Origin of the sequence: Croceivirga lutea (genome assembly GCF_014235875.1) — a bacterium.
Taxonomy (GTDB): Bacteria; Bacteroidota; Bacteroidia; order Flavobacteriales; family Flavobacteriaceae; genus Croceivirga; species Croceivirga lutea.
In genome coordinates this window covers 1-115343 of record NZ_JACJUK010000009.1, presented here as the reverse complement: position 1 = coordinate 115343, position 115343 = coordinate 1, and the positions used below count along the sequence as shown (strand labels likewise).

105 protein-coding genes and 5 tRNA genes (1 of these 110 running past the window's edge) are annotated in these 115343 nt (G+C 34.7%); 56 read left to right on the top strand and 54 right to left on the bottom strand.

Annotated features, from left to right (window positions below):
• Nucleotides 1–8818, bottom strand: part of the annotated coding region (locus tag H5V42_RS13985) for a beta strand repeat-containing protein (RefSeq protein WP_185783799.1) (this coding region is incomplete at its 3' end). The annotated region extends 11485 nt beyond the left edge of the window; 8818 of its 20303 annotated nt are in view.
• Nucleotides 8819–9199: 381 nt separating this feature from the next.
• Here H5V42_RS13985 and H5V42_RS13980 point away from each other — a divergent pair.
• Nucleotides 9200–9748, top strand: coding sequence for a ClpP family protease (locus H5V42_RS13980; protein ID WP_185783798.1), 549 nt, complete (start codon nucleotides 9200–9202; stop codon nucleotides 9746–9748).
• Nucleotides 9749–9953: 205 nt separating this feature from the next.
• Here H5V42_RS13980 and H5V42_RS13975 read toward each other — a convergent pair whose 3' ends face one another.
• From H5V42_RS13975 to H5V42_RS13965, 3 genes are read right to left on the bottom strand one after another with little or no spacing between them, the layout of a single operon-like run.
• Nucleotides 9954–11486 (bottom strand): cryptochrome/photolyase family protein, encoded by a 1533-nt coding sequence (locus H5V42_RS13975; RefSeq protein ID WP_185783797.1) that lies wholly within the window; start codon nucleotides 11484–11486, stop codon nucleotides 9954–9956.
• On the bottom strand, nucleotides 11483–12781 hold the full coding sequence (locus tag H5V42_RS13970; RefSeq protein WP_185783796.1) for a DASH family cryptochrome: 1299 nt from the start codon (nucleotides 12779–12781) through the stop codon (nucleotides 11483–11485). Before H5V42_RS13970 ends, H5V42_RS13975 begins: the two co-directional genes overlap by 4 nt.
• A 3-nt stretch (nucleotides 12782–12784) precedes the next feature.
• On the bottom strand, nucleotides 12785–12919 hold the full coding sequence (locus tag H5V42_RS13965) for a DUF2256 domain-containing protein (protein WP_185783795.1): 135 nt from the start codon (nucleotides 12917–12919) through the stop codon (nucleotides 12785–12787).
• 116 nt (nucleotides 12920–13035) lie between these two features.
• Here H5V42_RS13965 and H5V42_RS13960 point away from each other — a divergent pair, with 116 nt between their 5' ends.
• Complete coding sequence (locus H5V42_RS13960) at nucleotides 13036–14382, top strand: FAD-dependent oxidoreductase (RefSeq protein ID WP_185783794.1); 1347 nt, start codon at nucleotides 13036–13038, stop codon at nucleotides 14380–14382.
• Here H5V42_RS13960 and H5V42_RS13955 read toward each other — a convergent pair.
• From H5V42_RS13955 to H5V42_RS13945, 3 genes are read right to left on the bottom strand one after another with little or no spacing between them, the layout of a single operon-like run.
• On the bottom strand, nucleotides 14379–14765 hold the full coding sequence (locus tag H5V42_RS13955; protein ID WP_185783793.1) for a DUF4174 domain-containing protein: 387 nt from the start codon (nucleotides 14763–14765) through the stop codon (nucleotides 14379–14381). The genes H5V42_RS13960 and H5V42_RS13955 overlap by 4 nt on opposite strands.
• Before the next feature lie 34 nt (nucleotides 14766–14799).
• Nucleotides 14800–15579 carry a zinc ribbon domain-containing protein gene (locus H5V42_RS13950; RefSeq protein WP_185783792.1) on the bottom strand — a complete coding sequence of 260 codons (780 nt, stop codon included), beginning with the start codon at nucleotides 15577–15579 and terminating at the stop codon, nucleotides 14800–14802.
• A gap of 7 nt (nucleotides 15580–15586) precedes the next feature.
• Entirely contained in the window at nucleotides 15587–16681 is a 1095-nt protein-coding gene (locus H5V42_RS13945; RefSeq protein WP_185783791.1) for a Nif3-like dinuclear metal center hexameric protein, read from the bottom strand.
• 48 nt (nucleotides 16682–16729) lie between these two features.
• Between H5V42_RS13945 and lpxK the strand changes: the two genes are divergently transcribed.
• Nucleotides 16730–17740 (top strand): tetraacyldisaccharide 4'-kinase, encoded by a 1011-nt coding sequence (lpxK, locus tag H5V42_RS13940; RefSeq protein WP_185783790.1) that lies wholly within the window; start codon nucleotides 16730–16732, stop codon nucleotides 17738–17740.
• On the opposite strand, the gene H5V42_RS13935 is transcribed toward lpxK, so the two are convergent.
• From H5V42_RS13935 to H5V42_RS13895, 9 genes are all read right to left on the bottom strand, one after another.
• The gene (locus H5V42_RS13935; RefSeq protein ID WP_229665686.1) at nucleotides 17718–19910 is read right to left on the bottom strand and encodes a hybrid sensor histidine kinase/response regulator; all 2193 of its coding nucleotides are present in this window, start codon (nucleotides 19908–19910) and stop codon (nucleotides 17718–17720) included. The genes lpxK and H5V42_RS13935 overlap by 23 nt on opposite strands.
• Before the next feature lie 40 nt (nucleotides 19911–19950).
• A complete protein-coding gene (gap, locus tag H5V42_RS13930; protein WP_185783789.1) occupies nucleotides 19951–20952 on the bottom strand; it encodes a type I glyceraldehyde-3-phosphate dehydrogenase in 1002 nt (333 codons plus the stop codon).
• 3 nt (nucleotides 20953–20955) lie between these two features.
• Nucleotides 20956–21831, bottom strand: coding sequence for a lipoyl synthase (gene lipA, locus H5V42_RS13925; RefSeq protein ID WP_185783788.1), 876 nt, complete (start codon nucleotides 21829–21831; stop codon nucleotides 20956–20958).
• A 42-nt stretch (nucleotides 21832–21873) separates the two neighbouring features.
• Nucleotides 21874–22446 carry an RNA polymerase sigma factor gene (locus H5V42_RS13920; RefSeq protein WP_185783787.1) on the bottom strand — a complete coding sequence of 191 codons (573 nt, stop codon included), beginning with the start codon at nucleotides 22444–22446 and terminating at the stop codon, nucleotides 21874–21876.
• 17 nt (nucleotides 22447–22463) lie between these two features.
• Nucleotides 22464–22664, bottom strand: coding sequence for a membrane or secreted protein (locus H5V42_RS13915; RefSeq protein WP_185783786.1), 201 nt, complete (start codon nucleotides 22662–22664; stop codon nucleotides 22464–22466).
• Nucleotides 22665–22715: 51 nt separating this feature from the next.
• Entirely contained in the window at nucleotides 22716–23474 is a 759-nt protein-coding gene (locus tag H5V42_RS13910) for an anti-sigma factor (protein ID WP_185783785.1), read from the bottom strand.
• Nucleotides 23471–24037 (bottom strand): RNA polymerase sigma factor, encoded by a 567-nt coding sequence (locus H5V42_RS13905; RefSeq protein ID WP_185783784.1) that lies wholly within the window; start codon nucleotides 24035–24037, stop codon nucleotides 23471–23473. Before H5V42_RS13905 ends, H5V42_RS13910 begins: the two co-directional genes overlap by 4 nt.
• A gap of 176 nt (nucleotides 24038–24213) precedes the next feature.
• Complete coding sequence (murB, locus tag H5V42_RS13900) at nucleotides 24214–25230, bottom strand: UDP-N-acetylmuramate dehydrogenase (RefSeq protein ID WP_185783783.1); 1017 nt, start codon at nucleotides 25228–25230, stop codon at nucleotides 24214–24216.
• Entirely contained in the window at nucleotides 25227–26417 is a 1191-nt protein-coding gene (locus H5V42_RS13895) for a pyridoxal phosphate-dependent aminotransferase (RefSeq protein ID WP_185783782.1), read from the bottom strand. Before H5V42_RS13895 ends, murB begins: the two co-directional genes overlap by 4 nt.
• A 136-nt stretch (nucleotides 26418–26553) precedes the next feature.
• Between H5V42_RS13895 and H5V42_RS13890 the strand changes: the two genes are divergently transcribed.
• On the top strand, nucleotides 26554–27909 hold the full coding sequence (locus H5V42_RS13890; RefSeq protein WP_185783781.1) for an aspartyl protease family protein: 1356 nt from the start codon (nucleotides 26554–26556) through the stop codon (nucleotides 27907–27909).
• Between the two features lie 42 nt (nucleotides 27910–27951).
• Here H5V42_RS13890 and H5V42_RS13885 read toward each other — a convergent pair whose 3' ends face one another.
• Nucleotides 27952–28347 (bottom strand): DUF1573 domain-containing protein, encoded by a 396-nt coding sequence (locus tag H5V42_RS13885; RefSeq protein ID WP_185783780.1) that lies wholly within the window; start codon nucleotides 28345–28347, stop codon nucleotides 27952–27954.
• Nucleotides 28348–28540: 193 nt separating this feature from the next.
• Here H5V42_RS13885 and H5V42_RS13880 point away from each other — a divergent pair, with 193 nt between their 5' ends.
• On the top strand, nucleotides 28541–31165 hold the full coding sequence (locus tag H5V42_RS13880) for a valine--tRNA ligase (RefSeq protein ID WP_185783779.1): 2625 nt from the start codon (nucleotides 28541–28543) through the stop codon (nucleotides 31163–31165).
• Between the two features lie 57 nt (nucleotides 31166–31222).
• Here H5V42_RS13880 and H5V42_RS13875 read toward each other — a convergent pair whose 3' ends face one another.
• From H5V42_RS13875 to H5V42_RS13860, 4 genes are all read right to left on the bottom strand, one after another.
• On the bottom strand, nucleotides 31223–32056 hold the full coding sequence (locus H5V42_RS13875) for a DMT family transporter (RefSeq protein ID WP_262889935.1): 834 nt from the start codon (nucleotides 32054–32056) through the stop codon (nucleotides 31223–31225).
• A 162-nt stretch (nucleotides 32057–32218) separates the two neighbouring features.
• Nucleotides 32219–33466, bottom strand: a complete 1248-nt coding sequence (locus H5V42_RS13870) for a prolyl oligopeptidase family serine peptidase (protein WP_185783778.1) — start codon at nucleotides 33464–33466, stop codon at nucleotides 32219–32221.
• Nucleotides 33467–33539: 73 nt separating this feature from the next.
• Nucleotides 33540–35831: a glycoside hydrolase family 3 protein gene (locus H5V42_RS13865; protein ID WP_185783777.1), complete on the bottom strand. Its 2292-nt coding sequence runs from the start codon at nucleotides 35829–35831 to the stop codon at nucleotides 33540–33542.
• A gap of 25 nt (nucleotides 35832–35856) precedes the next feature.
• On the bottom strand, nucleotides 35857–36366 hold the full coding sequence (locus tag H5V42_RS13860) for a PepSY-associated TM helix domain-containing protein (protein ID WP_185783776.1): 510 nt from the start codon (nucleotides 36364–36366) through the stop codon (nucleotides 35857–35859).
• A 272-nt stretch (nucleotides 36367–36638) separates the two neighbouring features.
• Between H5V42_RS13860 and H5V42_RS13855 the strand changes: the two genes are divergently transcribed.
• From H5V42_RS13855 to H5V42_RS13815, 9 genes are read left to right on the top strand one after another with little or no spacing between them, the layout of a single operon-like run.
• Nucleotides 36639–37637: a sensor histidine kinase gene (locus H5V42_RS13855; RefSeq protein ID WP_185783775.1), complete on the top strand. Its 999-nt coding sequence runs from the start codon at nucleotides 36639–36641 to the stop codon at nucleotides 37635–37637.
• The gene (locus H5V42_RS13850) at nucleotides 37634–38344 is read left to right on the top strand and encodes a LytR/AlgR family response regulator transcription factor (RefSeq protein WP_185783774.1); all 711 of its coding nucleotides are present in this window, start codon (nucleotides 37634–37636) and stop codon (nucleotides 38342–38344) included. The genes H5V42_RS13855 and H5V42_RS13850 overlap by 4 nt, the downstream gene beginning before the upstream one ends.
• 51 nt (nucleotides 38345–38395) lie before the next feature.
• The gene (locus tag H5V42_RS13845; RefSeq protein ID WP_185783773.1) at nucleotides 38396–39253 is read left to right on the top strand and encodes an MBL fold metallo-hydrolase; all 858 of its coding nucleotides are present in this window, start codon (nucleotides 38396–38398) and stop codon (nucleotides 39251–39253) included.
• A gap of 11 nt (nucleotides 39254–39264) precedes the next feature.
• Nucleotides 39265–40152 (top strand): dienelactone hydrolase family protein, encoded by an 888-nt coding sequence (locus H5V42_RS13840; RefSeq protein ID WP_185783772.1) that lies wholly within the window; start codon nucleotides 39265–39267, stop codon nucleotides 40150–40152.
• Nucleotides 40149–41546: a Gfo/Idh/MocA family protein gene (locus tag H5V42_RS13835; protein WP_185783771.1), complete on the top strand. Its 1398-nt coding sequence runs from the start codon at nucleotides 40149–40151 to the stop codon at nucleotides 41544–41546. The genes H5V42_RS13840 and H5V42_RS13835 overlap by 4 nt, the downstream gene beginning before the upstream one ends.
• A gap of 8 nt (nucleotides 41547–41554) precedes the next feature.
• Nucleotides 41555–42613 carry a GHMP family kinase ATP-binding protein gene (locus H5V42_RS13830; RefSeq protein WP_229665685.1) on the top strand — a complete coding sequence of 353 codons (1059 nt, stop codon included), beginning with the start codon at nucleotides 41555–41557 and terminating at the stop codon, nucleotides 42611–42613.
• Nucleotides 42613–43458 (top strand): sugar phosphate nucleotidyltransferase, encoded by an 846-nt coding sequence (locus H5V42_RS13825; protein WP_185783770.1) that lies wholly within the window; start codon nucleotides 42613–42615, stop codon nucleotides 43456–43458. The genes H5V42_RS13830 and H5V42_RS13825 overlap by 1 nt, the downstream gene beginning before the upstream one ends.
• 45 nt (nucleotides 43459–43503) lie before the next feature.
• The gene (locus H5V42_RS13820) at nucleotides 43504–44769 is read left to right on the top strand and encodes a sterol desaturase family protein (RefSeq protein ID WP_185783769.1); all 1266 of its coding nucleotides are present in this window, start codon (nucleotides 43504–43506) and stop codon (nucleotides 44767–44769) included.
• Nucleotides 44770–44822: 53 nt separating this feature from the next.
• On the top strand, nucleotides 44823–45425 hold the full coding sequence (locus tag H5V42_RS13815) for an RDD family protein (protein ID WP_185783768.1): 603 nt from the start codon (nucleotides 44823–44825) through the stop codon (nucleotides 45423–45425).
• Here the strand turns inward: H5V42_RS13815 and H5V42_RS13810 are convergent.
• From H5V42_RS13810 to rsfS, 6 genes are read right to left on the bottom strand one after another with little or no spacing between them, the layout of a single operon-like run.
• A complete protein-coding gene (locus H5V42_RS13810; protein WP_185783767.1) occupies nucleotides 45422–45688 on the bottom strand; it encodes an acyl-CoA-binding protein in 267 nt (88 codons plus the stop codon). The genes H5V42_RS13815 and H5V42_RS13810 overlap by 4 nt on opposite strands.
• Nucleotides 45681–46343, bottom strand: a complete 663-nt coding sequence (locus H5V42_RS13805) for a phosphatidylserine decarboxylase family protein (RefSeq protein ID WP_185783766.1) — start codon at nucleotides 46341–46343, stop codon at nucleotides 45681–45683. The genes H5V42_RS13810 and H5V42_RS13805 overlap by 8 nt, the downstream gene beginning before the upstream one ends.
• Nucleotides 46333–47136 carry a phosphatidate cytidylyltransferase gene (locus tag H5V42_RS13800; protein ID WP_185783765.1) on the bottom strand — a complete coding sequence of 268 codons (804 nt, stop codon included), beginning with the start codon at nucleotides 47134–47136 and terminating at the stop codon, nucleotides 46333–46335. The genes H5V42_RS13805 and H5V42_RS13800 overlap by 11 nt, the downstream gene beginning before the upstream one ends.
• A gap of 4 nt (nucleotides 47137–47140) precedes the next feature.
• The gene (locus tag H5V42_RS13795; RefSeq protein ID WP_185783764.1) at nucleotides 47141–47752 is read right to left on the bottom strand and encodes an LUD domain-containing protein; all 612 of its coding nucleotides are present in this window, start codon (nucleotides 47750–47752) and stop codon (nucleotides 47141–47143) included.
• 16 nt (nucleotides 47753–47768) lie between these two features.
• Entirely contained in the window at nucleotides 47769–49778 is a 2010-nt protein-coding gene (ftsH, locus tag H5V42_RS13790; RefSeq protein WP_185783763.1) for an ATP-dependent zinc metalloprotease FtsH, read from the bottom strand.
• 5 nt (nucleotides 49779–49783) lie between these two features.
• Nucleotides 49784–50158 (bottom strand): ribosome silencing factor, encoded by a 375-nt coding sequence (rsfS, locus tag H5V42_RS13785; RefSeq protein WP_185783762.1) that lies wholly within the window; start codon nucleotides 50156–50158, stop codon nucleotides 49784–49786.
• Between the two features lie 99 nt (nucleotides 50159–50257).
• Here rsfS and H5V42_RS13780 point away from each other — a divergent pair, with 99 nt between their 5' ends.
• Nucleotides 50258–50980 carry a biotin--[acetyl-CoA-carboxylase] ligase gene (locus H5V42_RS13780; protein WP_185783761.1) on the top strand — a complete coding sequence of 241 codons (723 nt, stop codon included), beginning with the start codon at nucleotides 50258–50260 and terminating at the stop codon, nucleotides 50978–50980.
• Here the strand turns inward: H5V42_RS13780 and H5V42_RS13775 are convergent.
• Both H5V42_RS13775 and pyrE read right to left on the bottom strand, forming a co-directional pair.
• Nucleotides 50974–51372, bottom strand: coding sequence for an SRPBCC family protein (locus tag H5V42_RS13775; RefSeq protein ID WP_185783760.1), 399 nt, complete (start codon nucleotides 51370–51372; stop codon nucleotides 50974–50976). The genes H5V42_RS13780 and H5V42_RS13775 overlap by 7 nt on opposite strands.
• 6 nt (nucleotides 51373–51378) lie before the next feature.
• Entirely contained in the window at nucleotides 51379–52020 is a 642-nt protein-coding gene (gene pyrE / locus H5V42_RS13770; RefSeq protein ID WP_185783759.1) for an orotate phosphoribosyltransferase, read from the bottom strand.
• Nucleotides 52021–52027: 7 nt separating this feature from the next.
• Here pyrE and H5V42_RS13765 point away from each other — a divergent pair, with 7 nt between their 5' ends.
• Nucleotides 52028–52648 (top strand): NUDIX hydrolase, encoded by a 621-nt coding sequence (locus tag H5V42_RS13765; RefSeq protein WP_185783758.1) that lies wholly within the window; start codon nucleotides 52028–52030, stop codon nucleotides 52646–52648.
• On the opposite strand, the gene H5V42_RS13760 is transcribed toward H5V42_RS13765, so the two are convergent.
• The 5 genes from H5V42_RS13760 to H5V42_RS13740 all read right to left on the bottom strand — a co-directional run bounded on the left by H5V42_RS13760 (nucleotide 52620) and on the right by H5V42_RS13740 (nucleotide 58302).
• Nucleotides 52620–54401, bottom strand: a complete 1782-nt coding sequence (locus H5V42_RS13760) for a M14 family metallopeptidase (RefSeq protein WP_185783757.1) — start codon at nucleotides 54399–54401, stop codon at nucleotides 52620–52622. The genes H5V42_RS13765 and H5V42_RS13760 overlap by 29 nt on opposite strands.
• Before the next feature lie 38 nt (nucleotides 54402–54439).
• Nucleotides 54440–54853 (bottom strand): response regulator, encoded by a 414-nt coding sequence (locus tag H5V42_RS13755; protein ID WP_185783756.1) that lies wholly within the window; start codon nucleotides 54851–54853, stop codon nucleotides 54440–54442.
• Nucleotides 54846–56681 carry a sensor histidine kinase gene (locus tag H5V42_RS13750; RefSeq protein ID WP_185783755.1) on the bottom strand — a complete coding sequence of 612 codons (1836 nt, stop codon included), beginning with the start codon at nucleotides 56679–56681 and terminating at the stop codon, nucleotides 54846–54848. Before H5V42_RS13750 ends, H5V42_RS13755 begins: the two co-directional genes overlap by 8 nt.
• 153 nt (nucleotides 56682–56834) lie before the next feature.
• The gene (gene coaD / locus H5V42_RS13745) at nucleotides 56835–57293 is read right to left on the bottom strand and encodes a pantetheine-phosphate adenylyltransferase (RefSeq protein ID WP_185783754.1); all 459 of its coding nucleotides are present in this window, start codon (nucleotides 57291–57293) and stop codon (nucleotides 56835–56837) included.
• Between the two features lie 34 nt (nucleotides 57294–57327).
• Complete coding sequence (locus H5V42_RS13740) at nucleotides 57328–58302, bottom strand: D-alanine--D-alanine ligase (protein ID WP_185783753.1); 975 nt, start codon at nucleotides 58300–58302, stop codon at nucleotides 57328–57330.
• 76 nt (nucleotides 58303–58378) lie between these two features.
• Here H5V42_RS13740 and H5V42_RS13735 point away from each other — a divergent pair, with 76 nt between their 5' ends.
• Both H5V42_RS13735 and H5V42_RS13730 read left to right on the top strand, forming a co-directional pair.
• The gene (locus H5V42_RS13735; protein ID WP_185783752.1) at nucleotides 58379–58975 is read left to right on the top strand and encodes a PASTA domain-containing protein; all 597 of its coding nucleotides are present in this window, start codon (nucleotides 58379–58381) and stop codon (nucleotides 58973–58975) included.
• A complete protein-coding gene (locus H5V42_RS13730) occupies nucleotides 58975–60000 on the top strand; it encodes an RluA family pseudouridine synthase (protein WP_185783751.1) in 1026 nt (341 codons plus the stop codon). Before H5V42_RS13735 ends, H5V42_RS13730 begins: the two co-directional genes overlap by 1 nt.
• Here H5V42_RS13730 and H5V42_RS13725 read toward each other — a convergent pair.
• A complete protein-coding gene (locus H5V42_RS13725) occupies nucleotides 59997–60368 on the bottom strand; it encodes a MauE/DoxX family redox-associated membrane protein (RefSeq protein WP_185783750.1) in 372 nt (123 codons plus the stop codon). The genes H5V42_RS13730 and H5V42_RS13725 overlap by 4 nt on opposite strands.
• A 186-nt stretch (nucleotides 60369–60554) precedes the next feature.
• Here H5V42_RS13725 and yaaA point away from each other — a divergent pair, with 186 nt between their 5' ends.
• Nucleotides 60555–61316: a peroxide stress protein YaaA gene (gene yaaA, locus H5V42_RS13720; RefSeq protein WP_185783749.1), complete on the top strand. Its 762-nt coding sequence runs from the start codon at nucleotides 60555–60557 to the stop codon at nucleotides 61314–61316.
• A gap of 44 nt (nucleotides 61317–61360) precedes the next feature.
• Complete coding sequence (locus tag H5V42_RS13715) at nucleotides 61361–61720, top strand: hypothetical protein (protein ID WP_185783748.1); 360 nt, start codon at nucleotides 61361–61363, stop codon at nucleotides 61718–61720.
• Here the strand turns inward: H5V42_RS13715 and H5V42_RS13710 are convergent, their stop codons facing one another.
• On the bottom strand, nucleotides 61721–61849 hold the full coding sequence (locus tag H5V42_RS13710) for a 30S ribosomal protein THX (RefSeq protein ID WP_185783747.1): 129 nt from the start codon (nucleotides 61847–61849) through the stop codon (nucleotides 61721–61723).
• 76 nt (nucleotides 61850–61925) lie between these two features.
• On the opposite strand from H5V42_RS13710, the gene H5V42_RS13705 reads away from it, so the two are divergent.
• Together H5V42_RS13705 and H5V42_RS13700 are read left to right on the top strand one after the other, a co-directional pair.
• The gene (locus H5V42_RS13705) at nucleotides 61926–62585 is read left to right on the top strand and encodes a uracil-DNA glycosylase family protein (RefSeq protein ID WP_185783746.1); all 660 of its coding nucleotides are present in this window, start codon (nucleotides 61926–61928) and stop codon (nucleotides 62583–62585) included.
• A gap of 118 nt (nucleotides 62586–62703) precedes the next feature.
• Nucleotides 62704–65256, top strand: coding sequence for a phosphoenolpyruvate carboxylase (locus tag H5V42_RS13700; RefSeq protein WP_185783745.1), 2553 nt, complete (start codon nucleotides 62704–62706; stop codon nucleotides 65254–65256).
• Between the two features lie 69 nt (nucleotides 65257–65325).
• On the opposite strand, the gene H5V42_RS13695 is transcribed toward H5V42_RS13700, so the two are convergent.
• From H5V42_RS13695 to H5V42_RS13675, 5 genes are all read right to left on the bottom strand, one after another.
• Nucleotides 65326–65469 (bottom strand): hypothetical protein, encoded by a 144-nt coding sequence (locus H5V42_RS13695; protein ID WP_185783744.1) that lies wholly within the window; start codon nucleotides 65467–65469, stop codon nucleotides 65326–65328.
• Between the two features lie 105 nt (nucleotides 65470–65574).
• Nucleotides 65575–66453 carry a hypothetical protein gene (locus H5V42_RS13690; protein ID WP_185783743.1) on the bottom strand — a complete coding sequence of 293 codons (879 nt, stop codon included), beginning with the start codon at nucleotides 66451–66453 and terminating at the stop codon, nucleotides 65575–65577.
• Between the two features lie 3 nt (nucleotides 66454–66456).
• Nucleotides 66457–66813 carry a hypothetical protein gene (locus H5V42_RS13685; protein ID WP_185783742.1) on the bottom strand — a complete coding sequence of 119 codons (357 nt, stop codon included), beginning with the start codon at nucleotides 66811–66813 and terminating at the stop codon, nucleotides 66457–66459.
• A gap of 24 nt (nucleotides 66814–66837) precedes the next feature.
• Nucleotides 66838–68343, bottom strand: coding sequence for a M20/M25/M40 family metallo-hydrolase (locus H5V42_RS13680; protein WP_185783741.1), 1506 nt, complete (start codon nucleotides 68341–68343; stop codon nucleotides 66838–66840).
• 59 nt (nucleotides 68344–68402) lie between these two features.
• Nucleotides 68403–68582 carry a hypothetical protein gene (locus H5V42_RS13675; RefSeq protein ID WP_185783740.1) on the bottom strand — a complete coding sequence of 60 codons (180 nt, stop codon included), beginning with the start codon at nucleotides 68580–68582 and terminating at the stop codon, nucleotides 68403–68405.
• A gap of 244 nt (nucleotides 68583–68826) precedes the next feature.
• Between H5V42_RS13675 and H5V42_RS13670 the strand changes: the two genes are divergently transcribed.
• Complete coding sequence (locus H5V42_RS13670) at nucleotides 68827–70164, top strand: sensor histidine kinase (RefSeq protein WP_185783739.1); 1338 nt, start codon at nucleotides 68827–68829, stop codon at nucleotides 70162–70164.
• 20 nt (nucleotides 70165–70184) lie between these two features.
• Here the strand turns inward: H5V42_RS13670 and trpA are convergent, their stop codons facing one another.
• The 11 genes from trpA to H5V42_RS13615 all read right to left on the bottom strand — a co-directional run bounded on the left by trpA (nucleotide 70185) and on the right by H5V42_RS13615 (nucleotide 79342).
• Nucleotides 70185–70949 (bottom strand): tryptophan synthase subunit alpha, encoded by a 765-nt coding sequence (trpA, locus tag H5V42_RS13665; protein WP_185783738.1) that lies wholly within the window; start codon nucleotides 70947–70949, stop codon nucleotides 70185–70187.
• Nucleotides 70950–71017: 68 nt separating this feature from the next.
• Nucleotides 71018–72202 (bottom strand): tryptophan synthase subunit beta, encoded by a 1185-nt coding sequence (gene trpB, locus H5V42_RS13660; protein WP_185783737.1) that lies wholly within the window; start codon nucleotides 72200–72202, stop codon nucleotides 71018–71020.
• Nucleotides 72203–72219: 17 nt separating this feature from the next.
• A complete protein-coding gene (locus H5V42_RS13655; protein WP_185783736.1) occupies nucleotides 72220–72861 on the bottom strand; it encodes a phosphoribosylanthranilate isomerase in 642 nt (213 codons plus the stop codon).
• A complete protein-coding gene (gene trpC, locus H5V42_RS13650) occupies nucleotides 72858–73643 on the bottom strand; it encodes an indole-3-glycerol phosphate synthase TrpC (protein WP_185783735.1) in 786 nt (261 codons plus the stop codon). The genes H5V42_RS13655 and trpC overlap by 4 nt, the downstream gene beginning before the upstream one ends.
• A gap of 81 nt (nucleotides 73644–73724) precedes the next feature.
• Nucleotides 73725–74720, bottom strand: coding sequence for an anthranilate phosphoribosyltransferase (gene trpD, locus H5V42_RS13645; protein WP_185783734.1), 996 nt, complete (start codon nucleotides 74718–74720; stop codon nucleotides 73725–73727).
• Nucleotides 74721–74828: 108 nt separating this feature from the next.
• Nucleotides 74829–75392 carry an anthranilate synthase component II gene (locus H5V42_RS13640; RefSeq protein ID WP_185783733.1) on the bottom strand — a complete coding sequence of 188 codons (564 nt, stop codon included), beginning with the start codon at nucleotides 75390–75392 and terminating at the stop codon, nucleotides 74829–74831.
• A gap of 1 nt (nucleotide 75393) precedes the next feature.
• Nucleotides 75394–76791: an anthranilate synthase component I family protein gene (locus tag H5V42_RS13635; protein ID WP_185783732.1), complete on the bottom strand. Its 1398-nt coding sequence runs from the start codon at nucleotides 76789–76791 to the stop codon at nucleotides 75394–75396.
• A 169-nt stretch (nucleotides 76792–76960) separates the two neighbouring features.
• Nucleotides 76961–77461: a hypothetical protein gene (locus tag H5V42_RS13630; RefSeq protein WP_185783731.1), complete on the bottom strand. Its 501-nt coding sequence runs from the start codon at nucleotides 77459–77461 to the stop codon at nucleotides 76961–76963.
• A 176-nt stretch (nucleotides 77462–77637) separates the two neighbouring features.
• The gene (locus tag H5V42_RS13625) at nucleotides 77638–78210 is read right to left on the bottom strand and encodes a YceI family protein (protein WP_185783730.1); all 573 of its coding nucleotides are present in this window, start codon (nucleotides 78208–78210) and stop codon (nucleotides 77638–77640) included.
• A 34-nt stretch (nucleotides 78211–78244) separates the two neighbouring features.
• Complete coding sequence (locus tag H5V42_RS13620; protein ID WP_185783729.1) at nucleotides 78245–78889, bottom strand: NAD(P)H-dependent oxidoreductase; 645 nt, start codon at nucleotides 78887–78889, stop codon at nucleotides 78245–78247.
• A gap of 6 nt (nucleotides 78890–78895) precedes the next feature.
• Nucleotides 78896–79342 (bottom strand): MarR family winged helix-turn-helix transcriptional regulator, encoded by a 447-nt coding sequence (locus H5V42_RS13615; protein WP_185783728.1) that lies wholly within the window; start codon nucleotides 79340–79342, stop codon nucleotides 78896–78898.
• 134 nt (nucleotides 79343–79476) lie between these two features.
• On the opposite strand from H5V42_RS13615, the gene H5V42_RS13610 reads away from it, so the two are divergent.
• The 28 genes from H5V42_RS13610 (at nucleotide 79477) to H5V42_RS13480 (ending at nucleotide 102940) form a co-directional block, all read left to right on the top strand.
• The gene (locus H5V42_RS13610; protein WP_185783727.1) at nucleotides 79477–80016 is read left to right on the top strand and encodes a TlpA disulfide reductase family protein; all 540 of its coding nucleotides are present in this window, start codon (nucleotides 79477–79479) and stop codon (nucleotides 80014–80016) included.
• Between the two features lie 9 nt (nucleotides 80017–80025).
• Entirely contained in the window at nucleotides 80026–80637 is a 612-nt protein-coding gene (locus H5V42_RS13605) for a thioredoxin family protein (RefSeq protein ID WP_185783726.1), read from the top strand.
• 76 nt (nucleotides 80638–80713) lie between these two features.
• Nucleotides 80714–81025 (top strand): rhodanese-like domain-containing protein, encoded by a 312-nt coding sequence (locus tag H5V42_RS13600; protein ID WP_185783725.1) that lies wholly within the window; start codon nucleotides 80714–80716, stop codon nucleotides 81023–81025.
• On the top strand, nucleotides 81025–81534 hold the full coding sequence (locus tag H5V42_RS13595) for a DinB family protein (protein ID WP_185783724.1): 510 nt from the start codon (nucleotides 81025–81027) through the stop codon (nucleotides 81532–81534). The genes H5V42_RS13600 and H5V42_RS13595 overlap by 1 nt, the downstream gene beginning before the upstream one ends.
• A 20-nt stretch (nucleotides 81535–81554) precedes the next feature.
• A complete protein-coding gene (locus H5V42_RS13590) occupies nucleotides 81555–82829 on the top strand; it encodes a DUF2851 family protein (protein ID WP_185783723.1) in 1275 nt (424 codons plus the stop codon).
• Nucleotides 82830–82837: 8 nt separating this feature from the next.
• A complete protein-coding gene (locus H5V42_RS15275; RefSeq protein ID WP_229665684.1) occupies nucleotides 82838–83065 on the top strand; it encodes a PspC domain-containing protein in 228 nt (75 codons plus the stop codon).
• Between the two features lie 4 nt (nucleotides 83066–83069).
• Complete coding sequence (locus H5V42_RS13585) at nucleotides 83070–84077, top strand: potassium channel family protein (RefSeq protein ID WP_185783722.1); 1008 nt, start codon at nucleotides 83070–83072, stop codon at nucleotides 84075–84077.
• 84 nt (nucleotides 84078–84161) lie between these two features.
• Complete coding sequence (locus H5V42_RS13580) at nucleotides 84162–85766, top strand: alanine/glycine:cation symporter family protein (protein WP_185783721.1); 1605 nt, start codon at nucleotides 84162–84164, stop codon at nucleotides 85764–85766.
• A 19-nt stretch (nucleotides 85767–85785) separates the two neighbouring features.
• Nucleotides 85786–86637 (top strand): ComEA family DNA-binding protein, encoded by an 852-nt coding sequence (locus H5V42_RS13575; protein WP_241731919.1) that lies wholly within the window; start codon nucleotides 85786–85788, stop codon nucleotides 86635–86637.
• Between the two features lie 9 nt (nucleotides 86638–86646).
• Nucleotides 86647–87852, top strand: a complete 1206-nt coding sequence (locus tag H5V42_RS13570; RefSeq protein WP_185783719.1) for an acyl-CoA dehydrogenase family protein — start codon at nucleotides 86647–86649, stop codon at nucleotides 87850–87852.
• A 74-nt stretch (nucleotides 87853–87926) separates the two neighbouring features.
• Nucleotides 87927–88121 carry a 30S ribosomal protein S21 gene (gene rpsU, locus H5V42_RS13565; protein WP_185783718.1) on the top strand — a complete coding sequence of 65 codons (195 nt, stop codon included), beginning with the start codon at nucleotides 87927–87929 and terminating at the stop codon, nucleotides 88119–88121.
• Between the two features lie 77 nt (nucleotides 88122–88198).
• Nucleotides 88199–89089, top strand: coding sequence for a tyrosine-type recombinase/integrase (locus tag H5V42_RS13560; RefSeq protein WP_185783717.1), 891 nt, complete (start codon nucleotides 88199–88201; stop codon nucleotides 89087–89089).
• A 55-nt stretch (nucleotides 89090–89144) separates the two neighbouring features.
• Nucleotides 89145–89447, top strand: coding sequence for a ribosome hibernation-promoting factor, HPF/YfiA family (gene hpf / locus H5V42_RS13555; protein ID WP_185783716.1), 303 nt, complete (start codon nucleotides 89145–89147; stop codon nucleotides 89445–89447).
• Between the two features lie 100 nt (nucleotides 89448–89547).
• Nucleotides 89548–89621 (top strand) — tRNA-Thr (locus H5V42_RS13550).
• Nucleotides 89622–89644: 23 nt separating this feature from the next.
• Nucleotides 89645–89727: transfer RNA gene (locus H5V42_RS13545), tRNA-Tyr, on the top strand.
• Nucleotides 89728–89795: 68 nt separating this feature from the next.
• Nucleotides 89796–89868, top strand: a tRNA-Gly gene (locus tag H5V42_RS13540).
• A gap of 77 nt (nucleotides 89869–89945) precedes the next feature.
• Nucleotides 89946–90017, top strand: a tRNA-Thr gene (locus H5V42_RS13535).
• A 46-nt stretch (nucleotides 90018–90063) separates the two neighbouring features.
• On the top strand, nucleotides 90064–91251 hold the full coding sequence (gene tuf, locus H5V42_RS13530; protein WP_185783715.1) for an elongation factor Tu: 1188 nt from the start codon (nucleotides 90064–90066) through the stop codon (nucleotides 91249–91251).
• A 63-nt stretch (nucleotides 91252–91314) separates the two neighbouring features.
• A tRNA-Trp gene (locus H5V42_RS13525) sits at nucleotides 91315–91387 on the top strand.
• A gap of 22 nt (nucleotides 91388–91409) precedes the next feature.
• The gene (gene secE / locus H5V42_RS13520) at nucleotides 91410–91598 is read left to right on the top strand and encodes a preprotein translocase subunit SecE (protein WP_185783714.1); all 189 of its coding nucleotides are present in this window, start codon (nucleotides 91410–91412) and stop codon (nucleotides 91596–91598) included.
• A gap of 1 nt (nucleotide 91599) precedes the next feature.
• Complete coding sequence (nusG, locus tag H5V42_RS13515) at nucleotides 91600–92151, top strand: transcription termination/antitermination protein NusG (RefSeq protein WP_185783713.1); 552 nt, start codon at nucleotides 91600–91602, stop codon at nucleotides 92149–92151.
• 66 nt (nucleotides 92152–92217) lie between these two features.
• Nucleotides 92218–92655: a 50S ribosomal protein L11 gene (gene rplK, locus H5V42_RS13510; protein ID WP_185783712.1), complete on the top strand. Its 438-nt coding sequence runs from the start codon at nucleotides 92218–92220 to the stop codon at nucleotides 92653–92655.
• 18 nt (nucleotides 92656–92673) lie between these two features.
• Complete coding sequence (rplA, locus tag H5V42_RS13505) at nucleotides 92674–93363, top strand: 50S ribosomal protein L1 (protein WP_185783711.1); 690 nt, start codon at nucleotides 92674–92676, stop codon at nucleotides 93361–93363.
• A gap of 25 nt (nucleotides 93364–93388) precedes the next feature.
• Entirely contained in the window at nucleotides 93389–93904 is a 516-nt protein-coding gene (rplJ, locus tag H5V42_RS13500) for a 50S ribosomal protein L10 (protein ID WP_185783710.1), read from the top strand.
• Nucleotides 93905–93960: 56 nt separating this feature from the next.
• Nucleotides 93961–94344 carry a 50S ribosomal protein L7/L12 gene (gene rplL, locus H5V42_RS13495; protein ID WP_185783709.1) on the top strand — a complete coding sequence of 128 codons (384 nt, stop codon included), beginning with the start codon at nucleotides 93961–93963 and terminating at the stop codon, nucleotides 94342–94344.
• A gap of 130 nt (nucleotides 94345–94474) precedes the next feature.
• A complete protein-coding gene (gene rpoB, locus H5V42_RS13490) occupies nucleotides 94475–98284 on the top strand; it encodes a DNA-directed RNA polymerase subunit beta (RefSeq protein ID WP_185783708.1) in 3810 nt (1269 codons plus the stop codon).
• Between the two features lie 37 nt (nucleotides 98285–98321).
• Nucleotides 98322–102620 carry a DNA-directed RNA polymerase subunit beta' gene (gene rpoC / locus H5V42_RS13485; RefSeq protein WP_185783707.1) on the top strand — a complete coding sequence of 1433 codons (4299 nt, stop codon included), beginning with the start codon at nucleotides 98322–98324 and terminating at the stop codon, nucleotides 102618–102620.
• Nucleotides 102621–102625: 5 nt separating this feature from the next.
• Complete coding sequence (locus H5V42_RS13480; protein WP_185783706.1) at nucleotides 102626–102940, top strand: DUF3467 domain-containing protein; 315 nt, start codon at nucleotides 102626–102628, stop codon at nucleotides 102938–102940.
• Between the two features lie 34 nt (nucleotides 102941–102974).
• On the opposite strand, the gene H5V42_RS13475 is transcribed toward H5V42_RS13480, so the two are convergent.
• Both H5V42_RS13475 and H5V42_RS13470 read right to left on the bottom strand, forming a co-directional pair.
• The gene (locus H5V42_RS13475) at nucleotides 102975–103406 is read right to left on the bottom strand and encodes a hypothetical protein (protein WP_185783705.1); all 432 of its coding nucleotides are present in this window, start codon (nucleotides 103404–103406) and stop codon (nucleotides 102975–102977) included.
• Nucleotides 103407–103477: 71 nt separating this feature from the next.
• Nucleotides 103478–105064 (bottom strand): peptide chain release factor 3, encoded by a 1587-nt coding sequence (locus H5V42_RS13470; RefSeq protein ID WP_185783704.1) that lies wholly within the window; start codon nucleotides 105062–105064, stop codon nucleotides 103478–103480.
• Nucleotides 105065–105381: 317 nt separating this feature from the next.
• Between H5V42_RS13470 and H5V42_RS13465 the strand changes: the two genes are divergently transcribed.
• The 5 genes from H5V42_RS13465 to H5V42_RS13445 all read left to right on the top strand — a co-directional run.
• Entirely contained in the window at nucleotides 105382–108492 is a 3111-nt protein-coding gene (locus tag H5V42_RS13465; RefSeq protein WP_185783703.1) for a T9SS type B sorting domain-containing protein, read from the top strand.
• An 11-nt stretch (nucleotides 108493–108503) separates the two neighbouring features.
• Entirely contained in the window at nucleotides 108504–109451 is a 948-nt protein-coding gene (locus tag H5V42_RS13460) for a PorP/SprF family type IX secretion system membrane protein (RefSeq protein ID WP_185783702.1), read from the top strand.
• Nucleotides 109452–109462: 11 nt separating this feature from the next.
• On the top strand, nucleotides 109463–111394 hold the full coding sequence (locus H5V42_RS13455) for an OmpA family protein (protein WP_185783701.1): 1932 nt from the start codon (nucleotides 109463–109465) through the stop codon (nucleotides 111392–111394).
• A 141-nt stretch (nucleotides 111395–111535) separates the two neighbouring features.
• Nucleotides 111536–114127 (top strand): hypothetical protein, encoded by a 2592-nt coding sequence (locus H5V42_RS13450; RefSeq protein ID WP_185783700.1) that lies wholly within the window; start codon nucleotides 111536–111538, stop codon nucleotides 114125–114127.
• A 267-nt stretch (nucleotides 114128–114394) separates the two neighbouring features.
• Nucleotides 114395–115343 (top strand): hypothetical protein (locus tag H5V42_RS13445; RefSeq protein WP_206682554.1); only part of this gene is annotated, 949 nt, incomplete at its 3' end.

Genomic DNA, 115343 nt, shown 5'->3' with positions numbered 1-115343 from the left:
CAACGGTAAAGGCATTTTGCACCGTAGCTCCATTATATCTTACCACAAAGTTTACCGTACCTATTGATTCACTTACGCTAAAATCTGAAACAGTTAGACCTGTGGTAGGAGTAGCTACGTCATTATCTATAATGGTACCCAAGCCATCTGCATCTAAAATGGGCACAACAGCTAATGAAGAATTCGAAAAAGTAATTGATAAATCTTCGTTACCCTCAATTCTAGCATCATCAATTATTGTTACAGTTACAGTTCTAGAGTCACCATTTGTGGTTCCAGCTGGGAAAGTTACTGTACCTGTAAGGGTTGCATTAAAATCGGTTCCAGAAACTGCAGAGCCATTAGTTATAGTGTAATCTACCGTAAAAGCATCTTGTACTGTTGCTCCGCTGTAAAAAAGTTCAAATTGAGCAGTTAAACCGTTCTCATTAACCGTAAAATCTGCTGCAGATACTCCTGTGCCTGCTGTAGCTTCGTTATCGTTTATAGTTCCGACTGCATTTCCATCTACGATATTTATAACTGTAGTTGACAGGTTTGAAAGCGTAAAGTCTACGGTTTCAGTTCCTTCTAAAATGTTATCATCTGCAATAGCCAAACTCACATTTTGTTGGTCACCATCAGCAGTACCTGCCGGGAAACTAAGTTGCCCAGTAAGGGTAGCGGTATAATCACTTCCTGAGGTTGTGGTAACATCAGTGATTGCATAGTCAACCGTAAACCCATTTTGAATTGTAGCTCCGTTATAGGTAACCACAAAGTTTACCGTGCCTGCATCTTCATCTACCGTAAAGTCTGCTGCCGAAACCCCAGTTGTAGGTGTTGCCACATCATTATCTTGAATAGTACCTGTTGCATTGGCATCTACAAGATTAATTAATGTTGTAGACAATCCGGATAATAGAAAATCAATAGTTTCATCCCCTTCGATAACGGTATCTTCTGAAATTGTAACCGCAACATTTTGTTGGTCACCATCAGCAGTACCGGCAGGGAAAGTTAATTGCCCAGTTAATGTAGCTGTGTAATCAGTACCCGAATTGGCAGAACCATCAGTAATCGTATAATCAACCGTAAAGGCCTGTTCAATAGTAGCGCCGTTATAGGTAACTACAAAGTTTGTTGTTCCAATGCTTTCATCTACGCTAAAATCAGCGGCAGTTAAACCAGTAGTTGGCGTAGCCACATCATTATCAGTAATAGTACCTACACCATTGGCATCAACAATATTGATTAAGGTGGTAGATAAATTAGAAAGCGTACCATTTAAATCTTGGTCTCCTTCAATGGCGGTATCATCGATAATAGTTACGGTAATGGTTTGTTGGTCACCAGAGGTAGTTCCTGCAGGAAAAGCCAATTGGCCTGATAATGTTGCATTATAATCGCTACCTGAATTTGCTGTACCGTCAGTAATAGCATAGTCAACGGTAAAGGCATCTTGCACCGTAGCTCCGTTGTAAGAAACCACAAAATCAACAGTACCTATAGCTTCATCTACAGTGAAATCAGCAATAGAGACACCAGTTGAAGCATTTGCAATTTCATTATCAATGATAGTACCTAAGCCATCAGCATCAACTAAATTTATGTTTGCTGTTGAAACGTTTGAAAGGGTTATAGTTAAATCTTCGTTTCCTTCTAAAAGAGTGTCATCTAATAATGAAACTGCAACATTTCTAGAGTTCCCATTAGTTGTGTTTGCTGCGAAAGTTAAAGTTCCACTAGCTACAGTATTATAGTCTGAACCTATACTAGCAGAACCATCGGTAATTACATAGTCTACGGTAAAACTATTCTGTGTTGTTGCTCCACTATACACTACAGTGAAGTTAGTATTTAATGCATTTTCATTTACCGTAAAATCTAATACTGATAGTCCAGTCGTTGGTGACGAATCGTTGTCATTTATTGTTCCTGATGCGTCAGCATCCACTATATTGATTAGGGTTGTAGACAGATTTGAAAGCGTAAAGTCTACAGTTTCATTTTCTTCTAATAAGTTATCATCAATAATTGCCAAACTCACATTTTGTTGGTCACCATCAGTAGTACCTGCCGGGAAGCTAAGCTGCCCTGTAAGGGTAGCGGTATAATCACTTCCTGAGGTTGTGGTAACATCAGTGATTGCATAGTCAACCGTAAACCCATCTTGAATTGTAGCTCCGTTATAGGTAACCACAAAGTTTACCGTGCCTGCATCTTCATCTACCGTAAAGTCTGCTGCCGAAACCCCAGTTGTAGGTGTTGCGACATCATTATCTTGAATAGTACCTGTTGCATTGGCATCTACAAGATTAATTAATGTTGTAGACAATCCGGATAATACAAAATCAATAGTTTCATCCCCTTCGATAACGGTATCTTCTGAAATTGTAACCGCAATATTTTGTTGGTCACCATCAGCAGTACCGGCAGGGAAAGTTAATTGCCCAGTTAATGTAGCTGTGTAATCAGTACCTGAATTGGCAGAACCATCAGTAATCGTATAATCAACCGTAAAGGCTTGTTCAATAGTAGCGCCATTATAGGTAACTACAAAGTTTGTTGTTCCAATGCTTTCATCTACGCTAAAATCAGCGGCAGTTAAACCTGTAGTTGGCGTAGCCACATCATTATCAGTAATAGTACCTACACCATTGGCATCAACAATATTGATTAAGGTTGTAGATAAATTAGAAAGCGTACCATTTAAATCTTGGTCTCCTTCAATGGCGGTATCATCGATAATAGTTACGGTAACGGTTTGTTGGTCACCAGAAGTAGTTCCTGCAGGAAAAGCCAATTGGCCAGTTAATGTAGCATTATAATCGCTACCTGAATTTGCTGTACCGTCAGTAATAGCATAGTCAACGGTAAAGGCATCTTGCACCGTAGCTCCGTTGTAAGAAACCACAAAATCAACAGTACCTATAGCCTCATCTACAGTGAAATCAGCAATAGAAACTCCAGTTGAAGCATTCGCAATTTCATTATCAATGATAGTACCTAAGCCATCAGCATCAACAAGATTTATAATACTGGTGGAAATATTGGAAAGCGTAAAAGTTAAATCTTCATTACCTTCAATTAAGGTGTCATCAATCATAGAAACACTAATACTCTGAGCATCGCCATCATCAGTACTTGCAGGAAATGATAAAGTTCCACTAGCTACAGTATTATAGTCTGAACCTATATTGGCAGAACCATCAGTAATTACATAGTCAACAGTGAAGCTGTTTTGCGTGGTAGCTCCATTATAAACCACATTAAATACGGTTGATACCGCATTTTCATTTACCGTAAAATCTAATACTGATAAGCCAGTGGTCGGGGTTGAGTCATTATCATTAATTGTACCTGTGGCATCAGCATCTAAAATATTTATTAGCGTAGTTGATAAATTAGATAAGGTAACTTCTAAGGTTTCAACTTCTTCTAAAAAGGTATCATCTGTAATGGTAACCACAATATTTTGTTCGTCACCATCTTCAGTACCCGCTGGGAAAGCAACTTGTCCAGTTAATGTAGCTGTGTAATCAGTACCAGAAACTGTGCTGACATCTGTTATAGTATAATCAACAGTAAATGCATCTTGTACTTCATTACCATTATAAGTAACAACAAAATTAGCAGTGCCTGCATCTTCATCTACCGTAAAATCAGCAACTGATACTCCGTTTGAAGGACCGCTATCATTATCATTTAGCGTTGCGGTTGCAGGGTAAGAAGGTTGGCCATTATCAAATTGAGCACCAACACTTGAGGTTAAATTGGTTAATATTAATTGAAACTCTTCAGCAGATTCAATTACCGCATCATCAGTAATATCAATATCAATAGTTCTTGTATAACCTCCGATTGCACCATATAATAGAAACCCAGAGTCTCCAACATAATCGGTGCCATCTTCTGCAGTGCCGTCAAGTGTGGACCAATCAAATCTTACAAAATTCAATCCAGTTAGAGTTCCATTGTAAACTACGGTGAATCTAGCAAAAGTGTCGGTACCTTCAGTTACAATTACGGGCCCATTAATTATTTCAACTGTACTAGAATCATTGTCGTTTATAGTAACAGTTGCACTATAAGTAGGTTGACCGTTTGCAAATGCAACCCCTCCTGGAATGTTTGTTGTTAAGTTTGATAATTCAATTTGAAAATCTTCATCACTTTCAATTGTAGTGTCATCTGCTAAGGGGATAATAATGCTGATAGGTGTGCCAAAATTAGAATCATCAAAACGATGCGAAAGCGAACCTCCACCATAATCAATACCTTCTGTGGCTGTTCCTTCAACAGAATTAATGTCAAAATCTACAAATTGTCCTGGACCAATAGTTCCATTATAACTTATGGTTACTATAGCATCAGGGTCTGTACCTTCGGTAAATGTAACATTGGTGTTGAAAAATTCAACAGTACCGCTTACGTCGTCATTTAAAATGGTTCCTGTACCCGTACCGTCAGCAATGGTTACTAAAGCTGTTGAACTATTAGAAATGGTGATGTCAAAAGTTTCATCAGTTTCCACGACAGCATCATCTACTAAAGTAACGGTAACAACTTGTTGGTCACCATCATTAGTGCCTGCTGGAAATGATATTTGACCTGTTAAGGTTACGGCGTAATCTGAACCAGAATTAGCAGTACCATCTGCTATAACATAATCAAATGTAAATGGGGTTGCAACGGTGATTCCAGTATAGGTTACTACGAAATCAACTGTTCCTGAATTTTCATTAACGCTAAAATCTGCAACTGAAACGCTACCGCTCGTAGCCACATCATTATCTGTAATAGTACCTGTAGCCGAAGCATCAATAATGTTTAGTAATGTATTGGAAATATTAGAAAGTGTAAAGTCTAAAGATTCGTCACCTTCTACATCGGTATCATCTGTTATAGTAATAGTTACAGTTTGTGTATCTGTATCAGCAGTACCTGCTGGGAAGGTAATTTGCCCAGATAGGGTAGCGGTATAATCTGTACCCGAAGTTGTAGAAATATCAGAAATAAGATAATCAACGGTAAAGGCATCTTGAACATCATTACCAGTGTAGGTAACTACAAAGTCAACAGTACCTGCTGCTTCATCAACTGAGAAATCAGCCACGGAAACTCCCGTGCCAGGGGTAGTATCATTATCAGTAATGGTACCTGTAGCACTTGCATCTACTATGGTAATTGCTGGGTTAGAACTATTAGCTAGTGTAAGTGTTAAATCTTCATCACCTTCGATAAGGGCATCGTCAGTTAAAGTAACTACAACAGCTTGCTGGTCACCGCTGTTAGTTCCGGTAGGGAAACTTACTTGACCAGTTAAGGTAGCTGAGTAATCAGAGCCAGAAATGGCAGAACCGTCAGTAATGGTATAATCTAAAGTAAAAGCAGCTTGCCCGTTAGTACCAGTATAGGTAACCACAAAAGAAGCTGTACCAGCAGCTTCGTCTATAGAAAAATCAGCAACACTAATTTCATCAGCAATAGCAGGGTCATTATCTGTAATAGTACCCGTAGCCGAAGCATCAATAATGTTTAGTAATGTATTGGAAATATTAGAAAGTGTAAAGTCTAAAGATTCGTCACCTTCTACATCTGCATCATCTGTTATAGTAATAGTTACAGTTTGTGTATCTGTATCAGCAGTACCTGCTGGGAATGTAATTTGCCCAGATAGGGTAGCGGTATAATCTGTACCCGAAGTTGTAGAAATATCAGAAATAAGATAATCAACGGTAAAGGCATCTTGCACATCGTTACCAGTGTAGGTAACTACAAAGTCAACAGTACCTGCTGCTTCATCAACTGAAAAATCAGCCACGGAAACTCCCGTGCCAGGGGTAGTATCATTATCAGTAATGGTACCCGTAGCATTTGCATCTACTATGGTAATTGCTGGGTTTGAACTATTAGCTAGTGTAAGTGTTAAATCTTCATCACCTTCGATAAGGGCATCGTCAGTTAAAGTAACTACAACAGCTTGTTGGTCACCGCTGTTAGTTCCGGTAGGGAAACTCACTTGACCAGTTAAGGTAGCTGAGTAATCAGAGCCAGAAATGGCAGAACCATCGGTAATGGTATAATCTAAGGTAAAAGCAGCTTGCCCGTTAGTACCTGTGTAGGTAACCACAAAAGAAGCTGTACCAGCAGCTTCGTCTATAGAAAAATCAGCAACACTAATTTCATCAGCAATAGCAGGGTCATTATCTGTAATAGTACCCGTAGCCGAAGCATCAAGAATGTTTAGTAATGTATTGGAAATATTAGAAAGTGTAAAGTCTAAAGATTCGTCACCTTCTACATCGGTATCATCTGTTATAGTAATAGTTACAGTTTGTGTATCTGTATCAGCAGTACCTGCTGGGAATGTAATTTGCCCAGATAGGGTAGCGGTATAATCTGTACCCGAAGTTGTAGAAATATCAGAAATAAGATAATCAACGGTAAAGGCATCTTGCACATCGTTACCAGTGTAGGTAACTACAAAGTCAACAGTACCTGCTGCTTCATCAACTGAAAAATCAGCCACGGAAACTCCCGTGCCAGGGGTAGTATCATTATCAGTAATGGTACCCGTAGCATTTGCATCTACTATGGTAATTGCTGGGTTTGAACTATTAGCTAGTGTAAGTGTTAAATCTTCATCACCTTCAATTAGGGCATCGTCAGTTAAAGTAACTACAACAGCTTGCTGGTCACCGCTGTTAGTTCCGGTAGGGAAACTTACTTGACCAGTTAAGGTAGCTGAGTAATCAGAGCCAGAAATGGCAGAACCATCAGTAATGGTATAATCTAAGGTAAAAGCAGCTTGCCCGTTAGTACCTGTGTAGGTAACCACAAAAGAAGCTGTACCAGCAGCTTCGTCTATAGAAAAATCAGCAACACTAATTTCATCGGTTACTGTGGGGTCATTATCCGTAATGGTGGCGATTGCATTGGCATCTAAAATATTGAGCGCCGAATGTGAAATGTTGGATAAATCTATGGTTAAGATTTCATCACTTTCAATATCAGTATCATCTATTAGTGTAATAGTGACTGTTTGCGTATCTGTATCAGCAGTACCCGCTGGGAACGTAATTTGCCCAGATAGGGTAGCGGTATAATCTGTACCCGAAGTTGTAGAAATATCAGAAATAAGATAATCAACGGTAAAGGCATCTTGAACATCATTACCAGTGTAGGTAACTACAAAGTCAACAGTACCTGCTGCTTCATCAACTGAGAAATCAGCCACGGAAACTCCCGTACCAGGGGTAGTATCATTATCAGTAATGGTACCTGTAGCACTTGCATCTACTATGGTAATTGCTGGGTTTGAACTATTAGCTAGTGTAAATGTTAAATCTTCATCACCTTCGATAAGGGCATCGTCAGTTAAAGTAACTACAACAGCTTGTTGGTCACCGCTGTTAGTTCCGGTAGGGAAACTTACTTGACCAGTTAAGGTAGCTGAGTAATCAGAGCCAGAAATGGCAGAACCATCTGTAATGGTGTAATCTAAAGTAAAAGCAGCTTGCCCATTAGTACCTGTGTAGGTAACCACAAAAGAAGCTGTACCAGCAGCTTCGTCTATAGAAAAATCAGCAACACTAATTTCATCGGTTACTGTGGGGTCATTATCCGTAATGGTGGCGATTGCATTGGCATCTAAAATATTGAGCGCCGAATGTGAAATGTTGGATAAATCTATGGTTAAGATTTCATCACTTTCAATATCAGTATCATCTATTAGTGTAATAGTGACTGTTTGCGTATCTGTATCAGCAGTACCCGCTGGGAACGTAATTTGCCCAGATAGGGTAGCGGTATAATCTGTACCCGAAGTTGCAGAGCCATCAGTAATTACATAATCTACCGTAAAGGCATCTTGAACATCATTACCTGTATAATAAATAGAAAAATCAAAAGTGCCATCAGCTTCATTAACCGTGATATTATCAACAGCGATCCCTGTTCCAGCATTGCTGTCGTTATCTGAAATTGTTCCCGTTCCTATTGCAGTTACTATAGGAATATAATTTGGATTGGTATTAGAAATGGTTAAGGTGAGTGTTTCATCTCCCTCAATATCCAAGTCATCTATTAGGTTTACTGAAACAGTTTGAAAATCGCCATCTATTGTATTTGCCAAAAAAGAAAGTTGACCTGTTAGTGTAGCTGTATAATCTGTACCAGAAGTCGCTGTACCATCTGCAATAACATAATCAACTGTAAAAGCATCTTCTACAGTTGCACCGCTGTAACTTATAGTAAATAATGCTGTTGCTGTACTCTCATCAACTGAAAAGTCAGAAACTGATAAACCTGTAGTTGGTGTTAGCTCGTTATCATTTATAATTGCTACTGTAGTAGACTGGCTAACAGTAATAGTTGGTTCTGAAATATTACTAAGGTCTATTTGAAATTCTTTCTCTGCATTTAAAAAGGTATTGTCTAAAATTGGAACACTAAAAGAAAGGGTTTCTGCTGTACCAGAAAACGAAAGTGTACCAGAGGTTGCTGTATAGTCTGTACCTGCTATTGCCGTATTATCTAAGGTTGCATAATCAATAGTAAATGCGGCTTGGTCAGGACCTACATAGGTTACCTCTACAGTTAAACTACCTCCATCTTCGTCAATAGTATAATTGGGCGAACTAAATTGAACATCACCTACAAATGTATTTTTATCTGTTGTAGGTTTTACCAGTTTCTCAACAATAGTAGGGTCGTGCTCATTACCTATTACCGTTTTTGAGAAATGGGAATTACCTAATGTTTTAAAACAACTAAAAAATAAGAGAAGTATAAAACTATAAGCTTTTAGCGTGTTGAACGTAGCAACTTTCATACGAATTTTATTTAGGGGAAAAACCAATGTTCTAAAAATCAATTGGGGAGTAATTGAGGAATTTTTCAATTCTAATTTTCGACTTGGTTTTTTATGCATCCCTTTTTAAAGTTTGGTTATTGTTTACTTAGTTTGAACATATGTTTTGGTGCTCACCTTAATAGCAAACACCTTTTTTAACATAATTCTTCGCTAATTAACATACCTTTTAAGGGTAATGTTTACAAAATGTTGTGAAATAGACCGTTCCTGTTGTTTTACTGGTATTTTTTGTTTTTTGAAATTTTTAGAGAGGTGGTATTCCTAGTGATATCAAGTACTTAGCTACTTTTAATTTGTTCTATTATTTGAGTACTTTTGTAGCTTAATCACCTTAATTCTATGAGTACAAAAAAAGGTAAGGTTCAAGACCAAATTCAAGAAAAATTACTTGAAGAGCGCAAAGTATTTTTATGGGGAATGGTAAATGATGATTCTGCAAAACATGTTGTAGATAGACTACTTTACTTAGACCTTCAAAACACTAATGAAATACAATTAATTATTAATAGCCCTGGAGGTTACGTAACTTCTGGTTTTGCTATTTACGATACAATCAAACAAATTAAAAGTCCAGTTTCAACAGTTTGTTCAGGACTTGCGGCATCTATGGGTTCTATACTTTTATCTGTTGGAGAGAAGGGTAGACGTTTTATTCAGCCTCACGCCAGAGTAATGATTCACCAGCCCAGTGGTGGTGCGCAAGGGCAGGCTTCTAATATTGAAATTCAAGCAAGAGAAATTGTTAAGACAAAAGAAATAGGGGCTCGAATTTTAGCTGAAAATTGCGATCAAGATTTTGAAAAAGTAATGCGAGATTTTGATAGAGATTATTGGATGAATGCCGAAGAATCTTTAGAATATGGTATTGTTGACGGAATTCTAGAATAATTAGTTTTGTCACTTTAAACCAAGGCGAGTAAAATAACAGTAGTCAATCTAATTTGGTGTTGACCGCACTCGACCTAACAATTTGTAAAAAAAGAAAAGTCCTTCGCAGTTTGCTGTGAAGGACTTTTTGTATATAGACGCTTTCGCGGAATTGTTTACGCTACCTTATATACGATGCTAGCTATGGCAATTGATGTTAAGAAAATTAAAAATCGTCAGGGTTTTGAATTATTTTCTGAGCTCTTTCTTTTAGTTCTGCTAATTCATCTGCATCTTTTTTCTCTAAAAGATTGAGCATCATAGCCATACGTTGATTCCCTTTAAAATAATCTTTTTTATCGTCCAAAAAATTCCAATAAAGCGAATTGAACGGACAGGCATTATTACCAATTTTCTTAGTATGACTATATTCACATTCCTTACAGTAATTACCCATTTTATTTATGTAGTTGGCACTACTTACATACGGTTTAGTAGCTACAATACCACCATCAGCAAATTGACTCATACCACGAGTATTGGTGATTTCAACCCACTCAATGGCATCAATATAAACCCCTAAATACCAGTTATCTACTTCATCTGGGTTCAATTGTGCTAAGAGCGAAAAATTACCAACAACCATTAAACGCTGAATATGGTGTGCATAAGCATCCTCTAAACTTTGACCAATTGCGTGTTTTAAACAATTCATTTTTGTTTTACCCGTCCAATAAAAATTGGGTAGTTTATTGTGGTTGTCTAGTTTGTTTAAGGTCTTATACTTAGGCATTTCTTTCCAATAAATACCTCTCATATATTCTCGCCACCCTAAGATTTGCCGTATAAAACCTTCAACCTGTGAAATATCAATCTCGTTTTTGTGCTCGTAATAGTAGTCAACAACCTTGTCAATCACCTCTTTAGGTGAAAGCATTTTACTATTCATAGCGAAAGATAATCTTGAGTGAAACAGGTATTTTTCGTTAGTATGCAGGGCATCTTGGTAGTCACCAAAATGTATTAGTAAACTTTTACAAAAATGATTTAAAACTGATAATGCATCTGCTCTAGACGTTGGCCAATTAAAGTTGGTTTCTTCTATTTCTCCAAAGGTTTCAATTTTTAGCTTTTTAAGTGTGGCTACCAGTTCTGAGACATCTTTTCTAAATCCTCGTTCGTGTGGTATTTCTGGTTCTCCAGACCATTTTTTTCTATTGCTATGGTCAAAGTTCCATTTTCCTCCTTCAGGATTTTTATTTGACATTAACACATTGTGTTTTTTCCGCATCATACGGTAAAAGCTTTCCATTATTAGTTGCTTCTTACCTTCAAAAAAGTCTCTTAATTCGTAACGAGAGGTGTAAAAATGCTCAGTATCAACACTTTTGGTTTCAATAGTGAGTTCTTCTGTAATTTCTTTTAATTGTTTATCTAAGCGATATTCATCTGGTAACTGATATTCAAAACTAGTTGCGTTTTCTTTAGTTAAAACCTGTTTTATCAGCTTTGATAATTCTTGCGGATTGGCCTCATCATTAATTTTAAAGTAAGCTACAGTATGCCCTTTTTCTTCTAATTCGGCCGCAAAGTTGCGCATTGCAACAAAGAAAGCTACCACCTTTTGTATGTGATGTTTTACGTATGAGGTTTCTTGTTGCATCTCGGCCATTAAATACACCACATTTTCATTAGTTGAGGAAAACCAAGAATGTTTTAAGTTTAATTGGTCGCCAAGTATTAATCTAACTGTTTTCATGAAAAAAGGGTTTGTTGTAACCAGAGATTTTGAAATTTTTTGTTAGCATCATAGCGCTCTGCCTGACTTTTAATATTAAATGTTCTATTTCTTGGGTCATTACCTACACCGCTGTTATACATCCAATTGCACCAATTGCTGTGCACATCATAATCTAAAAGCATACTCTCAAAGTAAGCAGCCCCGTAACGCCAATCTTGCTCTAAATGTTTTGCCCAATAGCTTGCCACATTTTGCCGCCCACGGTTACTCATAAAACCGGTGTTTTTTAATTCAATCATGTTAGCGTTTACAAATGGTTCTGGTGTTTCTCCGTTTATCCAATTTTGTAGTTTTTGTTGGTCAAAATTCCAATCATAATTGGTCTTTAGAATTCCATCTAAATAAAATATCTGGTCTCCGTATTTAAGACTTATATATTTAAAATAGTCTCTCCATACTAGTTCAAAAACTAACCAATAGGTGTCTTGGTTTTTTACAATGTCTTTCTCAAAAGCTTTTACTTCATAATAAATAGTTCGTGCAGAAATACTGCCATTGGCTAACCAAGGCGAGAATTTGGAGCTATAATCTGTACCTACTAGACCGTTTCTAGTTTTCTTATAAACTTGTAATTTTTTAGATTCCCAAAAATAGTTTTGTAGTCGTTCTAAAGCTGCTGTTTCTCCCCCTTTAAACGGAAAAGCAGTTCTACTATCAACTTCAAAATTTGGGTGTCCTAAATCCTGCAAAGAAGGTATTGTTGTGTGGTTTTCAATTGTATTTGATGGCGATTTAGCTTCTGGAGTTGTATATGGTAAAGAAACCTTTACATATTTTTCGCATTTCTTTCTAAAGGTGGTAAAAACATCTGGTATGTTGTTGTAAGATGAATAAGGAATGCTATCTGGGTGAAATAAAAACTGGTCGTAATACCCGTGCATTTCCACCTCTTTTTCTAGATGGTTTTTGGTGTTAGTTATAGTGGTTACCTCATCTCTTGTCCATTCGTTTTGATAATAAACCGCGTTTACGCCGTATTCTTTTACCACCTTTGGAATACAATTCTCGGGTTTATCAATGTATACTAAGAGCGAAATATTGAGCTCAGCAAGTTGTTTTTTTAAATCTGTTATGGTTTCTATTAAGAAGTTAGCTCTGAACTTTCCTGTTTTGTAAAATCCAAAATCCCCTTCTTTAAATTGTCTGGGGTCAAAACAGTACAATGCTATAACACGCTCTTGTTTGCAAGCTTCTGACAGTACCAAATTGTCTTTTACCCGTAAATTAGTTGTAAACCAGACTAAACTTGTCATCTCTTATTTTGCTTTTCTACAGCGTTCACTACAATATTTCACCGTTTCCCAATTTCTTTCCCATTTTTTACGCCAGGTAAAAGGTCGTTTACAAACTGGGCATGTTTTTTCAGGAAGGTGCAGTTTTGAATGCGCCATATTGTTTAATAAAATTTATATAAACTTAAACAATAATTGATTTTAAAGGTGTAGATTGAGGTTAAACAAAAGCCAAAATTTGCTTTTTACGTATTTTTGAAGTTTTCTTATTTATTATGGCGCAAACACCTAAAAATATTGCGATAGTTGGGTCTGGACTTGTAGGCTCGTTATTGGGTATTTATTTAAAACGAAAAGGACATCTCGTTACCGTTTTTGACAGAAGGCCCGATATACGAACCGTTGAATTTTCTGGAAGAAGTATTAACCTAGCTATGAGCAATAGAGGTTGGAAAGCTTTACGAGCTGTTGGCCTTGAAGATGAGGTGAGAAAAATTGCCATACCCATGTATCAACGTGCCATGCATGTAAATGATAAACCTGTGTATTTTCAGAAGTATGGTAAAGAAAACGAAGCTATTTGGAGTATTGGTAGAGGTATCTTAAATCGTAGAATGATAGATTTATCAGAAGCAGAAGGTGTTGAGTTTAGATTTAATGAAAAGGTTTGGGATGTTAATCTACCTACAGCATCATTATATACCGGTGAAACAGAAAAGGGAGATTGGAAAGAATATCAGTTTGACATGATTTTTGGTTGTGATGGTGCTTTTTCAAGGGTTAGACACAAAATGCAGCGTCGAAGTAGATTTGATTATTCTCAAGATTTTATAGATGTAGGGTATAAAGAATTAACTATACCACCAAATGAAGATGGTACGCATGCCTTAGATAACAATTCTTTTCATATTTGGCCACGGGGTAAATTTATGTTGATTGCTTTACCCAATTTAGACGGAAGCTTTACATGTACACTTTTCTTACCTTTTGAAGGTGAAGTGTCATTTGAAAATATTACTACCAAAAAAGAAGCCAAAGCATTTTTTAAGCAATACTTTCCTAACGTTAGAAAACAAATTGAAAATTTAACCGAAGACTTTTTTAAAAACCCAACCAGTGCCATGGTTACTATGAAGTGTTACCCTTGGACGTATTGGAATAAGGTTGCTTTAGTAGGTGATTCGGCTCATGCAGTAGTACCATTTTATGGTCAAGGTATGAATGCGGGTTTTGAAGATATTTATGTGTTAAATCAGTTTATTGAAAAACACGGAGATGATTGGGATGCTATTTTTTCTGACTACCAAAAAAGTAGAAAGCCAAACGCTGATGCCATTGCAGAATTAAGCTACCGAAATTTTATTGAAATGAGTAGTAAAACGGCAGAACCAACATTTTTGCTTCAAAAAAAGATTGAAAAACATTTTGCAAACAAACATCCAGATAAGTGGGTACCAGTGTATAGCAGAGTAACTTTTTCTGAAAGACCTTACGCTGAAGCTTTACAAATAGGAGATAAGCAAGAAGAAATAATGAAAGAGGTGATGCAATTACCTAATATTGAAGAGAAATGGAATGCAATTGAGGTAGAAGAAAAAATACTAAGCCTTTTAAGCAATTAGTGATTTCTCATTTCTGTTCTTCGCATGGGCATACTATCAATTAAATCAAATATCTTTTTTGGAGTAACAACAAATGGCTCTGAAAACTTAATGCCACCATCTTTACCAATTAGAAGAACGCCTTGAAAGTTGTTATCCAGGGTAAGAATTTTTTTTAACTCTGCATCATCATTTAATTTATGAACCAAAACTAGGTTTCTATCTTCCAATTCCTTTGGAAAGTTGAGAAAAGCTTTTTGTTGCTGAATTAGTTTTGCATTGTCTTTATGGCCAACTAAAACTAATACTCTTTTTTTCCACTTGTAGTCTGTTAAAGATTGTGCTTTAGCTGTACTAGCAAATAGAACAATTAGAAAAACCGAAGAGATTAACTTTACTTGCATAAAATAAAAAAGCCACCGTAAAGGTGGCTTGGTTTTATAATTTTTTGAACAATTTGCTCATTTTCTCCATCTCCTCTTCGGCTAACACCGGGTCAACTAAAATACGGCCACTGTGTTCATCAGTAATAATTTTTTTACGGGAAGCAATTTCCACTTGAACCTGAGGTGGTATGGTAAAGAAAGAACCACCAGAAGCACCTCTTTCTATGGGTACAATAGCTAAACCATTTTTTACATTGGTTCTAATTCTTTTGTAAGCCTTTACTAAACGCTCTTCAATTTTATCTTCAAATTCTTCAGACTTTTTAAGTAACGCTTTTTCTTCTTTTTCAGTTTCGGCTAAAATGGCATCTAATTCACCTTTTTTGTGTTTTAAATGTGCCTCACGTTCAGATAAACGTTCTTTGGTGCCAGAAATAACTTCTTTTTTCTGGTCTATTTGCGCCTTAAATTCTTTAATATTCTTCTCAGCTAACTGAATTTCTAATTGTTGAAACTCAATTTCCTTGGTTAACGAGTTAAATTCACGGCTGTTACGAACGTTCTTTTGTTGTTCTGTATACTTTTTGATTAAAGCTTTACACTCTTCAATCATGTTCTTTTTTGCCGTAATCTCGTAGTTTACAGTTTCAATGTCTGTTTTAAGCTTATCAACTCTGGTTTTGAGACCTAAAACCTCATCTTCTAAATCCTCTACTTCTAGAGGAAGCTCTCCACGAACGTTTCGTATTTCATCAACTCTAGAATCAATAAGTTGTAGGTCATATAACGCCCTTAATTTTTCTTCTACAGTTGTTTCAGTTTTTTTAGCCATATTTTACTTAAAAATAGTTGACGGGATTTGTATTGCTTTCCGATAAAGCGACTGCAAAATTATGAATTTTTTTGCTAAGGAAATCAACTAAAAGGTTTTTTGTAAACTGTTCACTCTCAAAGTGTCCAATATCTGCTAGTATTAGTTCGTTTTCTGCTTCAAAAAAATTGTGATATTTTAAATCTGCTGTTAAAAAAATATCTGCACCTAAAGCTTTTGCCGCTCCAATAGCAAATGCTCCGCTTCCTCCTAATACTGCCACTTTTTGTATGGGTTTATCTAAAAATCTAGAATGTTTAATGGTAGGTATACAAAAACGTTCTTTAACCATGCTTAAAAAGTCAGCTGCGCTTTTGTTGTTTTCTAATTCACCTAGCATACCCATTCCAATATGTTGATGGTTATTTTCTAAAGTGGTAATTTCATAAGCAACCTCTTCGTACGGGTGATTATTTTTTAGTGCTGATAAAATTCTACTTTCTAAACCCGATTCAAATGTAAAGTGTAGTTGTTCTTCTTCTTCAAAATGCGTTTTTCCAATTTCTCCAATTGTAGGATTTGCATTTTCTTCAGCCATAAAGCTACCTGTTCCCTTATTGCTAAAACTACAATTGCTATAATTACCAATGTTACCCGCACCAGCATCAAACAAAACTTTTTTTAATTGCTCACTTTGACTAATAGGCACATAGGTTACCAATTTTTTAATGGTACCATGTTTAGGAATAAGAACTTGAGTATTTTGTAACCCAAGCACATCACAAATTTTTTGATTCACACCTAATTTAGCATTATCTAAGGCCGTATGTATGCTAAAAATGGCAATATCATTTTTAATAGCTTTTAATACAACTCGTTCTACATAATTGCTACCGTTAAGCTTTTTTAAGCCTTTAAAAATAATAGGATGGAAGCTAACAATGAGGTTGTAATTTTTTGCAATTGCTTCGTCTACAACATTTTCTAAAGTATCAAGAGTTACCAAAATACCGGTGAGCATAGCCTCTTTATCACCAACCAATAAGCCAACATTATCAAAATCTTCTGCATAGTGTAAAGGAGCTAATTCTTCGAGAAGCTTACAAACGTCTTTAATCTTCATTTTTAGTTTTCGTTGTTGCTAGTAGCTAAAATATTATAATTTCGCTCAATGCAATGGTTAAGACTACTTACTTTTCCTTTCGCACTTCTTTATGGTGGTATAGTTAAGATTAGAAATTACTTGTACGATATCAACTTTTTGAAGTCGAATACGTTTTCAACACCAACTATCTGTATTGGTAATTTGAGTGTCGGCGGTACTGGTAAAACCCCTATGACCGACTTTCTAATTACGCATTTAAAAGCACATTTTACCATTGCAGTTTTAAGTCGGGGATACAAGCGAAAATCTTCAGGGTTTATTCTAGCTGGTGAAAAAACATCGGTTTTAGATTTAGGCGATGAGCCTTTTCAATTATTCAAAAAACATAAAGAGCTAATTGTAGCTGTTGATGCGGATAGAAGTAACGGTATTTCTGAAATTCAGAAAAAAACAACTGCTAATTTTATTTTATTGGATGACGCTTTTCAACACCGTAAAGTTAATCCCCATTATTCTATTCTTTTAACAACATTTGAACAACCTTTTTTCTCAGATTTTTACCTCCCAATGGGAAATCTACGTGATGATAAAAATCAAAAGAAACGAGCAAATGTTATTGTAGTAACCAAATGTCCTGCAGACTTATCTCAAACTCAACAAACTCAATACATCGAAAAAATTAAGCCAAAAGCATCACAAAAAGTAGTGTTTAGTACCCTAAAGTATGCCGAGGTGCTTAAAGGTGTAGAAACTGACTTAACGTTCTCAGCAATTAAAGATAAAAAGTTGGCTTTGTTAACCGGTATTGCTAACCCAAAACCACTGGTAGAATTTTTACACAACAACGATTTGCATTTTAGGCATTTTAAATATGCCGACCATCATTTTTTTACAATGGCTGAGCTCAATAAATTGGCGAATTTTGATGTAGTAATAACTACTGAAAAAGATTTTGTTCGATTAGATTCTAAATTGCCAAATGCGTATTACTTGGGTGTTGAGCATCACTTTATAAACCAGGAACCAAACTTAGTTTCCTTGTTATTAGATACTTTTAAGACTGACTCTGCATTCTAGTTTTTAGAATGTTTTCTCCAATAGTATGGTAAAAAACTTCAGGCTTAAACGGTTTGGTTACCACATCATTAGCGCCAACACTTAAAAATTCTTCTACGCTATCTTCCATTGATACTGCTGTTAAAGCAATTATTGGAATAGTACTGTTGAATTTTCTAATTTCTGTCATGGCCTCAACACCACCCATAATGGGCATGTGAATATCCATCAGAATACAATCGTATCTATTTTGTTTGGCCATATCCACTGCTTCTTGGCCGTTATTAGCAATGTCGGCTGTCATTTCTTTTTTAGTCAACATCTTTTTAGTGATGACTTGGTTGATTTTGTTGTCTTCAACTATAAGAATATGGTTGCCCTCAAAATCAAACTCTTCTGGGTCTAATTCAAATGGAATATCTGCAATTGCCGGTTCTTCACATTTAAATTCAATATCAAAGAAAAACTTACTACCCTCGTTTTCTTTACTTTCTAAATTAATTTTACTATTAAATAGGCCAAGTAGACTTTTTACAATAGTAAGCCCTAATCCAGTGCCGCCGTATTCTCTATTAATCTGAATGGAGCCCTGCTCAAAACTATCGAATATCTTTTTTTGCTGCTCTTCTGAAATACCAATGCCATTGTCTTTAACCGCAAAATGAATTTTTGCCTTGTCTTCTCCTCTTTCTAGTAGTTTAGCAATAACCGTTACTTGCCCATCACTAGTAAATTTTAAGGCATTGCCTACTAAATTCATGAATATTTGAGACAGCTTCATAGGGTCACCAAGTAGGCTATTCGGAATCTTATTATCAAACTCTAAAACAACTCGAGTATCATTTTCATTGGCGCGTTGTTGTAAAGATTCAATAACTTCTGAAAGTACTTTTTTAAGTTTGAACTCAACACTAAGCGTTTCTAGTTTATCTGCATCTATCTTATTAATTTGAAGAATATCGTTAATGAAATTTAACAAGTAATCACCTGAAAACTTAAGCGATTTTAAATGCTCTTTTTGGTGGTCAGATGGGTTTTCTTCTAAAAGTATATGTGTTAAACCAGTTACGGCATATAATGGTGTCCTGAGCTCATGTGTTACGGTCGACAAGAAATTAGATTTTGCCTGCATAGCTTCAATAGCGTCATCTCTTGCTTTTTCTAATTCACTATTTTTTGTTTGAAGTAAATCGTTTGTTTTAAGTTTTATCTGATTATTTCTAAATAGTGATACCGCTAATAAAGAGATTATAGTTAAGAAGGCAAGTGACAAAATTGCGGTTACTTCTGCACGATTCTCTGATTGTAACAGTTCTTCATTTTCACTTTGAAGCTTAGAATTGATATTTCTTAATTGTCCAATAGTAATTTGGTCAGCTGTTCTGGTTTGTTCTCTCAGCTTTTCAATTGTAAAAACTGAATCTTTTAATTGCATTAAGCCTTTCAGCTTTTCTAATGCCTTATCATATTCACCTAATTGCTCATAGGTTGCTTGTAAAAAGGCATTAGATTTACTTATTAATCTTTGATAGTTATGTTTAGTGCTAATTTTTAAAGCTGCTTCTGCGTAGTTAGTGCTTTTTTCTATTTCGTCTTGTTCATAATTAAGTTCAGCTAAACCTAAATTTGCCTTTGTTGCTAAATAACTTTGTTCTAAATCATCTGAATTTACCAGTAAGGCGTTGTACTGTTGTTCTGCATCTTCAAACCTATCTAGATTTAAATAAATGTTAGCTCTAGTGAGCTGAATATTGTTAAGCAGATTTTTATCATTAGATAATTTTAAAGCTTCATCTAACAACTCTAATGCCTGAAAAGGTTTATTCTCTTCTAACATTAACCTAGCATTTATATATTTATTAAGGGCTTCACCAGAAGGGTATTCAATTCCCTTTAAAAAAATACCAGCTCGGTCTCTATAGAATAATGCTGTAGGTTTATCTTCTAATTCTAAATGAAGTAATGCAAAACGGTTATACGTATCTAACAAACCTTTTAAATCTTCATTAGCTTCAGCTATTTTAGATGCCGTATTTAGTTCTTGGGTAGCATTTGCCAAATCATCCTTATGCATATAAAGAGTTGCTCTTTTATGATGATAGCTAACGCTTTTGTTAGAAACAATAGAATCTTGCCCCAATGCAAAAAAGGGGATGAGTACTATTGGTAGGTATCTTATAATTCTTTTCAAAAGAATAGTATGTGTATGAATTTTAATCACACATGTTTATTTATTCCAAAAGCAAAATACAATCAATAATCCTAGAACAGTAACCGGTTTCATTATCATACCATCCTATAATTTTAACCATATTATCAATGACAGAAGTCATCAATGAATCAAACGTACAAGAATGCGTACTATTGTTTATGTCTATTGATACTATTGGTTCGTTGCAATATAAAAGTACATTTTTTAATTCGCCTTGAGAAACTTCTTTAAATCTAGCATTTATTTCGGCTATTGAAGTTTTTTGGGCAACATTAAATGTTATATCTGTTAAAGAACCATTTGGTACAGGAACTCTAATACCACATCCGCCAATAACATTAGATAATTCTGGAAATATTTTTGTTAAAGCTTTAGCTGCTCCGGTTGTGGTCGGAATTATAGATTGACCAGCTGCCCGAGCTCTTCTCAAATCGCGATGTGGAGCGTCATGTAGGCTTTGGTCTGTGGTATATGAATGTACTGTTGTAATGTATGCCTGTTTTACCCCGCAAAGTTCGTTGATTACTTTAATCATGGGAGCAGCATTGTTTGTGGTGCAAGAGGCTACTGAAATAATGTTATCTGTTTTAGCGAGTAATTGATGGTTAACACCCAAAACAATCATTTTTATGCTGTCATCTACGGGGGGTGCTGAAAGAATAACTTTTTTAGCACCATTTGTTAAATGATGTTGAAGTACTGCTTTTGTTTTAAACTTACCCGTAGCCTCAATTACATAATCAACATGATGTGCTGACCAATCAATAGCTTCTGGATGATTATGAGTTAGAACTGAAATTATTCTGTCATCAAAAAGGAGATTACCATTTTCTACCCTTAATTCTTGGTTGAATCTACCGTGAATACTATCATATTTAGCTAAATGGCAAAGTGTTTTAGCATCTGCTAAATCATTAATTGCAACGATTTTAATGGTAGGGTGATTGGCTAAAAGTCGAAACAAGGTTCTTCCAATGCGTCCAAACCCATTAATTCCAATTCTAATAGTGTCTTGAGACATGTATTAATTAATGTGTTTGTGAGCTTTGTAAGAAGACCTAACTAAAGCACCACTTTCTACATGTCTAAAGCCCATTTCTAAACCAATTTCTTCGTACTTCTTAAATTGGTCAGGGGTTATAAATTGCTTAACAGGTAAATGCTTTTTTGAAGGCTGTAAATATTGACCAATGGTAACTACATCTACCTTAGCAGTACGCAAATCTTCTAGAGTTTCTATAACCTCTGTTTCTGTCTCACCCAAACCTAACATGATACCAGACTTGGTTCTATTGGCACCGTTATGTTTTAGGTATTCTAAAACACCTAAACTTCTTTCATATTTGGCCTGAATTCTCACTTCTCTAGTAAGTCTTTTTACAGTTTCCATGTTATGAGAAATCACCTCTGGAGCCACTTCCAAAATTCTATCTAGATGTCTTTCAATTCCTTGAAAATCAGGTATTAAGGTTTCTAAAGTAGTTTGCGGATTCATTCTTCTCACCGCATTTACGGTTTCTGCCCAGATAATGGAACCCATATCTTTTAAATCATCACGGTCAACTGAGGTTAAAACGGCATGTTTTATCCCCATAATTTTTATAGAACGTGCTACTTTTTCTGGTTCTGCCCAGTCAACACTTTCTGGTCTACCAGTTTTAACACCGCAAAACCCACAAGAACGTGTACAAATGTTACCTAAAATCATAAACGTTGCAGTACCTTCTCCCCAACATTCTCCCATATTTGGACAACTACCAGAGGTGCAAATAGTGTGTAAATCATATTTGTCAACTAAACCACGTAATTGAGTGTATTTTTTACCTGTAGGTAATTTAACTCTAATCCATTTTGGTTTTTTGGTAACCGGTCCAGATTTTTCTAAAACATCTACCGCCATAACAATTCTTTATTCAAATATACAAAATGGTAAAATGGAACTTTACCGATTTGTTTTAGCTTTAATTATTTCTGCTAACAACTTTTTAGCACGTAACAGTTTTACCTTTACATTATTTAAAGGTTCGTCTAATTCTGTGGCTATTTGGTTGTAGCTCATTTCATTAAAATACCTGAGATTTATAACCTTTTGGTATGTGGGTTTTAGCTTTTTAATATCGGCTAATAAAGACGCTAAATTTTGTTCTGTAATTAATGAATCTTCAATTGAAGGTGTTTCATCTAGCACTTTAATTGCCGCGTTAGCTTCGCCACCTTGTTGCTCATTTAGAATGTTTTTTCGTTGTTTTCTTATGAGGTCAACATGTAAATTTTTTGAGATAGTTAATAACCAGTTTTTAAAATCGTACTGGCTGTCATAACTATTTATATTGTCGAACGCTTTTGAGAAGGTTTGTATGGTAATATCCTCAGCATCTGCCTCTTGCTTCATGCGAGAAATTTGAAATCTGAAAATATCATTCCAATAGGTGTCAAGAAGATTACTAAACGCTATTTGATTTCCACTTTTAGCGCTTTCAATAGTTTCTTCTAAATTTTTAGAACTAACCTTCAAGGTGGGGGTTTAAGTAGTTAGGCTACGGCGTCTTTTCTGCATTCTTGTTCTTCGGGTAATTTTCCGCAGAAGCCACAAGCTTCGCCCTCTTGATTTAAAAATGGACTTTGGCTAGCACAAGTACCTGCAAATTCTCCATCTTTTTTTGACCAGATTTTTATAGCAATACCGGCAAAAGCAAGTGCTAAAATACCAACCGTTAAGAGTACCAATTTCATGTTACAAAATCTTTTTGCAAAGATACGTAAAGTGAAAATTTAATTACTTAATTAATACTTAATGTTAGCTACGATATTATCTACAGATGGTGTAATGTTGCCTCCTTCTGGCTCTATAGTGATATAACTAATTGCCTGGTCTGCATAGGGTAAAGCAAACATTTGCTCTGGATTTTTAAAATCTTTTATAATACCAAGATTTACCAATTCGCCATTTACCTCAGCCCACATTTGATAACATTGGTCTTCTGGTAATTGTGGTAGGTTTCTAACGTTTATATATGACAGCTTTTTTACAGGATTTACATAAGCAACTGCTTTCAACTCTTTAGCTCTATCTGTACCATTTACATTGAACCTACGTGTATTAGGATTGTTAAGAACAATGTATTGGTTACGCAGGTCTTCTAATTGTACTTTCATATCCATCTCCAAATTTTTAATCTGGTTGCTTACTAAAGAATTTTCTTGTTGTAAACTCTGGTTTTGATTGTAGAAGAAATACGTTATAGCTAAAGAAAAAATAGCTACTACACTAGCCGCAATGGCCCATTTGTAAAATTTGTTTCCTCTTCTTTTTTCTTGCCTTATTTTATGTAAAATAATCTCTTTTAAATTTTCTGGAGCTTTTAAGGCATGCATTTTAGCATAGGACTCCAGATTCTCTTGAAGTTCATTGTAGGTTTCTCTAACCTCTGGATACATGGTAATGTATCGTTCAACTTGTAATGATTCTTCTAAAGTGGTATCTCCGAGAAGATATCTTTCTAGAACATCACTATCTAAGAATAATTGTATTTTTTCTTTCATAACAACATGTTTAAGAGTAGCCCTATAGCTACTGTATTGCCATATATTTTGCGCATTTCGCGCAATCCTATTTTTAATCTTGACTTAATAGTTCCTAACGGAATATTTAATTCATCACTAGCTTCTTGCTGTGTCATACCCTCAAAAAAGAGAGCCTCAAGTACCACTCTGTACTTTTCTTCAATTTTATCAAGGTTTTCCTTGATGTCTATATGCTCAGGAGTAATCGTTCGCTCTCCTATACCATATACGTCTGAAAAATCAATTTGGATTTCTTTTTCTGTTTTTGTGCTAATACTTCTTAACTTATCTATAGCAGTGTTTCTGGTTATTCTAAATAACCAAGTAAAAAGTTTGGCCTTTGAAGCATCATAGGTGTCAGACTTTTTCCAAATTTTTACAAAACTTTCTTGAACCACATCTTGTGCAAGTTCTTGGTCTTTAACGACTTTATAGGCTACCCCGAACAGCGTATCTGCGTAGTTATCATACAATAACGAGATAGCTTTTTCATCTCGTTCTGCAAGTAATTCAACTATATGTTTTTCTAAAAGTGTGCTCATATTAGGTTAGCGTTCTACAAAAAAAATGGTTTGAAAAATCCAAAGTCATTTTTTACGCGTATATAGATTGTTGCTAAGATAAAAATTGCGATTTAATACTAGTAATCGCATCACAATATTAAGATTTGGTTAGTTTGGTTTGGTATAACCCCTGTACTTACACTTTAAGGCGGGGGTTATCTTATTATATTCACCTCTGTTTCTAGCTTTATATTAAATCTTGCCTTTACCTCGGTTTTAATTTTTTCTGATAAATCTAATATTTCGTTACCTGTTGCATTAGCATAATTAACTAAAACTAAAGCTTGTTTAGTATGTACTCCCGCGTCTCCGAATCGTTTTCCTTTGAATCCAGCTTGTTCAATTAACCAACCTGCAGGAATTTTAAATTCATTTTCTGAAACCTCATAGAAGGGAGCTTTTGGAAATTTCTTAATAAAAGCATCGAATTTTTTCTTGGTGATTACCGGATTCTTAAAAAAACTACCACTGTTTCCAATGATAGCGGGGTCTGGTAACTTTTCTTGTCTAATTGCAATAACCGCTTCTGAAATATCATTTATTGTTGGGTTATGAATACCCATCTTCATTAGTTGGTTTTCGATAGCACCATAATCTGTTCTGGTAATATGATTTGTTTTAGTGAGTTGAAAGGTAACTGAGGTGATAATGTATTTATTCTTGACTTTATTTTTAAAAATAGAATCACGATAACCAAAATTGCACTCTTCTTTAGAAAACTCAACTAGCTCTAAAGTTTCTCTATGCATAGCTTCACAAGCAACAAATACATCTTTTAACTCTACGCCATAAGCGCCAATATTTTGAATGGGAGAGGTGCCTACACAACCTGGAATTAGAGATAAGTTTTCAATTCCTCCGTATCCTTGTTCAAGTGTCCAAAGCACAAAGTTGTGCCAATTTTCACCAGCCATTGCTTTGATGTGCACAAATTCATTGGTTTCTTTTTCTATGCTAATACCTTTTATAGCAATTTGCAGTACCAATGCAGAAATGTCTTTGGTAAGGAGCATATTGCTACCTCCACTCAATACAAATTTTTCAGGATAAACACTAAGTTGCAATGCCTTTTGGAGTTGTAATACTGTTTCAACTTTTAAAAAGTGTGAAGCATTAACCCCAATACCAAAGGTATTGTAGCTTTTTAAAGAAACGTTTTGTTGAATATTCAATGAGTATATGCTTTGAGTGCTTTAGCTAAAATAGCAACTGCAATTTTAAGTTTACTTATTTCTAACACATAAGCAATACGTATTTGATTTTTACCTAAACCTTCAGTGGCATAAAAACCAGCTGCCGGCGCTACCATTACAGTTTGTCCGTCAACATTAAAGTCTTCTAATAACCATTGTGCAAATTTGTCTGCATCAGTTATTGGTAACTCGGCAATACAGTAGAATGCACCACTTGGGTTGGCAACTTTAACCCCTTCTATCTTTTGTAATTCGCTCACAAGAAAATTTCGCCTTGCTACATATTCACTTATCACCTCTTCAAAATAACTGTTTGGAGTATCTAGAGCAGCTTCACTTGCAATTTGAGCTAGTGTAGGGGGAGATAGTCTTGCTTGAGCAAATTTTATGGCAGTTTGCATTACTTCTTTGTTCTTTGAAACTATACAGCCAATTCTTGCACCACACATGCTATATCTTTTAGATACAGAGTCTACTACAATAGCATTTTCTTCTAAACCTTCAATTTCAAGAATAGAGTGGTGTTCTTTACCGTCGTATGCAAACTCTCGGTAAACTTCATCAGCAATTAAAAATAAGTCGTGTTTTTTAACTAGTGCTGCTAGTTGTTCAATTTCTTCTTTAGTATATAAGTAACCTGTTGGATTGCCAGGATTACAAATTAAAATTGCTTTAGTTTTCTCATTTACTAACTTTTCAAATTCGGGTATAGGTGGCAAAGCAAAGTTATTTTCAATCTTAGAAATTATCGGCTTTACTGTTACACCGTTTGCTGTTGCAAAGCCATTGTAATTGGCATAAAAAGGTTCCGGAATAATAATTTCATCATTATTATCAAGAATACTTCCAAGGGTAATTGAAAGGGCTTCTGAACCCCCAGTGGTTACTATAATTTCTGTGGCATTAACATGTATTCCTCTTGTTTTGTAATACGTAGCTATTTTAGTTCTGTAGGCCTCAGAACCATCAGTTTGGCTATAGGCAAGAACTTCAATATTTGCATTTTTTACAGCCTCCATAGCAATTTTGGGAGTTTTGATATCTGGCTGACCAATATTTAAATGAAGTACCTCTATTCCTCTTTTTTTAGCTGCTTCAGCATAAGGAACCAATTTTCGAATTGGTGAAGAGGGCATGTTTTTACCTTTTACAGATATTTTAGGCATTGCAATATGTTTTTGCAAAAATCGTAAAAGTGAAGTGCTTCAGCAATACAAAATTTTAAATCTAGCAATGTTAAATTTAAATGGTGTTTTTTGAAAATTTAGTATCTTAAACAATATCAGCTGTTTACGGGTAATTATGAAGTTTAGAAAATCTACATATCTGTTGGTTTTAAGTCTAACGGTATTTGTGAAAACAATTGCCCAAGATTTTGTTTTACTACCAACAATACCTGTAGAAAAAGTTCGGTTTGAATTATTGAATAACTTAATAATAGTTCCAGTAGAGATTAATGGAGCAAAATTGAAATTTGTATTAGATTCAGGGGTTAGTAGTCCTATTCTTTTTAATTTAACAGACCAAGATTCACTTCAAATTAATAATGTTTCTGAAATTACTTTAAGAGGTTTAGGAGATGGTGAACCAGTTAAAGCCTTAAAATCTGTTGGCAATAGATTTAGAATTGGGTCGGCAACCAATTTAAATCAAAGTATTTATGTACTGTTAGATAAAGGGTTGAATTTTTCTACTTCTTTAGGGGTTACCGTTCATGGTATTATAGGTTATGATGTGTTCAAAAGTTTTGTGGTTGAGGTGAATTATAGTAAACGCTTTCTAAAGCTTCATAATCCAAACCAATATATTTATGAGAATAGTAAAAAGTCAGAAACACTGCCTTTGTCAATTCTTGAAAAGAAGGCCTATGTTGCAGGTACCATTTCAACTGAAACTGCTGATGAGATTCCCGTAAAACTTTTGGTAGATACCGGAAGTAGTGATGCATTATGGTTATTTAAAAACTTAGAAAGAGGTCTTATTGTTCCTGAATTAAATTATGAAGATTATCTAGGAAAAGGTCTTAGCGGTGACATCTATGGTAAGCGCACTAAGCTTAAAGATTTTAAACTAGGAAGTTTTTTAATATTTGATGCTAAAACCGCTTTTCCATATCAAGAAGGTTATAGTTTAATACAAAATATTGGTGATCGTAATGGTAGTGTTGGGGGTGAGGTTTTAAAACGATTTAATATCATTTTTGACTATCGTAAACAACAAATAACACTCAGAAAAAACTCCAACTTTAATGACCCTTTTCAGTATAACCACTCGGGTATAGAACTACAGCATGATGGTATGCGTTATATCGCTGAAAAACTTGCTGATACTAATGGTTTTGTAAAAAGTAAAAACGGCGATAGTTTTGGTAATGTTCAAATTTCGCTTCTCAACAGAACCAAATTGAGCTTAGTGCCAGAGATTGTAGTTTCTGCAATTAGAGCCGGTAGTCCCGCAGATGAGGCTGGCTTAAAAGAAGGTGATGTGGTACTAGCTGTAAATGGTAAACGTATTCATAACTACAAATTGCAAGAAGTTTTGCAAATGATAAATAAGAAAAAAGGTAAACGTGTACGCCTTTTAATAGAGCGCTACAATAGAGATTTTGTGTTTAGTTTTACTTTAAAAGACTTGTTTGAAACAAAAAACCCCGACTAATTAGCCGAGGTTTTAATCTTTATAAATTATTTAGAAAAGCTTTTATTCGTTAACTGCAGTTTCAGCAGCCATAACGGTTCCTTTAATTTTTAAAATTTTAGTAGGCGTATCAGCATTAGAAGTAACAGTTACGGTTTTTCTAATAGGACCCACTCTTTTAGTGTCATATTTAACTTCAATCTCACCTGTTTCACCTGGAGCAATTGGCGCTTCTGGTTTTTTAGGTATAGTACAACCACAGCTAGATTTTACATTGCTAATTACTAAAGGAGCTTCGCCAGTGTTAGTAAATTCAAAAACACGCACACCGTTGCTTCCTTTTTCAATTTCGCCATAGTCAATAGTCTCTGACTTAAATTCAATTTTGGCAACTTTCTCTTGTGCGCTAACCGCTAAAGTAAAAAGTCCAATAAATAATACTAATGCTACTTTCTTCATTTTATTAGTTTTAGGGTGATTCAAAATTAGAAGAACTCTCGATACTTCCAAAATTGTTTTGTCTTGTTTTAACGTTACTTATTTTTGTTTCGTATTTAAAAGAATTGATTTCCTTTGCCAAATGGTGATAATTTAACACCCTTAAGGGTAAAAGCATCAATTCGCCTTATCAATTTCAAAAATCATACCATTAATGGAGATTCCATCTAAATACGAAGCCCAGAAAGTTGAAGACCGCTGGTATCAATACTGGGAAGAAAATAATTTTTTTACATCAAAACCAGATGAAAGAGAGCCATATACCATAGTTATTCCGCCACCAAATGTTACTGGAGTACTGCATATGGGGCATATGTTGAATAATACTATACAAGATGTATTAATTAGAAAAGCACGTTTAGAAGGCAAAAATGCATGTTGGGTTCCAGGTATGGACCACGCCTCTATTGCTACCGAAGCAAAAGTGGTTGCTAGACTTAAAGAACAAGGAATATCAAAATCAGATTTAACTCGAGAAGAGTTTTTAAAGCACGCTTGGGATTGGACCAATGAATACGGTGGTGTAATTCTTAAGCAATTGCGCAAGCTTGGAGCTTCTTGTGATTGGTCTCGCACTAAATTCACAATGGATGACGATATGTCAGCCTCAGTAATTAAGGTATTTGTGGATTTATATAACAAAGGGCTAATTTACAGAGGTTACCGTATGGTAAATTGGGACCCTGAAGCTAAAACTACACTTTCTGATGAAGAGGTAATCTATGAAGAAAAACAAGGATTACTCTATTATTTAGAATATCAAATTGAAGGGTCAGATGAGAAAGTAACAATTGCGACTACTAGGCCAGAAACAATTTTAGGTGATACCGCTATCTGTATTAACCCGAGTGATGAACGTTATAAACATTTAAGAGGTAAAAAAGCTATTGTACCACTTTGTAATAGGGTAATACCTATTATTGAAGATGACTATGTAGATTTAGAATTTGGTACTGGGTGTTTAAAGGTAACCCCAGCTCATGACGAGAATGATAAGAACCTCGGGGAAAAACATAATTTAGAAATCATTGATATTTTCAATGAAGATGCCACTTTAAATTCTTACGGTTTGCATTATGAGGGTCAAGACAGATTTGTTGTTCGTAAAGCAATTGCAAAGGAGCTAAAAGAAAAAGGTGTTCTAGTTAAAACAGAGCAACATACCAATAAGGTTGGAACATCTGAAAGAACAAAGGCAGTAATTGAACCAAGGTTGTCTGACCAATGGTTTTTAAAAATGGAAAACCTTTCTAAACCCGCTTTAAAAGCTGTAATGGAAACGGGTGAAGTAAAGCTATTTCCAGATAAATTTAAAAACACCTACCGCCATTGGATGGAGAATATAAGAGACTGGAACATTTCTCGTCAATTATGGTGGGGCCAGCAAATACCAGCCTATTATTTTGGTGATGGGCAAGATGATTATGTGGTTGCAGCATCTAAAGAAGAGGCTTTGCAACTTGCACAACAGAAAAATAAAGACATCAAAAAAGAAGATTTACGCCAAGACCCAGATGTGCTAGATACTTGGTTTTCTTCTTGGTTATGGCCAATTAGTGTTTTTGGTGGTATACTTGAACCAGACAATGAAGAGATTAATTATTACTACCCAACTAACGATTTGGTTACTGGGCCAGACATTCTCTTTTTCTGGGTTGCTAGAATGATTGTAGCGGGATATGAGTTCAGAGATGAAAGACCCTATGAAAATGTGTATTTAACAGGTTTGGTACGTGATAAACAGCGTAGAAAAATGTCTAAATCTTTGGGTAATTCACCTGATGCTTTAAAATTAATTGAAAATTTTGGTGCTGATGGGGTTCGGGTTGGTTTGCTATTGAGTTCAGCAGCTGGTAACGATTTACTTTTTGATGAAGCTCTTTGTCAGCAAGGTTCAAATTTTGCAAATAAAATCTGGAATGCGTTCAGATTAGTTAAAGGTTGGGAAGTAGCTAATATAGAACAACGGCAGTCTGCAAAAATTGGAATTGATTGGTATACTGCAAGGTTTAATCAAGTCTTGGCTGAAGTCGAAGACCATTTTAGTAAATACAGAATTTCAGATGCCTTAATGGCTATTTATAAATTGGTTTGGGATGATTTCTGTTCTTGGCTTTTAGAAATTGTAAAGCCTGCCTACCAACAACCTATTGACAAGCATACGCTAGATGCAGTTATTAGGTTATTTGAACAGAATTTAAAATTACTGCATCCATTTATGCCATTCTTAACAGAAGAGGTTTGGCAACACATGGTAGAAAGAGAACCTGCTAATGCGCTCTGTGTTGCTGATTGGCCAAAAAAACAATCGGTTAATACAAAACTTATTGAAGAGTTTGCCTTTGCTGCTGAAGTTATTTCTGGTGTACGTACTATTAGAAAAGAAAAAAATATTTCTTTTAAAGAAGAAATTCGTTTACTAGAATTAAGCGGAGGTACTACTGTAGCGCATATGGATGCTATTGTAAAGAAGTTAGGTAACCTTTCAGAAATTGAAACTACCAATGAAAATGTTGATGGCGCCCTAAGTTTTAGAGTAAAAAGTACAGAGTACTTTATCCCAATAGCAGGAGCTATAGACGTTGAAGCTGAGAAAGATAAGATTAACCAAGAATTAGAGTATACGCGTGGATTTTTACAATCTGTTCAAAAGAAATTGAGTAATGAGCGTTTTGTGAATAATGCACCGCCTAAAGTGGTAGAGGTTGAACGCAAAAAGGCCGCAGATGCAGAGGCTAAAATCGAAACTTTGGAGAAGAGTTTAGCAAGTTTAGGTTAATTATAAACTTACGTCATTTAAAAAAAACCGTTGGTAAGCCATCAACGGTTTTTTGTTTTACTCGGCTTTTTTGATAACCGTGTTTAAAATTAGTGCGCCAATTATTAAAGACACTCCAACAAGACTTAATAAGGTATATTTAGCCCCTAGCCAAGTAACACTAATTAGTATGGTGAATACCACCTCCATATATTTTAAAGGTGCTACTACATTGGTTTTAGCAAGTTGAAATGCTTGTGTCATATACACCTGCCCAAAATACCCAAAAACACCTAAGCTTAAAAGCATTATCCATTGTGTTGGTGTTGGATTAACCCAAACAGAAATCGATAATAAGCCACCGGTAATTAAGGAAAAAAACATAAAATAATTCACAATGACCATGTAATGGTCTCCTTTACCTATTTTTCGAATAAAAATGTATACAAAGCCAGTAAAAAAGGCTGCGGTAAGGGCTAGAATAAGTCCTTTTAAATTAATGTTTGGGTCAAAACCTTTTATAATCATTACGCCAGTAAATGCCAATCCAAATAAAACCAATTGAAGAGGTCTTAATTTTTCTTTTAAAAAGTACACTGCCATTATCGACGCAAAAACTGGGGCAATATATCGTATAGAAACTGCCGTACCTGCTTCTAATTCTTTTAAAGACATAAAAAATAAAGTCATAGAAGTTACTCCTACAAGCGCTCTAAGTATAAGTAGTTTACGATTATTGCCTAGAAATCCAATGCCTTTTGAGGCAATAAATAATGAGGCTAATATAAATGTGCCAATGGCTCTAAAAAAGACAATTTGAAAAGCTGGAATGGTTTCTAATTCTTTAATCATAAGATTCATTCCCGTGAAGGAAAGTGTGCTAATAAGCATAAAAAGAACCGCTTTTTTCAATGGAGATTATTTAGAGAATGCTAAAGGCGGCCAAAGTTACCTAATTAATTAGTCGTTAATCTTTAGAAATTAAGAAATAACGAATACACAAGCCTTTTAAAGATTTAAAACAAAAAAGGCAATGCATAACCGCATTGCCTTTTTCTAGATGTTTGTAGTGTTTTATTTGCTTTTACTTGCCATCCATTCCATTACGGTGATGGTTTTGCCATCTATTTTCTTTTGAGCATGATTTCTATGGCTGTAAACCCATGAGAAATGTCCATTTAAGTGGTAGTCGTTTCCACCGTATACTCCATATAAATCAGTAACATGGTCATAAAGTGATAGGTGAACATCTTTAGCACCAGCTTCCATAAGTAAGTCGTAGGTAGGTATTACCGTGATATCTGCTTTTGTAATTGGGTCGTCTTTAGAATGCATATACCAAATAGATTGATTAGCCAGGGTTTTTATATCGTCTTCTGACAAAAACTCAGCAAAAAATGCTAGGGCAGAAGGGTAGGCTGCCGCAAAATAATCGGGATTATTGAGTAACAACTCTTGGGTCATATAACCACCATTAGAACAACCTCCAACATAAATTCGGTTAGTATCTATATCTGGATGTTTTGCCACAAAATCTTTAATTAATTCCATTAACGCACCGCTATAAATATCTGGTTCATCTCCTCTTGTGGTTTCTCCGCTTACACCGTGCATCCAACGTGTAGGTGTTTGTGGAGTTAGCACGTAAGCTCCACCAAATATTTGCTGTATCTGCTCTGAAGCATAATTTGTTGCACGATTCGCTAATAAAACAATACTTGGGTCAGTACCACCTTCACCGCCTCCATGTAACCAAATGATTAAAGGCTTTTTATCTTTCCCCATTTTTGGCGTAAAAGAAGCATATGTTAAACTAACACCATCTGCACTGTATTTTCCTGATAAATCAAATTCATCAACTAACGGAATTATCCTATTACTTTCGTTGTTCCAAACTGTACTGTTACTTGAATCTGTTATAGTAAGTTGATAGTTGGTCCATTGGTTACCTCGGCATCCTTCAGTAAAGAAGAACAGAATGGGTGAGCCTATTTGAATATGAGGACCAACACCTACATGAAGTGTAATGTTTTTTCCATTTTTTACTCTATTTCCTTTTGCATCAGAAACATAAGCAGTAACCACATCTAAACTTCCTTTAGCTCTAGGCGAATCTGCAGGTAAACAATCAGATGTTCTGTTAACCTTAATATCAAAATTAGCTGCATTGGCAACCGAAGTAGTGTCATTTAAATGTAAAATAACCTTACTAGTTGCTGGTCCCCAATCAAAGCCTTCAACTACCAAAGTGTAGTTGTCTTGTGCTGCTACCGAGAGGAATGTTACCCACAGTACGCAAGCGAAATATAGTTTAGTTTTCATTTTGTTAGGTTTTTTTATTTAATTGAATATTACAAATTGGTATAGTTTTCAACTACTGGGCTCTTAGAGTTTATCATTGTTTCTTACCATATTTAGCAGTTCTATCATCTTCAATTTTTCCTTTCCAATTAAGTCCAAATGCAAAGTCATAAGTATTGTTTTCAGAATCTACATACGGTTCCATATCTCTGGGAACATCTTCAAATTGAAGTTCTACCGTCTTCATATCTGCAGGCATTTGAAAAGGAAGAAGTGCTGATGGTTCAGTTTTTCCAGAAATAATTTCTAATAAGGCTTGATCTTGCACTCCCATGTGTATTAAAACGGCATCTGAATTGGGTTCTATTTCACTAAAAACCATTGGTTTTTTAACGTTAACTATTACTACAACAGGCTTGTTACCCATTAGTTGTTTTGTATCATTAACCAAATCCATATCGCGGGTATTTCTGGCTGTAACCGTTTTACCCTTATACGTTCTATTTGTGAAATCTTCTAATGGGCTACCCCCAGCTAAACTAGTTTCACGAGCATTATTTGCAGTATAGGTATCATATTGTAAACTTATTGGTACATAACCGTTACCACCTTTTTCTAAGTCATTTTCGTTATATCCTGTACCGCCGTCAGGACTTTCAATACCAACTAGGGCAAAATCTGCTTCTGAGGCATTTTTTACTATTTCAAAATACTTTGCAACCATATCTAAGTTGAAAGCGGGTTCTACTTTTTCTGGTGTAACCATACCCCACCAATTTACACTTGGTGCAATATAGCGTTCTGGTACAAAGACCTTTTTCTTTTCTGTTACCGGAAGTGTTTTATTTTTGTTTTTGAGCATAACTATTGAACTTAGCTGTGCATTAAAACCAATTTTCATGAAATCAGGATTACCAACTAGTTCTTCTGTTTTAGCAATATTTAGATAAGCATTATCGAACAAACCGGTTCTAAAAATGTTTTTAAGTAAGCGAACAGCAGATGTTTCAAAACGAGAACGCATTTTTTCTTCACCATGTTCATTAACTCCAATTTTGTAGGCTTCTAAAACTGGCTTCATATCATTATTTCCACCAAATTGGTCCATACCCGCTTCAATAGCTTTAAAATGTCTTTCAGCTTCGGTTAATTCTTCAACACCCCAAGGTTTTCCTTCGAACTTTCCAATAGAAGAAACGTCTCTGGTAATTCCCCAATCGGTACACAAGACCCCATCATAACCATATTCTCCGCGTAATACTTCTGTTATTAAGTAGTGATTATAACCATTGGCAACAGCTTCTCCATGCCCTGTAGATATGGTATAGTAGGGCATTACTGCTGAAGCAGATTTTGTATCTCCGTTTAATTTAAAAGCGCCTTCTGTAAAAGGTTTTGTATGGTCTGCCATATTTTTACCAGGATATACCGCGTAAGCGCCATAACCAAAATGACCATCTCGTCCTCCTTCTTCTGGTCCTCCGCCAGGCCAGTGTTTAACCATAGCATTAACACTTTGGTACCCCCAACCTTTACCTTCTGTAGATTGAAAACCGTCAACATAAGCACGAGCTAAATCAGTTGCTAAATAAGGGTCTTCACCCATGGTTCCAGAAAAACGACTCCATCTAGGTTCAGTTGCTAAATCAATTTGTGGTGACAGCGCTGTGGCTATACCCAATGCACGATATTCTTTTGAAGCAATTTCACCAAATTGCAGCATTAAATCTGGATTAAAAGTTGCTGCTAATCCTAAAGTAGTTGGCCACATTGAAATGCTTCCTCCAGATCCTTCATTATACTCTGCATTTGAGTCACTTCCATGTCTGGGATCAGAACTTGTATTTACGGGAATTCCCATGCCTAAACCTTCTACAAATGCTTGAGCATTGTTATTCCATTTTGCAGCAACTACCGGACTTTCAACCCTAGTTATTAAAACATGACGTAGGTTATCATCTGTTAAAAATTTCTTTTGGTCATCAGATAAATCACTAGGTAGGGCTCCACTTTCTTCATAGGGCTTATTATTGTAGGTAGAAGCTCTTCTGCCGCCAGATGGTATTGATTGGTGAGCACTGTACAACATTAAACCTGCAATTTGCTCAACACTCATTTTTGATGCTAAATCTTTAGCTCTTTCATCGGCGGATAAACGCCAATCTTCATATGGGTCTAGGGTACCGTTTTGGTTGAGGTCTTTAAAACCCATACGGTCTACTGTTAAAATCTGTACCCCAGATTCTGGAGAATAACCCAAGGTTGCTCCGCCATGATTTACAATTAAATTGAATCCTTCTTCTTCTATTTCACTCCATTTTGGACCACAGGAGTGAAGACAAAACGCTAGTGTAATTAAGGCAAAAATTGCAGTTAAATTTTTCATTTTATTCAGTTTAGTTAGTTGATTTTTATACCAGTATAAGTACTATAGTAAGTAAAAAACCTGCAACGGCAAAATACAGCCCTTTTTTAAAAATTGGGGCGCTTGGCCTAAACATAAAAAAAGCAGATACCGAAAAAAACAATAATGCAACTCCAAAAAATACCCCTAACCAAAACAAGGGGTTGCCCTGATGCATTTTATGTAATTTATTCATTTTTTCTATTAACCAAGGTTGTCTTTTTTCTATATAGTTAACCTCACCAGTTAGGCTATTGTAGGTGCCATTACCAAAATAAATAATTTCACCTTCAGTTTTATCAACTTTAAAAAAGCGCATGTTCAGAGCACTACCCAAGTTGTCTGCTGTTAGACCTGATGCTATGTTTTTGGTTACTTGAAATTCTTTCTTCAGAAAGTCTGTATTTCTATATGTTAATACTATTCCGCTAATTGCGTAAACTGCCATTATTCCTGCTAGGAAAAACCCTAGATAGCGGTGAAATTCTCTAAAAGTGTTTTCAGATTTTCTACTCATTTTATTTATTGTTTATTTTTTTATTTCGTTTGAATTGTAACTACGTTGGGTAAAAATAATTTTTTGTCTTTATACCTAAAACTCAAATATTAATAGAATGCGTTGTAGAGAAAAAAATATTCTGCAAACAACAAACTTAGCACCTTAATCAACAACTTAGAAACCAGACGATTTTTAATGTTGTTTACCATATTATCTCTGTCGTTGGCTAGATAGGTTTTTTAATAGAATAAATTAATCTATAGATTTGATTTCGTTAAAATTACGTTACTGTGATAACCAAAAAAGAGGTACTGTTTCAAATACTTTTACACCTAGTAATATTGTTATTCTTTGGTTATAACTGGCAAACCGAAACATATAGTTTAGATAGGGTAGTTTTCTTTGTTATGTATGCTTTGGGCACACTAACAATTACTTATTTTTTTATGCCCAATTTTCTTTACAAGAAAAAATATTGGCAGTTTTTCGTAGGTTTAATTGGGGTTATCTCAGCATTAATTTTGTTAGAAGAGTTTGTACTCGAACAAATATTTTATCCAGATACAAAAAGGTCAGGAACATTCCCTGGTATTTTTATTTCATTAATTGGTGTATTGCCAATTATGACCATTCTTGCAAGTGGAAAATTTGCTTGGGATGCGTTAGGCAGACAACGCCAAATAGAAGATTTAAAAAGTAGTATTCAAGAAAGTGAATTACAGTTTTTAAGGTCTCAAGTTAACCCACATTTTTTATTTAACAATCTCAATAATCTATATTCTTATGCTCTCGAAGGTTCAACCAAAACTCCTGAAATAATACTTGAATTAAGTGGAGTTTTAAGATATATGCTTTATGAGTGTAAAGAAGAATTTGTGCCTCTGGATAAAGAATTAGAGCAATTGGGTAACTTTATTAGATTGTATAAAATGCAGATTGAAGAAAGAGGCGTTGTAAATTTTAAGGTAAATTCAATAAATTCTGGTTATAAAATAGCACCTTTAATTTTGGTGGTATTTATTGAAAACGCTTTTAAACATAGTCAATCTGGTCAGTCTTCCGATATTAAAATTGATATTAATCTAGACATGAATGGGTCTACTTTGAATTTTAGTTGTAAGAATAATTACGAAAAAACCCAAGGGTTAGAAACAGTTGCTAAGGGCATTGGGTTGACCAATGTTAAAAAAAGATTGGAATTGTTGTACGCTAAAAAATATCAATTAAAGATTGATGAAAAAGGCAACACTTTTGAAGTTAACTTGAGTTTAGACTTAGAACGCGCATGAGTAAAATAAAGTGCATAATTGTTGAAGACCAACCACCGGCTCAGCGAATTTTAAAAAAGTTTGTTGAAGAAGTGTCGCATCTAGAGCAAATTGGAGTGTTTTCTAACGGAGTTGACGCAATGGAATTTTTAAAAAATAATCCAACTGACTTAATGTTTCTAGATATTCATTTGCCTAAAATAACAGGCATTGAATTTTTAAAAAGTCTTCATAATCCGCCCCATGTTATTTTAACAACAGCATTTTCTGAATATGCCTTAGAAGGCTATGATTTAAACGTGGTAGATTACTTGCTCAAACCATTTTCTTTTCAACGTTTTTTACAAGCAATTAATAAAGTTCCAAGAGCTAATAATCTTACAGAAGATTCTACTCTAACTGCATCAAAAATGGTAGCTCAAGAGTTATTTATAAAGTCTGGTCATGAGTATATAAAGGTGCTAATAGATGATGTAATTGCTATTAATTCTGATTCTGATTACACTGAAATTCATTTGACGGATAAAAAAGTGCTTTCTAATGAATCGTTGAAGCATTGGTTAGATGTACTAGACCAGAATATATTTTTACAATTACACAAATCTTACATTATAAACACTAGTAAGATTGACCGTATATCTGGAAATCAGGTTTTTATGCAAAACAAAATAGTAGTTCCTATAGGTCGTGCTTTTAAGGAACGTTTTATGAATAAAATGATTTCTTAGGCACAGCTTGCTTGTATAAGGAATCGTTATCTTTAAGAAGAAAAATTTAAAATGAAAAGATTACTATTTCCTTTAATGTTGAGTGCGTGTTCAATGGTGTTCGCTCAACGAGATTTCAGCAAAGTTGAAATAACTTCAGAAAAACTTACTGATAATATCTACGTTCTGTTCGGCGCAGGAGGCAATATTGGTTTACTAATTGGCGAAGATGCTGCTTACCTAATTGACGACCAATTTAGTCCGTTAACTTCTAAAATTGTTGACCATGTAAAAACCTTGACAGACAAGCCTATCAACTTTGTTTTAAATACGCATCATCATGGTGACCATACCGGTGGTAATGAGAATTTGGCCAATAACGGCGCAACAATCATTGCACATGAAAATGTGAGGGAATTATTAGAGGCAGATGAAAAAACATCTGAAGCTGCCTACCCTGTAATAACTTTTAATGATAAAATGACCCTGTATTTAGGAGATGATAAGCGTTTATTGGCTATGCATGTAAATCCGGCACATACTAAAGGTGATACCTATTACTATTTACCAGAAGCAAATGTTATACATATGGGTGATAATTTTTTTGCGGGTAGATATCCTTATATAGATATCAGTAGCGGTGGAGATATAGACGGTTTAATTTCAAATGTTACCATGGCGCTAGGAATGCTAGATGAAAACACCATAATTATTCCTGGTCACGGTAGTATTTCTAATATTACCGATTTAGAAGATTATAAAAATGTCTTAGTCGAACTAAGAAAACGAGTTAAAAAAGCTAGAGAGGCTGGTAACTCGTTGGAAGAAACACAACAAATGAATCTCTCTAAAGAATGGGATGCCACCCATGGTACAGGTTTTATAAATGCAGAGCGTATCATTGAGTTTATTTATAAATCAGCTGATTAAAAAACTACATCATGAAAAAATTAAAAAAAGAAGACGTTAAGCAAGAGGTATTTGACCTCTATGACGATTATGCGCATAACAAATTGCAGCGTAGAGAATTTATAGAAAAGCTTTCCACCTATGCTGTTGGTGGTATTACAGTGGCTTCTTTAATGAGTTTTATGATGCCTAATTACAAAGATACTTTTGTAGTTAACCCTAATAATCCTGATTTAGACTCAAAAATGATATCTTATACTTCTCCCAAAGGTGGTGGTGAGATAAAAGGTTTGTTATCCAAACCAAAAGAGTTTAAAGGAAAATTAGCGGGTATTGTGGTGGTGCATGAAAATAGGGGCCTTAATCCGTATATTGAAGACACGGCTCGCAGAGCAGCATTAGAAGGTTTTATAACCTTAGCTCCTGATGCCTTAAGTCCGTTAGGCGGTTACCCTGGTAATGACGATGAAGGCCGCGCCATGCAAAGAAAACGAGATAGAAATGAAATGCTCGAAGACTTTATCGCAGCTTTTGACTATCTTAAAAACCATGAAGATTGCTCTGGTAAAATAGGTGTGGTCGGCTTTTGTTTTGGTGGATGGATTTCGAACATGATGGCCGTAAAAGTTTCAGAGTTAGCTGCTGCTGTTCCATTTTATGGTGGGCAACCTAAAGACGATATAGACAAAATTAATGCGCCTTTACTACTTCAGTTTGCTGGTTTAGACGAACGTGTAAATGCGGGTTGGCCAGCCTATGAAGAAGCATTGAAAAAACATAACAAACAATACGAAGCTTTTGTATACCCAGATGTAAATCATGGTTTTCATAATACTTCAACACCAAGGTACAATGAGGCTGCCGCTGAATTGGCATGGGGCAGAACAATGCAATTTTTTAAAGAACATTTAAAGGCATGAAAAATATAAATCGTAGAAAATTTATTCAAAAAACCTCAATGGCCTCTGCAGCCGTTGGGGTTTCTTCTTTTCTAAATAATCCTATTAATGCACAAAGCACACGGGCTTTATCTTCCAAATATATGGGAGATTATGCTGCACCTAAATTAGATACCGTACGTGCAGCATTTATTGGCGTTGGGGCTAGAGGTGGAACACATTTAAAGTTCTTTGCCGGCTTGCCCAATACAGAGGTAGTTGCTATTAGCGATTTGTATGAAGATTTGGTAAATGAAAAATTGGGTTGGTTAAGTGAAGTTGTTGGTGAGGAAAACACTAAAACTTGCAAATTATATTGGGGTGAGGAAGACAGATGGAAAAGCATGTTGCAAGAAGTAAAACCAGATGTGGTTTTTATTGCTACCAATTGGGCCAATCATGCCCCTATGGCAATAGAAGCTATGAAGCAAGGTGCACATGCTTTTGTTGAGGTGCCTATTGCCGTTTCCCTAGAAGAAATGTGGAACATTGTGGATACCAGCGAGCAAACCAAAAAGCACTGTATGATGATGGAAAACGTTAACTATGGCCGGGACGAATTGTTGTTCCTAAACATGGTTAGGCAAGGTCTGTTAGGCGATTTGTTACATGCAGAAGCTGCTTACATACACGAATTGCGTTGGCAGATGGAAGAACAAGAACGCGGAACTGGTTCTTGGCGCACGTATCATTATGCCAATAGAAACGGAAATTTATATCCCACACATGGTTTGGGTCCCGTAGCTCAGTATATGAATTTGGGTAGGGGAGCAGATACTTTTAAAAGTTTAGTAAGTTATTCGAGTCCTTCAATAGGTCGTAGCGCTTATGCAGAAGAAAACTACCCTGAAAATCATAAATGGAATCAATTAAATTTTGCGGGTGGAGACATCAATACTTCCATCCTAAAAACACAATTGGGGAGAACGGTTTTAGTACAATGGGACGAGACAAGTCCAAGACCATATACCCGATTAAATGTAATACAAGGCGTAAAAGGTGCACTAGCTGGTTTTCCTACCAGAGTGGCTCTGGAAGGTGGTGTTTTAAATATTACAGACGACCATCATTCTTGGGTACAAGGAGAAAAATTACAAGCTGTTTATGAAAAATATGACCATCCACTTTATAAAAGATTGAATGAAACCGCTAAAAATAGTGGTCATGGTGGTATGGATGGTATTATGATGTATCGTATTGTTGAGTGTTTACAGCAAGGCCTTCCGTTAGACCAAAATGTATACGAAGGTTGTTTCTGGAGTGCCGTTGCGCCATTGAGTGAAAAGTCAGTCTCCGAAGAAGGAATGCCACAAGCTTTTCCAGATTTTACAAGAGGCAACTGGAAGAATACTTTACCTTTATCCATCATTACATAAGGCATAAAATGATTCAAATAAAAGTACCTGCTAGGGTATGTTTTTTTGGAGACCATCAAGATTATTTAGGTTTACCTGTAATTGCAGGGGCAATTGACAGGTATATTAATTTAGAAGCGGTACCAAATTCTTCAGGTTCGTTTGAGTTAAACTTGTTGGATATTAACGAAGTGGTTTCGTTTTCCATAAATGACGATAAGATAGAAATAGAAAATGGTGATTTTTTAAGAGCTTCTTTAGCTGTTTTAAAACAAAAAGGACTTAGGTTTCGGCAAGGTTATTCTATTAAAATTTGGGGAAATATCCCGGTGAATGCTGGGCTTTCTAGTTCTTCTGCGCTAACCATAGCATGGATTCGGTTTTTAGTTGCCGTTCAAGAAAAACCACTACTGGTTTCTGATTTTGAAATAGGACATTGGGCGTATGAGGTTGAGGTAGTATATTTTAATAACCCAGGAGGCTTAATGGATCAATATACCATTGCCCAACAAGATTTAATCTACATAGATACCGCGACTAGTAAAAGTGAAGTTCTTCCAGGTAATTTAGGACAATTAGTAGTTGCAGAGTCTGGTTTAAAAAAGCAAACCATGAATGTGCTTAAAAATGGTAGTGTTTATCAAGAAAACGCCATTAAAGAAGTGCAACAGAAAAATCCAAATTATACGATCCAACAATCGAACCTAGAGGATTATGAAAAGTACATGCACTTGGTGTCGAAAGAGTATCAAAATCATTGGTACGCAGCCATTCATAACTACGAATTAACCAAAAGAGCTAGAGTACTATTAACTGAACCATATTCTAATCGTAAAGCATTAGCCGAAGTAATGAACGAGCATCAAAAAATTCTCTACGAACGTATTCAAAATACACCTGAAGAAATGAACATAATGATGCAAGCTGCGTTAAAAGCAGGAGCACTTGGAGCAAAAACCATTGGTTCTGGCGGTGGCGGTTGTATGGTTGCTATGGTAGATAATACTACAAAAGATGCGGTTATAGCAGCATTTAAAAAGGCAGGAGCTAAAGATGCTTATGAGGTAACTTTAACTAAAAAGAAATAATGGAAAATTCAAGTTTGGTCATCATGGCTGGTGGTGCATCTTCACGTATGAAAAGAAGCCTTGAAAATGCATCGGTTTCTGAGTCGGTATTAAATGCGGCAAAAAACTTACACAAGAGTCTTATTCCTTTAGGAAAAGCTGGTAAACCTTTGCTGTATTATCTTTTTAAGAACGCAATAGCTGCAGGTATTGGTCATATTTACCTAATAACTTCTAAAGAAAATTTAGGTTTCAAGAATTTTTTGAAGACCTATAACGATGAGCCGGGTTTTAATACCTTAACCGTGAATTTTGCCATACAACATGTTCCTAAATGCAGGGAGAAGCCTCTTGGTACAGCAGATGCTTTACAGCAGTGTTTAGAACAGCATCCCATTTTAAAAGAAAATAGGTTTACGGTTTGTAATGGTGATAATTTGTATTCTACGGAGGTTTTTAAACTTTTAAAAGCAGAACGCAAAGCGCCACATGCAATAATTGCTTATAGTGGTAAAGGCCTGGGCTATACTGATGAAAAGCTTGCCAAATTTGCCATCTTAGATATTGATGAAAATAGCTATTTAACCTATATCATTGAAAAGCCAGGGATAGAGCAACTTCAATACCATAAGGATGCCCATGGAGAGTTAAGAATCAGTATGAATATTTTTAATTTTACTGGAGCTGATTGTTATCCTTTTTTAGTCAACTGTCCTATTAATCCGGATAGGGATGAAAAAGAATTGCCCGAAGCTGTTCGCAATATGAGCAAAGCCAATACTAAGGCTGTGTATTGTTACCCTAAATCTGAGAAACTACCGGATTTAACGGTTGTATCTGATATTCAAAATTTTAAATTCGAATAGTTAAATATTTGGAAGCTTATTTAAAGCTTTTTAAATTTAAGCTTTATGGAAACCTACGCCAACGCACTGTTATACGCAATCCCTTTTTTTGTAGGGTTGGTACTTTTAGAAATAATCTATGGTTATGTGGTTAAAGACCAGAAACATAACGTAATGGATACTGTGAGTAGTTTAAGCTCAGGACTAACAAACATTATTAAAGACTCTCTTGGTCTTGCTGTAGTATTAGTTAGTTACCCTTTTTTGTTAGAATATCTTGCCATTTTTGAACTAAAAGCAACTTGGTTAGTTTGGGTTGTTGCTTTTGTTGTTATTGATTTTGCAGGTTACTTAAATCATTTATTAAGTCATAGAATCAACATTTTTTGGAATCAACATGTAATACATCACAGTAGCGAAGAGTTTAATTTAGCTTGTGCGCTTAGACAGTCCATTTCAAATTTAATTGGTTACACAGCAATCTTGTTAATACCTGCTGCGATTTTAGGAGTACCTTATAAGGTGGTGGCTATATTAGCTCCGATTCACTTATTTGCACAGTTTTGGTATCATACACAACACATTGGAAAATTGGGGTGGTTAGAATACATTATTGTAACCCCGTCTCAACATAGAGTTCATCATGCAATTAACCCAGAATATATAGATAAAAACTTAGGCCAAATTTTTTGTGTATGGGATAGAATGTTTGGAACTTTTCAAGAAGAATTGGATGAAGTGCCACCGCAATACGGTGTTTTAAAACCTGCCGGTACGTGGAATCCGATACTCATTAACTTTCAACACCTTTGGAGATTAGGGGTAGATGCTTGGAGAACCAAAAGTTGGTGGGATAAGCTGAGAATTTGGTTTATGCCTACCGGCTGGAGACCTACGGATGTTGCCCAAAAATATCCCATAGCTACAATAGAAGATGTTTACAATTTTTCAAAATATAAGTCGGAAGCTACTAATGGCCTAAAAGCTTATGCTATTTATCAATTACTGGCAAGTACGGCTTTACTGTTATTTATGTTTTATAATTACGGGGAAATTGGTTTTCAGAATTTACTCATCTTTGGAGCTTTTGTTTTTATTGGTATTTATGGGTTTACAACCTTAATGGACAGAAAAAAACACGCCATTGTTATTGAAATAGCACGTAGTTTGGCTGGCTTTATACTTCTTTTTTATTCTGGTGATTGGTTTGGAATAAATAGTTATCTACCTTTTGGTTCTTGGTTAGTTGCTGCCTATTTTATTTCTACAATTGTTGGCGCATTGTATTTTGGATTAGCTGACAATCGCCAAGAACAAGCTTCAATAGCTTAAAATTTATATATGAATTTTTAGTTTTTTTCGTTTGGATTATAAACCAAATCGAAATGACCAGAGATCAACACCTACAATTCTGCAAAAAATGTGACAACAAAAAATTAGATTTAGAAAGAGGTCTAGTTTGTAGTCTAACTAATGAATTTGCTGATTTTAGTGTTTCTTGTGATAATTTTTCAGAAATTACTTCTATCACTAATAAACCTGAATACACCTATTCTAATTCCAATAAGGTTTATGATGTAACTGCGAGTAAGCGCTTTGCTAATTATTTTATTGATAGAATTGTTCTTTTAGGTCTGGGCGGTCTTTTTGGGGCTTTGTTAGGTGCCTTATGGATGGTAATAGCACCAGAACAATACTATGATTTAGAAATGGCCTTAGAAAACAAAATTATCCAATACCTATTTGGGTTTGTGATTGGCTTTATATACTATAGCTTTATAGAAAGTGTATCTGGACGCTCTATTGGAAAATTTTTTACAAAAACTAAGGTAGTTACAGAAGATGGTGAAAGACCAGATGTAAGCACTATTTTGCTTCGTTCAATTTGCAGGTTTATACCTTTTGAGGCGTTTTCTTTCTTAGGTGGTGAACCAAGAGGATGGCACGATACCATTTCAAAAACTAGGGTGGTAGATATTGACTCTTAACGAACGCTTTTGAGTTCTTTTTCAACAATATCAATATAGCATTGCATAGCTTCTTCAATAGAAACATTTTTTGCTTGAATCATTGCATTAGCCTTAAAAGCGTTAATTAGAGGTGTTTTACTGCCAGGGTGATTAAAGTTTTTATTTGCTATTCTGTAATATGCATAAAGTTTAAGTAACAAATCCGCTGGTAATGGGTTTGTATAGCTATTTACATATGCAACAGCCTCATTAAACTTTTTATCTAAACTATTCTCATTCATTATCAGCAACCGATGCGATACACGTTTTAGCGCCAATTACCCTTTGGCCAATTTTTACAGAAATTTTACTGTCTAACGGAAGAAAAACATCAACTCTAGAGCCAAATTTAATAAATCCCGCGTCTGTTCCTTGTGTTACACTTTCACCTTCTTTTGCATAATTTACAATTCTACGTGCAAGTGCTCCAGCTATTTGGCGGTAAAGTATTTCTCCAAATTTTGGAGTTCTTAGCACCACCGTGGTGCGTTCATTTTCCGTACTTGATTTAGGATGCCATGCAACCAAATATTTACCTGGATGGTATTTAGAATATGTTATTGTTCCGCTAGCAGGATATCTGGTAACGTGAACATTAATTGGTGACATAAATATGCTCACCTGTTTTCGTTTTCCTTTAAAATACTCCTCTTCTTCCACTTCTTCAATAACAACAACTTTTCCGTCAACAGGGGCTAAAATCTCATCAAAAGAGGGAGTTACTTTTCTCGTTGGATTTCTAAAGAATTGAAGAATTAAAATTAAAATTACTATGGCAGCTATTTGCAAAAGGTACTTTAACCATTCAATAGGAACATAATATTGTGCGGCTATTATTATTGCGGAAACAATAACGAATGTAATAAGGATGATTTTTTGCCCTTCTTTATGAAACATACAGAATAAGTTTTAATGTAAAGTAAGCAAATGGGGCCGCAAACAATAAACTATCTAATCTATCTAAAATACCACCATGTCCTGGTAAAATTGCACCGCTATCTTTAACACCTGCCACTCGTTTAAATTTAGACTCTAATAAGTCTCCTAAACTTCCCATGATAACTACCACAAGTGCAAGAATTAACCAATTTTTGGCATTGAGAATATCTACATATATAGATATAAGATACGCTGCGCCTAAAGCAAAAACCAAGCCACCTAATGAACCTTCTACGGTTTTCTTTGGTGATATTTCAGGATACAATTTTGTTCTACCCAACAATTTACCCACAACATATGCAAAGGTATCATTAACCCATATTAAAATAAAAATTCCTGTAATTAAATATTTAGCAAAAACGTCATTATTGTACGGAATCTTAGTTAAAAAAATACATCCTCCTCCAATGTATATTAGTGCAATAAGAAATTTTTGTACTTGATTAAAACTCCGTTGTTGGGGTGAAAATAAATAGGCGAGTAGGGCTAAATCTACGGCAAGCGTTATTGCCATCAATATGTTTACAAGTAAGGTGTCTTCAAGAAAATATATGAATAGCCACCAGATTAAAAGATAAGCCATGAATATGTAATACCCTTTAATTCTAACCATACGTTTAAACTCGTATATACAGCCAAGACCAAAGGCCATAAATAAAAAATCGTAAGCATCTGTACTTAAGAATACAGCAGAGAGTAGTAAAACAACATAAATAACCCCTGTTAAGGACCTTCGTAAAAATTCACGCATTTTGTTAGTAATCTTCTAGAAGTAAAAGATATATATTTTTAGACGCGCTGCCGTAAGATAGAAAGTCATTTTTATTTTCATCGGATAATTGAAAATGCTTTAAGGCAGTAATATTATCTGGTATGCGTGTTTTGTATTTATTCTTAATTTCTTTTAAAGCCTCACTAATAGAGTCAATTAACTGACTAGTTGTCGCAAATACAATAAGATTGGTGGGCAACTCTGTTAATTTATGTTCTTTAATTTGATGAGAGCAAACCAAAATAGAGCCGTTATGGGCTATTAGGTTCTCGCAAGTGGTAAAAAATATGTCACTTTCTTTTCTTAAAGATGTGAATGGAAGTTTTTCGTTTACGAACCGTTCTTTTAAATTATCATCTAGTGTGTAAAAAAGATGGTTTTGCCAATTGTTTTCTGAAACTATGTTGTTCAAACCATCAAGTACTTCGTTAAAATTTTCGCAGTAGATAAATTTACCTCCGTTTTTAGTGAAGTTAATTGTAAACTTTTCGTCTACAGGTATATTTAAACCCGTGGCGTGCTCACCACGGGTTTCTAATTCTTCTTTAGAAATCTTCTTTTTTCCTCCTCCAAAAAGTCTATCAAATACACCCATTAAAGATTTACTACAACTATTTAGACTCTTGTTCTTCTTGTTCCTCTTTTTCTTCTGTAGATTCTGATTTAGCTACACCATTAATTTTAGAGGTTTCTTCTTCTTCTTTGTCAAATGGTCTTTTACCAAAGATTTTCTCTAAATCATCTTTAAATATAACTTCCTTGTCTAATAGTCTTTCGGCAAGTTCAGTTAATTTATCCTTGTTGTCATCTAATAATTGAATTGCTCTTTGGTATTGTTTTTCTATAATAATTGAAATTTCCTCATCAATACGTTGAGCAGTTTCTTCACTATAGGGTTTTGTAAAGCCATACTCATTTTGACCAGAAGAATCGTAATAAGTAATGTTTCCAAGCTTTTCATTTAAACCATAGATAGTAACCATGGCTCTTGCTTGTTTGGTGACTTTTTCTAAATCACTTAAAGCGCCTGTAGAAATTTTATTGAAAATTACTTTTTCAGCTGCTCTACCACCCATGGTTGCACACATTTCGTCTAACATTTGTTCTGGGCGAACAATTAAACGTTCTTCTGGCAAATACCATGCTGCTCCTAAAGATTGTCCTCTAGGCACTATAGTAACTTTAACTAAAGGAGCTGCATGCTCTAACATCCAACTAACAGTGGCGTGGCCTGCTTCATGAAAAGCAATAGTTTTCTTTTCTTCAGGAGTTATTATTTTATTTTTCTTTTCTAAACCTCCAACTATACGGTCAACGGCATCTAAGAAATCTTGCTTTGTTACCGCTTTACGCTCTTTACGTGCAGCAATTAATGCGGCCTCATTACAAACGTTAGCAATATCAGCACCTGAGAAACCTGGCGTTTGCTTTGCTAAAAAGTCTAAATCAAGCGTTTCTGCTGTTTTAATTGGTCTTAAATGAACCTCAAAAATTTCTTTACGTTCTCTAATGTCTGGTAGGTCAACATAAATCTGTCTATCAAATCTACCAGCACGCATTAAGGCTTTATCTAGCACATCTGCGCGGTTGGTAGCCGCTAAAACAATTACATTAGTATTTGTACCAAAACCATCCATCTCAGTTAAAAGTTGGTTTAAGGTGTTTTCTCTTTCATCATTAGAACCGGTAAAATTGTTTTTACCACGAGCTCGACCAATGGCATCAATTTCATCAATAAAAATGATTGCAGGAGATTTATCTTTAGCTTGTTTAAATAAGTCTCTAACCCTTGAAGCACCTACACCAACGAACATTTCCACAAAATCTGAACCAGAAAGTGAGAAGAAAGGTACCTTAGCTTCACCAGCAACGGCTTTAGCCAAAAGCGTTTTACCTGTTCCTGGAGGGCCAACCAAAAGCGCACCTTTAGGAATTTTACCACCTAAAGAAGTGTACTTATCTGGGTTTCTTAGAAATTCTACAATTTCTTGAACTTCTTCTTTTGCACCTTCTAATCCTGCTACATCTTTAAAAGATGTTCTAGTGTCTGTTTTTTCATCAAAAAGTTTGGCTCGAGATTTGCCTATGTTGAAAATTTGACCGCCAGCTCCACCGGCAGCTCCATTAGACATTCTGCGCATTAGATATATCCAAATACCTATAATTAATGCAAATGGTAATAAGGAAAGAAGTAAATCTCCTAGAATGTTAGATTCTGTATCAAATTCAACAATAGTGTCTAAACTATTTTCGGTTTTAATTTTGTTAATCTCATTCTGAAAAATCTGTAGGTCACCATAGTCTAGCACATACTGCGGAACAGCTGCTGTAGAAGGTAATAACGGTTTTTCGCTTACGTTTTGATGTACATCTTTCTTTAGGGCAGCTTCAGTTAGGTAAACTTTGGCTTGACCTCTATTTTTAATTACAACAATTTTAGAAATATCTCCATTTCTTAAAAACTCTTGTAATTCAGATGTTGTTGTTTTTTCAGTGTTTGTAAAGGCACTGCTTCCAAATATTTGAAACCCTATTACTAGTGCAAAAATTACACCGTATATCCACCAACTACTAAAGCGTGGTTTTTTAGGACTTGTATTCTGATTATTTTCGTTTGACATTTTTCTTAATTATAGCTGCTTTCTACCATGGTGAACTTTGCGTCTCCCCAAAGCCCTTCGATATCGTAATATTCTCTTGCTTGTTTTTGAAATACGTGAACCACAACGTTTACGTAATCCATTAATACCCATTCTGCATTTTCTGAACCCTCTACATGCCAAGGTTTATCTTTAATGGCTTTACTCACTATTTTTTGTACTGAAGAAACAATGGCATTTACGTGAGTGTTTGAGGTACCATTACAGATTATAAAATAGTCGCAGACTGTGTTTTCTATTTCTCTTAAATCTAACAAATTAATATTAAGACCTTTTACTTCTTCAATACCACTAATTATCAATGAAATAAGTTCGTCTGCACTAGCTTTTTGTTTCTGCATTCAAAAACTTTATAATTTTTTACAAATTTATTACTTTTTTGGTTTGTCGGCTTTTGTTTTTAACATTACGTTCTTAAAGAACTTTAAACTTACAATGCCTTGAAATTAATCAAACTTAATGCCATCGATTCCACTAACGATTATTTAAAGGATTTAATTCGAAAAAATGATGTTGAAAATTATACCATTGTCAGTTGTGATTATCAATTAAAGGGTAGGGGGCAGCGTGGTAATCAATGGAATTCAGAAGCGGGTAAAAACCTTATGTTTAGTGTATTGCGTTTGTTTGATGGTTTCGAAATTAGGAATGCATTTTATTTGAATATGATTGCTTCTTTGGCAGTTTACAATGCTTTAAATAATCGTAATGTGCCAAATTTGAAAGTTAAATGGCCAAACGACATTATGTCAGGAAATCAAAAATTATGCGGTATTCTAATAGAAAACATGCTTCAAGGCAGTTACATTGCTAAAAGTATTGTAGGAATTGGTCTGAATGTCAATCAAAAAATATTTCAAAATCAACCAAAAGCAACATCTGTTTCTCTAGTAACTGGCCAAGATTTTAATCTAGATGAATTGTTAGTAGAGATTTTTACCAATTTAAAATTAGAATTTGACAATTTTAATCCAGAAACTATCTTGGAACGCTATCAACAGAATTTGTTTCATTTTAAAACAAAGGAGCATTATGTAGACAAGTTAGGAAATCAATTTCTAGGAATTATAACAGAAGTAATTAGCAATGGTAACCTAATTGTTGAAATGCCTGATGGCGAACTTCAATCTTATGCTTTTAAAGAAATTGAATTTATTTATTGACCTATTTTATCCATGTTTTGGATAAGGGTTCCCATGAATTTGGTGATAGGACCTTTAATCATCATGGCCATCATGCTATTAAATTCCCCTTCAAAAGATAAATCAACTTCACTAGTGTCAGCTGAAATTTCAATAATGTTAGCCGTTAGTGTAAAGGGTAATTTAGAACTTGCAGCACCTAAAACAACTTTTGAATGTGGAATGGCCTCTTTTTTTTGTAACACAATTTCTGGCATTCCACTAAGAGCAAATCTAAAGGTTTCTTCATCCAATACCTCAAACTTGGCAATGTTATCTGGCATCAACTTTTCAAAATTATTCACTTCTGTTAAAAAATTGAATACCTCTTTTTTACTCTTATTGAGTACTTTTTTATCGGTCTCTAAATGCATGCTTAATTATATTTTCCAGTTTTGGGGGTCTAAGCGCCATTTACCTAAAGTGGCTGCTTGTTCTTTATTAATATACCCAGTTTCTTCGGCTAAGGTAAGAAGGTTTTCGTAGTTGCTAAGGGTATAAAGTTCTGTATTACTTTCTTTAAAATTTTTAGTTGCAATTTCAAATCCATAGGTAAAAATAGCCACCATACCCTTAACGTTTGCACCAGCATCTTCTAGGGCTTTTACCGCATTAAGGCTACTTTTACCAGTACTTATGAGGTCTTCGATAACTACAACTGTTTGATTGGGTTTTAATAAACCTTCAATTTGATTTTTTCTACCGTGCGATTTTGGCTCAGGTCTAACATAAATAAAGGGTAAACCTAAAGCTTCGGCTACTAAAACACCAATGCCAATGGCACCTGTTGCTACACCTGCAATCACATCTGGCTTACCATAAAGATGCTCTACTTGCTTGGTTAGCTGTTCTTTAAGGAAATTACGAATTTGCGGAAAAGATAGTGCTATTCTATTATCACAATAAATTGGTGAATGCCAGCCTGAAGCCCATGTAAACGGATTTTCAGGATTCAGTTTAATTGCATTTATTTGTAGCAGAAGTTCGGCCGTTTTTTTGGCGCTCTCTTTATCTAAAATCATTGTGTAAATGTATAAAGTTTTTGTAAATGAGTTGCCACTTTTCTTAACAGATCAACCACCACAAGATCACGCTAAAAAAGTTTTCTCATTAGACCGTGATTCTATTTTTAATGCAATTGAAGGATTGCAAAAAAAAAGATTCAAAGAGGCTTACATCTATCATGCTAATATTGAGGAACTAATGAATATTTTTTGCCAATATATTCCAAGAGTAGTTGCTGCCGGTGGAAAGGTTACAAATGAAAAAGGTAAAATTCTTTTTATTTATAGAAATGATAAATGGGATTTACCTAAAGGTAAATTAGATAAAGGCGAAGCTATTGAAGATGCTGCAATACGCGAAGTTGAAGAGGAAACCTGTGTTACAGGCCTATCAATTGAATGTTTTTTAACAAAAACGTACCATGTATTTAAAAGGGGAGGTGTTTTAAAACTAAAGGAAACTTATTGGTATAGCATGACTACTAGCTTTAATGGTAAGTTAAAACCCCAGTTGAATGAGGGTATAACTAAGGTAAAATGGAAAGGCCCTAGAAAAACCCAAAAAGCGCTAAAAAACTCTTATAATAATATCAAAATTCTTTTTGAAGAAAATGAATTTACTTCAAAAGAAAACTCTGAGCATTAGAACCTCTAGGAACTCTATAAACAGGGTATTGTAAATAAGCAGCTTCACTATACTTTGAATTCTCAAAGACCCAATGTAATTGGCTATACCAGTTTTTAGCAAACTCAGAATCTTTTTCTTTTTTAGAAATAAAGCTATCTCTTAAAACCTGATTTTTAATTAAAATATCATAGGCTAAATCTTCAAAAACATAAGGGGAGAACCCTTCTTTACGTTGCAATATGGTATCAAAAAAATTCCAATTGAAAAAAGAATCTGGGGCTATGGGTTCAAGGGTCTCTAATAAATAGCGTATTCCTTTTTGATTGGTAGGTATAAGTATATCTCCTTTTGCCACTTTAACCTTTTTTAGTTCAGTGTTTACTGTGGTGTTGTAATGTGGGTAGTGACCTTCATAAGGCTTACTGTAGGTTTTGTAATCTGATATTTGGTAAGATTCTAGTAGTAATGTAGTATCTATATCAGCAGTTAAAAATTCAATTTGATTGGCTTCTAATCTTTCAATTACCCCTTGCCAACCTTTCTTTACAATATAAGCCGCAGGTATTTCTACAGTATCTTTTGGGTAAAAATAGTTTTGATAGGTTATTTCTTTTTCAAAGGGTCTATCTCGGTGGTATTTAATTCGGTTTAGACCAGTGACTTCACTAACTAACGTATCCAATTCAAAACCTTTAAAGTCGTATGTTGAAGATTTTATGGTGTCTACAGCCCAATTAAAATAATAGTGATTTTGGGTAGCTATTTCATCTTGTGCCTGAGTACGTAGGTTTTTAATTGTTTTGTGATTTTTGTTCACTATTTGAGCAAGGGTAATCATAAATTGGTAAGTGCCTTCTACTCTTTGTTTATATGGTTTTAGCATGTGCGTTTCAACCATTACCCCAAGCGTGTTCCATAACGTAGTATATCCGGTAGAATATCTTGGATTGTCTAAAAATTGAGAAAAACCAAATTCTGGAGACCTATTAAAAACATTTACATATGGCGTTATTGGCCAACCTTTTAATGCTAACTCTGATTCTACCTCTGGACGAATTGTGTTTTCTAAAAACTCACCTAAGTTACCTCCGAGCTTATTATGTTGTGTAAATAAATGTGTGAGTACATATTGGTAATCTGCCCCATTACTAACATGATTGTCAATAAAAACATCTGGTTGAATTAAATGAAAAATTTCAGCAAATGATTTAGCGTTTTTAGTATCAGCTTTAATAAAATCTCTGTTTAAATCGTAGTTTCTAGCATTTCCTCTAAAACCATAGGCTTTAGGCCCATTTTGATTAACACGTGTTGTGCTATTTCTATTTAACATTCCACCAATATTATACACGGGAATTGTTACTAAAACTACATTTTTATGTGATTTTAATTTGCCCTCTGCAAAATCTCTAAATAAAAGTTGTGTAGCATCTATACCATCACTTTCACCAGGATGAATACCGTTATTAATTAAAATAATTGATTTTTGGTCTCTAAGCTTTTGAAAGTTAAAATTTCCCTCAGGGTTGTAGGTAACTATATGTAGAGGCTCACCGCTATCTGTAAGGCCAACAGTTTGAATATTTATTTCAGGAAATTCTTTGGCGAGCGTTTTATAAAATTCAATTGTTTCATCATAGGTTGAAGTTTCTTCTCCTTTTGAGTCTTCAAATTTGGTAGGGTAAGATGTTGTTTCCTTTTTTTCCTTTTCACCACAAGAGGTAAAGAGTACAAAAAGAAGTACTAATAATTTAACAGATTTAGAAAGCATGCTTTGAATTTCTTCCTGTAAAAATATAAATTCAGATGCTATGCAATGTACTTGTTTACTTCTAAATTCTCTTTAGTAATTTTTAAAATAGGTTTTACAATGTAAGATAGGGCATGCTTTGAGTTGGCTTTAAACTGTTCAAACTTTTCAAAATCAATAGGATTTATGGAAGAAGAAACAATATTTACAATTATTTCTTTCTCTATTGGAAGTTTGGTGAAAATATCTAAAAACTCCCAACCATCCATTATAGGCATGTTTATGTCTAAAAAAATTACATCTGGGAGGTCTTGATTTCTTTCTAATCGATTTCTAATCTCAAAAAAGGCCTCTTCTCCATTTCTAAAACTTTCAATAATATTTGAGCCGTCTTCTCTACTCAAAACTTTTTTCATGCCAAATGTTGCAATGGCATCATCATCTACGATAAAAATATTTTTCAACTTACTCATAAAAACAGATTGAAAATGTGCTTCCTATATTAACTTCACTTTGCACAAAAATTTCAGCACCCATGGCTTCTGCTTGATTTTTACAGATGTATAAACCAATACCTCTAGCTTCGGGGTTGTTATGAAATGTCATGTACATACCAAATAGCTTTTTTTGGTATAGTTTTAGGTTAATGCCTATACCATTATCCCTTACATGTAAAAGGGTTTCTTTGCCATTTTTTTCAATTTCAATTGTAATCTCTGGTTGTTTACCTGGTTGTTTGTATTTAATTGCGTTAGTAAGTAAATTTAAGATGATGTTATCTGTAAATTCTCGTACTCCAACTACCTTAATATTATCTGGAATATCTACGTGAATTATAGCCTTGTGTTCTTTAATAAAATTATTTAAGTCTTGGGTTACATCCTCAACAACTTTTTTTAGATGTAATTCTTCTTTTGAATTTTCTTCTTTACTATTGATGTTAATTACCTGATTTAGACTAGTAATAGCCTCTGTTAAACCTTCTGAAGAAGAATCTAGCATTTCCATAATCTTTTGCTTCTCCTCTTGGTTTTCTTCTCTTTTCAAAAAGTCTAAAAGCATGGCAAAGTTTGCGGTATGCGACCTTAAATTATGTGAAATAATATGGGTGAAGTTTAACAGTTTTTTATTTTGAACTGCAGTAACATTAATAAGGTTTTTTAATTGATTCTCTTTTCGTTTTAAATCAGAAATATCTATACTAATGCCTAACAGGCCCTCAACTTCACCATTCTTGTCGAATAACGGAATTTTAGAAGATAAAAAGGAAACTGTTCTACCATCTTTAGTTATCGTAGATGTTTGCTTATTAAGCATTGGTTTTTTGGTTTTAAATACCGCGTTATCTTCATCTATAGAGATTTCTGCTTCTCTTTTACCGTAGAGGTCGTAGTCTGTTTTACCAATTAGATCTTCAGCGTTTTCAAAACCTAGAAACTCAGTTTCTGCTTTGTTAACCAATATTTTTCTAGAGAATCTATCTTTTACATAAATATTGATGGGAATGTTATTAATTAATGTATACAGAAGATTCTCATTTTCTTTACTTTTCTCGTCTTGTGCTGTTTGTTCTGTAATATCTTGAACAGTGCCTACAAGTTTTACGGTTTTACCGTTTTTGGCTATAGCCTTACATGCGGTGATAATCCATTTTTCTTTTCCTTTAGCCGTTTTTATCAACAATTTGTCGCTATAATCTGTTTGGCTGGAAATGGCTGCATGTACCGCCATTGAAATACGATTTCTAGAATGACCTCTGGTGTAAAAATTTATGGCATTATCTAAAGTTGGCACAAAAGAAGAATTAACCTCAAATATAGACTTGGTCATTTTTGACCATATTAATTCATCTGTTGAAAGGGTATACTCCCATGTTCCTATTTTAGATAATGAAGCTTTGGTTTCTAATAAATTTTCTATTCTATGATATCTACTTTCATTTTCTAATTCAATGGTAATATCTTCTACCTGTAATATAGCCCCAATAATAGCTGTTGAATTTTCAGCTTTCCACGGAAGAATTTCAACCCGTAAGGAAATTGATTTTTTTCCAAAAGACTTTAGAATAACACTGTCTTTAGGTGTATTAGCTTCAAAACAATTTTGTAAAATTTGTTTCCAGTTAATGTCTTTCTTAGGTAGTAAGTCTAAAGCAGATTTTCCTATTTGACTGGTTTTTACTTTTAAAATTGATAGCCATTTGTTAGATGCATCAACCAACTCAAATTCTTTTGAGACAAAAGCTACTGCAGTTGGTAAACAACGTATAAGACTTGTGTATGTGTGAGAGTTGCTATACATTATATAACAGGAAATATCTTACAATGGTATAATTAAATTACATACACTACACGTTTTTTGTTGTGTAGGGTGCCAAAGCTGTTGTAAGCTACTAATAAAATTGTCAAAAAACAATATGAAACGTCATTATAGGGTATTGAAATGCACTTTAGGTCAGACAGATAACCTAACGGTTTCTGGAACAAGACCTGTGTAATCACCGCCATTTCTAATTACATCTCTTACGATTGAAGAACTTATGTAAGATTTACCTGAAGAAGTTAATAAAAACACGGTTTCAATTTCTGAGAGCTTTCGATTGGTGTGTGCAATAGCTTTTTCGAATTCAAAATCAGCCGGATTGCGTAAACCCCGTAAAATAAAATTGGCATTTATTTCTTTACAAAAGTCAACGGTTAAACCTTTATAGGTAACTACTTTAATGTTGGGTTCATCTTCAAAAGCTTCTTCAATAAATCTTTTGCGTTCTTCTAGAGAAAACATATACTTTTTGTCGGCATTTATTCCTATTGCAATGTACAACTCATCAAAAAGGGTTATGCCTCTTTTAATTATATCGTAATGCCCTAAAGTAAGTGGGTCAAAAGAGCCAGGGAATATTGCGCGGCGCATAATTATTCTATTTTTTTAAAATTAACCAAAAATATCATCTTAATGCCTCAGTAATTGCACTTTCAAACAATTGTGCTAAGCTTATATTAGCCTGAGCTGCTTGTTGTGGTAAAATACTTTCTTCGGTTAAACCAGGTGTGGTATTCACTTCTAAAAGGTGTGGAATGTTATTCACAAAAATAAATTCGCTTCTGCTATAACCTTTGAGTTTTAAAACTCTATATATTTTAGATGCTACATCTTGCAACATTTGTAATTGCTCGTTGGTTATTCTTGCGGGAGTTATTTCTTGTGATTGGCCAAGATATTTTGCCTCATAGTCAAAGAAATCATTTTCACTTACAATTTCAGTTACTGGTAAGACTTTTATCTCTCCTTCATAAGTTAGTACTCCCACAGATACTTCGGTTCCTTCCAAAAAAGATTCAATAATTATCTCATCATCTTCAGCAAAAGATTTTTCTATTGCTTGGGTTAATTTTTCTTTTTCGTAGACTTTAGAGATACCAAAACTACTACCAGCTTTATTAGCTTTTACAAAACATGGTAAGCCAACGATATTTACAATTTCTTCTTCATTTATACTATCACCTTTATTAATAAAATAAGACTTAGCGCAAGCAATACCGTAAGGTTTTAAAACACTTAACAGGTCTCTTTTATTAAAGGTAAGCGCTGCTTGGTAGTAATCACAAGAAGTATGTGGAATTCCTATTAATTCAAAATAGGCAGCTAGTAACCCATCTTCACCGGGGGTGCCATGAATAGCGTTAAACACGCAATGGAAATATATTTTTTTGTTATCTACAGTTAAACTAAAATCAGACTTGTCTATAGCAATACATTCACCTTCGCTGTTTTCAAAAAACCAAGACGATTTTGTAATATGTATTGGGTATATTGCATACTTTGAAGCATCTAAATGTTTAGCAACTACGGCACCGCTTTTACGTGAAATTTCTTTTTCACTACTGTAACCGCCCATGACCACGGCGATGTTTTTTTTCATTTCTTTTGTTGAATGATGCCGCCAAAATAATTAAAAAACACCGCTTTTTCTATATTTGTGCGGCATAGATAGCAGTATGAAAACATTCTTTAGGTTTTTAAAAAGTAAAATTTTTTGGATACAAGTTGGTTTAGCCCTTGTAGTATCAGCAATTTTGGTCTTTTTAGTATTGGGTTGGCTTAAGAGCTATACCCACCATGGTGAATTTGTTGAGGTTCCAGATTTTTCAAAATTATCGGTGGCTGAGATGCGAGAAAAGACAGAAGATATGGGTTTGCGTTATGAGGTTCTAGATTCTACTAATTACAACCCCGATTATCCGAGATTTTCAATATTAGAGCAAAATCCGCCTCCGGGTAGTAAAGTAAAGACCAATCGTAAAATATATTTTACGGTAAATCCTTCAGGATATAAAAAAGTTACCGTACCTAAAATTACTGGTGGGGGTGTAACATTAAGAAATGCTACGGCTATGCTACGCGCAGTAGGCTTAGATGTGCAACGTGTGAGTTATATTGAAGAATTAGGTAAAGACATGGTGTATTATGTAAAGTTTAAAGGCAAAGAAATTAAACCTGGAGACCGTATACCTAAAACTTCGAAAGTTGAACTTGTTTGTGGAGATGGTACTATTCCTAATAGTGCTATAATCAAGGCAGAATCTCAAGAATAATGTCTGAACACGATGAATTTTCAGAAATAACTTCTGAAGAACTATATGAGCACTATAATTTTAAAGCTGCAAAAGGTCAAGACCCTTTACGAGTAGATAAATTTTTAATGAATTTTATAGAAAATGCAACCAGAAATAAAATTCAACAGGCAGCTAAAGAAGGAAATATTTGGGTAAATGGTAACCAAGTTAAACAGAATTATAAGGTTAAAGCAGATGACGAGGTTAAGGTACTTTTTGAACATCCGCCTTATGAATTTTTACTTACTCCAGAAGACATTCCGTTAGATATTGTTTATGAAGATGATGCACTTTTAGTAGTTAACAAACCTGCGGGAATGGTGGTGCATCCTGGGCATGGTAATTACTCTGGTACTTTGATTAATGCTTTAGTCCATCATTTTCAGAATTTACCTAAAAACAGTAATGATAGGCCTGGTTTGGTGCATAGAATAGATAAAGATACTTCTGGTTTGTTAGTTGTAGCCAAAACCGAAGAGGCTATGACACACTTAGCTAAACAGTTTTTTGATAAAACAAGTGAACGAGAATATGTAGCCTTGGTTTGGGGTAATATGAATGAGGATGAAGGTACAATTGAAGGAAACATTGCACGTAATCCAAAGAATAGATTGCAAATGATGGTTTTTCCAGATGGTGACCAAGGTAAAGATGCTGTTACTCATTTTAAGGTTTTAGAACGATTAGGTTACATAACCAAGGTTTCTTGTAAACTCGAAACTGGTAGAACACACCAAATTCGTGTACATATGAAGCATATAGGTCATACCCTTTTTAATGATGAGCGCTATGGAGGTAACAAAATTCTAAAGGGAACCACATTCACCAAATACAAACAGTTTGTGGAAAATTGTTTTAAAATTTTACCAAGACAAGCCTTACACGCTAAAACTTTAGGATTTCAACATCCTAAAACTGGTGAGTTTTTACGTTTTGATTCTGAATTACCAGAGGATATGCAGAATTGCATAGAAAAGTGGAGAAATTACGCCAAGCATATTTAGCTCCATATTGGTCTATATTTAGACCAGTTGGCTGCAATAATCCAAATATTAACAGCAAAAAGAATTACACCAACCACTAAACCAGCTGGCTCTAAAACCAAATGGTGCAAAATAATACCAACGGTTACAGGTAGTGCAATTAAAGCGCCCAAAGCCCTAAATTTTGGTACTATAAAAAGCACGCCACTTACTATTTCGGCAACTCCAACTAGAGGCATCAACCACGTAATAGCTTGTAGATGACCAAACATTGCTAATTGTTCTTCTGTTAAACCCTCCATTGGAATAAAATTGAACAGTTTATTTAGTCCTTGAAGAAGGAACATTAATCCAAATAACACACAAATAATTAGCTTAATAGTTTTCATTTAATTGGTTTTTAGGTACTTAAATGTATGATAAAAAGACTGTATTTTTGTAAAAAGTTGTTTGAAAAGAACTCGAAATACGGTTTGGCTATTCGGTTATCTTATATCTGAATGACAAATATTTATATGAGTTACTACTTGTTTTTGAAAATATTTCGGACTTTTCGCAGGTAAAAAATACGCTAAATGAAAATTGTAATATCTCCCGCAAAATCACTTGATTTTGACTCATCATTACCCACAAAAAGATATACAGAACCCGAATTTATCGAAGAAGCTCAAAAATTAAATAAAGTACTGGTTAAGAAAAAACCAAAAGCTTTGAAAGATTTAATGAGTATTTCTGATAACCTTGCAGAGTTAAATTGGGAGCGTAATCAACAGTTTTCGGTTCCATTTTCTCCAGATAATGCTAGGCCCGCAGTTTATGCTTTTAGCGGTGACGTTTATCAAGGGCTAGATGCCTATACAATCCAAGAAGATAAGTTAGATAAACTTCAAGATACCTTACGTATTTTATCAGGCCTCTACGGAATTTTAAAGCCTTTAGATTTAATGCAACCTTATCGTTTAGAAATGGGAACACAATTAAAAATTGGCCGTAAAAAGAATTTATATGAATTCTGGAAAAAACAACTTACTGCGCATTTAAATAACGAATTGGAAGACAATGAAGTTTTTGTCAACCTGGCTAGTAATGAATATTTCAGTGCTATTGATGTAAAAACGCTGAAAGTACCTGTAATTACGCCAATATTTAAAGATTGGAAAAATGATAAACTTAAGGTTATTAGTTTTTTTGCTAAAAAAGCAAGAGGAGCCATGGTACGTTATATAATTGATAATAACATCTCTGATTTAGAAGGAATCAAAGGTTTTAATTATGAAGAATATCAATTTAGTAAAGAGCACACGCTAAAAGAAAATCAACCAGTTTTTATACGTTAGAATAAATCGATAGCAGAAACGTTTTAATAAAAAACACTTCTTTTATGAAAAAGTTTCTGCTTTTATTTTTAATTGTAATTCTACTTGTTTGGGCGTGTGATGATAGAGATGATAATCTTTTAGGACCAAACGTTCGTATTCAGAATTTAAGTCAACAGAACTTTCAGCTAGTAGAATTAGAGGCAGACTCTATTTTTTATGAAAATATATCCTCAGAAGGTTTCTCAGAATATTTAGAATTAGATGAAGCTTATTTTCAAGACACCCTTAGAATTGAGGCAGATTCTACTATGATAGTATTTACTCCAGACTCTATAGGTGACCCCTTACCAATAGGGTTATACACCTATCAATTAAAAATAAGCGAAGAAGGTGAACTAATTTTTACCTTTAAACTAGATTAATTATTTGGCCTTTTCGGTTCTAATTTTTTCTTCGATTGAAGTTCTTTTTTTAATTTTTCGAGGTCTTCTTGCACCATAAGATTTATTCGCAATTTTTCCTCTTCTTGATTTTATATCTCCTTTTCCCATTTTATACTAGTTTACATAAAGTATATTAAAAAAAATGAGGAAGTGCAAATACGGGTTTTACCTACTTTTGTAATTCATGTTTATTCACAAACATCCATACGAACCATTTTTATTTAAAGGTGTTGAAAAATTAATTGTAGGCACCCTACCACCACCTAGATTTTCAACAGGAAATCTAAAACAAGGCGATGTAGATTTTTGCTACGGTAGCAGAGATGGTCAACTATGGCCAATTTTAAATAGAATTTTTGATTTAAATCTAAAATTTGAAACTACAGAAGAGGCTATTCTACAACGAAAAACATTCTTACAACAAAATAAAATTGGTATCTGTGATATTGTACATAGCGCAGAACGTAAAAAAATTGATGCTACTGATTTAGGTATGCAAAACGTGATGCTTCGAGAACTACTAGATTATCTAGATAAATATGCTACCGTTAAAACCCTTTTGTTTACCGGAGGCAATAGTAAAAACGGACCTGAATATTTTTTTCGCAGACATCTTAAAAAGTATAATTTAAAGTTGGAGTTGATTAATGATAAGGTTCCAAGAATTCATGAGTTTGTGCACCCTATTTCTAAAAAAAGTATTCAAACCGTTTCATTAATTGCACCTTCTGGTTCCGCTAATAGAGCAGTGGGTAGTCTATTGGCCTATAAAAAAGCAAAACAAAAACATCCTGAGTATAACACCATAGATTTTAGGGTAGAACAATACCGTGAGTTTTTTTGAAAACACCTTTAGCTTTGTTAGGTTTGCACAAGTCTGTAATCAAATTGTGAAGTTCAGTAAAATAGGCGTTATTCTCATTTTTTAATTACGACCTTTATCTAAAATACTACGAGAAACTATGAGCCAAATACAAGTTAAAAGGTTAAAAGAATTCAATAAGTCTGTAACCAATAGGTTCAATATTTATAATAGTCTGTTCTTAAGTTTGCCATATGCCGATATGGAAAATGTTGGCATGTTGGTGCCACTATTATTTGACTATTGTGAAAAGGGACTAAAAGCCGGTAAAAAACCACAAGACATCATTGATTCCTTTTTAAAGAACTACACAGATATTGAAGATGAGAAAGGGCGTATAGATTTTATGTTCAGAATAATTCAATACGTAGAAAGGCAAGTAGTATTGTTTGATAGTGTTGAAGATTCTGCCTTTCCAAAACTTCAAGAACACACCAATTCATTATCAATTAAAGATTATTTTGAGTTAGTAGATCAAAATAAAAACTGGGATAAAATAGCAAAAAAGCTATCTACATTTAGTGCTCGTATTGTACTTACTGCACACCCTACCCAGTTTTATACGCCAGCAGTTCTAGACATAATTCAAGAGTTAAGAAATCTTATTGATGCAAATAGAATTGATGATATTGATATTACCCTTCAACAATTAGGATTAACATCTTTAATAAATACTACGAAGCCAACTCCGCTAGATGAAGCTAAAAACATAATTCATATTTTAAGAAATACCTATTATGATGCTATAGGAGAGGTGTTCCAATATGTTAAGAGCAACATTAGAATGGAAGCTTTTAATAACTATGATATTATTAAATTAGGTTTTTGGCCAGGTGGAGACCGTGATGGCAACCCTTTTGTAACAGCAGATATTACACAGCAAGTAGCTGATGAGTTGCGAATTAATTTAATGAAGTGCTACTACAATGACCTTAAAAAGTTACGTAAAAAGTTAACTTTTAAAGGAATTCAAGAACCATTGTTCAAACTGAACCAGGGGTTGTATAGGGCAATGTTTCAAGAAAATTATTTGTTGACCTACGAAGAAATAATTGAAAAACTAGATGAGATTAAGCGCATTTTAATTAAAGATTATCATTCGCTTTATCTACCAGAATTAAATGCGTTACTAGATAAAGTTCATATTTTTAAAACGCATTTTGCGGTATTAGATATCAGACAAGACCACAGTAAACATTATGCTGCTGTTGAAAGTATCTTAAAACAAAACGGTACTATAAAGGATTCTTTAAATGAGTTATCTGAAGATGAATTGGTGAAATTACTTTTAGAAGAATCTCCAAATTTTAAGGTTGATACCATTGAAGATGAAGTGGCTAAGCAAACTCTAATTAATATTGGAAATCTAAAAGAAATTCAAAAGCGTAACGGTGAAGAGGGTTGTAGTAGATATATCATAAGTAATTCTGAAGATATATTTTCTGTATTATTTGTATTTGGCTTGTTTAGATGGATGGGTTGGAAGACAGATGAAATTACATATGACATTGTGCCTCTATTTGAAACTATGAATGGTATGGAGGTGTCAGAGTCTGTTATGCAAAAATTGTTTGATAATCCAATTTATAGAGCGCATTTAGAGCGAAGAAAAGAAACGCATACGATAATGTTGGGCTTTTCTGATGGCACTAAAGACGGTGGGTATCTAAAAGCCAACTGGAGTATTCTAAAAACTAAAGAAACCCTGAGTAAGGTTTGCAAAAAGAATGGTATTAAAGCGTTATTTTTTGATGGTCGTGGTGGACCACCAGCCAGAGGAGGTGGAAAAACACATCGTTTTTATGCTGCCCAAACTAAAGACGTGGCAAACCATGAAATACAACTAACTGTTCAAGGGCAAACAATTACCAGTACTTTTGGTACAAGAGAACAATTTATGCACAATGCCGAACAATTACTAACGGCAGGTTTAAGCAATAATATTTTTGGTAAGGAGCATACCATTTCTGCTGCTGACAGAAAACTAATTGAAGAGTTATCTGAATTAAGCTTTGCTAAATATGATGCCCTAAAACAACACGAGAAATTTATACCATATTTAGAGCATAGAAGTACATTAAAATATTACGGTCGTGCTAATATTGGTAGTAGACCCGGTAAAAGAGGTAATAAAAAGCAACTAACACTTTCAGATTTAAGAGCTATTTCTTTTGTGGGTTCATGGAGTCAATTAAAACAGAACGTACCGGGTTATTTTGGTCTAGGTACAGCCATAGAAAAATTTAAGGAAGAAGGCAGGTTAAAAGAAGTTAAACGACTTTTTAAAGAAGTACCTTTTTTCAGAGCCCTAATGCATAATAGTATGATGGCTTTGTTAAAAACTAATTTTAATTTAACAAGCTATATGAAAGATGACCCAGAATTTGGTGAATTCTGGAATATACTTTATGATGAGTTTAAACTCTCTAAAAAAATGTTATTGCAGATTTCTAGCAGTAAAATTCTAATGGAAGATGAAGCAGTTTCTAGAGAATCTGTAAAAATTAGAGAGAAAATAGTATTACCATTATTGGTTATACAACAAAATGCATTGTACCATATTACTCAAAATTCTGAGTTCAAAGAAGAATACGAGAAAATAGTTACCCGCTCACTTTATGGTAACATTAATGCAAGTAGAAACTCTGCCTAAATTTAGAACGTAGCATAAAAAAAGCCCTTATCATTTTTTGATAAGGGCTTTTTAAGTTAGTTGTATTAACTATTCTTTGTTTTGTTGTTTCTTAATGGTGTCTTTTTCAATATCAAACTTGTTGGTGTTTATTGAAGTATTACCCGATGGGTTTGTTGGATTTGTTTGTTCAACTTTTCTATCAAATTTCTTTTTGTCTTTTATAATTCCCATAACTCTATTTTAATTATTATTCTATTCCTTAGAATATAAGAGATAGGAGGCAAAATTTCCGTTAAGGCCTTGGCAAACCTTTGTTAGTAAATGTTAATTGCAACTTTAATCAAAGGCATAGCGTAATCCAATTCCAAAATCTAAATGTCCGCTACCTATAAGTCTAGTATTGTCTGGTAGCTCATATGTAAATGAACCAGTATTATCTTCTATAGTTACTTTTTTTAGTAGTGCTGAGGTAATTCCTGCTTGTATTCCCAAGCTAAGATTATCATTGATACCAAAATTGTATCCTAAGTTAAAAGAAACACCAAATCCGTTAGCTGTAGAAGTGGATTCACTATTAAAGCTAGATATATCTTTGTATGAAATATAACCAAGAGCAGTATTCCAAACAAAGACATTGCGTTGTGTTTTATTTAAATATCGCATAGAAATTGAGGGTCCAATAAATAAAGTGGTTATTGTAGAGCTTACCACCTCATTAGTGGAATTTCCGAATTCATCAGTGAAAATAATTCCACCCTGCTCAGCTGTAGATTTGTAATAATTAACGGTAATACCAACACCATAATTCTCTAGAAAATAATAACTGTAGTTAAAGTCTAAATGAGAGCCCCATCGAAGCTGTTTTTCATAAGCACTTAATTCTGGTGGAAAAAAACCATCATTTTTACCTGGCTCATAACTTAATCCGCCGCTAAGCGCAAATAAATGTCTTGGGTATTTTTCATAACCAGGTAGACTGTCTTTAGGTATAGCTTGCGCTCTGTTAAAATTGTACTGATAAGCTTTAACTTTATTGGTTTCAATAAGCGTAGATGTATACTTCTGGCCTTTTTTATATATAAAAACAATGTTGTTTTTTTTCACTTTTGTAATCTTACAAAGAATGGAATCGTTAGAAGTGGTTACAATCAAGTCTTGCGAAAAGCTTATCTGCATAACTGCCAAAGCTATAGCGAAGGAAAATAAATATTTCATTTTTTAATTGGAATTGGAGCGGTATACAATAGCATCTAAACGATGGCAAGTTGACCAAAGGTCTGGTTTTTTATGTTTGGTAATATGAACCCAATTACCACCCATTTCTCTAGCTTTTAGTTTCGCTTTTTCTATAGCCATTTCTTTGTTACATTTTAAACTAAAGCCGGTATCTCTGATTCTTATAGTACCTAAAACTTCTACTTGCTCGGGTTTTTTATCATTAATCTCTAAAACACTAACTTCTTTATTGTAGGCAATGGGTTCGTAAGTTTTAAGTGCAGTTGCCTTTGTTTTATGGCTACATGCATATATTCCCATAAATAGAATACTCGCGAGCAGCGGGAAGATTTTTTTCATTTAAAAAGTTTAATTCAAGAACTTTTATTCAGAAATCTTATTGCTCAAAATAGTGTAAAAAGCTTTGATGCCATAAGCTATTTGACCAATTTTTAAGTTCTCATTTGGACTGTGTTGATTGTTGTCTGGGTTCACCATTGGAACAATAAAAGCGGGTATTTTTAACTCATTAATGAACGGAGAGATAGGTACTGTGCCCCCCATAATTCTAATTTGAACTACATCTTCTTCAAAATTTTTAGACATAACATCTAAGAGGTGAATACCATATTTATTGTCAAAATCTGTTCTAAACGCATCAGTTACTGGTCTTTCTTTTAGCATAATTATCTTCTTATGTGCCATTCTTTCTTCTTTAGTTGGCACATGGTCAACAATATAAAACCCTTGTTTAACAATATGTTCTTTTACTAATTTTTTTAAACGGTTACCGTCAGATTCTGGAACTAATCTCAAATCTAGTTCGGCTGTAGCACTTTCTGGAACAATTGTTCTTGCCTTATCTCCGACCCATCCAGAGCTTAAACCTCTTATGTTTAAACTAGGAAATTGTAGGGCTTCTTGGTAAAAGCCACCTACCTTTTCTGCTTCTTTGAATTGTAAGTTTTCTGCAATTACGCGGTCATCATCTGGAACTTTTTTAAGTACAGCCATGATGTTTTCGTCTAAAAATATACCATCATAATACCCGGGAATAGTAACCTTACCATCCGCATCTTTCATTGTAGATAACAATTGGGCTAATTGAAAACCAGGGTTAGGTGCGTAGTTACCATAATGGCCACTGTGTTGTGGTTTAATTGGCCCAAAAGTGGTTAAAGTTAGTGTAGTAATACCTCGGCAACCGTAAACTATGGTAGGCTTTTCAGAGGCATGAACTGGGCCGTCTGCAATTAAAAGAAAATCTGCCTCTAATAGTTCTCGGTATTGTTTAACAGCATCGGGTAGTGGTTTACTACCTTTTTCTTCTTCGCTATCAAGAATAAGTTTTATGTTAAAGGGTATAGTTTTTTCTTCTTTTTGTAATAAATCAATGGCGTTTAAAAACATCACAATGGGCCCCTTGTCGTCAGAAGTTGAACGACCAAACAAACGCCAATCGTAATTTATCTCATCATCGAGTTCGCTAAAATCTGTAGTTACTAAACTATCATTTACAGGCTTTTTAAGCACCATTTGGTATGGATTAGTTTGATTCCATTTAGAGGGCTCAACAGATTGCCCGTCAAAGTGCATATAGATTAAAACTGTGGGTTTTGAATCTTCCATCGGCATTGCCGCAAAAAACAAGGGTAGGTTAGTTGTGGCTAACTCTGCAGTATTAAATCCTCTTTTTTCAAATTGTTTTTTAAGCCAAAAGATATTATCATCAATGTCATCTGCATTCAAAGCATCATTGGGTATCGCAATAAATTCTTTTAATTCTTGAATTGATTTTGCAACCTGAGATTTTATGGTCGTCTCATCTTGAGCATTAGAAAATTGCGAGCTAATTATTAGGGTAAGAAGTGTAACTAGTATCCTCTTCATTTTTAATTAAATTTAAAATGAAAAAGTACGTCATCTTTAAGGTTTGTACAATTTACTTGCTACTTTTTTGCAAGTGCAAGTACAATTTTTCTAACGAGTAAGAGGTAAGGAAATCCGTGTAAAACTACATCGAACCAATCTATAAACCGCATGCCATCTGCACCACCGGCAATCCAACGTATTTTACCCCATAAATGTGGTTCTGGATAAAAAGGTGCAAGACCAAGGGTCAGGCACATTATTATAATGATTTTCCAATCACTAAGAATGCTCAAAAATTAGTGTTTAGTGTTATAGTTAGCGCAATATATACTATTTGAAACGATCTAAAAAGACCCAAGAATGAAAAGTAATTAGTCTAATTCTAAACTATTTAGCTAAAACGAATGGATTCTTATCATAATGCATTTTGTCGAAATAGCTCTATTTTATATAAGAAATAACCTACAATTACGTTTTTGATTTGATTTCACAAAAACCCCTATGTCTGCAATTAAACAAAAACCATTAAAGAAATCATTAGTCTCTTTACATCATTACAGCAAAATTTTTTTGGTGTTGATTGTATTGGTTCTAGCTGGTTTAGTCACCAATTTTTATACTGAATTTACTATAGATGGCTTAAGTAAATATGCGGTAAAACATCTAGTAGTATTTGCCATAACCTTGGTTAGTGCAATTTTATGGAGAGCAAAAGTAATTGGTGCAAGCACGTTATTTTTAATTATCATTTACAGTAATATTTTAAGTTCCACAATTTATTTACCCTTTAGAGCTCAAGATCCTAATTTAAATTTTGAAGGCTATTTTTCACGGGTAGAAATGATATTCTTTGTAATGGGTCTATTATTAGCTGTTTTTGAGAGGCCATGGCATCAATTTGTTGTTATTGGATATAATACTCTTTTTATTATAGCATGTACGTTGTTAATCCCAAATATTGAACTGGGTAAATTTATTTTAGCTTTTATAATTATTTCTTCAGTTGGAGCAATCTCTTACTTTGTTTTTAGTAAGGTGATTGTACTTCAAAATAATTTACAACTCCAAAATGAACAGATTAAAGAGCAAAATAACGAACTGCAAGAGCTTACTAAATTTAGAAAAGAGATAATGCAAATTATAGCTCATGATTTGCGAACTCCTATGCATCAAATCTCTGCAATGGTTGATTTAATATTAGATGAAAAAAATGATTTAGATAGAATGAGTTGTATTCAAATGCTAAAAACAACTGTTGGTAAAACTACTGGTATGTTAGAGGGATTATTAGATTGGTCTATGCAGAGCGATGATTCTGTAAAAAGTTACATGCATTTAAACATTTTTGATGTTGTTGAAGATTTAAAAAGCCAGTTTCATTCTAAGCTTCAAGACAAACAACTAAACATTCAGAACGTAATATCTCAAGATTTAAAAATCTATTACTCAAAACAGGTTATAGAAACTGCGCTTCGGAATTTACTTACCAATGCTATAAAGTTTTCACCGAGTGATACCAAGATTTTAGTTGATACCATAAAAGACGATTCTAGTATACAATTTAGAGTTATCAATAAAGCTAATCAAATAGATACTTCTAAGTTTAAATTAATAAACGAAGGAAAAACAGTGGAAAGTTCTAACGGAACTGCAAACGAAAAAGGTTCTGGAAAGGGGCTTTCTATCGTCAATAAAATATTAGAAAAGAACAAGGGTAAATTGCAAATTTTTGCCCAAGACAATGAGGTAATAGCTACCATTTATTTAGATACAGATGCCTTAGAAAAATTACAAAATTCTACGGTTAGAGAAATGATTTTGTCTAAAATGTCGGCTTAAAAATTATTCTTTTTTAATTCTTAGTTTTTTATTGAATTTACAAAATCCGCAATTTTTTCTGTTCCATTAGCAGTCAACTGTTTTATAAACGCAGAACCTATAATAGCGCCTTTTGTGCTTTTAGTAGCAGCATTAAAAGTTTCTTTATTACTAATGCCAAAACCAACAATTTGTGGTGATTTTAACTTCATTTCTGCAATGCGGTTGAAGTACGATTCTTGTTCTTGCCCGAAACCACTTTTTGCTCCCGTGGTACTGGCAGAACTTACCATATAGATAAAGCCTTCTGAAGAATTATCTATTTGTCTGATTCGCTCATCGCTGGTCTGCGGTGTAATCAAGAACATATTTAATAAACCGTATTTCTTAAACGTAGCTTCATATTCCTCCACATAAACATCTAAGGGTAAGTCTGGTAAAATAAGACCATCAATGCCTATTTCATTACATTTTTTACAAAATGCTTCTACACCATATTGTAAAACGGGATTAAAATACCCCATTATAATTAACGGTAGGGTTATGGTATCTCTAACGTTTTTTAGTTGCTCAAATAACTTTTCGGTTGTCATACCATTTCTTAAGGCGGCGGTTGAACTCTCTTGTATGGTAGGGCCATCCGCTAGAGGGTCACTAAAGGGTAGGCCAATTTCAACCATATCTACTCCGCTTTTTTGTAAATGTTGAAGTACGGGTAGGGTATCTTCTATTTTAGGATAACCTGCTGTAAAATATATACTTAGCAGCTTTTTGTTTTCTTGAAGTTTGGATTGTATTCGATTCATTTTTATAATGTCAATGTTTTAAGAATTAAATCTGAAGTTCTAAACGAACATTGTTTTGTGTTTAATTCTTAAAGTTTAAAATAGTCAATGAAGTTTTGTAAGTCTTTGTCTCCTCTTCCAGAGAGATTAATTACCACAACATCGTCTTTCTTAAATTGTTTTTGGTCAAAAATTGCTAGGGCATGACTGGTTTCAATTGCGGGAATAATACCCTCTAATTTACATAGTTCTAGTCCGGCCTGCATGGCATCATCATCAGTTATTGAAATAAACTCTCCTCTTTTAGAAGTAAATAGGTGAGCATGCATTGGGCCAACCCCGGGATAATCTAGACCTGCAGATATAGAATACGGTTCCGTTATTTGACCATCTGGGGTTTGCATAAGTAAAGTTTTGCTACCGTGTATAATACCAACTTTACCTAATGCCGAGGTAGCGGCACTTTCACCAGTATCTATGCCCTTACCTGCAGCTTCAACCGCTATTATGCCAACTTCTGGTTCATCTAAATAATGATAATACGCACCTGCAGCATTGCTACCACCCCCTACACATGCTACAACATAATCAGGATTTTCTCTGCCTTCTTTTTCTTTTAGTTGCCATTTTATTTCTTCAGAAATTACAGATTGAAATCTGGCCACCATATCTGGATAAGGGTGTGGGCCAACCACCGAGCCAATTATATAATGGGTATCAACCGGATTGTTAATCCAGTCTCTAATAGCTTCGTTTGTAGCATCTTTTAAGGTTCTACTTCCAGAAAGTGCAGGTCTTACCTCAGCGCCTAGCATTTTCATTCGTGCAACATTCGGAGCTTGACGGGCAATATCAATCTCACCCATATAAACTACACACTCTATACCCATAAGTGCACAAACAGTTGCCGTTGCTACCCCATGTTGACCAGCACCGGTTTCGGCAATAATTCTGTTTTTACCCAACCGTTTTGCCATAAGTATTTGGCCAATAGTATTGTTAACTTTATGAGCTCCAGTGTGGCACAAATCTTCTCTTTTTAAGTAAATTTTGGTACCATACTTATTTGATAATCTTTCTGCAAAGTAGAGTGGAGTAGGCCTACCTACATAATCTTTTAATAATTGGTCAAATTCTTCTTTAAAAGAGGGTTCTGCCATTATCTTTAGATAATTTTGTCTTAACTCTTCACAATTTGGATATAGCATTTCTGGAATAAATGCACCTCCAAATTCTCCGTAATATCCTTTTTCGTTAGCGTGATAACTTTTCATTTGTGCTATGTAATACGTTATATGTTCAAAGACCCAAGCTTTTGCTTAAACTCTTTTATTTTTTCAAAATTTTTTAATCCAGGTTCATCTTCAAACTTACTGTTGATGTCTACCGCATAGCAATAATTCGACTCAGGCGTTTTCATAAATGCTAAAATCTCATCAACGTTTTCTATTCCAATTCCACCACTTAAAAAAAAGGGTGTTGTAGATGGATACTTTTGCAAAACTGTCCAATCAAATGTGTATCCGTTGCCTCCGGGTAAATCACCTTTAGTATCAAATAAAAAGTAATCTACATAAGGTTCATATGATTTTAAAATAGAAAAATCAAAGGTGTTCTTGATTGAAAAAACCTTAATAATTTCAATTTGTTGATTGTGTTTACGCTGGGCTATACTTAGGCTTTTACAATACTCTGGACTTTCTTTGCCATGAAGTTGAATGGCGTCTAAATTATAGGCAGAAACAGTTGTTAAAATTTCTTCAACTGTGGCAGTAACAAAAACACCGACCTTTTTAATTAAAGGGTCAATTTTAGGCATTTGATTGTCAAAATATCTAGAAGAGGGCTCCCAAAAAATAAACCCAAGATAGTCTGGCCGCAAAGCCGCTACTTCTTCAATATTTTTGTTTTGTCCACAGATTTTGAGTTTCATCTCATTAATTCCTTTATAAATTCTTGAGCACTTTTTCCCGGGTTAGTTGATTTCATAAAATTTTCGCCAATTAAAAAACCTTGATAACCATATGGTTTTAAAGTTTTAATAGCGTCAATTGTACTTATTCCACTTTCAGACACTTTTACAAATTCATCAGGTATTTCCTCTGATAATACTTTACTGGTATCAAGGCTTACTTCAAAGGTTTTAAGATTTCTATTGTTAACCCCAAGCATATCTAAACTTGGCATTATAGATTTTTGCAATTCTTCTGAATTATGAACTTCTAAAAGTACATCCATACCCAAACTTTTAGCGCGTTCTGAAAGTGTTTTTATTTGCGCTCTTGAAAGTACAGCTGCTATTAAAAGTATAACATCTGCACCATGAGCTTTGGCTTCTAGAACTTGGTATTCATCGATAATAAATTCCTTACGCAATAATGGCATGGTTACTGATGCTCGCGCTAATAACAAATCTTCTAAAGAACCACCAAAATATTTTATGTCTGTTAACACGCTCATGCCACTTACACCGGCTGTTTCATAGGCCCTTGCTACCATACCCACGTTGGTATTTTGGTTGATTGTTTGTTTGCTGGGAGAACGTCTTTTGTGTTCTGCAATTATGCCTGTGCTACTTTCTTTTAAAGCTAGGGCTAAAGAAGGGCTAACCCTATCAAAAAGAACAGATTGTTCTAATTGTTTTGCAGGAATTAAAGTTTTCTTTAATTCTACTTCCTTGTATTTGTCAGCTACTATTTTTTCTAAAATATTCATTTGTAAACTAAATCATTTCTAAATGAGCGAAGCTATTTTGTAATCCAATTAAAAGAAGTTTCAAAAGCGTTCGACATGGCATTAATTTTTACTTAACTCTTGGAGTTTTTTTAATGCTTGTAATCCTTTACCACTTAATAAAGACGCTTTGGCTTTTTCAAAACCTTCTTTTGGCGAACTATTTTCAACAGTAGCAATAGCAACTCCTGCATTGGCACATACCACATTATTTTGAGCATTGGTACCTTTTCCATTTAAAATTGAAAGGAAAATTTGGGCAGAATCTGCTACATCATCACCACCAACTATTTCATTTTGTAAAACACTATCAACTCCAAAATCAGCAGGTACTAACATGGCTTCTGTTCCGCGGCTAATAGTTTTGGTAGCGCCAGTTAAACTTATTTCATCATAACCATCTAAGGCATGGAGTACAGTAAAATTTTTATCGGTGTTTTGATAAAGGTAGCCATACATTCTAGCCAGTTCTAAATTAAAAACACCTACCATTTGGTTTTTAGGAAAGGCCGGATTAACCATTGGACCTAGCATATTAAAAAAGGTTTTTACTGCTAGCTCTCTGCGTATGGGAGCCACATTTTTCATTGCTGGATGAAATAATGGAGCATGTAAAACACAAATACCAGCTTCTTCTATTGATTTTTTAAGAAAGTCTGCTTCGTTACTGAATTTAATGCCTAAAAACTCCATAACATTACTACTACCACATTTTGAAGAAACCCCATAATTACCATGTTTGGTAACTTTAATACCTGCCCCGGCAGTAACAAATGACGCTAATGTTGAAATATTAAATGTGTCTTTACCGTCGCCACCTGTACCGCACAAATCAATAGGATTATATTCACTTAAATCTATAGCAAGGCATAATTCTAGAAGTGCATCTCTAAAACCTTCCAATTCTTCAATTGAAATGCTGCGCATCATATACACCGTCAAAAACGCAGCAATTTGACTGGTGTTATAATCACCTTTAGCAATATTTACTAGTATCTGCTTTGCATCTTCTTTAGAAAGAACTTCGTGATTAATAAGTTTGTTAAGTGTTTCTTTCATGAATATTTTTTTTAAATCTCCGTTTTGGCGAAAATCTTTTTAGCTTTATTCTTTACTTTTAAATGGTATTTTAATTAAGTTCAAATGCTCTTATTTTATATTTAAGCGTCAACCATCTAACCAATTTTTCAACATTTGTTTTCCTTCTGGTGTTAAAACAGATTCTGGATGAAATTGAACACCTCTTACATCGAAAGATTTATGTTTTAAACTCATTAATTGGCCATTCTTATCAAATGAAGTGGCTATTAAATTTTCGGGTAGGTCAGCATCTACTACCCAAGAATGGTATCTACCTACTTGTATTTTTTTTGGTAAATTCTTAAAAATATAATCTTCACCAGTAATTTCAATAATAGAATCTACCCCATGGTAAACTTGGTCTAGATTAATAAGTTGTCCACCATACACCTCACCAATAGCTTGCTGACCAAGACATACACCAAAGATTTTTTTGGTGGGTCCGTATTTTTCAATTATGGGTTTTAAAAGACCGGCTTCGTCTGGTATTCCTGGTCCCGGAGATAAAACTATAAATTCAAACGGTTCTACATCTTCTAGTGTTAATTGGTCGTTACGTTTAACGGTAACTTGAGCACCTAATTCTTCTAGATAATGCACCAAATTATAGGTGAAACTATCGTAGTTATCTATCATTAATACTTTTTTCATCTTAGATAGTTTCAGCAATTTCTAATGCTTTGTTTAAAGCACCCAGTTTGTTATATGTTTCTTGTAATTCGTCGTCGGCATTACTTGCGGCTACTAAACCTGCTCCCGCTTGAAAATGTAGCTGATGATTTTTGCTTAAGAAAGTTCTAATCATAATAGCATGATTAAAATTTCCTTGAAAATCCATAAAACCAATGGCACCACCATAATAGCCTCTACTTGTTTTTTCGTATTTTTCTATGAGCTGCATTGCCATATGCTTTGGAGCTCCGCTCAAGGTTCCAGCGGGGAAGGTGTCTGCAACAATTTTTAACGTTGAGATTTCTGGTTTTTTAATTCCGGTAACTTTAGAAACTAGGTGTATAACATGAGAGAAGTATTGTACTTCTCTATAGGTTTCTACATTAACTGCATTACCATTTCTGCTTAAATCATTTCGAGCTAAATCAACCAACATAACATGCTCACTATTTTCTTTGTCATCTGCTGCTAATTGCTTTGCAAGTGCTGCATCTTTTTCGTCATTACCTGTTCTTTTGTACGTACCTGCAATAGGATGAATTTCTGCTTTTCCTTCTTTAACAATGAGTTGCGCTTCTGGTGAGCTCCCAAAAATTTTGAAATCACCATAATCAAAAAAGAACAAATAAGGAGATGGATTAATTGAGCGCAGTGCGCGATAAACATTAAATTCGTCACCTTTAAATTCTTGTGAAAATCTTCTAGACAATACAAGCTGAAAAACATCTCCTCTTTGACAGTGTTTTTTTGCTAGTTCTACATGCGCTTTGTACTCTTCATCTTCAAGATTTGAATCTACTTCTCCGGCCCGGCTAAAATTGTATGTAGCAAAATTTCTAACGTTTAATAATTGAATTAGCTCATCTACATTGTCTAGCTCGTTCGGAGAATGACAAAAGATGTAGGCTTCATTTTTAAAATGATTTATTGCAATTACATTTTGATAAACCGCGTAATAAATATCTGGTATAGCAACAGAATTGGGTTTAGAGGTTATAGTAACATCTTCAAAATACTGAACAGCGTTGTAAGCCATATAACCAAATAACCCATTGGTAGCGAATTTGAAATCTAAATCTGTTACTTCAAAAGATTTAGCAAAAGCATCTAATTCTTGTGTAATATCTATTTCTGAAGTAATGTCTTTACTTTTAACAGTTCCATCTGGTAACTGTGTGGTTAATTGGTTGTGTTCAACTTTTACAGCTGCAATTGGGTTACAGCAGATATATGAAAAACTGTTGTCATTAGCATGATAATCACTACTCTCTAAAAGAATACTATTAGGATATTTATCTCTAATCTTTAAATACACGCTTACAGGTGTAATAGTGTCTGCTAATACTTGTTTGTACTTGGTGTTTAATTTGATTTTCATCTCAAATGGCTTCAAAAAATTAAGGCTTGTCGTGATGACAAGCCTTTTAAATTATAGATATAGTAGGGACTAGCTCACGAAGTTCGACGTAAGTTATTCCACCACCAGTTATTTTCTATTCTTAATTTCATTGCTGTAAATATAGAAAGGAAATTAATTTATACCAATATTAATTTGAAGCATTTAAGATAAGTTCACGAATTTCGGAGTCTTCGTTATTTTTTTCAACTTCAGTTTTGGTAATATGTTGTAGTAAAGTAGAAATATTTTGCCACCCATAATCTTTTTGTAACGAAAAACTAATTTCTCTTAGGGCTTGAATTTCCTCAAAATTAATTTTTAAAATAGGCTCTTTTAAATACCAATGATATTCAATTTTACCTTGAGTATTAAACACACCACAAATCTTTTTTATTGAGCTGAAATCAGAAATATTTTGAGTTAAAAATTCTTCTATTAATGCTTGTATCTCTAATTCTTCTTTTAGTGCTTTGATTTCTGACAAACTTCCTCCGGTACCAATGGTTATAGAAAAATGCCACGGATACGCCTGTTTTTCTGTTGAGGTAAATTCTTTTTGATAATTTGTGAAAAATAAAGGTGTTTGTTGAGCGTTTGAAACTATATGAAGACCCGTTTTTTCATTCAAATTTGTTGAGTTATTTAGCATGTTAATGGGTTTTAATACCACAAAAGTGCATTACTAAAAACCATAATTTCTAATTGTTTTGGTTAACCCTTTCAATGTGTGGATAAATAGAATTAAAGTATAGATGAGTAGTATAAAAAAATCTCGCTTTTAAAGCGAGATTTTTAAAGTATGTATCTGTATGTAAGCTATAAAGCTTAGAATTCTAAGTCAACTACTAAATCGAATTCATCGTAGATAGTCTTGTCACCTAAATTATCAAAAAAGCTACCTGAACCGTAACGTACATCGTATTCAGAACGGTCAACTTTTAACGTTGCTGTAGCTTTGCTACCATATATAGAAACATCAAAAGTTACAGGTTTTGTGGTTCCTTTAATGGTTAAATCGCCAGTTACTTCATAAGAGTTTTTACCAGTAGCTTCAACAGAAGTAAAAACTAAAGTAGACGTTGGGTGATTTTCAATACCAAAGAAATCATCTGATTTTAAGTGCCCATCTAATTTACCTTTCATATCACCAGATAAATCAGTAGTGTTAATACTTGTCATATCCACGGTAAATTCACCACCAGTTAATTTATCTCCATCAAACTCTAATGAACCTGATTTTAAACTAATTGTACCAGTGTGAGAACCTGTTACTTTGTATCCTTTCCAAGTTACGTTACTTGTCTCTGTATTGATTTCTTTTTTGTCATCAATAGGGTTGGCCATTGCGGTTAATCCAAAAATGGCAGTCATTACTAAACTTAATGCAGTTTTTTTCATGATTTTAAAATTAAATGTTTGTTTTTGTTTTTAGTTATATATGTGTAAATAATTCTTCTTTTGATTTACGCACCTTTGCATAATGTTGTGTGGCATCTTCTTCTGAGCGATACCCTACAGCTAAAACAACAGAAGCGTTTAGATTTTTTGCTGAAAGGTCTAATATCTTATTGTATTCAGCAGCATCAAATCCTTCCATTGGAGTGGTATCAATTTCCAATTCAGCCGCCGCTTGTAATGCATTTCCTAGGGCAATGTAAACTTGATTGGTTGTCCAAGCTTCTTTAGCCTCTTTTGGTAGGCCCACTATATTATTCTTCATCATTTCAGCATAGGGCTTTAAATTCTCTAGAGGTATATTTCTTGTTGCTGACATATTTTCTACATACTCATCGACCAATTCTTCTCCAAAATCAGTCTGATTTGCAAAAACTAAAATATGAGATGCGTCTTCTAATTGTGATTGATTCCATGAAACGGGTCTCAATTTTGACTTTATTTCTTGGTCTGTTATAACCAATACTTTGTATGGCTGAAGACCATAAGAAGATGCAGTCAACCTTATAGCCTCTAATAAAGTATCCATGTTTTTATCAGATACTTTTTTTGCATTATCAAACTTTTTGGTGGCATACCTCCAAGTTCTGTTTTCAATTGTATTTTCTTTTGTAGCAATCATTTTTTTCTAAAATTTATTTAGTAAGTGATTTAATTTTTTTAATTCTTCGTTGTTAAAATTGTTGGTTATAACTTCTTCCACTTTTGACACCGTTTTGTCAATTTGCATTAAGGTATCCTCTCCAGTCGGAGTTATGTATATCTCTACCTTTCGTCTATTTTCTTTGCATATGTTTCTTTTTACAAAACCTTTAGCCAATAATTTATCTACCAATCTGGTAGTATTACTCATTTTAGTAACCATACGTTCGTTAAGCGTAGATAAATTAGCGGGTTTACCTTGTTGACCTCTTAAAATTCGTAACACATTAAACTGCTGAATAGAAACATCATAAGGTTTTAAAGCAGCACTCATGGTTTCAATTATCTTATTTTGAACTAAGGTTAAATGTATAAGTGTTCTACTTTTTAAAGGAATATCCTTTTTTGTTTTTATAATTTCTTCTACATTCATGTTGTTACAACAATTGTATATACAAATATACCTACATTTTATTCGGGTGATTGTAGTCATAGTAGATAAAATTTTGTTAAATCAATTAATAAAACAGGTGTAGCAAGGTAATTTTAAGGCAGAATACCATGATTATGAAGAAGTTGTTGTTTGGTTTAGTATGTATTTTACCACTTTTTTTAAGTTGTAAAAATGAAACAGAAAAATCAAAAAGCGTAGAAAAAAAAACAGTTTTAAATGTTGAGACTGAAGAAACAGTAAGATTCCCGGTCTACGATTATGAAGGTATTGCACCTTTATTATATACAAATACAGATAAAACATACATTGTAAACTTTTGGGCAACGTGGTGTAAACCCTGTATAGAAGAACTACCTGGTTTTGAAAAACTCTATGCCGAGACAAAGCAGAATAATGTTGAAATGATATTAGTGAGTTTAGATATGCCTAACATGTGGAAAACACAACTAGAACCTTTTGTTGAAAACCATAAACTTCAAGGTAAGGTGGTAATTCTTGATGACCCTAAAATGAATACCTGGATTCCTAAGGTTGATAAAGACTGGGGTGGAGGTATACCAGCTACACTAATATTTAATAAAGAAGAAAGAGCTTTTTATGAACGCGGATTTACTTATGAAGAATTAAAAAAAGAACTTGATAAATTTTTATAAATAACGCCTATGAAAACCATAAAATTATTAATTGCTTTTATCTTAATTACACTAACCACAGCATTTAGTATAAAACCTATAGTAGCTGGTTATAAGGTTGGAGATGTAGCCACAGATTTTAAATTAAAGAATACAGATGGAACAATGGTTTCATTGGCTGATTACCAAGATGCCAAAGGCTATTTGGTAATATTTACATGCAATACGTGCCCGTATGCTATGAAATATGAGGAGCGTATCATAGCATTAGATAAAAAATATAAAGAAAGAGGAGTGCCAGTGGTGGCTATTATGCCTAATAATGTTGATGTTAAACCCGGTGATAGCTTTGAAAATATGCAGAAACGTGCAAATGAAAAAGGCTTTACTTTTCCATACTTAATTGATGAAAATCAAGAAATTTATCCTCAATACGGTGCTACCCGTACACCTCACGTATATCTCTTAGAGAAAACTACAAAGGGTAATATAGTCCGCTACATAGGAGCTATAGACGATAATTACCAAGATGAAAGCCAAGTAGAAGAGCGCTTCGTTGAAAATGCAGTTGATGCAATGCTCTCTGGTAAAGAAGTTCCAATAAAAACTACTAAAGCCATTGGTTGTTCTATTAAGGCCTGAACCTAATAAAACTTTATTAAAAATCCGGAGCTAGTTGTTCCGGATTTTTATTTTTGTATTCTAAACACATAAATACATGGCAGATTTATCGCAACAAGAATGGGCAGAGCAGTTAAGTAATGATAACAATGCGTTTATTCTAGATGTAAGAACTGAACAAGAAATTGAAGAGGGTTACATACCCAATGCAACCAATATTGATATCTATAAAGGACAAGGATTTTTAGATGAGTTAGAAAAGCTAGATAAATCTAAAAATTACTATTTGTACTGCCGTTCAGGTAATAGAAGTGGGCAGGCTTGTGCTATTATGAATAGCATGGGTTTTGAAAACGCATATAATTTAGAAGGTGGATTTATGAACTGGGATGGTGAAGTAGCAGAATAATGAACGTTCAAAATATCATAAAAGAGCTTGAGAATAATTACAAAGTTTTTCAGGCTCTTTTTGTTTTACATATACCTGATTTAAAGCTATACAAACCAAATAAAGATGTCTGGTGTTTTTTAGAAATAGCATGCCATCTTGTTGATGAAGAGATATTCGATTTTAGAAAAAGAGTTCTACATACCTTACATACACCAAATGATCCGTTAGTACCCATTACACCTGAAGAATGGCCGAAAAACCATCACTATCTAAAACAAAATTTTGAAGAGGTGGTTTCTTGTTTTTTAAATGAAAGAAAGAAATCTATCAACGTACTTAATAAACTCGAAAATGTAAACTGGAATAACTCTTTAAAACACCCAAAATTTGGAGAAATATCTGCCAAACGCTTTTTGGTAAATTGGTTAGCCCACGATTACCATCATATAAGACAACTTAATCGTTTAAAATATAACTTTCTTAAATCCAGTATAGCAGAAGACCTTAGCTATGCTGGTAAATGGTAAAGCTTTGTTATTTTAGCTAAATGCGAGAAGATTTTCTTCACTTTGTCTGGAAAAATAAAAAATTCAATACTCAAAATTTAAAGACATCATCCAACGAAGAAGTTATCATTCTTAAGTTAGGACAACACAATCAGTTAGCGGGTCCTGATTTTTTTAATTCTCATTTAATTATTGATAATCAAACATGGGTTGGTAATGTTGAAATTCATATAAAATCTTCTGATTGGTTTATTCATGGTCATGAAAATGATAGCAATTATGATAACGTAATTCTACACGTGGTTTGGATAGACGATGTTGACGTATTTAGAAAAGATGGAAGTAAAATACCATGTGTAGCCTTAAAAGAGGTTGTAGATGAGGTGATATTCTCAGATTATCAAAATTTAATGACCAAGAAGAAATTCATAAACTGTGAAGCTGACTTTGCTTCTGTAGATGAATTCTACAAAACCACCTGGTTAGAACGACTTTTTGTAGAAAGATTACAACAAAAATCTGAACTACTTAGTCAATTGTTACAAGCATCTAATAATGATTGGGAGAAAGTTCTTTTCTGTTTGTTAATGAAGAATTTTGGTCTTAATAAAAATGGTCAAGTATTTCTAGAAATAGCAAAAACTATAGACTTTACAGTTGTAAGAAAAGTTTCAACTAAATTAACAACTATAGAAAGTTTACTTTTTGGTGCGGCAAATTTGTTAGAAGAAGATTTTGAAGATGACTATTACAATCAATTAAAAACAGAATTTAACTTTTTAAAAAATAAGTTTGGTGTAAAAAACGAATTACTGCCTAAACCAAATTTTTACGGTTTACGCCCACATAATTTTCCAACCATAAGATTAGCACAACTTGCCAACTTGTATGCCAAACATCAGTCACTCTTTCAGCAAATAATAGCTGCTGATTCAGTAGTAGATTTGAAAAATTTATTTCAAACTCATGCCAGTGAATATTGGTCAACCCATTATGTTTTTGGTAAAGAAGGTGGTAAACGGTTAAAAAGGCTCTCAGCCAATTTTATTGAATTAGTAGTAATTAATACGGTATTACCCTTAAAATTTGCCTACCAAAAAAGCATTGGCAATGAAGTTGCTGAGCAATTATTTGAGTTAGCTATTAATTTAAAAGCAGAAAAAAATTCGATAATTGAAAAATTTGATAAAATTGGCAGCCCTACTACCAGTGCTTTTGAAAGTCAGGCCAAATTGCAGCTTCATAATCAATATTGCTCAAAAAATAGGTGCCTAAAGTGTACCATTGGTAATAGGTTGTTGCTTCGAAATAGTTAATTTTGAATATGCGCGGGTTCTACAACTTGTTATACTTTTTTCAAAAAAGAGGTTTTGAAGTTTGCCGAAGAATAGCTGAGACCATTGGTATTAGGGCTAGGGTTGTACGCTCTACATTTATATATTTAACTTTTGCTACTCTAGGTTTTGGTTTTGCCCTATATTTATTTATTGCTTTTTGGCTAAAAATTAAAGACCTAATTTACACCAAACGCACTTCGGTTTTCGACCTTTAAGATTATGATTAGACTTTTTCGTTCTAAAATGGCTTTGGCCTTAACTCTAATGCTTTCAGCATTAGTATTTGGCGTTTTAGGATACAAACTAATTGCAGGCTTTTCTTGGGTAGAAGCTTTATACATGACCATAATAACGGTTACTACCGTTGGCTTTTCTGAAGTAAGACCTTTAGATGCAGATGCCCAAATGTTTACCGTTGTTTTAATCGTTTGCAGTGTATTTATTTTTGGTTTTGCAATCTCAGTAATAACAGAGTATCTATTAAGTAGAAATTCATTACAACTTTTAAAAAAGAAAAAGGTGAAACAAAAAATTAATCAATTAGAAAACCATGTGGTAATTTGTGGTTTTGGTAGAAATGGGCAACAAGCAGCTGAACGCTTAACTGCTTACAATAGACCTTTTGTTGTAATTGAAAAGGATAAAGAAATCATAGAAAATTTTGAAGATGAAATTCTTTTTGTAGAAGGAGATGTTAATGAAGATGAAGTATTGTTAGAAAGCGGAATTAAGAGAGCTCAATATTTAGTTACCGCCTTACCAGATGATGCTTTAAACTTATTTGTTGTGCTTTCAGCAAGACAAATGAACAGCAATTTATTTATAATTAGTAGAGCCTCTCAAGTAACCTCGGTTAAAAAATTGCAATTTGCTGGTGCCAATAAAGTTATTATGCCAGATAAAATAGGTGGTGACCATATGGCCGCACTGGTAGTAATGCCAGATTTAATAACTTTCATGGATAGACTTTCAACAGAAGGAGGAGATACTACTAATCTTGAGGAGGTAGAGATTGAAGATTTTAAAGAGAAAATAGATTGCCAGTCTATTAGAGATTTAGATTTGCGTAAGCGTACAGGTTGTACAATTATCGGTTACATTCACCCCAATGGCAAATATGTAATTAATCCAGAACCAGAATTACCTCTAGAACCGCGAGGAAAGGTTATAGTATTAGGAAGACCTGAACAAATTCAGAAATTACATCAAGTATTCCGATTAGAATAGTTAAAAAACTACAAAATTTGATACAGTTGTTTTTTTTTAAGATATTGTCAGCTAACACAAATTTAACATACCAAAAAAACTAACATGAAGTACAGACTTTTAACCATTTTAAGCCTGTTGATACCTGTCCTAAGCTTTGGACAGGAAGCTGAAGAAATCGGGATTGACCAAAAGATTGACCAAGCTTTTCAACCTGTCTCAGATTTCTTTAATAATGTCATATTCTTTGAGATTGCTGGTACACCTTTCGTCTTAATTTTATTAGTAGGTAGTGCCTTATTTTTTACCATCTATTTTGGGTTCCCGAACATTCGATATTTCTGGACTGCAATTAATGTGGTAAGAGGAAAATATGTAGAGGTAGAACAATACGGTCTTGCTAAGGTAGAACAGCATATGACAGATGGTGGTGATATTCCTGATACTATTAGAGATGAGAGTGAAGAAGGTGAAGTAAGTCATTTTCAGGCACTGGCTACCGCAGTATCTGGAACTGTGGGTAATGGTAACATTGCTGGGGTTGCTTTAGCTATTGCCCTTGGAGGGCCAGGTGCTACTTTCTGGATGATTGTGTGTGGACTTCTTGGAATGTCTACAAAATTTGTAGAATGTACTTTAGGTGTACAGTATAGAGATGTAGGGGAAGACGGTACTGTATATGGAGGACCAATGTACTACATAAGTAAAGGTTTAAACGAAAAGGGCTTTAAAATATTAGGTAAAATTGCTGCAGCGCTATTTGCTTTCTTTTGTATTGGTGGTTCTTTTGGTGGCGGTAACGCCGCTCAATCTAACCAGGCAACTATAGTTATAAAAGAATTATTTGGTTGGGAAAGTACAATGGCTGGTTTTATTGTAGGTATTGTACTTGCAGTTTTAGTAGCTGTCATCATTATTGGAGGTATAAAAAGAATTGCTTCAGTAACAGAAAAAGTAGTTCCTTTTATGGCGATTATTTATGTGCTTTGTTGTTTATTCATCATATTTAGTAATTTCTCTTTAATTGATGATGCTGTTGGGCTAATTGTTAGAGAAGCGTTCAACCCAAAGGCTATTGGTGTTGGTGGAGTTATTGGGGTGCTTTTAGTAGGATTTAGAAGAGCGGCATTCTCTAATGAAGCTGGGGCTGGTTCTGCCTCTATTGCCCACTCTGCGGTAAAAACCAAATATTCAGCCTCTGAAGGTTTGGTAGCGTTGCTTGAACCTTTTATTGACACCGTTGTAATTTGTACAATGACAGCCCTAGTAATCGTAATTTTCAATTTTGGTGGTTTCTTTGATTATGGTGGTGATGGTTCTGGTGCAGTTTTTATTGATGGTGTAGCCTATGAAGGTGCAGGTATTACTTCAAAAGCCTTTGCTGAATACATTCCGTATTCAAAAATATTCTTGACCATCGCAGTAGTGCTATTTGCGGTATCTACAATGATTTCATGGTCTTATTACGGACTTCAATCTTGGAAATTTTTGTTTGGTAGAAGTAAAAAAATGGACCTAACCTATAAAGTCTTATTCTGCGTTTTTGTTGTAATTGGTGCATCTGCTAGTATGGATTCTATTTGGGCGTTCTCAGACGCTATGATTTTTGCAATGGTATTTCCTAATATGGTAGGTTTATATTTCTTGTTCCCAATCGTTAAAAAACAACTGAAACGTTATTTAGACGCAACTAGACAGGTATATCATTAAATAGCTAATGGTTCATAAAATGTTATCCCACTTCAAGTTCAATAAGCAACAACGAAGTGGGATTTTCTTTTTGTTATTTTTTATACTAATTCTTCAGATTGCATATTTGAGCTATGATGCTATTTTCAAGAATAAAACAAATTCAAGTTTTAGACTAGACAGTTTAAATCAAGCTAGAATTGATAGTTTAAAAGCAGTTGAAAACACTGAGTATTCAAAAACTTACCCTTTCAATCCAAATTATATTTCGGATTATAAAGGTTATACTTTAGGATTGTCTGTTGAACAGATTGATAGATTGCATCAGTTTAGAGCTAAAGGTGAGTTTGTGAATTCTGCATTGGAATTCCAAAAAGTAACTAAAGTTTCAGATTCTCTATTAGCTATTTTAGAACCCTCTTTTAAGTTTCCTGACTGGGTAAATTCAAAACCTAATAAAACCTTTCATAAAAGAAGTAATTCTGGAAATTTAGAAATTAAAGATTTAAATACCGTTTCAAAAGAAGAGCTAGTTCAAATTAAGGGTATAGGTGAGGTGTTGTCTACTAGAATTATCAAATTTAGAACCAAACTAGGTGGTTTTTTAATAGAAGAACAGTTAAATGATGTTTATGGCTTAACTCCAGAAGTTGTAAAAGAGATTCAGAGGAATTATAAAATTTTGAATGTGCCTGATATCAAGAAATTTAATCTTAATACAGCAACTGTAAATCAACTTTCTTCAATTGTATATATCAACAGGCAAATAGCTGAGAAAATAGTGTCAAAAAGGTTAGCGCTAGGTTTATATAAAAGTATTGATGAATTAAAAGAAATCCCCAATTTTCCAGCGGATAAGATTGATAGGATTGCGTTATATTTGTCTATATAAAAAATTGCAATGAATACCACTTATTTTACTGAAGAACATCAATTATTTAGAGAGAGTTTGCATGACTTTTTGCAGAAAGAAGTGGTCCCCCATCTAGATAAATGGGAAGAGTCTGGTACCATAGAACGATTTATCTGGAAAAAAATGGGAGAGATGGGCTACTTTGGTCTTGCAACTCCTGAAGAATATGATGGTTTAGGTTTAGACCTTTTTTATACTGTAGTTTTCTTGGAAGAAATGCAAAAAATAAATTCAGGAGGTTTTGCCGCAGCTATGTGGGCACATGCCTATCTGGCTATGACGCATTTAATTAAGAATGCATCCCCTGAACAAAAACAAAAATATTTAATTCCAAGTGTACATGGTCAAAAGATTGGATGCCTTGGGGTAACAGAACCTTTTGGAGGCAGTGACGTTGCTGGTATGAGAACTACTGCTGAATTAAAAGGTGATACCTATATCATCAATGGTTCTAAAACATTTATTACCAATGGCGTTTATGGTGATTATGCTGTATTGGCTGCAAAGACTAATCCTAGTGCTGGTAATAAAGGTATTAGCCTATTTATTGTCGATTTAGACAGTAAAGGAGTAAGTTCAAATAAATTAAATAAGCTCGGGTGGCGTGCTTCAGATACTGGTGAACTTGCTTTTGATAATGTAGAAGTGCCAGTTGCTAATAGAATTGGAGAAGAAGGAAAGGGCTTTACTTTTATAATGGAAGCATTTGCTTTAGAGCGCTTGGTTATGGGTATTAATGCACATGCTAGAGCAGAACATGCCTTATCGTATGCCTTACAATACATGTCAGAAAGAGAAGCGTTTGGAAAAACAATTAATCAATTTCAAGCCTTAAGACATAAGATATCTGATATGCACGCAGAAGTTCAAGTTTGCAAGTACTATAACTACATGGTCACAGCAATGTTAGAAAATGGGGAGTATGCAGTTGAACAAGCAACAATTTCAAAACTAAAATCTACGAAAGTTGCTGATGAGGTTATTTACAATTGCTTACAGTTTTTAGGAGGCTATGGTTATATAGAAGATTATCCAATGGCTAGAATGTTAAGAGACAGTAGGCTAGGACCTATTGGTGGTGGAACATCTGAAATTTTACGAGAAATTATAGCAAAAATTGTAATTGATAAAAAAGAGTACAAAGCTCCTAAGACTAAAAACGAGGAAAAAGAAGTGAATTTAAATCTTTCATAGTAAAAATACATTTGTATATTTGCGGGCCCTTAAAATTTTAAAGGGTTAATTTTAAAGAAAGGAGGTTGTAGCCAATGTTAATTATACCAGTAAAAGAAGGAGAAAATATCGATAGAGCCCTTAAGCGCTTTAAAAGAAAATTTGATAGAACAGGTAAAATGCGTCAGTTGCGTGCACGTCAACAGTACACTAAACCTTCTGTAAAAAGAAGAGCTGAAATTCAAAAAGCGCAATACATTCAAGGTCTAAGAGACCAAGAGGAGCAATAGAGTTCAATCTTAATATAAAATTTAATATCCCGTTTTAGCAATAAAACGGGATTTTTTGTTTTAGTACATTTGAATTAATGTCAGTAGAAGCATTTATAGAGTATTTAAGTCTAGAAAAAAAATATGCAAAACATACAGTTATTGCATATGAAAAAGATATTAAGGATTTTTCTAATTTTTTTAAGGAAGAATTTAAAGAAGAAAATATCAAGGATGTTACCTATAATGAAATAAGAAGCTGGATTATTTATTTAGTCGAACAGGGTATTAGTAATAGGAGTATAAATAGAAAAATAGCTTCTTTAAAGTCGTATTATTCCTTTCTTTTAAAGTCACAACAAATAACGTTTTCTCCACTTGCCAAACACAAAGCGTTAAAAGTAGAAAAAGATGTTATAGTTCCTATCTCAGAAAACGAAATGTACCAAGTGCTCCAAGCAATTGAGTTTGATTCAGATTTCGAAGGTTTAAGAGATAAGTTATTGTTAGAAATGCTTTACGCTACGGGCATTAGAAGAGCGGAGCTTATTGCATTACAACTTTCCGATTTCAATTTTCAAAATGCAACTGTAAAGGTTCTTGGTAAGCGAAATAAAGAAAGAATAGTTCCACTATTACCTTCTTTAAAATTACCTATAACAGAATACTTAGATACTAGAGCAAACCTAGAAATAATCATAGATGACAATTATTTTTTTTTAACAAATTCAGGAAAACGTTTATACGAAACACTTGTTTATAGGGTTATAAATAAGTATCTTAGTAAGGTATCGTCCAAGGTAAAAAAGAGTCCGCATGTGCTTAGGCACTCATTTGCAACACATCTTTTAAACCAAGGGGCAGACCTCAACGCTGTAAAAGAATTGTTAGGCCATAGTAGTTTGGCTTCAACACAAGTCTATACACATAGTAGTATAGCTGAATTAAAAAAAGCCCACACTAAGGCGCACCCAAGAAATAAGGAGTAAATCCTTTTTTGTTTAACCTAGCTTACAAATTGTAGGCTCAAAAACATCTTATATTATGAAGGTAAATGCACAATCTGTAAATTTTGATGCTGACAGAAAGCTAATTGATTTTATTCAAAATAGAATGGATAAGTTAGAATTGTTCTACGACAAGGTTATTAGTTCGGATGTTTATCTTAAGGTTGAAAATACCAGTAGTAAAGAAAATAAAATTGTTGAAATTAAAGTGCATGTGCCTAAAGATAAATTCATTGTAAAAAAACAATGTAAATCTTTTGAAGAGGCGGTAGATTCAGCATGTAATTCCTTAGAAAGAAAGCTTGTAAAAAAGAAACAAAAGCAAAGAGCATTTGCTTAGAAAAATTTTTTTCAAAATATTTTGAAAAAACAAATAAAACGCTACATTTGCAGTCCGTTAGAAATAACGGGCTTTTTTTGTGCAAAAAAAGCGATAAAAAGCCGATATAGCTCAGCTGGCTAGAGCAGCTGATTTGTAATCAGCAGGTCGTGGGTTCGAGTCCCTCTATCGGCTCATAACATACTGAAAATCAAGGCGGGGAGATACTCAAGCGGCCAACGAGGACAGACTGTAAATCTGTTGGTTTTTACCTTCGCAGGTTCGAATCCTGCTCTCCCCACAAAAAATGCGCCAAAACAGGCGGAGCTAAAAAATTATTTTGGCTTTTGAAATATTGAGAATTAAAATGCGGGAGTAGCTCAGTTGGTAGAGCGTCAGCCTTCCAAGCTGAATGTCGCCGGTTCGAACCCGGTCTCCCGCTCTAAGAGTGACAATGTTGTTGTGAAAACGACAGAATCTCTTCCTTTATTAATATAAGGATGTAGATTAACACTTTACGCCGACGTAGCTCAGGGGTAGAGCGTTTCCTTGGTAAGGAAGAGGTCACGGGTTCAATTCCCGTCGTTGGCTCGATAGATAAAGACACTAATATAAACTAAGATTAAAATCATTTAAAATGGCAAAGGAAACTTTTGATCGTTCCAAACCGCACTTAAATATTGGTACTATTGGACACGTGGATCACGGTAAAACAACATTGACTGCTGCTATCACTACTGTTTTAGCAAACGCAGGCCTTTCTGAATTGAGAAGTTTCGATTCTATCGACAACGCTCCTGAAGAAAAAGAAAGAGGTATTACTATTAACACTTCTCACGTAGAGTATCAAACAGCTAATCGTCACTATGCGCATGTTGACTGTCCAGGTCACGCGGATTACGTAAAAAACATGGTAACTGGTGCTGCGCAGATGGATGGTGCTATTTTAGTGGTAGCTGCTACTGATGGTCCTATGCCTCAAACTCGTGAGCACATTCTTTTAGGTCGTCAGGTAGGTATTCCTAGAATCGTTGTTTTCTTGAATAAAGTCGACATGGTTGATGATGAGGAGTTGTTAGAATTAGTTGAGATGGAAGTACGTGAATTACTTTCTTTCTACGAATATGATGGTGATAATGGTCCTGTGGTAGCTGGTTCTGCACTTGGTGCATTAAATGGTGAGCAAAAATGGGTTGACACTGTAATGGAGCTTATGGCTGCTGTTGATGAGTGGATTGAATTACCTAAGCGTGATGTTGATAAGGATTTCTTAATGCCTATCGAAGATGTATTTACAATTACAGGTCGTGGTACTGTAGCAACTGGTCGTATCGAAACTGGTGTGGCTAATACTGGTGACGCTGTAGACATAATTGGTATGGGTGCTGAAAAATTATCTTCAACTATTACAGGGGTAGAGATGTTCCGTAAGATTCTTGATAGAGGTGAAGCTGGTGATAACGTAGGTATCTTATTAAGAGGTATTGAAAAATCAGATATAAAAAGAGGAATGGTAATCTGTAAGCCAGGTTCTGTAACTCCACACGCCAAGTTTAAGGCTGAGGTGTATATCTTGAAAAAAGAAGAAGGTGGTCGTCACACTCCATTCCATAACAACTACCGTCCGCAGTTTTATGTACGTACAACTGACGTGACTGGTAACATTAGTCTTCCTGATGGTGTTGAGATGGTAATGCCTGGTGATAACTTAACAATCAATGTTGAGTTGATTCAGCCAATCGCATTAAGTGTTGGTTTACGTTTTGCAATCCGTGAAGGTGGTAGAACTGTAGGTGCTGGTCAGGTTACTGAAATTTTAGATTAATATATTTATAAATAATTTATACTGAGGGTGTTCCGTAATTTCGGGATACCTTTCAGTGTAAATACGGGTGTAGCTCAGTTGGTAGAGCACTGGTCTCCAAAACCAGGTGTCGGGAGTTCGAGTCTCTCCTCCCGTGCTACGGATAAAGAACAATTGATATGTTGACTTACGTTAAGGAATCTTGGGAAGAATTAAAAAATAACGTTACATGGTTAAGCCGTGAGCGTGCTTCAAACTTAATGGTTGTTGTGGCTGTATTTTCAATACTTTTTGCCTTAGCAACATGGGGTGTAGATTCGCTTTTTAGTAAGTTGATTACATTGTACTTTGAAAACGTAATAGGATAGGATGTCAGAGGTACTAGAAAAAAAATGGTACGTTGTACGTGCCGTTAGTGGTCAAGAAAATAAAATCAAGGGTTACATTGAATCCGAGGTTGAAAGAGCTGGATTTGGAGATTACCTAGAAGACGTTTTGGTGCCTACTGAAAAAGTGGTTCAAATACGTAATGGTAAAAAAATCAATAAAGAGCGTACATATTTTCCTGGGTACATAATGATAAAGGCTAACCTTGGTGGAGAAATGGTTCACATTATTAAGTCAATAACCAATGTAATTGGCTTCTTAGGTGAAACTAAAGGTGGTGATCCTGTTCCTTTGCGTAAGTCTGAAGTTAACAGAATGCTTGGTAAGGTAGATGAATTGGCGGTTAACACAGATAATGTAGCTATTCCTTTTGTTTTAGGGGAAACGGTTAAGGTTATTGATGGTCCTTTCAACGGTTTTAATGGTACTGTTGAAAAAATTAATGAAGAAAAGCGTAAGCTTGAGGTAATGGTGAAAATTTTTGGCAGAAAAACACCATTGGAGTTGAGCTATATGCAAGTTGAGAAAATATAATTTTTAAGTGTTACATATTTAAATTGTGTTGCTTCCAAATAACACAATTAAAATTAATTATTAGAAATGGCAAAAGAAGTAGATAAGGTTGTAAAACTGCAAGTTAGGGGAGGTGCTGCGAATCCATCGCCACCGGTCGGACCCGCCTTAGGTGCTGCTGGTGTTAACATTATGGAGTTCTGTAAGCAATTTAATGCTAGAACACAGGACAAACAAGGTAAAGTATTACCAGTTGTTATCACCGTTTACAAAGACAAATCATTTGAATTTGTTGTAAAGACACCACCGGCGGCCGTTCAATTGATGGAAGCAGCTAAGATTAAAAAAGGATCTGGCGAACCTAACAGAGTAAAATCAGGTACGGTTACTTGGGATCAAGTTAAAACTATAGCTGAAGACAAAATGGTAGATTTAAATGCATTTACTGTAGAGTCAGCTATGAGTATGGTAGCAGGAACTGCACGTTCTATGGGACTTAAGGTTTCAGGAACTAAACCTTTTTAATCAAAAAAATCAATTTAAATGGCAAAATTGACTAAAAAGCAAAAAGAAGCTAATGCAAAAATTGACAAGAATAAATTATATTCTGTTGATGAGGCTTCAGTTTTGTTGAAAGAAATTACTAATGTAAAATTTGATGCTTCTGTTGATTTAGCAGTTAGATTGGGTGTTGATCCAAGAAAAGCTAATCAGATGGTTCGTGGGGTGGTAACATTGCCTCATGGTACCGGTAAAGAAGTTAAAGTTTTAGCTTTAGTGACTCCTGATAAAGAAGCCGAAGCTAAAGAGGCTGGTGCTGACTTTGTAGGTCTAGATGAATATTTAGACAAAATTAAAGGAGGATGGACAGATGTAGATGTAATTGTTACAATGCCTAGTGTAATGGGTAAATTAGGCCCTTTAGGTAGAATATTAGGCCCTCGTGGTTTAATGCCTAATCCAAAAACTGGTACGGTAACTATGGATGTAGCTAAAGCTGTAGCTGATGTAAAAGGCGGTAAAATTGACTTTAAAGTTGATAAAACTGGTATTGTTCATGCTGCTATTGGTAAGGTTTCATTTACAGCTGATAAAATTGCGGAAAACGCAAAAGAGTTATTAGATACATTGAACAAATTAAAGCCAGCTGCTTCTAAAGGTGTTTACATGAAAAGTGTTTATATGAGTAGCACAATGAGCCCTAGTGTTCAATTAGACCCAAAAGCAGTTTAATAGCGAGTAGCTCAAATTCATAACAATGACAAGAGAAGAAAAAGCAACCGTAATTGAAGATTTGACTGCTCAGTTAGCTGACAATCCTACAATTTATTTGGCAGATATTTCTGGTTTAGATGCTGGAACTACGTCAGATTTAAGAAGGGCATGTTTTAAAGCTAATATTAAGCTAGCAGTTGTTAAAAATACATTGCTTGCAAAAGCAATGGAAGCATCAGATAAGGATTTTGGTGAATTATCATCTGTACTTAAAGGCAACACTTCGTTGATGCTTACAGAGACTGGTAATGTACCAGCAAAACTTATCAAAAATTTCAGAAAAAAATCTGATAAGCCAGTTCTTAAAGGCGCTTTTATTGAAGAAGCAGTTTACTTAGGTGATGAAAATTTAGAAACCCTAGTAAATATTAAGTCTAAAGAAGAGCTTATTGGTGATGTTATAGGATTGTTACAATCACCTGCTAAAAATGTTATTTCTGGACTTAAGTCTGGTGGTGGCAAGCTTGCGGGTATTTTAAAGACATTATCTGAAAGATAGAACGTACGCACTTATTACTAATATATTTATTACAAAACGAATTAAAACGATAGAAAATGGCAGATTTGAAAGATTTTGCAGAACAATTGGTTAACCTTACTGTAAAAGAGGTAAACGAGTTAGCTGATATTTTAAAAGAAGAATACGGTATTGAGCCTGCTGCTGCTGCAGTAGCTGTTGCTGGTGGCGCTGCTGCTGGTGGTGAAGGTGGTGATGCTGCTGAAGAAAAATCAGAATTTGATGTAATCTTAAAAGCGGCAGGTGGTTCTAAACTTGCTGTAGTTAAATTAGTTAAAGAATTAACTGGTTTAGGATTGAAAGATGCTAAAGAAATTGTTGATAGCGCGCCAAAAGCTGTAAAAGAAGGTGTTGCTAAAGACGAGGCTGAAGGAATCAAAAAATCTTTAGAAGAAGCAGGAGCAGAAGTTGAGCTTAAATAAGAAGTAAGCAAATACAATATGGGTAAGGTCTTTCCGCCGTTTGGGGGATAGACCTTAACCCGTTTTATAAAGAAGCGTATAAAGTCATACGCAACCAAATTTGAGAATTCACTATTAAACTTGTCCATAGATGTTCAATAATCAGACTGAAAGAGTAAATTTTGCATCCGCTAAGAACATCCCGAATTATCCGGATTTCTTGGACATTCAGATTAAATCTTTTCAAGACTTTTTTCAACTTGAGACAAAATCTGACGAAAGAGGCAACGAAGGTTTGTACAATACCTTCATGGAGAACTTTCCTATTACAGATACTAGAAACCAATTCGTTTTAGAGTTTTTAGATTATTTTATTGATCCTCCAAGATATTCTATTCAAGAATGTATCGAAAGAGGTCTAACATATAGCGTGCCTTTAAAAGCACGTTTAAAGCTATATTGTACAGATCCCGAGCATGAGGATTTTGAAACAATAGTTCAAGATGTTTACTTGGGTACAATACCCTACATGACCCCAAGTGGTACTTTTGTTATTAACGGAGCAGAAAGAGTAGTTGTTTCACAATTACATAGATCACCTGGTGTATTCTTTGGGCAATCATTCCACGCTAACGGAACTAAACTATATTCTGCAAGAGTAATACCGTTTAAAGGTTCATGGATTGAATTTGCTACGGATATTAACTCTGTAATGTATGCCTACATTGACAGAAAGAAAAAGTTACCCGTTACAACACTTTTCCGTGCTATTGGTTACGAAAGAGATAAAGATATTTTGGAAATATTTGACCTTTCTGAAGAGGTTAAAGTTTCAAAAGCAGGCTTAAAAAAGGTACTAGGTAGAAAACTGGCTGCACGTGTTTTAAATACATGGCACGAAGATTTCGTTGATGAAGATACTGGTGAAGTAGTGTCTATTGAACGAAACGAAATTGTTTTAGACCGTGATACCGTTTTAGAAAAAGAACATATTGATGAGATAATTGATGCTGACGTTAAAACTATTCTTTTACACAAAGAGAACAATGCGCAGTCAGATTATGCTATCATTCATAATACACTTCAAAAAGATCCAACAAACTCTGAAAAAGAGGCAGTTGAACATATTTATCGTCAATTACGTAATGCTGAGCCGCCAGATGAAGAAACGGCTAGAGGTATTATTGACAAATTATTCTTTTCTGACCAACGTTACAGCTTAGGTGAAGTAGGTCGTTATAGAATGAATAAAAAATTAGGTCTTGATATTGGAATGGACAAAGAAGTTTTGACCAAAGAAGATATCATAACAATTATTAAATACCTAATTGAGTTAATCAACTCTAAAGCAGAGATTGATGATATTGATCACTTATCTAATCGTCGTGTTCGTACGGTTGGAGAGCAATTATCACAACAATTTGGTGTTGGTTTAGCTCGTATGGCACGTACTATTCGTGAGCGTATGAACGTTCGTGATAATGAAGTTTTTACACCAATTGACTTGATTAATGCAAAGACGTTGTCTTCTGTTATTAATTCATTTTTTGGTACAAATCAGCTATCTCAGTTCATGGATCAAACCAATCCATTGGCAGAGATAACACATAAGAGAAGACTATCTGCATTAGGTCCAGGTGGTTTATCTAGAGAGCGTGCTGGTTTCGAGGTTCGTGACGTTCATTACACGCATTACGGTAGACTTTGTCCTATTGAAACCCCAGAGGGTCCAAACATTGGTCTAATTTCTTCACTTGGTGTTTTTGCAAAAGTGAACCAAATGGGATTCTTAGAAACTCCTTATCGCAAAGTTGAAGACGGTAAAGTAGATATAAAGAATTATGCTTACCTAAGTGCAGAAGAGGAAGAGGGAATGAAAATTGCTCAGGCTAACATTCCTTTAAAAGAAGATGGTAGCATTGACCAAGAGAAAGTAATTGCTAGAGAAGAAGGGGATTTCCCAGTAGTTGACCCTAAAGAGGTTAATTATACAGATGTAGCGCCAAATCAAATTGCTTCGATATCAGCATCTTTAATTCCATTCTTAGAGCATGATGATGCTAACCGTGCATTAATGGGATCAAACATGATGCGTCAGGCAGTTCCGTTATTAAGACCAAACTCACCAATTGTTGGAACAGGTCTTGAACGCCAAGTTGCTACAGATTCAAGAGTATTAATTAATGCCGAGGATGATGGTGTTGTTGACTATGTTGATGCACAAAAAATCACTATTAAGTATACACGTTCTGAGGATGAGAGACTAGTAAGTTTTGATGAAGACTACAAATCGTACAACTTAATTAAGTTTAGAAAAACTAACCAAGGTACTAGCATTAACCTTAAACCAATTGTCCGCAAAGGTGATAAGGTTAAAAAAGGTCAGGTTTTATGTGAAGGCTATGCTACTCAAAAGGGTGAGTTAGCATTAGGTCAGAATATGAAGGTTGCTTTCATGCCTTGGAAAGGTTATAACTTTGAGGATGCAATCGTAATTTCAGAGAAGGTTGTACGTGAAGATATCTTCACTTCTATACATATAGATGAGTACTCCTTAGAAGTTAGAGACACCAAACTTGGTGCTGAAGAATTAACTAATGATATACCTAACGTTTCTGAAGAGGCCACAAAAGACTTGGATGAATACGGTATGATTAGAATTGGGGCTGAAGTTAAACCAGGTGATATACTTATTGGTAAAATTACACCAAAAGGAGAGTCTGATCCAACTCCCGAAGAAAAGCTATTAAGAGCAATTTTCGGAGACAAAGCAGGTGACGTTAAAGATGCATCATTAAAAGCATCACCTTCATTAAGAGGTGTAGTTATTGACAAGAAATTATTCTCTCGTTCTATTAAGGATAAAAGAAAACGTTCTGAAGATAAAGAAGCTATCTCAAAATTAGAGTTGGAATACGAAGTTAAGTTCCAACAATTGAAAGACGTTCTTGTAGAAAAATTAGCAACTTTAGTAAACGGAAAAACTTCTCAGGGTGTTCAAAACGATCTTGGTGAAGAAGTATTACCAAAAGGTAAAAAATACACCGTTAAAATGCTTAACTCCGTTGATGATTTTGCTCATTTAATCTCTGGTTCATGGACAACAGATGATAAAACCAATGAAATGGTTAATGATTTGTTGCACAACTACAAGATTAAATTAAATGATCTTCAAGGAAACTTAAGAAGAGATAAATTCACCATATCTGTAGGTGATGAGTTACCAGCAGGTATTATGAAATTAGCTAAGGTTTACATTGCTAAAAAACGTAAACTTAAGGTTGGGGATAAAATGGCAGGTCGTCACGGTAACAAGGGTATTGTAGCTAAGATTGTACGTCAAGAAGATATGCCATTCTTAGAGGATGGAACTCCTGTTGATATTGTACTTAACCCATTAGGTGTACCTTCTCGTATGAATATTGGTCAGATTTATGAAACTGTTTTAGGTTGGGCAGGTTTGAACTTAGGTAAAAAGTTTGCTACCCCAATTTTTGATGGTGCCTCATTAGACCAGATTAATCAATATACAGAAGAAGCGGGTGTACCATTATTTGGTCACACTCATTTATATGACGGTGGTACGGGTAAACGTTTTGATCAGGCAGCAACTGTAGGTGTAATCTACATGCTTAAGCTAGGACACATGGTTGATGATAAAATGCATGCTCGTTCAATAGGTCCGTACTCATTAATTACGCAGCAACCATTGGGTGGTAAAGCACAATTTGGTGGTCAGCGTTTTGGAGAGATGGAAGTTTGGGCGCTTGAAGCCTACGGTGCGTCATCTACCCTAAGAGAAATCTTAACAGTTAAATCTGATGATGTAATAGGTAGAGCAAAAACCTACGAGTCAATCGTAAAAGGAGAAGCAATGCCAGAACCTGGTTTACCAGAATCTTTCAACGTATTAATGCATGAACTTAAAGGTTTAGGTTTAGACATTAGATTGGAAGAATAAATTTTAAAGAGAACATTTAATACATCTTATTAGCATCATGGCTAGAGTAAAAGATAATAATTCACCAAAAAGGTTTAACAAAATTTCTATCGGTTTAGCTTCACCTGAAGCAATATTAGCAGAATCGAGAGGAGAGGTGTTAAAGCCAGAAACCATTAACTATCGTACACACAAACCTGAGCGTGACGGACTTTTCTGCGAACGTATTTTTGGTCCTGTTAAGGATTATGAATGTGCTTGTGGTAAATACAAAAGAATTCGTTACCGTGGTATTGTTTGTGATAGATGTGGTGTAGAGGTAACAGAAAAGAAAGTAAGAAGAGATCGTGTAGGTCACATTAATCTTGTGGTTCCTGTAGCTCATATTTGGTATTTCCGTTCGTTACCAAATAAAATTGGATACTTATTAGGTTTACCTTCTAAAAAGCTAGATATGATTATTTACTACGAACGATACGTAGTAATTCAACCAGGTATAGCAAAAGGTCCAGAAGGTGAAGAAGTAAACAAAATGGATTTCTTGACAGAAGAAGAATATCTAAATATTTTAGATACACTTCCTCAAGAAAATCAATACCTAGAAGATTCTGACCCTAACAAGTTTATTGCTAAAATGGGCGCCGAGTGTTTAATTGATTTGTTAGGAAGAATTGATTTAGAACAGCTTTCTTACGAATTAAGACATAAAGCAAACACAGAAACTTCTAAACAACGTAAAACAGAAGCGCTTAAAAGACTTCAAGTTGTAGAAGCTTTAAGAGAATCTCAGGAAAATCGCGAGAACAGACCAGACTGGATGATAATGAAGGTGGTTCCGGTGATTCCGCCTGAACTACGTCCTTTAGTGCCATTGGATGGTGGTCGTTTTGCAACCTCTGATTTGAACGATTTATACCGTCGTGTCATCATTAGAAACAATCGTCTTAAACGATTAATGGAGATAAAGGCTCCAGAAGTAATTCTTAGAAATGAGAAAAGAATGCTTCAAGAAGCGGTTGATTCTTTATTTGATAATACAAGAAAAGCTTCAGCAGTTAAAACAGAATCTAACAGACCTTTAAAGTCACTTTCAGATTCATTAAAAGGTAAACAAGGACGTTTTCGTCAAAACTTACTTGGTAAACGTGTGGATTATTCTGCTCGTTCTGTCATTGTTGTAGGTCCAGAAATGAACCTGTACGAATGTGGTTTACCTAAAGATATGGCTGCCGAATTATACAAACCATTTATCATTAGAAAACTAATTGAGCGTGGTATTGTAAAAACGGTTAAATCTGCAAAGAAAATAATAGATAAAAAAGAGCCTGTTGTTTGGGATATTCTTGAAAACGTATTAAAAGGTCACCCAGTTCTATTGAACCGTGCCCCTACGTTACACAGATTAGGTATTCAAGCGTTCCAACCAAAATTAATTGAAGGTAAAGCTATTCGTCTTCACCCATTAGCATGTACTGCATTTAATGCAGATTTTGATGGTGACCAGATGGCTGTACACTTACCATTAGGTTCTGAGGCAATTTTAGAAGCGCAATTATTAATGTTAGCTTCTCAAAATATTCTTAACCCAGCAAATGGTTCCCCAATTGCGGTACCTTCTCAAGATATGGTTTTAGGTCTGTATTATATGACTAAAAAACGTGTTTCTGATGATACCATCACAGTAAAAGGTGAAGGAACTACTTTCTACTCTCCAGAAGAGGTTGTAATTGCTTTTAATGAAGAAAGAGTAGACTTAAATGCTGGAATCAAGGTTAGAACTAAAGACTTTAATGAAGAAGGTGAATTAGTTAATCAAATTATTGATACAACGGTTGGTAGAGTACTATTTAATGAAATGGTGCCAGAGGAAGCAGGGTTTATCAATCAAGTATTGACTAAGAAAGCCTTAAGAAACATTATTGGTCAGATTTTAGCGGTAACTAGTGTTCCAAAAACAGCTGAGTTCTTAGATAAGATTAAATCTATGGGGTATGAATTTGCCTTTAAAGGTGGTCTATCTTTCAGTTTAGGTGATATTATTATTCCTGAAGAAAAGCACTCAATGATTGATGAGGCTAACGAGCAGGTTGATGGTATTATGATGAACTATAACATGGGTCTGATTACAAATAACGAACGTTACAATCAGGTTATTGATGTTTGGACATCAACTAATGCTATGTTAACAGAGTTAGCAATGAAACGTATACGAGAAGACCAACAAGGCTTTAACTCGGTATACATGATGCTTGACTCTGGTGCTAGGGGTTCTAAAGAACAAATTCGCCAGTTAACAGGTATGCGTGGTTTAATGGCTAAGCCTAAAAAATCTACCGTTGGTGGTGGTGAAATTATTGAAAATCCAATTCTTTCGAATTTTAAGGAAGGACTTTCAATTCTTGAATACTTTATATCAACTCACGGTGCACGTAAAGGTCTTGCAGATACTGCATTAAAAACTGCAGATGCTGGTTACTTAACTCGTCGATTAGTAGATGTATCTCAAGATGTAATTATCAATATCGAAGATTGCGAAACATTAAGAGGTATTGAGGTTGCACCATTGCGTAAGAATGAAGAAATTGTTGAGACTCTTGGTGAGCGTATCTTAGGTCGTGTTTCTTTACATGAAGTATATGATCCACTAACAGAAGAGTTATTACTCTCAGCAGGTCAAGAAATAACTGAAAAAGAAGTTGCTAAAGTTGAAGCGTCTCCAATTGATAAAGTTGAAGTACGTTCACCATTAACCTGTGAGGCACCTCAAGGTATTTGTGCTAAATGTTACGGTAGAAACTTAGCAACTAATAAAATGGTTCAACGAGGTGAAGCTGTTGGTGTAATTGCAGCACAATCTATTGGTGAACCAGGTACACAGTTAACTTTACGTACCTTCCACGTGGGTGGTATTGCAGGTAACATTTCAGAAGAAAATAAGCTAGAAGCTAAGTTTGAGGGTGTAGCGGAAATTGAAGATTTACGCACAGTTCAAGGTGAAAATAGCGAAGGTGGAAAAGCTAAAATTGTAATTTCAAGAACTTCTGAAGTTAAAATTATTGACGAGAAAACAGGAATTACGCTTTCAACCAATAATATTCCTTATGGATCACAATTATTCATCAAAAATGGTGGTAAGATTAGTAAAGGTGATGTTATTTGTCAGTGGGATCCGTATAATGGTGTAATCGTATCAGAATTTGCAGGGCAAATTGCATACGAAAACATTGAGCAAGGAATAACTTATCAAGTTGAAATTGATGAACAAACTGGTTTCCAAGAAAAAGTAATTTCAGAATCAAGAAACAAGAAATTGATTCCAACACTTTTAATTAAAGATGGAAAGGGTGAAACGCTTCGTTCGTATAACCTTCCTGTTGGTTCTCATATAATGGTTGATGATGGTGATAAAATCAAAGAGGGTAAAACGTTAGTTAAGATTCCTAGAAAATCTGCAAAAGCAGGTGATATTACAGGTGGTTTACCAAGGGTGACAGAGTTATTTGAAGCTCGTAATCCATCCAATCCAGCTGTAGTTTCAGAAATTGATGGTGTTGTTTCATTTGGTAAGATTAAGAGAGGTAATCGTGAAATAATTATTGAGTCTAAATTAGGTGAGATTAAAAAGTATTTAGTTAAACTTTCTAATCAAATTCTAGTTCAAGAAAATGATTACGTTCGCGCTGGTATGCCACTTTCAGACGGTTCTATTACGCCTGAAGATATTTTAGCAATAAAAGGACCTTCTGCCGTTCAACAATATTTAGTAAATGAGGTTCAAGAAGTATATCGATTACAAGGTGTGAAAATTAATGATAAGCACTTTGAAGTTGTTGTGCGTCAAATGATGCGTAAAGTTCGTATTCAGGACCCAGGGGATACTATTTTCTTAGAAAATCAATTAGTTCATAAAGGTGATTTCATTAGAGAAAACGATGAAATATTTGGTAAGAAGGTAGTTGAAGATGCAGGTGAATCTGAAAACCTTAAACCAGGACAAATTGTAACAGCACGTGAATTAAGAGATGAGAATTCTCTTTTGAAACGCGCTGATAAGAATCTAGTTGTGGGTAGAGATGCAATTGCAGCAACTGCAACACCTATTTTACAAGGTATTACTAGAGCGTCTTTACAGACTAAATCATTTATATCTGCAGCATCATTCCAAGAAACTACTAAAGTACTGAATGAAGCAGCTGTAAGTGGTAAAGTTGATACGCTAGAAGGGTTAAAAGAGAATGTAATCGTTGGACACAGAATTCCGGCTGGTACAGGTATGAGAGATTATGACAGTATCATTGTTGGTTCTAAAGAAGAGTACGATGAAATCATGGCTCGTAAGGAAGAGTTCAAATTCTAAATTTAATGGCAGATCAGAAGAACCAAAATCAGAAGCAAATCAACATAGAGCTTGATGAAAAAACAGCTGAAGGAACGTATTCCAATTTAGCTATCATTAATCATTCTGTTTCTGAATTTGTTGTAGATTTTATAAGTATGATGCCTGGGGCACCTAAAGCAAAGGTTAAAAGCCGAATAGTTTTAACACCCCAACACGCCAAAAAGTTTTTGAAGGCTTTAAATGATAATGTAAATCGTTTTGAAAAAGCCCACGGAACTATTAAAGATTATGAACAGCCGCCTATACCACTAAATTTTGGTCCTGCGGGAGAAGCATAATAAAAAGCCCTGACATACCTGTCAGGGCTTTTTTTTATTTTAACCAGTTTTTCTTAATTCCTTGTTTGGCAAAATAAACTTCATAAATCCCGAAAATAATTACTAAAATTGGCATGATATAAGTTGATGTACCGTAAACTTCTGTTGCATTAGTTAAGAATAACCAATGGATAAATTGTGCTATTGCTGCAATTAATGAAATTAAAAATACAGGTCTTGCCCATTTCTTTCTTAGTAAAAGAGCTATACTAGCCAAAGTTCCTCCAAATACTGCAATGGCAAAAGATGCCGTTACCCAGGCTGGTTTTGACTCAAAAAGTGCTCGTTCATTTTGAGACATTTGTTCTAAAGCTTCAATTGGCATAAAAGCTTGTAAAAGGTACTGTGAAACCCCCATTAAATTCCAAAGGAGAGCTAGAATACTAACTACCCAAAACCACGTAGGTGGTTTAATTGTATTTGTCATTTTTGTAAAGTTTATTGGTTACTTTACCTAAAGTACAAAAAATAGCAGCTAATTAGTTGTAGTTTAATTTGTTATACATCTTTTTCAGATGTAAATCTTAATCTAACACTTGGATATTTTTGTTGTGTCATTTGTAGCGAAAACGCCGAGTCTGCCAAAAAAACAAGTTGTCCAGCTTTATCTTTTGCTAAGAATTTCTGTTTTACACGTTTAAACTCATTGAACTCTTCATTATTTTCAGCTTCAACCCAACATGCTTTGTGTACGGGTAGGTTTTCATAAGTACATTTTGCACCGTATTCATGTTCTAACCTGTATTGAATAACTTCATATTGTAATGCGCCTACAGTACCAATTACTTTTCTGCCGTTAAGTTCAAGTGTAAACAATTGTGCTACACCTTCATCCATTAACTGGTCAATACCTTTATATAATTGCTTCGCCTTCATTGGGTCAGCATTGTTTATATATCTAAAGTGTTCAGGTGAAAAACTTGGAATTCCTTTATAATTTAATATTTCACCATTAGTTAAGGTGTCACCAATTTTAAAGTTGCCTGTATCATGCAAACCAACAATATCACCAGGAAAAGATTCATCTACTATTTCTTTCTTTTCAGCAAAGAATGCATTGGGACTAGAGAACTTTAAATTCTTGTTATTTCTAACGTGTAAGTATGGTTTGTTTCGTTCAAATTTACCTGATACAATTTTAACGAAAGCTAAACGGTCTCTATGTTTAGGGTCCATATTAGCATGAATTTTAAACACAAAACCAGAAAAATCTTTTTCGTTCGGTTGTACTAGGCGTTCTTCTGCTTTCTTAGGTCTGGGAGCAGGGGCAATCTGTATAAAGCAATCTAATAATTCTCTCACACCAAAATTGTTTAAGGCAGAACCAAAAAAAACGGGTTGTTGAGAACCTTCTAAATATGATTCTTTGTTGAAAGGCGGATACACCCCTTCAACCAATTCAAGATTATCTCTTAATTCATTGGCAGCCTTTTCACCAATGATATTTTCTAGTTCAGGATTACTTAAATCATCAAAGGCAATAGTTTCTTCAATGTTTTGTTTGCTATTACCAGAAAACAGATTAATGTTTTTTTCAAAAATGTTATAAATCCCTTTGAAATCGAACCCCATGCCAATTGGAAAACTTAGTGGAGTAACAGAAAGTCCTAATTTTTGTTCAACTTCATCAAGTAAATCAAAAGCATCTTTACCTTCTCTATCTAGTTTATTAATAAAAACAATCATAGGAATATTACGCATTCTACAAACTTCAACCAATTTCTCTGTTTGCTCCTCAACACCTTTTGCTACGTCGATTACTACAATTACGCTATCAACAGCCGTTAGCGTTCTAAAGGTGTCTTCAGCAAAGTCTTTGTGCCCTGGAGTATCTAAGATGTTTATCTTTTTGTCTTTATAAATAAAAGCTAATACCGAGGTTGCAACAGATATACCACGTTGTCTTTCAATTTCCATGAAATCACTAGTGGCTGATTTTTTTATTTTATTACTTTTTACTGCACCAGCCTCTTGAATTGCACCACCAAAAAGCAAGAGTTTTTCTGTCAGTGTGGTTTTACCAGCATCTGGGTGAGAAATAATACCAAATGTTCTTCTTCTTTCTATCTCTTGCTCAAATGTCATTCTAAAAAATTTTGGCAAAAATAGCCAAAACTTAAAGCCTAGCTACTATTTTATGGGAATGAAGATTGCAATTTTAAGGTGGCACGTAATTACAGAATAATATTACATTTCAACGAAGATTTTGGTATTATCCAAGAAAATATGGTCTTTTTGTACACAGTTTGCGTAAATAATTTTTGTAAATAGTATTGTTTTAAGAGCAGTTTTAAAATAATCGAATAGCTTTGCAGAAGAATTTATACAAAGTGTAAGCGTCCCAAACTTACCTAACCATTGTCCTACTTTCATGGTGATTGTTTAACTAATCCAATCATTGCATGATACCTTACTTTGTTAGAATTTTTAAAGTTGGTGTTTTAACGGTAGCATTTTTATTAATGAATTCTGTTATTGCTTCAACTACACCTTCCAAGTCTTACGTATATCCAAACAACAATAATGACATTGATCAAGATGATGATGGAATTTTGGATAGTGTAGAAGATTTAAACGCGGATAATGATTATAATCCTGCGACTAATCCTACAGATAATGATGGAGACGGCATACCGAACTATTTAGATATTGATTCTGATAATGATGGTATACTAGATAATGTAGAAGCACAATCCACCAATAGTTACATTCCACCTTCAGGTTTAGATACTAATGATAATGGATTAGATGACGCGTACGAAGGTTCTTACGGATTTGGAATTAACCCTATAAATTCTGATTTAGGATTTGGAGGGTTTGGTATGATTCCAGATTACCTTGATATTGATTCTGATATTGATGGTATTAGAGATAATATAGAAGCACAAAACCCCGCTTTGTTTATTGCTCCTTCTGGAATAGATGCCAACGGCAATGGGTTGGATGATAGTTATGAATTTGGGGCTACCTTGGGTTTATGGCCAATTAATTCTGACAACGATCCCTATGCAGACTTCAGAGATTTTGACTCTGATGATGACGGTATTAAAGATAAAGTAGAAGCTCAAACTTCTCAAGGTTATATTCCTCCTTCTGGTGACTCTAATTTTAATGATATTGATGATTCGTACGAATCAGGATTAATTCCAATTGATACTGATGGAGACGGAATTCAAGATTATAAAGACATCGATTCCGATAATGATGGAATTTTAGATGCTATTGAAGCTCAAGATTTTTCAACTTATAAACCTGCATCCGGAAATGATTCTAATGGGGATGGAATAGATAATTCTTTTGGTTCTGGAATTGACCCAATTAATTCTGATTCAGACACGCAACCAGATTTCAGAGATATAGACTCCGATAATGATGGATTACCAGATAATGTAGAAGGTCAGCCTACAGCAGGTTATGTGCCACCAAGTGGCCTAGATAGTGATAATGATGGCTTGGATAATTTGTATGAAGGCTCAGGAGACGAAGGCATCACCCCAGAAGATACAGATGGCGATAGCACTCCAGATTATTTAGATGGGGACAGTGATAATGATTTAGTACCTGACAACAATGAGGGTAACGACTTCAATAACGATGGTCAACCAGACCAAACACCAACAGGCAGCGATAGCGATAATGATGGATTAGATGATGGCTATGAGGGTAGTGATATCAATGACGGTTATGATTCCAATGATGAGATAGATGACCCCGCCAATGATTTACCAGATACCGATGGAGAAGGCGATGTTAATTACCGAGATTTAGATGACGATGGCGATGGTATTGATACGCCAGATGAAGATGCAGATGGTGATGGCGACCCAACCAATGACGATACCGATGGTGACGGTACGCCAGATTACTTAGACCCAACCGATGATAGAGGAGATACTGATGGTGATGGAGTACCAGATGCAGTAGACTTAGATGATGATAACGATGGTATTTTAGATACTGTAGAAGGTGATGGCACTATAGATACAGACGGCGATGGACGTCCAGATAGTTTAGACATCGATTCAGATGATGACGGATTGCCAGATAATGTAGAAGGTCAGCCTACAGAAGGCTATGTACCACCAAGTGGTGAAGATGCAGATAATGACGGATTAGACGACGCTTATGAAGGCTCAGGAGACGAAGGCATCACCCCAGAAGATACAGATGGCGATAGCACTCCAGATTATTTAGATGGGGACAGTGATAATGATTTAGTACCTGACAACAATGAGGGTAACGACTTCAATAACGATGGTCAACCAGACCAAACACCAACAGGCAGCGATAGCGATAATGATGGATTAGATGATGGCTATGAGGGTAGTGATATCAATGACGGTTATGATTCCAATGATGAGATAGATGACCCCGCCAATGATTTACCAGATACCGATGGAGAAGGCGACGTTAATTACCGAGATTTAGATGATGATGGTGATGGTATCGACACGCCAGATGAAGATGCAGACGGTGATGGCGACCCTACCAACGATGATACAGACGGCGACGGTACACCAGATTACTTAGACCCTACAGATGATAGAGGAGATACTGACGGAGATGGAGTACCAGATGCAGTAGATTTAGATGATGATAACGATGGTATTCTAGATACCGTAGAAGGAGACGGAGCCATCGATACAGATGGTGATGGACGTCCAGATAGTTTAGACATCGATTCCGACAATGACGGTCTACCAGATAATGTAGAAGGTCAACCAACAGATGGTTACGTACCACCAAGTGGTGAAGATGCAGACAATGATGGTTTAGACGATGCCTACGAAGGCACAGGAGACCAAGGCATTACCCCAGAAGATACAGATGGTGATAGCACCCCAGATTATCTAGATTCGGATAGTGATAATGATTTAGTACCTGACAACAATGAGGGTAACGACTTCAATAACGATGGTCAACCAGACCAAACGCCAACAGGTAGCGATAGCGATAATGATGGATTAGATGATGGCTATGAGGGTAGTGATATCAATGACGGTTATGATTCCAATGATGAGATAGATGACCCCGCTAATGATTTACCAGATACCGATGGAGAAGGCGACGTTAATTACCGAGATTTAGATGATGATGGTGATGGTATCGACACGCCAGATGAAGATGCAGACGGTGATGGCGACCCTACCAACGATGATACCGATGGTGACGGCACACCAGATTATTTAGATCCAAGAGATGATAGACCGTTAAAAATTGAAGTAAATCAATTAGTTACACCAAATAATGACGGTAAGAACGATTTCTTATTTATTAGAAACGTTGATAGAGCTCCAAATAATACCTTAAGAATATTTAATAGATGGGGTGTTGCAGTTTATGAAGGTTCAAATTATAACAATATTAATAATGTATTTGATGGTAGATCTAGAGGAAGGTCTACATTAAGTGTAGACGATTACTTACCATCTGGTATTTATTATTATATCTTTGACTACGAAACCGAACAGGGAACAGAAACTGATAGTGACTATTTCTACATAAGTAGATAAAGTAAATATTCATGAATAAAATGAGAACCTTATTATTTGTTTTGTTACTAATTGTAACAACAAATTCCTTTGCTCAACAAGATGCTCAGTATACACAATATATGTTTAATACGTTAAGTGTTAACCCAGCCTACGCAGGGTCAAGAGGGCAATTAAGTTTTGCAGGATTGTACAGAGCACAATGGATTGGTTTAAATGGTGCACCTGAAACGTTTACCTTAAATCTACATTCACCAATAAGGAATAGTAGAGTAGGTTATGGAGTTTCTGTGGTAAATGATAATATTGGTGATGGTGCAGTTCAAGAAACGTATTTAGATGCGGTTATTTCGTATTCACTGCAATTAAATCAAGATGCAAAACTATCATTTGGCCTAAAGGCTGGAGGAAACGTCCTGAATCTAGATTTTTCTAAGCTTAGAAATTTTGACTTAGAACCAACCAGTACAGATGTTCCTGACAATAAATTTTCGCCAAATTTTGGTGCGGGAATTTATTATCATACAAATAAGTTTTATGCGGGACTATCAGTTCCTAATTTCTTAGAAACAGACTATTTTGATGGGAATTCAGGTGATTCAAATTCAGTAAACTTTCTTTCTACCGAGAGAATGAATTTTTATTTTATTACCGGATATGTGTTTGACTTAAATGGCAACCTTCAATTTAAACCAGCTCTGTTAACCAAAGCTGTTGGTGGAGCGCCTTTACAAGTTGATTTGTCTGCTAGTTTTCTTTTTAACGACCGATTTAGTTTTGGCGCGGCATACAGGTGGGATGCTGCACTTAGTGCTATGGCAGGTTTTCAAATCACTGAACAAATTATGCTTGGTTTGGCCTATGATAAAGAAACTACAGATTTAGGTACACGTAGGTTTAATGACGGTTCTATAGAAATTTTTCTACGATTAGAATTACTTAAAAGATTTCAAAAAACAATTTCTCCCCGCTTCTTCTAATATAAGCAGGTATGACAAACAAACATTTTCTTTTTATCATCGCCCTAACCGGGTTATCATTTTTAGCTAACGCTCAAGAGCGGCAGTTAGAAAAAGCGGATGAACAATATAGACAGTACTCTTTTCAACCTGCTATAGATATCTATGAAAAGCTGAGAGCTAAGGGTTATGTTAACGCTGATTTGTTAACCAAACTTGGCGACTCCTATTACTTCAATGCGGAATACAAAAAGGCGGCAGAGGCGTATCAAGAACTGTTGGTTTCTAATGATACTGTAGTAGGTGCTGATGTAGTTTTTAGATATGCACAGTCTTTAAAAACATTAGGTAGATATCAAGAATCTGATAAATGGATGCGAGAGTTTGCGGCAATAGCACAAAAAATGGAATTGAATTCAAAAGTTGATTTTGATTACTTAGAAAAGATTGAAGATAATTCTGGTAGGTATGATATTGAGCAATTTAAATTTAATTCTAGATATGCAGATTTTGCGCCAAGCTATTATAAAGAAGGATTAATTTTTGCTTCTGATAGAGATACAGGTAATTTGGCTAGATATCGCCATACATGGAACTCTAGTGACTTTCTCGATTTGTACCAAGTAAAAGATGCCGCTGACAGTTTAACAACGGTTTCAAAAGTTTCAGGTGAAGTTAATACTCGTTTTCATGAATCAACTTCTATCGTAGCTAAAGATGGTAAAACCATGTACTTTACACGTAATAATTTTTTCGAAGGAAAAAAGAAAAAGGATGATGAAGGTACCATACGATTAAAAATGTACACAGCTGAATTAGTTGATAGTACTTGGACTAATATAACAGAACTACCATTTAATAGCGATAGTTATTCAGTTGCTCATCCAATGCTAAGTCCTGACGAAAAGTTCCTCTATTTCTCTTCAGATATGCCTGGTACGTTCGGAAAATCAGATTTATGGAAAGTAGAAATTGTTGGAGATGGAACTTATGGAGCACCTATTAATCTAGGTTCTTCAATTAATACCCAAGCAAGAGAAAATTTTCCATTCATCACTAAAGAAGACGTTTTATATTTTTCGTCTGATGGTCATCCAGGTTTAGGTGGTTTAGATGTCTTTGCAACTAAAATAGCTTTCGATGATTACAATCAAGAAATTGTGAACCTAGGTAAGCCGGTAAATGGTGAGTATGATGATTTTTCATTTATAATTAATGATGAAACGCATACCGGTTATTTTTCTAGTAACAGACCAGAAGGTATGGGTAGCGATGATATTTACGCGTTTATTGAGAATGAACCAGTACCGCTAGATTGTTTACAAGATGTCACAGGAACAGTTAGAGATAGAATTACAAACGAGATATTAGTAGGAGCCACAGTTAAAATAATTGATGAGGAAAACAACGAAGTATCTTCTACACTAACTAACTCAGAGGGAACTTATAGTTTAGAATTGGATTGTAATAAAGGCAACTTTGTTAGAGCCTTAAAAGATGGCTACATTCCCGCAGAAGAATTTTTAGCAAAATCGTATGGCAAACCTGCAACCGTTGATTTCTATTTAGAAAGAGATGTAGTAACTGGTGGATTTGGAGATGATTTAGCTAAACTTCTACAATTAAGTACCATCTATTTTGATTTAAACAAATATAATATTAGACCAGATGCTGAAATTGAAATTCAGAAAGTAATTGCAGCAATGGAAAAATATCCAAGTTTAAAAATTAAGGTAAATTCTCATACAGATAGCCAAGGTAGAGATGAATACAACCTTTGGTTATCTCAAAAAAGGGCAGAATCTACTGTTAATTATATGATATCTAAAGGTATTGCCTCTGATAGATTAATTGGAGAAGGTTTTGGGGAGACCAAACTTATAAATGAATGTGAAAATGGCGTGCGTTGTTCGCCAGAAAAACATCAATTAAATAGAAGGTCTGAGTTTATAATTTTAGAATAAATACCTTTTTATTTTTGATTTAATTTTTAAATTTCTGTCACAATTAACATTTTCACGTTGATAAACTCATGGTTTACAACAATTTTTTAAGGTAAGTAACTATTGTACATACATTTGGGCATTTAGCACAAGCGTTGTATAATGAAGATTCCTCAGAGATATTTACGATTAGCATTTTTTGCTCTGCTAACTGTACTCTTTTCTTTCAGTTATGGTCAGACTTTTGATGCACACTGGTGGAATGGGCGAGGGTATCTTATGGATTTTAGAACTACTCCTCCAACAATAACATGTAATCTAGTTTCTGATGGAGCTTTTGAAGCAACTTCTTCTTGGAGTGATCCAGAAACTGGTGATTTACTTTTTTATGCAGATTTAGGAACAATTAGAGATAATACAGGAGCCTTATATAACAATGGCAATAACATAAATACCAACGCAACCAGAACCCAAATGGCAGTTGCTATGCCAGTACCGGGGACCAATTTAAATCAGGTTTATTTACTGCATGGAGATGGTAGCAACGAAGACCAGAACGGTACTGCATACTATTCAATAATTGATGTATCTACAAAGACTGTAATAAGCAAGAACAATCTATTACAGAATAATACTTCTGAGGCTTTTTACGGTACAAATAACGGAGCGTTATGTGGCGCTTGGGTGGCTACAATTGCAAATGATACAGGAAGCTGTGTTACAAATTGCGCAGCAAGTATAATGTTGTGGCAAGTGGATATTTCAAATCCACTCTCAGCGGCAAGAGCAAACAATCCTGATATTACTACAAGTATACCCGTAAATTTACCAAGCCGAGGAGAGCGAGCCAGTATACGATTTTCTAAACAAAATGATATCGTTGCTATTGCTATAGAAGGTGGTGGAATTTTCTATGCTTCTTTTAATGCAAATACAGGAGCTATTGGTTCTTGGACACACGTACCAAGAACTACATCTAACCTAACAAGTACTGGTTATAGTTTAGAGTTTTCACCTGACGGTACCCGTATATTTTACGGTCATGATGTAAGTTCATCAACAAATGCAGTAGGTTGGCGTAGTTCGCTTTACATGCATATCATAGGCTCTAATACTTCTATTGAAATAGAAGATGAGTCTTTAGGTTCTTGGGCCGGAGTTCAACTAGGCCCTGATAATATGTTGTATTTGTCAGATGCTAACGATGGTGATGTATATTTTCTTGAAAATCCTAATACTGTAACTTCTGCTGCAGATGCAATTTTTAATTTTTTAGATATTAGTTCTTATGCCACTTGTGATAATTCTGATAGGCAAGGATATAACTTTACTCAACAAGTAGTATTTTTTGCCTCTTGCTTACAAGACACAGATAACGATGGTTTGTATGATGAAACTGATATTGATGATGATAATGACGGTATTCTGGATATTATTGAAAGTGAAGGTGATATAGATGGTGATAATATTCCTAATTTATTGGATTTAGATAGTGATGGGGATGGAATTCCAGATAACGTAGAAGCACAATTAACTTCTTCATATATTTCTCCAATAGTTGGTGTTAATGCAGATACTGACAATAATGGTTTAAATGATGCATACGAGTCATCACCAGGGGCTGGTGAAGGTTTAATACCAGTAAATACTGATGGATTAGATAATCCAGATTACTTAGATTTGGATAGTGACAATGCAGATGATAATGATACCATTGAAGCTGGAATTACGCTTTCAAATAATGATGCTGATGCAGATGGATTGGATAATTCAGTGGATACATCAACCGATTATACCGACCCTGGGGGAACTATTGATAATCCGCTTAGCGGAAGTATACAATTACCAGATTCTAATGGAGATGCCAATTCAGGCGGTGACGTAGATTTTAGAGACCCTATAATACCTAACATTGATCCAAATGATATTGATGGAGACGGTCTTATCAATAGTCTGGATTTCGATGATGACAATGATGGTATATTAGATACACAAGAATTGTGCGGCACTAATCCTGTAACCTCTGCAACCACCAATTCAACTATAGAAGTTACGATAATCACAGATAATTACCCTGGTGAGACCACTTGGACATTAACAGCTCCATCTGGTCAAATAGCAAGTGGAGGAGTATATGGAAGCGCTGGAACAACATATAGTCAAACTATAAATACAACTGAAACAGGAATTTTTACTTTTACGATATTTGATTCTTTCGGAGATGGTATTTGTTGCTCTTATGGAATAGGGTCTTATAACGTTGTTTTAAATAATTCGTCTTCAGTCGCAACTGGAGGAAATTTTGGTTCAAGTGAGTCTACAAATTTTGAAATAACTCCGGTAGATTTTGATTCTTTTACGTGCTTATCTGATGACCCAAATGGTGATGAAGACAATGATTCCATTCTAAATTACCTAGATGCTGATTTTGCTTCAGCTAATGGCTCCGTACTTAATTCTAATGGCGTTGTCGCCATTTTAGATACTGATGGAGACGGAATAATTGATAGCATGGATGTTGACAGTGATGGTGACGGATGCCCTGATGCATTAGAGGCCTCTGGTTCTTTTGGTTATATCGATATTAACTCAAATTTTGAACTTACCGGTGGAGTTGATACAAATGGCGTTCCTACAGTAGCCACATCTTCTGGTCAAGCGCCAACCCCAGAAACCACAGATAATACTATACGGTTGGGTTGCGCTAATACTGTGATAACCAATAGAAGAATTACCATTAGAGTTATTAAGTAAAAAAATGTATACTAAACTACCTCAATGTCAGTATTTGTTGGTGTCTCAGCAGCTTTTAGATACTCTTAAATATTTCTTCACCTCTATAAAATAGTCATTTAACGACACCTTATAGGAACTACACAACAATTATTTTAACAGCCTGTGTATAGCGGTAATTTTGTTATTGATGAATTGTTTTTACTGCTGAAGCAGGTAAAACTTAAACATCAATAGTGATTTTAAATAACAAATAACCAGCTTGTCCCAAGTTCTAAAATTATGAATATGGTTAATCTATTTCTGAAGAGAACGAACAAACAAAATGTAGTACTACTACTGTTTTTGTTTTTCTCATTCTTAGGTTTTTCACAAACTACAGTTACTTTACAAGACCAATGTAATTGTGAAGTATTGAGCGGAACAGATGTTACTACTCCCGGAGCAATTTCACCAACTGGTGCAGATATTGGTGATATTTACGTTAATACGGATTCAGGAACAATTTTTTATTGGGATGGTGATTCTTGGGAATTAATTAGTGGTTCAGATAGTGACACCTTGGTTCAAGATTTCACATTGATTGATACAGATGCAGATACAATCAATGATACATTAAGATTAACAGATACAGATGGAGGACAATGGGACGTCCTAATTTCTGATTTAGCTGGATTAATAAATACAGACGACCAAACTGCATCAGAAGTAAGTATTGCAGATGCAGGAGGCAACTTTACAGCAACAGATGTTGAAGGAGCCTTATCAGAATTGGCTGCAGGTAGTACAGACGACCAGGCTTTAAGTTTAGCCGCTGGCAATATATTAACATTAGAAGATGGAGGCACAGTAGATTTAACTCCATTCTTAGACAATACTGATGACCAAGCTATCACGGCCTTTAGTTTAGATAATGGTACCAACGAACTAACCTTAACGTTAGAAGACGGCGGTACACAAACTGTAGACTTTACAACGGTATTAGCCGCAGCAGGAACAGACGACCAGGCGTTAAGTTTAGCCGCTGGAAATATATTAACCTTAGAAGATGGAGGCACAGTAGATTTAACTCCATTCTTAGACAATACTGATGACCAAGCTATCACGGCCTTTAGTTTAGATAATGGTACGAACGAACTAACCTTAACGTTAGAAGACGGCGGTACACAAACCGTAGACTTTACAACGGTATTAGCTGCGGCAGGAACAGACGACCAAACTGCATCAGAAGTAAGTA

Excerpts from the sequence above, each read along its gene's own strand:
- H5V42_RS13980 (WP_185783798.1), top strand. The coding sequence starts at position 9,200 with ATGAGTACAAAAAAAGGTAAGGTTCAAGACCAAATTCAAGAAAAATTA.
- H5V42_RS13975 (WP_185783797.1), bottom strand. The coding sequence starts at position 11,486 with ATGAAAACAGTTAGATTAATACTTGGCGACCAATTAAACTTAAAACAT.
- H5V42_RS13970 (WP_185783796.1), bottom strand. The coding sequence starts at position 12,781 with ATGACAAGTTTAGTCTGGTTTACAACTAATTTACGGGTAAAAGACAAT.
- H5V42_RS13965 (WP_185783795.1), bottom strand. The coding sequence starts at position 12,919 with ATGGCGCATTCAAAACTGCACCTTCCTGAAAAAACATGCCCAGTTTGT.
- H5V42_RS13960 (WP_185783794.1), top strand. The coding sequence starts at position 13,036 with ATGGCGCAAACACCTAAAAATATTGCGATAGTTGGGTCTGGACTTGTA.
- H5V42_RS13955 (WP_185783793.1), bottom strand. The coding sequence starts at position 14,765 with ATGCAAGTAAAGTTAATCTCTTCGGTTTTTCTAATTGTTCTATTTGCT.
- H5V42_RS13950 (WP_185783792.1), bottom strand. The coding sequence starts at position 15,579 with ATGGCTAAAAAAACTGAAACAACTGTAGAAGAAAAATTAAGGGCGTTA.
- H5V42_RS13945 (WP_185783791.1), bottom strand. The coding sequence starts at position 16,681 with ATGAAGATTAAAGACGTTTGTAAGCTTCTCGAAGAATTAGCTCCTTTA.
- lpxK (WP_185783790.1), top strand. The coding sequence starts at position 16,730 with ATGCAATGGTTAAGACTACTTACTTTTCCTTTCGCACTTCTTTATGGT.
- gap (WP_185783789.1), bottom strand. The coding sequence starts at position 20,952 with ATGTCTCAAGACACTATTAGAATTGGAATTAATGGGTTTGGACGCATT.
- lipA (WP_185783788.1), bottom strand. The coding sequence starts at position 21,831 with ATGGCGGTAGATGTTTTAGAAAAATCTGGACCGGTTACCAAAAAACCA.
- H5V42_RS13915 (WP_185783786.1), bottom strand. The coding sequence starts at position 22,664 with ATGAAATTGGTACTCTTAACGGTTGGTATTTTAGCACTTGCTTTTGCC.
- H5V42_RS13910 (WP_185783785.1), bottom strand. The coding sequence starts at position 23,474 with ATGAAAGAAAAAATACAATTATTCTTAGATAGTGATGTTCTAGAAAGA.
- H5V42_RS13905 (WP_185783784.1), bottom strand. The coding sequence starts at position 24,037 with ATGAGCACACTTTTAGAAAAACATATAGTTGAATTACTTGCAGAACGA.
- H5V42_RS13895 (WP_185783782.1), bottom strand. The coding sequence starts at position 26,417 with ATGCCTAAAATATCTGTAAAAGGTAAAAACATGCCCTCTTCACCAATT.
- H5V42_RS13890 (WP_185783781.1), top strand. The coding sequence starts at position 26,554 with ATGAAGTTTAGAAAATCTACATATCTGTTGGTTTTAAGTCTAACGGTA.
- H5V42_RS13885 (WP_185783780.1), bottom strand. The coding sequence starts at position 28,347 with ATGAAGAAAGTAGCATTAGTATTATTTATTGGACTTTTTACTTTAGCG.
- H5V42_RS13880 (WP_185783779.1), top strand. The coding sequence starts at position 28,541 with ATGGAGATTCCATCTAAATACGAAGCCCAGAAAGTTGAAGACCGCTGG.
- H5V42_RS13870 (WP_185783778.1), bottom strand. The coding sequence starts at position 33,466 with ATGAAAACTAAACTATATTTCGCTTGCGTACTGTGGGTAACATTCCTC.
- H5V42_RS13865 (WP_185783777.1), bottom strand. The coding sequence starts at position 35,831 with ATGAAAAATTTAACTGCAATTTTTGCCTTAATTACACTAGCGTTTTGT.
- H5V42_RS13860 (WP_185783776.1), bottom strand. The coding sequence starts at position 36,366 with ATGAGTAGAAAATCTGAAAACACTTTTAGAGAATTTCACCGCTATCTA.
- H5V42_RS13850 (WP_185783774.1), top strand. The coding sequence starts at position 37,634 with ATGAGTAAAATAAAGTGCATAATTGTTGAAGACCAACCACCGGCTCAG.
- H5V42_RS13845 (WP_185783773.1), top strand. The coding sequence starts at position 38,396 with ATGAAAAGATTACTATTTCCTTTAATGTTGAGTGCGTGTTCAATGGTG.
- H5V42_RS13840 (WP_185783772.1), top strand. The coding sequence starts at position 39,265 with ATGAAAAAATTAAAAAAAGAAGACGTTAAGCAAGAGGTATTTGACCTC.
- H5V42_RS13835 (WP_185783771.1), top strand. The coding sequence starts at position 40,149 with ATGAAAAATATAAATCGTAGAAAATTTATTCAAAAAACCTCAATGGCC.
- H5V42_RS13830 (WP_229665685.1), top strand. The coding sequence starts at position 41,555 with ATGATTCAAATAAAAGTACCTGCTAGGGTATGTTTTTTTGGAGACCAT.
- H5V42_RS13825 (WP_185783770.1), top strand. The coding sequence starts at position 42,613 with ATGGAAAATTCAAGTTTGGTCATCATGGCTGGTGGTGCATCTTCACGT.
- H5V42_RS13820 (WP_185783769.1), top strand. The coding sequence starts at position 43,504 with ATGGAAACCTACGCCAACGCACTGTTATACGCAATCCCTTTTTTTGTA.
- H5V42_RS13815 (WP_185783768.1), top strand. The coding sequence starts at position 44,823 with ATGACCAGAGATCAACACCTACAATTCTGCAAAAAATGTGACAACAAA.
- H5V42_RS13810 (WP_185783767.1), bottom strand. The coding sequence starts at position 45,688 with ATGAATGAGAATAGTTTAGATAAAAAGTTTAATGAGGCTGTTGCATAT.
- H5V42_RS13805 (WP_185783766.1), bottom strand. The coding sequence starts at position 46,343 with ATGTTTCATAAAGAAGGGCAAAAAATCATCCTTATTACATTCGTTATT.
- H5V42_RS13800 (WP_185783765.1), bottom strand. The coding sequence starts at position 47,136 with ATGCGTGAATTTTTACGAAGGTCCTTAACAGGGGTTATTTATGTTGTT.
- H5V42_RS13795 (WP_185783764.1), bottom strand. The coding sequence starts at position 47,752 with ATGGGTGTATTTGATAGACTTTTTGGAGGAGGAAAAAAGAAGATTTCT.
- ftsH (WP_185783763.1), bottom strand. The coding sequence starts at position 49,778 with ATGTCAAACGAAAATAATCAGAATACAAGTCCTAAAAAACCACGCTTT.
- rsfS (WP_185783762.1), bottom strand. The coding sequence starts at position 50,158 with ATGCAGAAACAAAAAGCTAGTGCAGACGAACTTATTTCATTGATAATT.
- H5V42_RS13775 (WP_185783760.1), bottom strand. The coding sequence starts at position 51,372 with ATGCATTTAGAGACCGATAAAAAAGTACTCAATAAGAGTAAAAAAGAG.
- pyrE (WP_185783759.1), bottom strand. The coding sequence starts at position 52,020 with ATGATTTTAGATAAAGAGAGCGCCAAAAAAACGGCCGAACTTCTGCTA.
- H5V42_RS13765 (WP_185783758.1), top strand. The coding sequence starts at position 52,028 with ATGTATAAAGTTTTTGTAAATGAGTTGCCACTTTTCTTAACAGATCAA.
- H5V42_RS13760 (WP_185783757.1), bottom strand. The coding sequence starts at position 54,401 with ATGCTTTCTAAATCTGTTAAATTATTAGTACTTCTTTTTGTACTCTTT.
- H5V42_RS13755 (WP_185783756.1), bottom strand. The coding sequence starts at position 54,853 with ATGAGTAAGTTGAAAAATATTTTTATCGTAGATGATGATGCCATTGCA.
- H5V42_RS13750 (WP_185783755.1), bottom strand. The coding sequence starts at position 56,681 with ATGTATAGCAACTCTCACACATACACAAGTCTTATACGTTGTTTACCA.
- coaD (WP_185783754.1), bottom strand. The coding sequence starts at position 57,293 with ATGCGCCGCGCAATATTCCCTGGCTCTTTTGACCCACTTACTTTAGGG.
- H5V42_RS13740 (WP_185783753.1), bottom strand. The coding sequence starts at position 58,302 with ATGAAAAAAAACATCGCCGTGGTCATGGGCGGTTACAGTAGTGAAAAA.
- H5V42_RS13735 (WP_185783752.1), top strand. The coding sequence starts at position 58,379 with ATGAAAACATTCTTTAGGTTTTTAAAAAGTAAAATTTTTTGGATACAA.
- H5V42_RS13730 (WP_185783751.1), top strand. The coding sequence starts at position 58,975 with ATGTCTGAACACGATGAATTTTCAGAAATAACTTCTGAAGAACTATAT.
- H5V42_RS13725 (WP_185783750.1), bottom strand. The coding sequence starts at position 60,368 with ATGAAAACTATTAAGCTAATTATTTGTGTGTTATTTGGATTAATGTTC.
- yaaA (WP_185783749.1), top strand. The coding sequence starts at position 60,555 with ATGAAAATTGTAATATCTCCCGCAAAATCACTTGATTTTGACTCATCA.
- H5V42_RS13715 (WP_185783748.1), top strand. The coding sequence starts at position 61,361 with ATGAAAAAGTTTCTGCTTTTATTTTTAATTGTAATTCTACTTGTTTGG.
- H5V42_RS13710 (WP_185783747.1), bottom strand. The coding sequence starts at position 61,849 with ATGGGAAAAGGAGATATAAAATCAAGAAGAGGAAAAATTGCGAATAAA.
- H5V42_RS13705 (WP_185783746.1), top strand. The coding sequence starts at position 61,926 with ATGTTTATTCACAAACATCCATACGAACCATTTTTATTTAAAGGTGTT.
- H5V42_RS13700 (WP_185783745.1), top strand. The coding sequence starts at position 62,704 with ATGAGCCAAATACAAGTTAAAAGGTTAAAAGAATTCAATAAGTCTGTA.
- H5V42_RS13695 (WP_185783744.1), bottom strand. The coding sequence starts at position 65,469 with ATGGGAATTATAAAAGACAAAAAGAAATTTGATAGAAAAGTTGAACAA.
- H5V42_RS13690 (WP_185783743.1), bottom strand. The coding sequence starts at position 66,453 with ATGAAATATTTATTTTCCTTCGCTATAGCTTTGGCAGTTATGCAGATA.
- H5V42_RS13685 (WP_185783742.1), bottom strand. The coding sequence starts at position 66,813 with ATGAAAAAAATCTTCCCGCTGCTCGCGAGTATTCTATTTATGGGAATA.
- H5V42_RS13680 (WP_185783741.1), bottom strand. The coding sequence starts at position 68,343 with ATGAAGAGGATACTAGTTACACTTCTTACCCTAATAATTAGCTCGCAA.
- H5V42_RS13675 (WP_185783740.1), bottom strand. The coding sequence starts at position 68,582 with ATGTGCCTGACCCTTGGTCTTGCACCTTTTTATCCAGAACCACATTTA.
- H5V42_RS13670 (WP_185783739.1), top strand. The coding sequence starts at position 68,827 with ATGTCTGCAATTAAACAAAAACCATTAAAGAAATCATTAGTCTCTTTA.
- trpA (WP_185783738.1), bottom strand. The coding sequence starts at position 70,949 with ATGAATCGAATACAATCCAAACTTCAAGAAAACAAAAAGCTGCTAAGT.
- trpB (WP_185783737.1), bottom strand. The coding sequence starts at position 72,202 with ATGAAAAGTTATCACGCTAACGAAAAAGGATATTACGGAGAATTTGGA.
- H5V42_RS13655 (WP_185783736.1), bottom strand. The coding sequence starts at position 72,861 with ATGAAACTCAAAATCTGTGGACAAAACAAAAATATTGAAGAAGTAGCG.
- trpC (WP_185783735.1), bottom strand. The coding sequence starts at position 73,643 with ATGAATATTTTAGAAAAAATAGTAGCTGACAAATACAAGGAAGTAGAA.
- trpD (WP_185783734.1), bottom strand. The coding sequence starts at position 74,720 with ATGAAAGAAACACTTAACAAACTTATTAATCACGAAGTTCTTTCTAAA.
- H5V42_RS13640 (WP_185783733.1), bottom strand. The coding sequence starts at position 75,392 with ATGAAAAAAGTATTAATGATAGATAACTACGATAGTTTCACCTATAAT.
- H5V42_RS13635 (WP_185783732.1), bottom strand. The coding sequence starts at position 76,791 with ATGAAAATCAAATTAAACACCAAGTACAAACAAGTATTAGCAGACACT.
- H5V42_RS13630 (WP_185783731.1), bottom strand. The coding sequence starts at position 77,461 with ATGCTAAATAACTCAACAAATTTGAATGAAAAAACGGGTCTTCATATA.
- H5V42_RS13625 (WP_185783730.1), bottom strand. The coding sequence starts at position 78,210 with ATGAAAAAAACTGCATTAAGTTTAGTAATGACTGCCATTTTTGGATTA.
- H5V42_RS13620 (WP_185783729.1), bottom strand. The coding sequence starts at position 78,889 with ATGATTGCTACAAAAGAAAATACAATTGAAAACAGAACTTGGAGGTAT.
- H5V42_RS13615 (WP_185783728.1), bottom strand. The coding sequence starts at position 79,342 with ATGAATGTAGAAGAAATTATAAAAACAAAAAAGGATATTCCTTTAAAA.
- H5V42_RS13610 (WP_185783727.1), top strand. The coding sequence starts at position 79,477 with ATGAAGAAGTTGTTGTTTGGTTTAGTATGTATTTTACCACTTTTTTTA.
- H5V42_RS13605 (WP_185783726.1), top strand. The coding sequence starts at position 80,026 with ATGAAAACCATAAAATTATTAATTGCTTTTATCTTAATTACACTAACC.
- H5V42_RS13600 (WP_185783725.1), top strand. The coding sequence starts at position 80,714 with ATGGCAGATTTATCGCAACAAGAATGGGCAGAGCAGTTAAGTAATGAT.
- H5V42_RS13595 (WP_185783724.1), top strand. The coding sequence starts at position 81,025 with ATGAACGTTCAAAATATCATAAAAGAGCTTGAGAATAATTACAAAGTT.
- H5V42_RS13590 (WP_185783723.1), top strand. The coding sequence starts at position 81,555 with ATGCGAGAAGATTTTCTTCACTTTGTCTGGAAAAATAAAAAATTCAAT.
- H5V42_RS15275 (WP_229665684.1), top strand. The coding sequence starts at position 82,838 with ATGCGCGGGTTCTACAACTTGTTATACTTTTTTCAAAAAAGAGGTTTT.
- H5V42_RS13585 (WP_185783722.1), top strand. The coding sequence starts at position 83,070 with ATGATTAGACTTTTTCGTTCTAAAATGGCTTTGGCCTTAACTCTAATG.
- H5V42_RS13580 (WP_185783721.1), top strand. The coding sequence starts at position 84,162 with ATGAAGTACAGACTTTTAACCATTTTAAGCCTGTTGATACCTGTCCTA.
- H5V42_RS13575 (WP_241731919.1), top strand. The coding sequence starts at position 85,786 with ATGTTATCCCACTTCAAGTTCAATAAGCAACAACGAAGTGGGATTTTC.
- H5V42_RS13570 (WP_185783719.1), top strand. The coding sequence starts at position 86,647 with ATGAATACCACTTATTTTACTGAAGAACATCAATTATTTAGAGAGAGT.
- rpsU (WP_185783718.1), top strand. The coding sequence starts at position 87,927 with ATGTTAATTATACCAGTAAAAGAAGGAGAAAATATCGATAGAGCCCTT.
- H5V42_RS13560 (WP_185783717.1), top strand. The coding sequence starts at position 88,199 with ATGTCAGTAGAAGCATTTATAGAGTATTTAAGTCTAGAAAAAAAATAT.
- hpf (WP_185783716.1), top strand. The coding sequence starts at position 89,145 with ATGAAGGTAAATGCACAATCTGTAAATTTTGATGCTGACAGAAAGCTA.
- tuf (WP_185783715.1), top strand. The coding sequence starts at position 90,064 with ATGGCAAAGGAAACTTTTGATCGTTCCAAACCGCACTTAAATATTGGT.
- secE (WP_185783714.1), top strand. The coding sequence starts at position 91,410 with ATGTTGACTTACGTTAAGGAATCTTGGGAAGAATTAAAAAATAACGTT.
- nusG (WP_185783713.1), top strand. The coding sequence starts at position 91,600 with ATGTCAGAGGTACTAGAAAAAAAATGGTACGTTGTACGTGCCGTTAGT.
- rplK (WP_185783712.1), top strand. The coding sequence starts at position 92,218 with ATGGCAAAAGAAGTAGATAAGGTTGTAAAACTGCAAGTTAGGGGAGGT.
- rplA (WP_185783711.1), top strand. The coding sequence starts at position 92,674 with ATGGCAAAATTGACTAAAAAGCAAAAAGAAGCTAATGCAAAAATTGAC.
- rplJ (WP_185783710.1), top strand. The coding sequence starts at position 93,389 with ATGACAAGAGAAGAAAAAGCAACCGTAATTGAAGATTTGACTGCTCAG.
- rplL (WP_185783709.1), top strand. The coding sequence starts at position 93,961 with ATGGCAGATTTGAAAGATTTTGCAGAACAATTGGTTAACCTTACTGTA.
- rpoB (WP_185783708.1), top strand. The coding sequence starts at position 94,475 with ATGTTCAATAATCAGACTGAAAGAGTAAATTTTGCATCCGCTAAGAAC.
- rpoC (WP_185783707.1), top strand. The coding sequence starts at position 98,322 with ATGGCTAGAGTAAAAGATAATAATTCACCAAAAAGGTTTAACAAAATT.
- H5V42_RS13480 (WP_185783706.1), top strand. The coding sequence starts at position 102,626 with ATGGCAGATCAGAAGAACCAAAATCAGAAGCAAATCAACATAGAGCTT.
- H5V42_RS13475 (WP_185783705.1), bottom strand. The coding sequence starts at position 103,406 with ATGACAAATACAATTAAACCACCTACGTGGTTTTGGGTAGTTAGTATT.
- H5V42_RS13470 (WP_185783704.1), bottom strand. The coding sequence starts at position 105,064 with ATGACATTTGAGCAAGAGATAGAAAGAAGAAGAACATTTGGTATTATT.
- H5V42_RS13465 (WP_185783703.1), top strand. The coding sequence starts at position 105,382 with ATGATACCTTACTTTGTTAGAATTTTTAAAGTTGGTGTTTTAACGGTA.
- H5V42_RS13460 (WP_185783702.1), top strand. The coding sequence starts at position 108,504 with ATGAATAAAATGAGAACCTTATTATTTGTTTTGTTACTAATTGTAACA.
- H5V42_RS13455 (WP_185783701.1), top strand. The coding sequence starts at position 109,463 with ATGACAAACAAACATTTTCTTTTTATCATCGCCCTAACCGGGTTATCA.
- H5V42_RS13450 (WP_185783700.1), top strand. The coding sequence starts at position 111,536 with ATGAAGATTCCTCAGAGATATTTACGATTAGCATTTTTTGCTCTGCTA.